Genomic DNA, 115343 nt, shown 5'->3' with positions numbered 1-115343 from the left:
TCGGGCGTGCCGATGGCGTCGAGCGTGTCGAGCGCGCGGCTCGGCGCCCCACCGTGCAGCGGACCTGAGAGGGCTCCCACCGCACCCACGAGACAGGCTGCGACATCCGCGCCCGTCGAGGTGATCACCCTGGCCGTGAACGTTGACGCGTTGAATCCGTGATCAATGGTTGAGATCAAGTACTGCTCGATCGCCCGCGCGCGATCGGCGTCCGGCTCCGAACCCGTCAGCATGTAGAGGTAGTTGGCCGCGTACGACAGGTCGTCGCGCGGCTCCACGGGGTCGAGTCCCTGACCGAGCCGGTACAGCGCCGTGAGCAGGGTCGGTACGACAGCGGACGCCGCGAGGGCATCGGCACGGCGCCGGTCGACGTCGATGTCGTACACGGGGCGGAAGCCCTTTGCCGCGCCGAAGAGCGAAAGCGCCGTACGCAGTCCGGAGAGCGGCCCCGAAAGGGCGCTGGCGCGGGCTATGGCGGGCAGCGCGGCACGCACCTCGTCGGGCAGCCGGCGCAGGGCCGCAGTCTGCGCGGCGAAGGCTTCTCGCTGCCCGGCATCCGGCAGTGTGCCGTGGAACATCAGGTGCCAGACGTCCTCGAAGCCGCGGGTCTGCGCGAGTTCGACGGCCGAGTACTGGCGGTAGTGGTAGAAGCCCTCGTATCCCCTGACGTCTCCGAGCCGGGTCTCGGTCACGACGACGCCCGCGAGCCCGCGAGGTACCTCTACGGGAGCGGTGGGGGTGGTGGTGGAGCCATTGATCGACATGTTCTTCCTCGACTTCCTCCCTGGACTTGATTCGACTGTCCATGCTTGACTCAATCTCTGTCAATATTGATTGAATCAATGCACGGCCGAATGGATACGGTGTTGCCCATGACGGATCAAGAGGCCACCCCGGGAGAAGGCCGACGCCTGAGCACCCGGGAAGCCGCGGAACTGCTCGGCGTGAAGCCGGAGACCGTGTACGCGTACGTGAGCCGCGGGCAGCTCTCCAGCCGCCGCGGTCCCGGCTCCCGGGGCAGCACCTTCGACGCCAAGGAGGTCGGGTCGCTCGCCCGCAAGAACCGCCGCGAACCCGCCGCCACCTCCGCGAGCAGCGAACTCTCCGTCCGCACCCGCATCACGCTCATCGACAAGGACCGCTACTACTACCGCGGCGTCGACGCGATGGAACTGTCCCTGGCGCACTCCTACGAAGAGGTCGCCGAGTGGCTGTGGACCGGCGTCATGCGCCCCGGAATCCGCTTCACCGCCCCCGAGGAGACCGCGGGCGCCGCACGCCGCGCCGTCGACGCCCTGCCCGAGCACAGCGGCCCCGCCGACCGCCTGCGGGTGGCCGCCATCTCGGCCGCGGCAGCCGACCCCCTCCGCTTCGACCTCTCCGAAGAAGCCGTCATCGGCACCGCGCGCACCCTCATCCCCACCCTCGTCGCGGCGCTGCCCCCGGTCAGCCGCGCCCACCGGGACGAGGGCCCCCTGGCCCGCCGGCTCTGGGCACGGCTCACCGGCCGGCAGCCCGACGACGCCTCCCTGCACGCCCTGGACACCGCGCTCGCCCTGCTCGTCGACCACGACCTCGCCGCGTCGACGCTCGCCGTCCGCGTCGCCGCCTCCGCCCGCGCCCACCCGTACGCGGCGGTGTCGGCCGGTCTCGGCGTCCTTGAGGGTCCCCTGCACGGCGCGGCGAGCGGCCTCGCGCACCGGATGCTCCTGGATGTGCTCGACCGGGGCAGCGCGGCCCCCGTAGTGGCCGACGAACTCCGCGCGGGCCGCCGCGTCCCGGGCCTCGGCCACCGGCTCTACCCCGGCGACGACCCGCGCGCGGAGGCCCTGTTCGCGCTCCTGGAGGTCATCCCCAAGGCCGGCCCCGCCCTGGCGGCGGCCCGCGACGTGGTGGCCACCACGGCCCGCCACACGGACCTGCACGCCAATGTCGACCTGGCCCTCGCCGTCCTGACCGCCTCGTCCGGGATGCCCGCGGAGGCGGGCGAGACGATCTTCGCCGTGGCGCGCACGGCCGGCTGGATCGCGCACGCCCTGGAGGAGTACGAGGAACGCCCGCTGCGCATGCGCCCCAGCGGGCAGTACGTCGGGCTGCGTCCGCCCCAGCCGATGCCCGCACCCGACGGCGGATGAATCACCCCGAACCCGACGCAGGTTAGGCTCGCCTCTGTGAGTACCTGCACCACCGCTTCGCGGGATCTGGACGAGCCGCTCGCGGGGACCGCGGCCACCGCCAGGACCTGGCTGCTGCTTGAACAGCCGGGTCCGTGGGGCGCCAGAGCGCTCACTTCGAGCCACCTGGATCCGGAGGTCGGCCGCGCCTTGGAGGCCGCCGCCGAGGGAACCGGCGTACGCATCGCGCTCATCCGCCGTCCCGGCCGTCACGCGGACAGCCATCCCTCGGCACGCCGACGGGTGTACGTGGCCCACACCGCGCCCGGCAACACCTGGCTGCGCGGCCATGTCACGGACAGGCCGGAGGAGTTGCTCGACCTCGACCTCGCGGCTCTCGGCGCGGGTGACCACGGCGGATTCGGCACCCCGCACACGGGCGACCCGCTCGCCCTGGTCTGCACGAACGGCAAGCGTGACCGCTGCTGCGCAGTCCTGGGCAGGCCGCTCGCCGCCGAGCTCGCCACGTCAGGTGAACAGGGCGTCTGGGAAGTCACTCATCTGGGTGGTCACCGCTTCTCCCCCACGCTGCTGGTCCTGCCCTACGGCTACGCGTACGGCCGCTCCGGTCAGGCCGCCGTCAAGGAGATCCTCGAAGGGGTGCGTACGGGCCGCGTCGTCACCGAAGGCTGCCGGGGCAGTTCCGCCTGGGACCGCCCCGGACAGGCCGCCGAGCTCGCGGTGCGCACCGCGACGGGCGAGGACGCCGCCGGTGCCCTGAGCGTCGTCCACACGGCCGGCACGGCCCCTCGCTGGGACGTGACGGTGGCCCACACCGACGGACGGCAGTGGCGCGTGACGGTCGTCCAGGGGGCCTCGCTGCCGCTGCGGCCGGAGAGCTGCGGCGCGGCGCTGGCGGCCCCGGCACGCATGGATGTCGTGGCGGTGCGGCCTATCGCGTACGGGGCCGCGCAGGAGATCCCCGCCACAGTGACTTCGGAGTAGCCCTCCGCTCGCCGTACCGTTCGTACACATGAGCCCGACCTCCCCTGCGCGACGACTCCGCCTCGGCCTGCCGCGGCGCGTCTTCTCGCAGGTGCTGCTGATGCAGCTGGCGATCGCCGCGGGGGTCGCCGTGCTCGCCACGGGGCTCTTCCTCGCGCCGCTCAGCGATCAGCTGGACGATCAGGCGATGCGCCGTGCGCTCGCCATCGCGCAGACCACGGCCGCCCAACCACAGATCGCCGACGACCTGAGCTCATCGAAGCCGACCGTCGACGGGCCCGTGCAGGCGGAAGCGGAACGGATCCGGCGCGCCAGCGGCGCCGAGTACGTCGTGATCATGAACAAGGACGGTGTGCGCTGGTCCCACACGGACCGCGACGAGATCGGCCGGGTCGTGTCCACCGACCCGAGCGACGCGCTCGCCGGTGGCGAGGTCATGGAAATCGACGACGGCACTCTGGGCCGCTCTGCCCGCGGCAAGGTACCGCTGCGGGACATCGACGGGGACATCGTGGGCGCCGTCTCCGTAGGCATCGAGTACGACAGCGTCCGCGCCCGCCTCATCCACGCGATCCCCGGGCTCTTCGCCTACGCGGGCGGGGCCCTCGCCGTCGGCGCCCTCGCCGCCTATCTGATCTCGCGCAGGGTGCAGCGGCAGACCCGTGATCTGGCCTTCTCCGATATCTCGGCGCTCCTTGCGGAACGCGAGGCCATGCTGCACAGCATCCGCGAAGGCGTGGTGGCCCTGGACCGCGCGGGGCGCGTCCGGCTCCTCAACGACGAGGCCCAGCGCCTCCTCGGCCTCGGAGCGGAAGCCATCGGGCAACCGCTCGACACCGCGCTCGGCCCGGGACGTACGACCGACGTGCTCGCCGGACGGGTCACCGGCACCGACCTCCTGACCGTCCGCGGCCAGCGCGTCCTGGTCGCCAACCGCATGCCCACGGACGACGGAGGCGCCGTCGCCACCCTGCGCGACCGCACCGAACTTGAGCAGCTGGGCCGCGAACTGGACTCCACCCGCGGCCTCATCGACGCCCTGCGCGCCCAGGACCACGAACACGCCAACCGCATGCACACACTGCTCGGCCTCCTGGAGCTTGAGATGTACGAGGAGGCGGCGGAGTTCGTCGGCGAGGTGGCGGGCGCGCACCGGGTCACCGCCGAGCAGATCACGGAGAAGATCGGCGATCCGCTGCTCGCCGCGCTCCTGGTGGGCAAGGCCACGGTCGCCGCGGAGCGCGGGGTCGTCCTCGCCGTCCCGCGCGACACCGCGCTGCCCGACCGCCTGATCGACCCGGGCGGCCTGGTCACCATCGTCGGCAATCTCGTCGACAACGCGCTCGACGCGGCGGCGGGCACCCTCCACGCGCGCGTGGAGGTCGACCTGCGCACCGAGGGACGCGCCGTCGTCCTGCGGGTGAGCGACACAGGGCCTGGCGTACCGCCCGAGCAACGCGAGACGATCTTCACCGAGGGCTGGTCCACCAAGGAGCCTCCGGCGCACGGCAAGCGCGGCATCGGGCTCGCCCTGGTCCGCAGGCTCGCCGAGCGGCAGGGCGGCAGCGCACGGGCCGACGCTTCCCCCGAAGGGGGCGCCGAGTTCACCGTCATCCTGCCCGAAGCCCTCGCCCAGCCGGAACTGGCCCCCACGTCCGATCTGGCCCCCACGGAGGAGACACGATGATCGAGGTGCTCGTCGTGGACGACGACGTCCGGGTCGCGGACGTCAACGCCGCCTATGTGGCGAAGGTCCCCGGCTTCCGAGTGGCCGCCAAGGCCCACAGCGCGGCCGAGGCGCTGCGGCTCGTCGAGGAGCTCCCCGTCGACCTGGTGCTCCTCGACCACTACCTGCCGGACGAGACGGGTCTCGCGGTGGTCCGTACGCTGCGGGAGCGCGGCCACCAGACCGACGTGATCATGGTGACCGCCGCGCGCGACGTCGCCACCGTTCAGGCCGCGATGCGCCACGGCGCCCTGCAGTACCTGGTCAAGCCGTTCTCCTACGCGGGACTTCGCGCGAAGCTCGACGCGTACGCGACCTTGCGCCGCACGCTGGACGGCGGGGGCGAGGCCGAACAGGCCGAGGTCGACCGCATCTTCGGCGCGCTCTCGGCGACACCGGCACCGGAGCTGCCCAAAGGGCACTCCCCCACCACGGCCGAGCTGGTCCGCAGGGCCTTGATGGGCGCGGAAGGGCCACTGTCCGCGCAGGAGTTGGCCGACCGCACCCGGCTGAGCCGTCAGACGGCCCAGCGCTATCTGAAGCTCCTGGAGCGCTCGGGCCGGGTCCGGCTCAGCCTCAAGTACGGTGACACGGGCCGCCCGGAGCACCGCTACGAATGGGCGTCCAGCGTCTCCTGACCGTGCGTGGCGCGCCTGGAGGGCGGTTACGCCGCTCCCGCCCCGGTGAGCGAGCGCACCTCGGTCTCCGCGTGCTTGGCCTCGTCCGCGGGCTCCGGCGAGGTGACGGTGCCCAGCCATCCGGCGAGGAAGCCCAGCGGGATGGAGACGAGACCCGGGTTCTCCAGCGGGAAGTACTGGAAGTCCACCCCTGGGAAGAGAGAGTTCGGCCCTCCGGAGACCACGGGTGAGAGCACAACGAGCACCAGGGAGGGCACCAGGCCGCCGTAGACCGACCAGACCGCTCCCCGCGTGGTGAAGTTCCGCCAGAACAGCGAATAGAGCAGCACAGGCAGATTCGCGGACGCGGCGACCGCGAAGGCGAGGCCCACCAGGAACGCGACGTTGAGATCCCGGGCGAGCAGCCCGAGGCCGATCGCGACCACACCGATCCCGGCAGCCGCGAGGCGCGCCACCGCCACCTCGCTGCGCGGCTTCGCGTGCTTGCGCCGCAGCGACGCGTACAGGTCGTGGGCCACGGACGCCGATGAGGCGAGCGTGATCCCGGCGACGACGGCGAGGATCGTGGCGAAGGCGATCGCGGCGACGATCGCGAAAAGAACCGTTCCTCCTGTGGAGTCCGCGCCGCCTCCCAGGTCGAGCGCGAGAAGCGGAACTGCCGTGTTCCCAGCGGCATTCGATCCCCGCACGGCATCGGAGCCCACGATCGCGGCAGCGCCGAAGCCGAGCACGATCGTCATCAGGTAGAAGCTGCCGATGAGGCCGATGGACCAGACGACGGAGCGGCGGGCGGCCCGCGCGGTCGGCACCGTGTAGAAGCGCGAGAGGATGTGCGGCAACCCGGCCGTGCCGAGGACGAGCGCGAGCCCGAGGCTGATGAAGTCCAGGCGCGAGGTCCAGTCACCGCCGTACTTCAACCCTGGCGCGAGGAACTGGCTGCCGTGTCCGCTGCGGTCGGCCGCGGTCCGCAGCAACTGGTCGAAGTCGCCGTGGAAACGCACCAGAACGAGCACGGTCAGCGCGATCGCGCCGCACATCAGCAGGACCGCCTTGACGATCTGGATCCAGGTAGTGGCCCGCATCCCTCCCAACGACACATAGATGACCATGAGCGCACCGACGCCGATCACCGTCCAGGCCTGCGCCGCCCCGCTCGTCCCGCCGAGCAGCAGCGCCACCAGTGAGCCCGCCCCCACCATCTGCGCCACCAGATAGAGAACGGACACGGTCACCGAGGAAGTTCCCGCCGCGATGCGCACGGGCCGCTCTCGCATCCGGGCTGCGACGACGTCGGCGAGCGTGAACCGGCCGCAGTTGCGCACCAGTTCGGCCACCAGGAACAGCACGACGAGCCAGGCGACGAGGAAGCCCACCGAGTAGAGCAGCCCGTCGTACCCGAAGAGCGCGATCAGTCCGGAGATGCCGAGGAAGGAAGCGGCCGACATGTAGTCGCCCGCGATGGCGAATCCATTCTCCACGGGCGAGAAGAGCCGCCCGCCCGCGTAGAACTCCTCCGCCGAACCGTGCCGGTTCCGGCTCACCCACGTCGTGATGGCGAGCGTGACGGCCACGAACACGCCGAACAGCAGCAGCGCGAGCGTCTGGTGGTCCCCGGTCATCGCTCGCTCCCCCGGGCCAGTTCCTGCTCGCGCTTCTGCACCCGCTTCTGGTCCTGTTCCCGCTTCTGCTCGAACACGGCCCAGCGCAGATCGAGCGCCGCGTGATCCCTGCGCAGCCGGGCGTGGCGGGCGTATGCCCAGGTCAGGAGGAAGGTGGTGAGGAACTGGCTGAGACCGGCGAGCATCGCGACGTTCACGGATCCGGCGACGGGCCGCGCCATCAGCCCCGGTGCCGTCGTGGCCGTCACGACGTACGCGACGTACCAGGTGAAGAAGAGGGCCACTGCGGGAAAGACAAACCGCCGGTACCGGCCGCGCACCTCCTGGAAGGCAGCGCTGCGCTGGACCTCCAGGTAGATGTCGGCCGCGCTCGCGATCCGCTCCGGCGCGACTCGGGGCGGCGCCACGGTCGCCGGCGCGCCCGTGCCGTCCAACTCGCCCCAGCCGGACGCAAGCGCGTCGTACCAAGGATCCCTCGGATCGCTGGTCCGCACCTGCCCCGCATCGCGCCCGTCGTGCTTCTCCACCGAACTCTCCTTGTCCGCAGCCTTGTTCGGCCGCGTGCCCAAGGATGGACAGAACGGGAAGATCCCTGACTCTTGTCTCCCTGCTCTTCACCCCATCAGGTGAAGAGCCTCATCGAAGACCCGAGCCCGGCGCCCCACGGGTGGACCCCGCGGGTGGAGTGCGCTACGCGTCGATGCGCGAACGGTCCAGCGTCGCCGCCGAGCTCGTGATGAACTCCTTGCGGGGCGCCACGTCGTTGCCCATCAGCAGATCGAAGACCTGCTCGGCGGCGTCCAGGTCGCCGATGTTGACCCGCCGCAGGGTGCGGAAGCGGGGGTCCATGGTGGTCTCCGCGAGCTGATCCGCGTCCATCTCGCCGAGGCCCTTGTAGCGCTGGATGGAGTCCTTGAAGCGGATCCCCTTGCGCTGGTACTCCAGGAGCGTCTCGCGCAGCTCGCTGTCCGAGTACGTGTAGACGTACTTGTCCTGGCCCTTCTTCGGCTGCACCAGCTCGATCCGGTGCAGGGGCGGCACGGCCGCGAAGACCCGGCCCGCCTCCACCATCGGGCGCATGTAGCGCTGGAAGAGGGTGAGCAGCAGGATCCGGATGTGCGCGCCGTCGACATCGGCGTCGACGAGAAGAATGATCTTCCCGTAGCGCGCCGCGTCGATGTCGAAGGTCCGGCCGGACCCCGCCCCTATGACCTGGATGATCGCGCCGCACTCGGCGTTCTTCAGCATGTCCGTCACGGACGCCTTCTGAACGTTGAGAATCTTGCCGCGGATCGGCAGGAGTGCCTGGAACTCGGAGTTCCGCGCCAGCTTGGCGGTGCCGAGCGCCGAGTCCCCCTCGACGATGAAGAGCTCGCTGCGCTCCACGTCGTCACTGCGGCAGTCGGCGAGCTTCGCGGGCAGCGAGGAGGTTTCCAGGGCCGTCTTCCGGCGCTGGGCGTCCTTGTGCTGCCGGGCCGCGATGCGCGTGCGGGCCGCGGCGACGGCCTTCTCCATCACGGCGCGCGCCTGCGCCTTGGCATCGCGCTTGGTGGACGTCAGGAACGCCTTGAGCTCCTTGGCGATGACGTTGGCGACGATGCGGTTGGCCGCCGAGGTGCCGAGCACCTCCTTGGTCTGGCCCTCGAACTGCGGCTCGGCGAGACGGACCGTGACGACCGCGGTCAGCCCCTCCAGGGCGTCGTCCTTGACGATGTCGTCCTCGGCGACACGCAGCACCTTCTGGGTGCGCAGCACCTCGTTCATCGTCTTGGTGAGCGAGCGCTCGAAGCCCGTCATATGGGTGCCGCCCTTGGGGGTGGCGATGATGTTGACGAAGGACCGCAGCGTCGTGTCGTAACCCGTGCCCCAGCGCAGCGCGACGTCCACGGCGAGCTCACGGTTGACCTCGGTGGGGGTCATCTGGCCGTGGTCGTCGAGGACCGGGACGGTCTCCTTGAAGGTGCCCTGCCCAGTGAAGCGAAGGACATCACAGACGGCCTTGTCCTGGGCCAGGTACTCACAGAACTCGCTGATGCCGCCGTCGAAGCGGAAGGATTCCTCCCCCTTCGTACCGCCCTCTCCGAGACCGTACTCGTCGCGCACGACGATGGTCAGGCCCGGCACGAGGAACGCGGTCTGCCGGGCGCGCTGGTGCAGCGTCTCGAGGTTGAGCTTGGCGTCCTTGAGGAAGATCTGGCGGTCGGCCCAGTAGCGCACGCGCGTGCCGGTGCGCGTCTTGGGGATCTTCTTGACCTTGCGCAGCTTGGCCGACGAGTCGAAGTCGGCGTCGGGGCCGGGCTTGGCGAAGGCCCCGGGGACGCCACGCCGGAAGCTGATCGCGTGGGTGTGACCCGAGAGGTCCACTTCCACGTCGAGGCGCGCGGAGAGGGCGTTCACCACGGAGGCACCCACACCGTGCAGGCCGCCGGAGGCAGCGTAGGCGCCACCACCGAACTTGCCGCCCGCGTGGAGCTTCGTCATGACGACCTCGACTCCGGAGAGGCCGGTCTTGGGCTCGACATCCACCGGGATGCCTCGGCCGTTGTCCCGGACCTCTACGGAGGCGTCGTCGTGGAGGATGACTTCGATGTGGTCGCAGTAGCCGCCCAGAGCCTCATCGACGGAGTTGTCGATGATCTCCCAGAGGCAGTGCAGCAGGCCACGGCTGTCCGTCGACCCGATGTACATGCCCGGGCGCTTGCGAACGGCCTCGAGCCCCTCCAGGACGAGCAGATGCCGCGCGGTGTAGTTGGAACCGTCCCGGTCTGCTCCGGTCAGCAACGCTGTGGACGGCACGGACGTCTCGGCGGTCACGCGGTTCGCTCCTCGCTGAATTTCAAAAGGGGTCTCTTGGGGTAAGGCCCCGGCTTCGGTTGCCGCTCAGAGGGTACCGAGGCCTGGTAGAGCCGTTGTAACGCCACCCTCGTCTCACCTCACACTAGTCCAGGGCCGCACGCTTGTTCGATCCCTCGATTGAGTGAAGCGCACGTCACGTTCCCTTCCAGGCATGAACCATTTAGGCTCCGGGCACGTCCTCATGAACAACCGGCAACCCAGCCGGCGGACGACCGACCTGACAGACAGCGCGAAACCGTACGACACGTGAGAGACGTAATACGGCACATTCGCCGCCAACCGGCAGCAGACAGCCGCCTCGGAAAAAACTTCGAGGAAAAGCCACGAGCGGGAACGTTTTCGGCCTGGTTGGATGTTGACCCTGGTACGACAGCTCGTCGAGCTAGAGAAGAGGCGACGTGACTACTGTTCTGACCCCCGCGAGCCCCCTGACGGCCGCTGATCGCTGCGACCGCTGCGGCGCCCAGGCATACCTGCGCGTCGTCCTGTTGAGCGGCGGTGAACTGCTCTTCTGCGCCCACCATGGCCGCAAGTTCGAGCCGGAACTCAAGAAGATCGCCGCTGAGATACAGGACGAGACGGAGCGGCTGACGGCCGTCCCTGAGACCAACGACGAGGATCGCTGACGCCTCGCACCCCACGACGAGCCATCCGGCGCACACCAGGCCGGTGACCGGGCGGCCGCCCCTGCCAACCCCAGGGACGGCCGCCCGCTCGCGTTAGACGGGCGCCCAGGCACCTCCTCGGCGGTCCCTCGCGGCACTCCAGACTCCCCGCGTGGACAACTCCCGTAATTTCAGCCGCGCAGAGGCATCTCCCGCGCGACGCCCGAGATCCGCGTGTAGACCCCGGGACTCCCGGCCCGCCCGCAGCCGCTCCCCCACGACACCAGGCCGATCAGCCGCCCGCGCGCGACAAGCGGACCGCCGCTGTCCCCCTGGCAGGCGTCACGGCCACCTTCAAGTTCCCCCGCACACAGCATGGATGCGGCCGTGTACGTTCCGTCAGAACTTCCCGGGTAGGCCTCGCTGCACGTCGAGTCGGGCAGCACGCGCACACGCGCGGAGTGCAACGTCCGCGCGTAATCGCCCGACCCCGTCGTGTCACCCCACCCGTAGACCGCCGCGCGCGTGCCCGGTTCGTACGCCGGATCGCCCGCACCGGCCATGGGAATCACATAGCCCTGCGGAAGCGGGTTCGCCAGCGACAGCACCGCGACATCGCCGGAGTTCGAGTAACTGTCGTACTCCGGATTGACCGACGCCTCGCGCACCGGAATCTCGCGGCCTTCCGACGTGCCCAGGTCATCCCGGCCCGCGATCACCTTCAGATCACTCATCTCGCTCAGCCGTACTCCGAGGACCTCCTCTCCCAGACAGTGCGCCGCGGTGAGGACAGTCGAGCGCCCGACCACGACGCCTCCGCAGAACTGTCCCGAACGCGTACCCCCGAACCGGTCACGGCTGGACAGCGCCACCACCCACGGGCTGTCGGCCACCCGGGCCGGACTGCCCCCGATGACGATGCTGTCGGCGGACGCGGGGGCCGGGGAGGCCAGCGGCAGCGCCACCACCGGGGCGACAAGGGCCAGCGCCGCAGTGAATGTTCGGGCGAAAGGACGAGGCATGCGATCTCCTCACTCTGGGTTGCCGTGAAACACCCACAGTGATCCAGTGCGGCACACCCCGCACCCGCGCCACGCGCGCACGCGTCAGGGCGTCCGCATCGGAGGCGCGTCGGACAGGACGCGTCGCACAAACAGAAGACCCGAGGCCTCGCGTGAGGCCTCGGGTCTTCTGTATGGAGCGCTGGTGACTAGTCGAGGTAGTCGCGCAGGACCTGCGAACGCGACGGGTGACGCAGCTTCGACATCGTCTTCGACTCGATCTGACGGATGCGCTCACGCGTCACCCCGTAGACCTTGCCGATCTCGTCGAGCGTCTTCGGCTGGCCGTCCGTGAGACCGAAGCGCATGGAGACCACACCCGCCTCACGCTCGGACAGGGTGTCGAGCACGGAGTGCAGCTGCTCCTGAAGGAGCGTGAAGCTGACCGCGTCGGCCGGAACGACCGCTTCGGAGTCCTCGATGAGGTCACCGAACTCGCTGTCGCCGTCCTCACCCAGGGGGGTGTGGAGGGAGATCGGCTCACGGCCGTACTTCTGGACCTCGATGACCTTCTCCGGGGTCATGTCGAGTTCCTTGGCCAGCTCCTCCGGGGTGGGCTCACGGCCCAGGTCCTGGAGCATCTGACGCTGCACGCGCGCGAGCTTGTTGATGACCTCGACCATGTGCACCGGAATACGGATGGTGCGGGCCTGGTCGGCCATGGCGCGGGTGATCGCCTGACGGATCCACCAGGTGGCGTACGTGGAGAACTTGTAGCCCTTGGTGTAGTCGAACTTCTCGACCGCGCGGATCAGACCGAGGTTGCCCTCCTGGATGAGGTCCAGGAAGAGCATGCCGCGGCCGGTGTAGCGCTTGGCCAGGGAGACCACCAGACGGAGGTTGGCCTCCAGGAGGTGGTTCTTGGCGCGGCGGCCGTCCTCGGCGATGATCTCCAGCTCGCGCTTGAGCTTCGGGGCGAGCTTGTCGGCGTTCGCCAGCTTGTCCTCGGCGAACAGGCCGGCCTCGATGCGCTTGGCGAGCTCGACCTCCTGCTCGGCGTTGAGCAGCGGGACCTTGCCGATCTGCTTCAGGTAGTCCTTGACGGGGTCGGCGGTGGCGCCGGCCGCGGCGACCTGCTGGGCCGGAGCGTCGTCCTCGTCCTCGTCGGACAGCACGAAGCCCTTGGCGCCCTCTTCCTCGGGGGCGTCCTCACCGGGCTTGCCCTTGGCGGGCGTCTCCTCGGTGGCCTCGTCGTCCAGGATCTCGTCGTCCTGCTTGGACGCACTCTTCTTTGCCGTCGCCTTCTTGGCGACGGTCTTCTTGGCGACGGCCTTCTTTGCCGTCGTCTTCTTGGCAGCGACCTTCTTCGCGGGCGCGTCCTCAGCTGCGACTTCCACGGCCGACGCCTCGGGGGCGGCGGTCGCGGTGGCCTGCTTCGCCGTGGCCGCCTTGGCCGCGACAGTCTTGGTCGCGGTGCGCTTGGCCGGGCTCTTTGCTGCGACGCTCTTGCGGGGGCGTTTCGGCTCCGCGGCACTGACCATCAGCGTCACACCCTCTTCCTCGAGGATCTGGTTGAGGCTGCGCAGAACGTTCTTCCACTGAGTGGCCGGAATCTGGTCAGCTTCGAAGGCACGACGCACGTCATCGCCGGCGATCTGCCCATCAGCCTTTCCCCGCTCGATGAGCGCCATGACAGAGACGGATTCGGCGATCTCCGGCGGGAGCGTACGGGATGTGCTGGCCGACACGAACAACCTCTCGGAACGTTGGAAAACGGCTTCCGGCCCCGTCCATTGTGGACCAGGACCGACGACCGACGACTGGGGATGGGCCGACGGCGCAGGCGGGGCCGGGGAGCTACACAGCGCCGCGAACGACTGCTGTATTCCCTCCTCGGCTATCACCTCTTAGGTCATCGCGCTGCCCCGAGGAGCGTTACGCCCAATCTACGTGGCCCGAGTCACACCCCGTAAGCGCTCAAAAGCGCCCAGACACGGTCAGATGCGTCCAGACCCGAGCCCTGACGGCCCTCCGGACAGCAACGACCGCATCGCCGGGCCTCTGCCGGATCCCCGAGGAACCCACAGAAGCCCGGCGACGCCACCGCGCCAACGGAGTGATGAGGTCGGGCCGCGAGGCGCATGAGCCGGCCGTACGGACGCAGACCCGGCCGTCAGTGCTCGCGGGGGGCGGGCACGACGCGCTCCACCTCCGGGTGGACGGTGAGCAGCTGGCGCATGGCGGCCTCGGCGCCGGGCCCGTCGCCCGACCCAAGGGCGTCGACGATGCGCGAGTGGTGCACCAGGGACGCCTCGGTGGGGCGGTCGCAGCCGGTGACCGGGCCGCCCGAGACCTGGAGCGCGGCCGAGACGATGCCCGACAGGTGCTCCAGCATGCGGTTGCTCGCGAGCTGGATGAGCAGCGAGTGGAACTCCGCGTCGGCGCGGGAGAACGTGATCCCGTCGCCCTGGCTGAGGGCGTGGCCCATGATCTCGACCATGTCGGCGAGCCGCTGCTGCACCTCCTCGCGGCCGTGGCCCGCGGCGAGCCGGGCGGCGAGGGGCTCGATCGTCCAGCGCAGCTCGCTGAGTTCTCGGCGCTGGTCGTCGCGCTGCGGCCCGAACGCGCGCCATTCGATGATGTCCGGATCCAGCAGGTTCCAGTCGCTGACGGGCCGCACGCGCGTGCCGACATTGGGCCTGGCGCTGACCAGGCCCTTGGCTTCGAGTACACGCAGTGATTCCCGGACGACGGTGCGGGAGACCTCGAAACGCTGGCCGATCTCCTCGGGGACCAGCGGGCGGTCGGCTCCCAGGTCGCCGGAGACGATCATCTGGCCGAGCTGCTGGACGAGTTGGCCGTGCAGCCCACGGCCGCGGCTGCCGGCGGTACGTCGTCCCACGCGGCCGAGGTCCTGGTCGGCGCTGTCCCACGAGGGAGCGACGACGCGGTCGGCACCCGGGGCCTCGGCGTAGGGGTAGCGGTCGAGTTCGCCCGGGCCGGCGAGGCCGGAGTCTGCGGAGCGGGCGGCGGTCATCATGGTGTGCGCAAGGGTACTCACGGAACCTTTGTCGGCGTGGCTCCCAAGTCCCTTGAGGTCTTTGGTGAAAAGCACACGAAAGGGTGATCGCTTACCCCGCCGCAATTGACGCCTTATCGGAAAGAAATGGGCGTTCTCCGGGGAGTTGTGCGCAGGACGGGAACGGAAGCGAAGAACGGCCGCTATCGAGCCCTGCCGCGCATGCCCGTGAGCAGATACGCGCAGAGCAGAGCGGTCAGCGACAACATCAGCGCACTACCAACAGGTTGGGCGACCATCCGGACTCCGCCGGCCAGATAACGCTCCACACCGAACGGCCACTGCACCAGCGCGAGGTCCCGCAGCCTCCCGGGGAGCCCCGCCGCCGATCGCACAGACGGCCCCTCCAAGGCTTTCTGTACGAGCGGTACGACGACGATCGGGACCGCGAGAACCGCGGCGAGGCCCGCGGTCGTGGACCGGAAGACTCCTCCGGCGAGCACCCCCGCCCAGGCGCAGCCCGCCACCAGCGCCACCCAACTCGCGCCCAGCGGAAGCCAGTCGGCGGGAACTTTCGCGACCTCTTCTCCGTATACCAGGTGCAGGAGCGCGGCGTCGGAGACCAGGACGAGCAGGCTCAGCAGGAGCGCGGTGGCGGCCGCGACGATCAACTTCGCGCTGAGCAGCCCCAAGCGACGGGGGACGGTGCCCCGGTCGGCAGCCAGGGCGGGGTGGCGGAATTCCTCGCCGAAGGCGAGGGCACCGAGCAGTCCGGCGCCAAGCGCCGCGGGCGGCAAGGGAAGTTCCTGGGGCCAGGCGGCCAGCAGGTGGGGCTGCGGCGTGTGACCACTCCTGGCGAGGAAGACGCAGAGGACGGCGGAGACGGCGAGTACGACGCCCGTGGTGAGGTAGCCGGTACCGACACCGGCGGCACGGCGCAGCTCGTAGCGCAAGGGGCGGAGGGGGCTGCGGGCGGGTCGGACGGAGATGGGGGGCGGCAGGGGGGATGGCGGCAGGGGGGCGCGTTGGGTGGTGGTGGCGAGCGGGTCCGCAGGGGCGGAAAGGTCTGTGGCCGCGATCCGGTCCGTGGCGGCGAGCGGGTCCGCAGGGGCGAGCGGGATGAGGTTCCCGGCTGACGCCACGGTCTCAGCCTCGGCCGACGTCTCGGCTCCGGCCAGCATGGTGGCTGAGGCGGCTGACGTCTCTGCCGCCGGGGCGCGTCCTGCCGGGTTCCCTCCCGCATCGCCCGCAGCCGCTGCGCCGGAGGCGTGGATTCCGGGGGCAGGCGCGGGCTCGGGAACGGGCACAGCAGCCTCAGCCGAGGGCCCCGCGTCCCCGATCTCGTCGGCGAGTTGATGGACGAGGATTCCGTGACGGAAGGCCGTCTCTCCGACGTCGGCACAATTGCTGCCGTACACCGAGAGCCGGTTGCCGTCCTCCCGCACCACCTCGATGGAGCGTTGCCCGGCACGGGCTTCCTTGGTCAGCAGCACGCCGAGCCGTGCCGCGTGCGGACTGCGCACCGCGACCCGGGGGCGCAGCCGGGTGCGGGCGAAGTCCCCCGCTTCCTGGTCGGCCACCAGCCGGCCCGCTTCCAGCGTGACGACGCGGTCGGCGGTCCGCGCGGCTTCCTTGGGGTCGGCCGTGGAGAACAGGACGGTCCCGCCCTGGTCCGCATGCGCGCGCAGAATTCCGTGCAGCCAGCCGCCCTCCCGGGCCGAGAGCCCGTCAGCGGGCCCGTCGAGGACGAGAGTGTGCGGGTCGGCGAGCAGCGCGCAGGCCAGGCCGAGACGGCGGTCCATGCCGCGCGAGAGCATGCCGAGCCGCTGGTCCCGAAGGCTGACGAGACCGACGACTTCGAGTACGTCGTCGGCGCGCTGGACGGGCACACCGGCGGCCGCGCACAGCATGCGCAGCTGACCGCGGACCGTGCGGCCGGGGTGCCCCGGGACCTCACCCAGAAGGACACCCACCTCGCGTGACGGGTGGGCGATGCGGTGCAGCGGACGCCCTCTGAAGTAGGTGACTCCTCGGCCCTGTTGGATTTCGAGCATGAGCCTCAGCGCCGTCGTCTTGCCGGCGCCCTGCGCGCCGAGCAGTGCCGTGACACGGCCTGTTCGCGCCTCGAAGGACACGTCGTCGACGGCGGGCGGCAGCTCCTGGCGGGGATTGCTTGTCAGTCCGATGGCCTGGATCATCGCTTCTCTCGCGGAATGTGCGACCGCTCGGCGGCCAGGGTTCGTCCGCCGGGTCGGGGACGGACGAACCCCGTGGGTACTTCAGCAAGATAACGCGATATTTCCGGCATTTCGGTCAGGGCGTGGACCGCGGGTGTTCATCACGCGCCCAGACCGGCAGATGACCAGCGAAGCGACCTGGCGCGAGCCTCAGACCTCGGGACGCAGCATCGGCGGGTTGAGCAGCGTCGCGCCGCCCGCGCGGAAGAGCTGGGCGGGGCGGCCGCCCTGGCGGGTGGTGGTACCGCCGGTGGGCACGAGGAAGCCCGGCGTGCCGGTCACCTTGCGGTGGAAGTTGCGCGGGTCGAGCACGACGCCCCACACGGCCTCGTACACCCGGCGCAGCTCACCGACGGTGAACTCGGGCGGGCAGAAGGCCGTCGCCAGCGAGGAGTACTCGATCTTCGAACGGGCGCGCTCCACGCCGTCCGCCAGGATCTGCGCGTGGTCGAAGGCGAGCGGCGCCGCCTGCTCGCCCTCGCGGCCGTATCCACCCTGGTTGAGCAGTGCCTCGACCGGCGCCCAGCGCGCACTGTTCGCGTCACCGCCGGCCCTCGGCGCGGGGAGGTCGGGGGCGAGTGCGAGATGGGCGACGCTGACGACCCGCATCCGCGGATCGCGCTTGGGATCGCCGTACGTGGCGAGCTGCTCCAGGTGCGCGCCGTTCGCCTGGGCCGGAGAGTCCGGCTCGTGGGCGCACAGCCCCGTCTCCTCGACCAGCTCCCGCGCGGCGGCGGCCGACAAGTCCTCGTCGTCACGCACGAATCCGCCGGGGAGTGCCCAACGACCCTGGAACGGCGACTCACCACGGCGTACGGCAAGTGCGCAGAGCGCGTGGCGACGCACGGTCAGCACGACCAGATCGACGGTGACAGCGAAGGGCGGGAAGGCCGACGGGTCGTAGGGCGACATGCCGCGATCATAGTCGTCTTCCTGACGATAAACAGCTCCTCCGGCATCTGATCCCGCCGGGATTCGCCGGGCCCCGCGTCAGATTTAGGCCACACCCGCCGCAGGTGAGGCACACCGCCGCAGACCCTTCCTACGTAGGCCCGTTCTCCGGGAGGGCCCGCCCCTCTGGTCCTTCCCCCGTGGGCCCGTCTCCGGTGGTCACACCCCCAGCTGCAGTCCGTCGGCCGCCTCCTCGACCATGGCGAGACCGAGCCTGCTGACGCGCACGGAGAACGGGGCACCCGCGACTTGCAGCGCCGTCAGCCCCAGCTCCCCCAGGGGCGCGCTGCGGACGGGGCGCAGCGTCACCGTGCCCGCCGGGGCGTCGGGCCGGATCCCTGCGAGCGCCGTGAGGAGCTGCACCCCGGCAGCCGCGGCTGTGGCCGCCGGGCGACAGGCAGCAGGGTGCGGCAACGGAGCGCTGCCCTCCGTGCGCTGCTCCCCCGCGTACATCTCAGGCAGCCGGTGGCCGAACGTCTCGGCCGCCGCCATCACCCCTCGTAGCAGTGCGCTCGCCTCCTTCTCGTAGCCCGCGGCGGCCAGACCAGCGACGGCCACCGCCGTCTCATGGACACGGACCGCCCCGCCACGATGTCCGAAAGGGTTGTACGCGACTTCCTTGGCGCCCAGGCTCCGCAGCCCCCACCCGGAGTCCATGGCGGGCCCGCCAAGAAGCCGGGCGAGCTGCTCGGTCCGCACCTTGTCCAGCAGTCCTGGCGCCGACACGCCCGACCCGAGCAGCCCCGTGTCGAGGAGGTGCGCGGCTCCGCCGGTGAGGACGGGCACAGGGCGGCCGTCGGCCAGGCAGGCCGCGGCGGGCCGGCCACCCGTCCGGTCCTCCACCCAGAAGTCCTCCCGGAACCTGCCCCGCAGCCGCTCCGCCCACTGCCGCAGGTCGGCACCGCCCGGACGGCCGTGCGCGTCGAGCAGGTCGGCACCGAGCAGCGCGGCCCGGTGCGCATGGCCCTGGGTCTCGCAGCGCGCGGGCCCGCCCGGATACGGGTCCGGCAGGCGCCCCGCGTCGCCCGCCGCGGCAAGCAGCCACCGCAGGCAACGCTCGGCCGCCGGCAGCAGCTCCTCCGTCTCCTGCGCCGACAGCCCCCAACGCCAAGCTTCCGCGAGCAGCACCGGGAAGAGCAGCGTCGCCTCGACCCCTGTGCACCCCGGCGGCAGATGCGGTCCCGCGTTCCGCAGCGGCCCCGGGATCATGCCCACCCTCGGTCCCTCGCCCGTGAGTTGCCTGCGGGCCAGCGTACGCAGCGTCCCCGCGGCGATCCGCGTGCCGAGCGGCAAGGCCATCCGGGCGGCCGCGAGCGCCTCGGCCGGAGCGAGACCGCAGCGCCATGGCGCCCCCGCGGCCAGGTGGACGTCGGTCGGGTGCTCGGGGTCCCGCAACAGCAACGCCTGGAGATCCTCCACGGATCGGTCCAGCAGCGTTCGGGCCCTGGGGTCGTCGCCCGCGGCCCGCGCCGTGGCGAGGGAGCGTGACACCCCGTGCCCGACCGCCCTCACCGGGCCCGCGCCTTCCGGCCGCACCCGCAGCTCCAGGCTCCAGGTGCCGCCCGGCGGCAGGTCCACCTCCCAGCGCAACAGCCCCGCGGAGGCCAGCGCGTCCGCGGGCGCCGGGTGCGCGGTGACCACACAGGTGCCCGCAGGCGAGGACCAGCGCATCCCGGAGTCGTGGACACTGGCGGGCAGTTCGGGACCGGTGTTGCCGGAGGCGACCGCTCCGAGTTCCGCCAGATCCGTGCCGAGCGACACCTCCACGGGCAGCCGCAGGTGCCGGCAGGCGGCACTGCGCAGGATGATCCGCTCCGTACCGTCCGCGTACCGGATCCGCTCGACGACCACGTCCGGGTCCGGGCCGCCGTCCGCGGATGGGCGCAGCGTCGCCACGAACCGGGCATGGTCGGCCGCGAGCATCCGTGCCTGTACTGCGATCGGCTCGCGCCCCGCCACTCGCAGCTGGCAGCGGGCCAGCAGCCTGCGCCCCGCGCGGTAGAACCCCTCGAGTCCGCGGCCGGTCAACTGCCCCTGGTCCGTGGAGATCGCGAGGGCGGGCATGGCGACACAGATCAGCGTCGCGTGCGCGGGCGGCAGCTGCGTGGGGCGACGCGGTGGGGGAGCCTGCGTGGGTCCGCCGGGAGGAGGCGGTGAACCCGGCGCAGGCCTCTGGGGACCCTCTCTGCCGGAGACAGGAGGCGGGGCGGGCAGGGGCATGAGGTGGCCTCTTCTGCGCTGTCCGCGCTACGGGAAGTCGGAGGTCGTACGGCGGATCGACCCAGGCACAGGTACCGCCACTCAGGTGAACGGACCCGCCCCGCCCCAAGTCACGCCTACGGGAGGGGAAGCCACTCGGCCGGCCCCTGCCTTCCCCGTACGGCATCCCGGACGGCGTCCCTCGGGTCCCTGTCCCCGGGCGCGGGCCTCCCGGGTTCATGTGTCGTTCCTCGCTGCGCGCCGGAGGGTGCGACGGCGGTTCTGTGGCCCTGTGGTCGGCCTGTCGGTGGCCCGGGCATCAGTGCCGCCCTTCGGGCGTGCGGGGCGGCGGCGTCGTGGAGCGACACCCACCGGCTCATCTGCGGGGTCCGAGGGTTCCGTGGACAGGGGCAGTTCGGTCTGAACTCCCTTCGTGCCACGGTCGGTTCGCTCCCTGCGCAAGCAGCGGCGGATCGGCTCGGGGTCCAGATCTCCGGTGCAGGCATGGTGCAGGAGCTGCGCGAAGGTGTAACTCGGATCGGCACACAGCGCCATGTCCAGGGCTTCCTGCCCCTCGGTGGTGTCACCTAGGGACCATGCCACCCAGCCCGCCAGCGACAGTGGCGCAGCGGCGTGCTCCCCGTAGGCGCCGACGCAGCGACGGGCCAGGGCCCTCCAGAGACGAAGCGCGGGTGCTGCGGCGTCGCCTTCCATCCACTCCGCAGCCCGATCTCGCGTCGTACGGTCCTGGAGACCGAGGATCAGCGCCGCGGCTTCGTCGTGCGCGAGGAGTTCGTCGTCCTGGAGGTCGGCCTCCAGCCGGTCGCTGACCGACGGCGCGGCAACCATGCGCGCCATGATCCTGCGGGCCAGGTCAAGCGTGTCAGCGGAGACCTCGGCGTGCCCGTCCTCCTCCAGGATCCGGTGCACGAGCGCCATGCCCGCCGCGTCGAGTGCGGCCTCCTGGTCCATTGCGGCGGCGGATTCCCAGGGGGTGAGTCGCGCCCTCATCTCCTTTGGCGTGACGCCCACTTGGACGCCGGCGTAGGCCGTGGCCGCGGCCAGAACCGAAGTGCCGGGCCTCAGCAGTGGCACGCCCTCCGGTGGGCAGCACTGCTTGTTCGGACAGCAGTAGGTCCAGAAGCTGCCCGCCGAGATGCACACGACCTCGAACACGGGGACATCAAGGCTTCCGCAGGCGGTGCGGAGCACCTGCGCCAGCGGTCGCAGACGCTCCATGACCTGTCGGCCGGATTCGGCGCCGACCGGTTCCGCGCACAGGAAGGCCACGATGCCGTCGGGCCGGGCGCCACGCCGCTCACAGCCGCCCATCAGGCACTGGGCGAGCTGCTCCGCGATGGGCGACCAGTCCTCCTCGCGCCCGGGAATACCGAGGCGCACCCGGCCGCCGAACCGCCCCCGCTCGCCGTGCAGGGCGATGAGGACGACGCTCTCCTCTGGCTTGAACCCGAGCAAGTACGGCAGGGCGTCCGCGAGTTCGGCCGGGGTACGCAAGGTGACCAGCGTCTCGTCGATGGAACCAATGGGGTCGATGGGATCGATGGGGTTGATCGGGTTGATCGGGTCGTTTTGTTCGCTGTGGTTCGCCATGCGCCGACTCTCCCGCGGATCACCAGATTCCGGTTTGCCCTGTGGATAACTAAGGTCAGGGGCACGCCAAGAGTTATCCACAGCTCGGCGGACTCGTTCGCCTAATGTCAGACCCATCGGGTTGCATGGGGGCATGAGCAACGAAGATCTGCGCACGGCGGCCGATGCCGTACTCGCCCGCCTCGTCGGCGGTCCCGCGCCCGCAAGCAGCGAGGTGCCACCACCGGGCGGGCCTCGGCTGCGTGAGGACCAGTGGCGCGCGATCGAAGCGCTCGTCGCAGACAAGCGCCGGGCGCTGGTCGTGCAGCGCACGGGCTGGGGAAAGTCCGCCGTGTACTTCGTCGCGACCGCACTGCTGCGGGAGCGGGGCAGCGGCCCCACCGTGATCGTCTCCCCGCTGCTCGCGCTCATGCGCAACCAGGTGGAGTCGGCGGCGCGAGCCGGGATCCGCGCCCGCACGATCAATTCCTCCAACACGGAGGAGTGGGAGACCATCCAGGCCGAGGTGGCCTCGGGCGACGTGGACGTCCTCCTCGTCAGTCCGGAGCGGCTGAACAACCCGGACTTCCGCGATCAGGTCCTGCCCAAGCTCGCCGCGGCGACCGGCCTGCTCGTGGTCGACGAGGCGCACTGCATCTCGGACTGGGGCCATGACTTCCGCCCCGACTACCGACGGCTGCGCACGATGCTCGCCGACCTGCCGCCGGGCGTCCCCGTCCTGGCCACCACCGCGACGGCCAACGCGCGCGTGACGGCCGACGTGGCCGAGCAGCTGGGCACCGGCGGCACCTCGGACGCGCTCGTACTGCGCGGGCCCCTAGACCGGGAGAGTCTGAGCCTGAGCGTGCTCCAACTTCCCAACGCCGCACACCGGTTGGCGTGGCTCGCCGACCACCTGGACGAGCTGCCTGGCTCAGGGATCATCTATACGCTCACCGTCGCAGCGGCCGAGGAGATCACCGCCTTCTTGCGGCAGTGCGGGCACACCGTCACCTCCTACACCGGGAAGACGGAGAACGCGGACCGTCAGCAGGCCGAGGAGGATCTGCTCGCCAACCGCGTGAAGGCCCTGGTCGCCACCTCCGCCCTGGGGATGGGCTTCGACAAGCCCGACCTCGGTTTCGTGGTGCACCTCGGCTCCCCCTCCTCCCCGATCGCGTACTACCAGCAGGTCGGCCGCGCGGGCCGCGGTGTGGACCACGCGGAGGTGCTGCTCCTGCCGGGCAAGGAGGACGAGGCGATCTGGAACTACTTCGCCTCGCTCGCCTTCCCGCCCGAGGAGCAGGTCCGGCGCACGCTGGACGTGCTGGCACAGGCAGGCAGGCCGCTGTCGCTGCCCGCCCTGGAGCCGTTGGTCGAGCTGCGCCGGTCACGCCTCGAGACGATGCTCAAGGTCCTCGACGTGGACGGCGCGGTCCGGCGCGTCAAGGGCGGCTGGACCTCCACGGGGATGCCCTGGGCATACGACGCCGAGCGCTATGCCTGGGTCGCCAAGCAGCGACAGACGGAGCAGCAGGCGATGCGTGACTACGCCACGACTCCCGGCTGCCGGATGGAGTTCCTGCGGCGGCAGCTGGACGACGAGGCGGCCGCTCCCTGTGGCCGCTGCGACAACTGCGCGGGGGCACGCTTCACCGACGCCGTGTCCTCCGGGGCACTCGACACGGCGCGGGGCGAACTGGTCCGCGCGGGCGTGGATGTGGAACCCCGGAAGATGTGGCCGACCGGGCTCGCCGCGGTCGGCGTCGACCTCAAGGGACGTATCCCTGCCGGGGAACAGGCCTCCCAGGGCCGGGCGTTGGGAAGGCTCTCGGACATCGGGTGGGGCAACCGGCTCCGGCCGATGCTCACCCCTCAGGCCCCTGACGGGCCGGTGCCTGACGACGTCGCGAAGGCCGTGGTCGGCGTGCTTGCCGACTGGGCGAAGGGCCCCGGCGGCTGGGCCTCGGGCAGTGCCGACGCCCCGCCACGACCGGCCGGCGTCGTGACCATGTCCTCGCACACCAGGCCCCAGCTGATCCAGTCGCTCGGCGCACGGATCGCCGAGATCGGCCGCCTGCCGCTCCTCGGCTCCATCGAGTACGCCGCCGGAGCCGATACGGCGCATGTGCCGAGGACCAACAGCGCCCAGCGCCTGCGCGCCCTCGACGGGACGCTGACGGTGCCCTCCGAACTCGCCGCTGCGCTCCAGGAAGCGGGTGGCCCCGTGCTGCTCGTCGATGATCTGACGGACAGCGGCTGGACCCTGGCGGTGGCCGCGCGCATGCTCCGCCGAGCCGGAGCCAAGGGGGTGTTGCCGCTGGTCCTGGCCGTGCAAGGCTGACGCAAGCGTCGATGCGGGGCGCCGTGGGCAGGGATATAGCAGGCGCATCACCAGATACCGGTCGGCGGTCCCAATTGCTCGTTGCCGCAAGGCAGTCCGACGGGAAGAATTGGTATCGCTCCCCGCGCGGCTCCCCGTGGCCCGGCAGCACTGTGCCGCGGTGCGCTCCCCCAGTCCGACCCCGCCCTCTGGGCGCGTAGCCGAAGGGAGGACCGTGACCTTCGGATCCGCTCCGTCCGCTGCGGCATCGATGTCGGAGTCTTCGACGTCGGCTGAGATGTCCGCCGATTCCGCCAACCGACTGACCCGGATGCTCGAGCCCGCGGAGTGGTCAGCCGCGGGAATTCCCCTGCTGCGCAATCCGCGTGACGTCGTCAGCGGCCTGCACGCCCGGCACCGCCCGACGCCCGCGACAGCCGTCGTCGCCGTCCTCGATCCTGAGGAACGGCTCCGGGCGAGCGCTTCGTTCACCCGGCGGCCGAGCACGGCGGACGGCTGGGTCTTCCGTAACGCACTGCTCGCGCAGCTGCGCCGGGTCATCCCGCACGACCTGCGGCGCCGCTCTCCGGTGCGCACCGCCGTCCTGCTCTACTGCCGTGACGGAGACGCGCGTTGGACCCAGGAGGACGGGGCGTGGATGTGGGGGCTGCGGGACGCCTGCACGCTGCACGGGCTGCGGTGCGGCGCCTACATCACGCTGACGCGTGACGGCTGGCAGGTGCTCGGCGAGGGTCGTGGCGGCCGTCGGCCCAGCACCGGCTCGACCCCGGAGGCCTTCGCCGACACCGATCCGCCACCACCGCGCACCGGCGGCGCCGCGTCCGACGTACTGCGCCGAGCGGCGGCACGCTGAGGCGCCCGCCGCACCACCCGCCGCGAGGCGGGCCACAGGCATGGACCGGCGCGCGTCCGGCCGCCCACGTCGCGCGGTACGCGACGCACACGGCTAGAAGCTCACCCGGCCATGCCACAGATACCGGCCGCTCCACGCCCGGCTCCGTCCACCCGCCCTCGAACATCAGGCAGTCGCAGCCGGAGCCCGGTGCGCGGATGTCGGACAGCGAACGTCAGACGCCCGCGCCCAGCATCGCGTTGATCCGCTGCGGGTCACCGCAGACGATCAGCAGAGCTCCGGCCCGGGTGAGCGCCGTCGGCAGTGCGCCGACCGCGGTCTCCTCGCTGCCGCCGTTGATGGCGACGACGACCACGGGGCGGGACACGGCACGGTCCAGGGCGGCGGCTTCGGCGTAGAAGACGTCGTCGCCCGCGTCGTGCTGAGCCCAGTAGGAGGTCTCGCCGAACGACAGCTCGTGCGTGGCCCACGGGTGCGGGTCGCCGGTGGTGATCACCAGCACCTCACCCGGAGCGCGGCCCGAGTCGAGCAGCAGGTCAACGGCTTCCTCGGCGGCGTCGAGCGCCCCCTCGACGGAAGCCGGGATCAGCTGGATCTGCGGAACCGAAGCACCGGCGTCCGTGGCGGATCCCGCGGGGGGACCAGCGGGAGCGGCGGAAGATCCGGAAGAAGCCGGGGCGGACGGCCCGGGCTTGGCGGCCGGCTCACGCGACGTGCGCTGCGCCGGCGGCGTCGGCCGGGCGGGGCCCGGTCGGCCAGGACGCGGCGCAGCCGCGGGACGCGGGCCGGGTACGGGGCGGGGGGTCGGCGTGATGCGGCCACTGGCCGGGGTCACGCGGGGACCCTGGGCACTCTCGTGAATCTGAGGCTCCTCGGGACTGAGAGGCATGCGTTGTTGTCTATCAAACGCCGGTGCGCGTGGCATCGGCGGGTGGCACATGAGTGCGAGTGGAACTGCCGGAAGTGTCAGAAATCGAAGCCGAGCTGCCCCTCGATTTCAGGAACGCTTCCATCCGCCCAGCTGCGGGCCTTCTTGAGGTGCCGCCACTGGGGCAGCGCATCAAGATACGCCCACGACATCCGGTGGTACGGGGTGGGCCCCCGCTCCGCCAGCGCGGCCTTGTGCACCGGCGACGGATAGCCGGCGTTGGCCGCAAAACCGAAGTCTGCATGTTCGATACCCAGTTCGGCCATCATTTTGTCGCGCCGAACCTTGGCGATCACCGACGCCGCGGCGACGGCCACACAGGATTGGTCGCCCTTGATCACCGTACGAACCTGCCAGGGAGTCCCGAGATAGTCGTGCTTCCCATCGAGGATCACCGCTTCCGGACGCACCGGGAGTGCCTCCAGGGCACGCCCGGCGGCGAGCCGCAACGCGGCGGTCATCCCCATGTCGTCGATCTCCTCGGGCGAGGAGTGCCCCAGGGCATAGGCCGTGACCCAGCTCTCCAGCTCCCCGGCGAGCGTGGTGCGCCGCTTGGGAGTGATCAGCTTGGAATCGGTGAGCCCTTCGGGCGGCCTGCGCAGTCCCGTGATCGCCGCACATACGGTGACCGGTCCCGCCCACGCGCCGCGCCCGACTTCGTCGACTCCGGCAACGATCTTCGCTCCGGTGGTAGCGCGAAGGGAGCGCTCGACTGTGTGGGTGGGTGGTTCGTACGGCATGGCGCCATCAGCCTACGCCGCCGCATGCGGCCCGCGACACCCAGGCCCGCCCAGGCCTACCGACGAAGCAGCGGAACCATGACCTGGTCGATCAGCTCGGCGAACTCCTCGTCCCCCCATTCGCTTCCGCACACCTTGGAGCGGTACATCATCATCGCCGGAATGACATCGCATACGTAGGAGTTCGTGGCCTCCGCGCGCACCTCACCACGCTCGACCCCGCGGCGTACGACCTCTTTGATCAGCTCCACGCTCGGCCCGATGACCCCGTCGAAGATCACTCCATGGAATCTCTCGGCCGCCACCGTGTCGCACTCGTGAAGCACCGAGCGGAGAGCGAATCCGGGCCGCGAGAACATCGCCTCACGCATCTGCCTGCACAGCTGAAGAAGATCTTCCCTGACCCCTCCGCAGTCCGGTGCGGAGTCGAGTTTCGGAAGACCGGCCTGCAACGCGTCCACGACGAGGTCCTCTTTGGAGGGCCAGCGGCGATAGACGGCGGCCTTGCCGGTCTGGGCGCCCGCGGCCACGCCTTCCATCGTCAGGCCGTTCCAGCCGACGGTGCTGAGCTGCTCGAGCGTGGCCTCGAGGATCGCCCGTTCCAGCACGGGGCCCCGGCGGCGCAGGGAGGCCGTTTGAGCGGCTGCGGCGCTCCAGCGCGAAGTAACCATCGATATCTCTCCGTTGGAGTACGTGGAGGTTGGACTACTTGAAGCACGAGGCAGTGTCAGTGAACGGTTGCGTTCACTGATGGGGAGTCACTACCGTAGACGGAACAGTGAACGGGGGCGTTCACTAACGCACTTGTGGGGGACCCATAGTGACAACCTCTCAGTTAGCCAAAGATCAAGAGCCAGGCGCCGCCCGCCGAGCGGGCCGACCCGGTATCGCCTTGACCGTCATCGCGGCCTGCCAACTCATGGTGGTCCTAGACGCGACGATTGTGAACATCGCGCTCCCGCACATTCAGGACGCGCTCAAATTCTCCACCACAGACCTCACTTGGGTCGTCAGCGCGTACACCCTCACCTTCGGTGGCCTGCTGCTCCTCGGCGGCCGGGCCGGTGACATCCTCGGCCGCCGCCGGGTCTTCATGACCGGCATCCTGCTCTTCACCCTCGCCTCACTCCTGGGTGGATTCGCGCAGGAACCCTGGCAGTTACTGGCCGCGCGCGCCCTGCAAGGCGTAGGTGGCGCGATCGCGTCGCCCACCTCCCTGGCCCTCATCACCACGACGTTTCCCGAAGGCCCCGAGCGCAACCGCGCGTTCGGCGTGTTCGCGGCCGTCTCCGCGGGCGGCGGCGCCATCGGACTGCTGGCCGGCGGCATGCTCACGGAGTGGCTCGACTGGCGCTGGGTGCTGTTCGTGAACGTACCCATCGGCATCCTGATCGCCTTCCTCACCCCGCTCTACATCAGCGAGTCCGAGCGCCATCCGGGCCGTTTCGACATCGCGGGCGCCCTCACGTCGACCCTCGGCATGACCTCCCTGGTCTACGGCTTCATCCGGGCGTCCGAGGACGGCTGGCGCGACAACCTCACCCTGGGGTCGTTCGGCGCGGCGATCGTGCTGCTCCTTGCCTTCGCCCTGATCGAGAGCCGGGCGAAGGAACCGATCACTCCGCTGAAGATGTTCGCCGACCGCAACCGCTCGGGCTCGTACGTGATCATGCTGAGCCTGGCCGCGGCGATGTTCGGGATGTTCTTCTTCATCGTGCTCTTCGTCCAGAACGTACTGAGCTACACACCGATCGAGGCCGGTCTCGCCTTCCTGCCGGTCACGGTCGCGATCGTGGCGGGCGCGGGCATCTCCCAACGGCTGCTTCCGGTCCTCGGCCCCAAGCCGTTCATGGTGACCGGCTCGGCCATCGTCGCCCTCGGACTCGGCTGGCAGACCTTGATCAGCCCGGACAGTTCGTACGTGGGCGGAGTGCTCGGCCCGATGCTGCTGTTCGGGTTCGGCATGGGTCTGAACTTCGTGACCCTGACACTGACAGCCGTCTCCGGAGTGGCCCAAAACGAGGCGGGCGCGGCATCAGGGCTGCTCAACGCGACGCAGCAGGTGGGCGGTTCACTCGGCCTCTCCATCCTGACCACGGTGTTCGGCACGGCGAGCCGCGACGAGGGCAAGGAGCAGATGGCGGACTTCATGGCGAACGCTTCGCCGGAACAGAAGGCCGCCTTCGCCAAGACCGGCGAACTGCCCGCGCCCTGGGGACACGAAGTGCTGTCCGAGGGCATCTCGACGGCCTTCATACCGGCCGTCGCCATGGCCGTGCTCGCCCTGGTCACCGCCGTGGTGCTCGTCCGGGTGCGCAAGAGCGACATGGACGCGTTGTCCGGCACGGCGAGCGCGGCGGGCCCGGCGGGCGGCTGACACGGGGGCGTACGTGCGTACGTACGTGCGTGCGTGCGTGCTGCACCGTGGCGTACGTACCGGGTCGGCCACGACGGCGGAGGGGGCGGCCCGGGAGCTCGCCACCGCCCCCCTCCGTCGCCATAGCCGATCACAAGCGACTCAGCGGTACGAGGTCTCCTCGCCGGTGCGTGCACAGCCCGCCGAGGGTGCCGTGGGCGGCCGGTCCTCGATGATCTCTCTGGCCCTCGCCTCCCCGAGGCTGGTGGCGTACCAAGGGCCACGCTCGGACCCGAGGCCCTTCGCGATGCCCTCAAGGGCGCAGGAGCGCAACGGCTCCGGCAGTCCGTCGACGGCCGGGGCGGCATCGGCGGACAGCCCGCGCGCGTACTCCAGGTCGAACTTCCCGGTGTCCTCGTAACGCTGGACATTGCGCTCGGCGATGAGGCCGTCGGGCGAGAGGAGTCCGAAGGCCAGCACACCGGCCGCGGCACTCGCGGCGACGGCGCGCGGCAGCCAGCGGGTTCCCCACACCCCGGCCGCCATGATCAGCACGATGACCACGCCGAGCCAGAGCTCCACGGCCACGACCGAGACACGCAGTCTGGTCAGGCCGTATGCCTCGACGTACATGTCCATGCGCCGCACCGCCGACGCGACGACGACAAGCGTGAGGGCGCACAGCGTGCCGAGCACAGCCCGCACCAGACCTCGGTCGCGTGCCCCGGCCCGCGGCGCCCAGCGCAGGGCGAGGACGATGACGACCAGGGTGAGCAGCGTGGCGAGGAGCAGCTGCCAGAAGCCCTGGCGCGCATACGCGGAGTACGAGAGGTCGGTCTTCTCAAGGACCGCGTCGTACCCGCCGAAGAGCACGGCCAACTGCACCGCGTTGAACGCCGCGAACAGCAGGTTCAAGACGATCAGCGGCAACGCCCACTCGACGCGGCCCCGCTCACGGCCGGGACCTACGACGAGCCGGTCCCAGCGCACGGGAGCGGCAGCGGTGCGAGCCGCGGCGAGCGCTCCGACGACACCGACCGCGAAGAGCAGCAGACGCCACGGCCCGTCGGCAACGGAGGCGTCGGGCATCAGATCGCCCAGGAGCCCCGCGAAGGCGGCATCGGCCCCGGCGAACAGCGCACCGAAGACCAGCAGCAGCACGGCGGTCACCGCGACCGCCCGCAGCACGGGGCCGCTCCGGGACCCGCTCGCCCGGCTCCGCGCCCCGCGCCAGCCCCAGCCAAGGCCGGAGAGCACCGCTTCGAAGAGACCGATCGGCCCGAGCAGCACGCCGGGCCAGGTACGGCAGCCGTGCAGCGCGAGCGAGCCCAGAGCAATGGCGGAGACGATGGCGAGGAACGAGGGCCAGCCCGCGTCCCGCAGCGCGGGCACGGCAAGCAGCGCGAGGCCACCGGCCGCCCAGGTCAGCGTCCATGGGCGCGGCCTGCGACCGGCCTGCTCGGCGGAGAAGTACGCGGCGAGGGCGGCCGGCACGGCGACGATCAGCAGGTTGATCGCGAGCCCGTCGCCGAGCAGCAGCATGCTCAGCAGGCCGGTCGCGAGCACCGCGCCGAGCGTGCCCGTCCGGACCGGGGCGGGCGGATCTGCCCGCAGGTCGGCCAGCAACGGCTCGTGCTTGTACCCGCCACCCGGGTACGCCCAGTCGGGATGAGGCCGTGGGCCGCTCTCCGCTCGAGGGCGCCTCAGCGGTTCTCCTGCTGAATCTCTTACTGAATCTCTGACCGAATCTCTTGCTGAATCTGCTGGTGAATCTTCCCCATCTGATGGCTCAGGCGTGGACGCTGTTTCGGACACGGGACCCCCTCCCGGCCGGTCCGCACGTACAGCATCCGCACGTGCAGCATCCGCATGTGCACATGTGCAGCAGACGGCACGCACGCGTGGCGGGGCCGCCGGGCGAACCGGCATCTCGTTGAGGACACGCAAGTCATGATCAACTTGCGGCCTGCCGGAAAGAGTAGCCGCGAGACCGTCGACGGCCCCCGCATCGGCCATGCTGTGGCATGACCGTGACAGTCACGCCGGAACCCCTGGTCAGCCCGTAGTGACCGGCACCCAGCCGGGCAACTCCTCGGTCCGCTCCAGCCACTCCCCCGAAGGCGCCCCGCCCTCGCCGGAAGCGACCACTCCGCCCACGATGGCGCAGGTCGTGTCCATGTCGCCGCCCACCTGGGCGGTTGACCAGATGGCGCGCTCATAGGCGCCGAGGCCACGGGCGGCCGACCACAGCGCGAACGGCACCGTGTCATGAGCCGTCGTGCGGCGGCCGCAGCCAAGCACCGCGGCGACCGTGGCCGCGTCCCCGTAGTCGAGCATGTCCCGAGCGCGACGGAGCCCCGCCCCCACGGCGCTGCGGGGCACGAGGTCGATGACGCCGTCCAGCAGCGCCTTCGGTGCGGGCGGCCCCGCGGAGTCGGCGGTCAGCGCCGCGGCGGCGGCCACCGCCATGGCTCCCACGACCGCCTCACGGTGCTGGTGCGTGGGGTACGCGGAGATCTCCGCCTGGTGCGTCGCCTGCTCCGGATCGTCCGCGTACCAGGCGCCGAGCGGGGCGATCCGCATGGCAGCTCCGTTGCCCCAGGAGCCCTGCCCCTTGAACAGCGCGGAGGCCAGCTCCCGCCAGTCCCCGCCTTCCCGGACCTGCCTGAGCAGACGGTTCACGGCGGGGCCGTAGCCGCGGTCGAAGTCATGGTGCTCGGCGAAGGAGAGGGCGAGCGCGTCCTGGTCGATCCGGTCGTGCCGAACCAGGACCGCGAGCACGGAGCAGGCCATCTCGGTGTCGTCGGTCCACTGCCAGGGGCCTGGGGGCGCTTCCCGGCGCTTCAGCAGCGGGTAGTTCGCGGGCACGAAGAACTGAGAGCCCAGCGCGTCCCCCACCGCCAGTCCACGCAGGCTGGCCAGAGCGCGGGCCAGGCGCCGGTCGGGAGAGGAGTCAGCGGTCATCGCTCTGCCACTCTATCCGGTGACGCCGCCCTATCCGGTGACGCCGTACGGTTCGGGCTCGCGCCAGCGTTCGAACGGCCGGTCCAGTGTGTACTTGCCGTCTTCGCCGAGCACCAGCGTCCGCATCTCGCCGTTCCCGGGATTCGACAGCGACTCGAACTCCGCCACCGACCAGTGGAACCAGCGCATGCAGAACAGCCGCATGGTCAGGCCGTGGGTGACGAGGAGAACGTTCGGCGGATGGTCCGGAGCCTCGAAGCTGCGGTAGAGGCTCTCCAGGAACGCGCCCACCCTGTCGTACACGTCGGCCCCGGACTCGCCCTGGGCAAAGCGGTAGAAGAAGTGCCCGTACGCGTCGCGGTACGCCTTCTGCAGTCTGACGTCGTCCCTGTCCTGCCAGTTCCCCCAGTCCTGCTCCCGCAGCCGCGGCTCCTCGCGGATCCGCACGAGGTCGGGGTCGAGCCGCATGGCCCGGAAGGTCTCGTGGGTGCGGCGGTAGGGCGAGACGTACACACTCACCCGCTCCAGGCCGACGGCCTCCCGTAGCTGCTCGCCCGTCTCGTCCGCCTGCCGCCACCCCTTCTCGGTGAGCGCCAGCGCGTGGTCGGGTTCGCGTTCGTACACGGTGTCGTCGGCGTTTCCGGCCGACTCGCCGTGCCGGACAAGGAAGATGCGCTGCGGACGTGCCATATGGAAACCCTAGATCGGGCCCTCCCCGGCGGCTCAACCGGTCGGCCGTACGGGCTCCATCCGGCGTATGCGGCCGCGGCCCGCGACGCCGGTCGCGCCCTTACGCGCGGCAGGTCACCGCGCGCGGCGTCACACTGTCCACGACGGCTCGAGTTCCACGATGTCACCGGCCAGCGCCGCGACATCGGCCTCCGTCTGGGCCCGCAGCGAGAGGCGCTCCACCCGTTCCCTGCGGTACTTGCCGTGCTCGGCGGCCGACAGCCACATCGAAAGGACGAGGAACTCGTGCCCGGGCGCCTCGCCGAAGAGCCCGCGCACCATCCCCGGAGAGCCCGCCATCGCCGGGTTCCAGACCTTCTCCTGCATGAGCGCGAAGTGCTCCACCCTCGCCTCATGGACCCGGCAGTGCGCCACCCGCACCACGTCGGCGTCCGTGAAGCGCGGCTCGAAGCCCGTCTTCACGTCGAAACGGTGGTCGAAGAGCTTGATCTGGATGTCCTTGAAGGTGCCTGACTGCGCGGTGGCGAGCCGGTCGTGGGAGCGTGCCATGAAGGAGTCGTAGAAGGCCCGGCTCTCCCAGAAGCCGAAGACGTGCGCCACGCCCGGCCGCTCCCGACTCCACCCCCCGCCCTGTCCCCGGAACCCCGGCTCCCCCAGAAGCCCCGCCCACTTTCGCTGTCCCCGCTCGAACCCCCGTCGGTCCACCACGGTGCAGCGAATCCACTTGACCAGCACCGCGCCATCGTACGGCGCCGAGCGTGGCCCGGGTCACGCTCCGGCGTAGTGCGCCCGGATCAGCTCGGCACGATCATCGGCGCTCAGTTCAATACCGAACTCACGGTCGAGCACATCCCCCAACTCCTCGACGGATACGTCGCGTTCGTCCGATGTGCCGTCCGGTCGCGTCACCGTCAGGTGCTCGCCGACCAAGGTACGGCGCGCCTCCGGAGCGGCCCTCTGGATCACCGGTCGGCGGATGAACGACGACATGGGGTGGGTCGATGTGTAGTGGTTCATGACTACGTAGTCGACGGGAAGGCGTTCTTCCAGCGTGTATTCGTAGAGATCGAACCAGCCGCCCTTGTGCTCGGTCCGCAACACCCGCGCACCGTTTGATTCCTGGACGATCCCGAACCGCCACTCTCCTTGTCGCACGTCCTGCCGTACGTCCCCCTCGTCCCCCTCGTCCCCCAGAGGGATCGGTTCGAGCAGCCCTTCGGCGCCGAGACCCGTGACGGCGAATCCGATCCGGTCCAGCGCGGCGGCGAACAGGAGGTTCTGCTCGTAGCAATAGCCGCCTCTGCGCTGCCGCAGCAGTTTGTCCTGGAGTGCCCCCAGGTCCAGCGGTACGGGCCGGCCGAGCATCATCTCCAGGTTCTCGAAGGGGATCGACGCCACATGGGCCCGGTGGAGCGCACGGAGGGTGTCGAAGTCGGGCTTCGCCTCCCCTTCGTGGCCGACTCTGGCCAAGTAGGCGTCGATGTCCAGTTCTTCCCCGTTCCATGTCATGCGGCCAATGATCCACAGGACTGTGCCGGCACGCGAACAGCCTTTCCGACCGGCGAACTTCAGTGATGTCAGTCATGCGTCGTAGCGTGTCTGTTGGACATGCCTAGAGCACCGGCGTCAGCGGGGACTACGAGGAGGGGGATCTCTGGTGAGCAGTGTCAGCAAGGGAATTGAGAAGGTCGAGGTCGGGCTCAAGTGGGATCCGAGCCCTCTGGGCTCGCCGTCGCACGATCTCGACATCATCGCCGCGACCTACACGGCGGGCGCTCCGTACGACAGCCCCGCATACCTGGTGCATTTCGACAGCCGCGCCCCCGACGGGACGATCACCCTCAACAGGGACAGCAAGACAGGACAGGGCTTCGGTTTCGACGAGGTCATGACCCTGGAGCTCGGCCGGCTCGCGGCCACGTACGCGCGCGTGGTGGTCGGTGTGGCCATACAGCCCCACGAGGGGGAGAAGGTGTTCGGCGACATCCCGAACACCTCGGTACGCATCCGCCATGGATACACGGACCTCGCCCTCAGCGACCTCTCCGGAGTCTCCGGGTCCACGGCGGCCACCATCGCCGAGTTCACCCGGGACGAGTCGGGCGCGTGGTCCTTCCGCGAGATCATCCGCGGGTTCGACGCCGACCCGACGTCCTTCGCCGCGCTGATGGGCGGCGAACTCTGAGAACGCGGTGAGGGGTTGGCGGAGCCTTCCGGCTCCGCCAACCCCTCACCGGGCTAGGTCAGCGATCAGCTGCAACCGCTGGTCGAGCCGCAGCCCTCGCAGATGTAGCAGGAGCCGGCCCGCTGCATCTTCGTCCCGCAGGAGAAGCACAGCGGCGCGTCGGCCTGGATGCCCAGCTGCATCTCGACGAGCTCGGCGCTGGTGTGCGCCTGCTGCGGAGCGGGCTTCTCGGCCTCGGCCTGGGCCTTCGGCGTGGCGACCGCCTTCAGGACCTCGGGCTGCCGCGGAGCTGACTGGGCCAGCCCCTCGACGTCGACGTCCGAGTCGTCCATGGACGGCTCGTACGAACCGGTCTCCAGGTGACGCTGACGCTCCTCGGCCGAGTGGATGCCGAGCGCGGAGCGGGTCTCGAAGGGCAGGAAGTCCAGCGCCAGGCGGCGGAAGATGTAGTCGACGATCGACTGCGCCATCCGCACGTCCGGGTCGTCCGTCATGCCGGCCGGCTCGAAGCGCATGTTCGTGAACTTGGAGACGTACGTCTCCAGCGGAACGCCGTACTGCAGGCCCACGGAGACCGCGATCGAGAAGGCGTCCATCATGCCCGCGAGGGTCGAGCCCTGCTTGGACATCTTCAGGAAGACCTCACCGAGACCGTCGTCCGGGTAGGAGTTGGCGGTCATGTAGCCCTCGGCGCCACCCACGGTGAAGGAGGTGGTGATCCCCGGACGGCCCTTGGGAAGGCGCTTGCGGACGGGGCGGTACTCGACCACCTTCTCGACCGCGGCACGGATCGTGTCCTCGGTCTTCTCGGTGACCTCGGCCTTCTCCTTCTCCTTCTTCTTGGCGGAGAGGGGCTGGCCGACCTTGCAGTTGTCGCGGTAGATGGCGAGCGCCTTGACGCCCATCTTCCAGGCCTCGTAGTAGACCTCTTCGACGTCCTCGACGGTGGCCGTCTCCGGGAGGTTGACCGTCTTGGAGAGCGCTCCGGAGATCCACGGCTGGATGGCCGCCATCATCCGGACGTGGCCCATCGCGGAGATGGAACGCTCGCCCATCGCGCAGTCGAAGACCTCGTAGTGCTCGGTCTTCAGACCGGGGGCGTCGATCACATTGCCGTGGTCGGCGATGTGGGCGACGATCGCCTCGATCTGCTCCTCCTGGTAGCCCAGGCGACGCAGGGCCTGCGGCACGGTGCCGTTGACGATCTGCATCGAGCCGCCGCCGACGAGCTTCTTGAACTTGACCAGGGCGAGGTCGGGCTCAAGGCCCGTGGTGTCGCAGGACATCGCGAGACCGATGGTGCCGGTCGGGGCGATGACGGACGCCTGGGAGTTACGGAAACCGTTCTTCTCGCCGAGGCGGATCACGTCCTGCCAGGCCTCCGTGGCGGCGGCCCAGATCGGCGTGTCCAGGTCGTCCACACGGGGCGCCGTGGCGTTGGCGTCGGCGTGCTGCTTCATGACGCGCTTGTGCGGCGTGGCGTTCTTGGCATAGCCGTCGTAGGGACCGACGACCGCGGCGAGCTCGGCGGAACGCTTGTACGACCTGCCCGTCATCAGGGAGGTGATGGCGCCCGCCAGGGAGCGGCCACCGTCGGAGTCGTACGCGTGACCGGTGGCCATCAGCAGGGCGCCGAGGTTGGCGTAGCCGATGCCCAGCTGGCGGAAGGCGCGGGTGTTCTCGCCGATCTTCTGCGTCGGGAAGTCCGCGAAGCAGATCGAGATGTCCATCGCGGTGATGACCAGCTCGACGACCTTGGAGAAGCGCTCGGCGTCGAAGGACTGGTTGCCCAGGCCGTCGTCCTTGAGGAACTTCATCAGGTTCAGCGAGGCGAGGTTGCAGGACGTGTTGTCCAGGTGCATGTACTCGCTGCACGGGTTCGAGCCGTTGATCCGGCCGGACTCCGGGCAGGTGTGCCAGGCGTTGATGGTGTCGTCGTACTGGATGCCGGGGTCGGCACAGGCCCATGCGGCCTCGGCCATCTTGCGGAAGAGCGACTTGGCGTCGACCTCCTCGATGACGTCGCCCGTCATGCGGGAGGTCAGCCCGAACTTGCCGCCCTCCTCGACCGCCTTCATGAACGTGTCGTTCACGCGGACCGAGTTGTTGGCGTTCTGGTACTGGACGGACGTGATGTCGTCGCCGCCCAGGTCCATGTCGAAGCCCGCGTCACGCAGGGCGCGGATCTTCTCCTCTTCCTTCACCTTGGTCTCGATGAAGCCCTCGATGTCGGGGTGGTCGACATCGAGGATGACCATCTTGGCCGCGCGGCGCGTGGCGCCACCCGACTTGATCGTTCCTGCGGAAGCGTCGGCACCGCGCATGAAGGAGACCGGCCCCGAGGCGTTGCCGCCGGAGGACAGCAGTTCCTTCGAGGAACGGATACGGGAGAGGTTCAGGCCGGCGCCGGAGCCGCCCTTGAAGATCATCCCCTCTTCCTTGTACCAGTCGAGGATCGAGTCCATGGAGTCGTCGACGGCCAGGATGAAGCAGGCGGAGACCTGCTGCGGCTGGGGCGTGCCGACGTTGAACCAGACCGGCGAGTTGAAGCTGAAGATCTGGTGCAGGAGGGCGTACGCCAGCTCGTGCTCGAAGATCTCGGCGTCGGCGGGCGAGGCGAAGTAGCTGTAGTCCTCGCCGGCCTTCCGATAGGTCTTCACGATGCGGTCGATCAGCTGCTTGAGGCCGGTCTCGCGCTGCGGGGTGCCAACGGCCCCGCGGAAGTACTTACTGGTGACGATGTTGACCGCGTTCACCGACCAGAAGTCGGGGAACTCGACGCCACGCTGCTCGAAGTTGACCGAGCCGTCGCGCCAGTTGGTCATGACGACGTCTCGGCGCTCCCAGACCACCTCGTCGTACGGATGCACGCCGGGCGTCGTATGGATGCGCTCGATACGCAGACCCTTGCTGGCCTTGGATCCCTTGGCTCGGGAACCTCGTGCCGGGCCGCTCGTCGTCTCGGTCATGCCGCCTCCCTGTATCAGGCTAAAACGCCCTGAAGTGCCACGATGTTCCCGTGACACGGTGTTGTCTGGTGCCGCGGAAGCCCGCGAAGGCGCCCGCAACAGGTCTGTGTGTGCCGCCGTCGGCCGGTCAGCCGGTCAGTCGGCGGCAGTGGCGGGCACCGGGACTTCGACAGTCCCTCCGGGCCCGCATTTCTTCACGCCGCTCTCGCCGCCGGCGCTCTGCGGCTCGTCGTCGAGCCGCGTTTCCCGCTGGTCCCTCAGCTCCCCGATGGCAGCCTCGAAGTCCTCAAGTGAATCGAACGCCCGATACACGGACGCGAAGCGCAGGTAGGCCACGAGGTCCAGCTCCTGCAGCGGACCGAGTATGGCCAGACCCACGTCGTGCGTGGTCAGTTCGGCACTCCCGGTGGCCCGCACCGCCTCTTCGACCCGCTGGCCGAGCTGGGCGAGGGCGTCCTCGGTCACCGGCCGCCCCTGGCACGCCTTGCGTACGCCGTTGATCACCTTCGTACGACTGAAAGGCTCGGTCACGCCGGATCGCTTGACCACCATCAGCGAACACGTCTCCACGGTCGTGAAACGACGGGAGCAATCGGGACACTGACGGCGCCTGCGGATCGACGTGCCGTCATCGGTGGTGCGACTGTCGACCACGCGACTGTCGGGGTGCCTGCAGAAGGGGCAGTGCATGGAACTCCCAACCCTCCTTCAAGACACGACTCATAGGCCTCAACAGGCCCATGAGGCCCTCGAAGCAGCCCCAAGCATAGGCGATGCCCAAGGCCTGGAAAGACCGGGGACCACAACTTCTGGGCCGTGGTTGCAATCCAACCACTAGATCTGGGGTTTGGCCGTAAATCCGGCCCCATCGCGTGTCGCGTGCCCACGGCTCGCCGGGAAGGGTACGAGCCCGCCTTGCGCGCCGCACGGAGAAGGGGGCGGTGCGGGGTTGACCGGGCTGCGAGTGGCAGTATGGGAGCCCCACTGAGCGGGGTGCGACCCTGGCGGTGAAGCGTACCGTAATGAACCGAAATGCCAGTCGGCTCGAACGTTAGCCATACACCCAGACGCATGATCGCGGCAGGCATTCTGCGATTTTTCACTCGAACGTGTGTTTGGCGCAACCTTTCGAAAGCAACTACCGTTGGCTAACTAGGGAGACAATCTCGAGAGGGGCCGACCGACGTGACCACCACCGCAGACAGCGCCACCATCACTGCCCAGGACCGCCAGAGCCGACTCGAGCCGGTGCATGCCATGAATGACGCCACGGACCCGGAGGGCACCAAGCCCACACGCTCCCTACCAGGACGACCTCCGGGCATCCGCGCCGACAGCTCGGGGCTCACCGACCGGCAGCGCCGCGTCATCGAGGTCATCAGGGACTCGGTGCAGCGGCGGGGGTACCCGCCGTCCATGCGGGAGATCGGGCAGGCGGTAGGCCTCTCCAGCACCTCGTCGGTCGCTCACCAGCTGATGGCCCTGGAGCGGAAGGGCTTCCTGCGCCGCGACCCGCACCGCCCGCGAGCGTACGAGGTGCGTGGCTCGGACCAGCCGAGCAGCCAGCCCACGGACACGGCAGGCAAGCCCGCCGCCTCGTACGTCCCGCTGGTCGGCCGCATCGCGGCCGGTGGCCCGATCCTCGCCGAGGAGTCGGTGGAGGACGTCTTCCCGCTCCCCCGGCAGCTCGTCGGTGACGGTGAGCTGTTCGTCCTCAAGGTCGTCGGTGACTCGATGATCGAGGCCGCCATCTGCGACGGGGACTGGGTGACGGTGCGCCGCCAGCCGGTCGCGGAGAACGGCGACATCGTCGCCGCCATGCTCGACGGCGAAGCGACGGTGAAGCGGTTCAAGCGCGAGGACGGACACGTGTGGTTGCTGCCTCACAACTCCGCGTATCAGCCCATCCCCGGTGACGAGGCCACGATCCTCGGCAAGGTGGTGGCGGTGCTGCGGCGAGTGTGAGCCTCCGCCCCTGACCGGGCCCCGGAACCAACTGCGCCGGTTCCGGGGCCCTGCTGCGTCTGGAGGCGTCCGGGCCCAGAGCACCGGAGCCGGGCCCTCTACTCCACCGCGGCCTCGTCCTCGCCGTCCGTCTGGGGATTGGCCTTCGGATCGGGCTTGGGGTTGGGCTTGGGATCTGCCTTGGCCGCCGCGTCGATCGCGGCCAGGGAGCGGCGCGCCTGATTGCGGTCCGTCGTGTACCAGAAGTCGGGCAGCGAAGCCCGCAGATAGCTGCCGTAGCGCGCCGTCGCGAGCCGGGGGTCCAGGACGGCGACGACTCCACGGTCCGCGGAGGCCCGCACAAGCCGCCCCGCGCCCTGTGCCATCAGGAGTGCCGCGTGCGTCGCGGCGATGGCCATGAAGCCGTTGCCACCGCCTTCGTCCACGGCCTTCTGGCGCGCGCTCATCAGGGGGTCGTCGGGGCGCGGGAAGGGGATCTTGTCCATGACCACCAACTGGCAGCTGGCGCCGGGCACATCGACGCCCTGCCACAAGGAAAGCGTCCCGAACAGGCAGGTCCGCGTGTCCGCCGCGAAGTTCTTGATCAGCTCGCCCAGCGTCTCTTCGCCCTGCAGCAGGATGGGCATGTCGAGGCGGCCGCGGAGCTCCTCGGCGGCGTTCTGAGCGGCGCGCATGGACGAGAACAGGCCGAGCGTACGGCCGCCTGCCGCCTCGATCAGTTCGGCCAGCTCGTCGATCATGTCGCTGCGCGTGCCTTCGCGGCCCGGCCGGGCCAGGTGCTGGGCGACGTACAGGATCCCCTGCTTGCGGTAGTCGAAGGGCGAGCCGACGTCGAGGCCCTTCCAGGCCGGGGCGTCCTCGGACTCGACGCCCTCGGGGGCGAGCCCCAGGGAGGCTCCCACCCCGTTGAAGTCACCGCCGAGCTTGAGCGTTGCGGACGTGAGGACCACGGAGCGGTCGCTGAAGAGCTTCTCGCGGAGCAGGCCCGACACGGACATGGGCGCCACCCGCAACGAGGCCCCGAAGCGGTCGTGCCGTTCGTACCAGACGACGTCCCACTCGGAGCCGTTCGTGATGCGCTCCGCCACGTCGTGGATCGTCTCGACGGAGGCGAGGGCCTGTTTGCGTACGGCGTCCTCGTCCTGGACGGACTTGTCGCGGGTGGAGCCGAGGGCCGAGATGACCGTGCGGGCGGCGTCACGCAGGGCCATCAGCGCATACCCGAGGTCCTCAGGGACCTCCTCCAGGCGGCCGGGGAGCGCCAGCTCCATCACCCGCTCGAAGCCTTCGGACGCCGTCTGGAGCTGGTCTGCCGCCTTTTCGTTGACGAGCTTGGCGGCCCGGCGCACGGCGCGGTTGACCTGGCCAGGGGTGAGCTCGCCGGTGGCGACGCCGGTCACTCGGGAGACCAGCTCATGGGCCTCGTCCACGATCAGCACTTCGTGCTGAGGGAGGACAGGGGCGCCCTCGATGGCGTCGATCGCGAGGAGCGCGTGGTTCGTGACGACGACCTCGGAGAGCTTGGCCCGCTCCCGCGCCGCCTCGGCGAAGCATTCCGCTCCGTACGCACACTTCGACGCGCCCAGGCACTCCCTGGAGGAGACGGACACCTGGGACCAGGCTCGGTCGGAGACCCCGGGGGTGAGGTCGTCCCGGTCGCCGGTCTCGGTCTCGTCCGCCCAGTCGCGCATTCGCAGCAGGTCCTGGCCGAGCTTGCTCGTGGGGGCGGCGGCCTCGAACTGGTCGAAGAGACCCGGGCCCTCCTCCTCTTCCTGCGGCACTCCTTCGTGCAGGCGGTGCAGGCACAGGTAGTTCGAGCGGCCCTTGAGCATGGCGAACTGGGGGCGGCGGCGCAGCAGGGGATGCAGGGCGTCCACGGTCCGCGGCAGATCACGCTCCACGAGCTGACGCTGCAGCGCGAGCGTAGCCGTAGCGACCACCACGCGCTCACCGTGTGCGAGCGCGGGCACCAGATAGCCGAGGGACTTGCCCGTGCCGGTGCCGGCCTGGATCAGCAGATGGGAACCGTCGTCGATCGCCTCGGCGACGGTCTCGGCCATCGTCACCTGGCCAGGGCGCTCTGTGCCGCCGACGGCGGTGACGGCGGCGTGCAGGAGCTCGGGAAGGGAGGGCTTTGTCATAGCGCGACCACCCTACGGGTCTCCACTGACAATCCTTCGATCAAGGCTTCTTCGATCAAGGCTGATGCAGAGGGTTCGGCACGCTCCCGTGCACGGCGGCGTGCGGGCGCTCGGGGCGGTCCCGGTACCCGTCGAGGTGGAGCCGGTTCCGGTTGAGGCACAGCCGCTCGATGCGCGGGGCGAGCAGGTCGAACATCTCGTACCGCTCCTTGAGCTGCGGGGCGCGCGCCTGGTGGCGGAGGATCTCGGCGCGGACGAGGGACCAGAAGGTGCTCTCCGGGACGCCAAGCTGCTCGCGGCAGAGCGGGGCGAGGTAGCGGAAGACACCCACGAAGAGCCCTGAATGGATGAACTGTGTGAGGAAGTCGGGGCGTTCGGTGAGCAGTACGTCGCGGACGTCGTCCGGCATCGACGCGTGCTCGGGAAGGGCCTCGGCGCTGACGTTGATGTCGTCGACGAAGTCCTTCACAGCGAGCCGGACGGGTACGTCCTTGTCGTCGAAGACGACGATGGCGTTCTCCCCGTGAGGGGAGAACACGGTGCCGTACCGGTACAGGAACTGCAGCAGCGGAGGCAGCAGGGCGCCGAAGAGGCGCCGCAGCCAGGCCTCGGGGGCAAGGCCCGAGCGCTCGACCAACTCGGCGACGAAGGCCCTGCCGTCCGGGTCGGTGTGCAACAAGGAGGCGAGTGTGCGGGCGCGCTCATCGGGGGCGAGATACCGGGTGATCGGTTCGCGCCAGATCGCACCGAGCAGTTCTTTGTATTGGTAGGGGACCTCGGGAAGTCCGTCGTACAGCGGGTGCTCGACGGTCACCGACGCGACCTCGCCGAGCAAAATCACCCGGCATTCGTCACGCAGGAAGGGGTCGGCGTCGCGCAGGGCGTGCATCCATGCCGTGACGGCGGGGGCAGCCAGAGTGCGCTCGGTCGGGAGGCCGCGCCACACCAGGGTGTTGAGGACCGACAGCGGCAGCTTGACGGTGTGCCGGTCGGGACGGGACAGATTCAGGAACGTACGAATGGACTGCTGGGGCAGCCGCAGATCGCCGTCGGTGGGGAGGGGCACGATCGCTCCCGCGGCGACAGAGGGGGCGAAGAGGGGCAGGACGATGTCGTCCCACTGCCACGGATGCACCGGCAAGAAGAGATAGGCGTGCGGGTCGAGGCCGCGTGCCCTGAGTATGTCTGCGAAGGATTCCCTTGTGGCGGGAGCGAGTTCACGTGTGTAGAGCTTCTCTGCCGCGTCCAGACCGGCGACGCCTCGGTAGGCGGCGAGGTCGGTGTGGACCGCGATCCAAGGGAGCTCCGCCGTGAGGCGGGCCTCGGGCGCCCAGCGGGCGGCGTCACTGGCGGAGAACCCGATGCGGCCCTTGTTGAGGACGAGCCAGGGATGGCCGGTCTGATGCCCTTCGAGTTCGGCGTAGCCGAGGTCGGCGAGCCGCGCGGCGGGGAGGGCGGTCTGGTCGAGCCGGGCGTCGGCGGAGAGCGTGATGGTCAGCTCGCGGATGAGGTGGCCGAGAGTGGCGCCGTCGATTCCCAGGGTGCGGCGGGCCCGGGTGAGGAAGCGGAGGGGGTCACTGAAAGGAAGCGGTGGCCCCTCGCCCTCGGTCAGGGCGAGGCTGGCAGGGTCGACGTGCCAGCTGCCGTACGAGCCACGGCGGGCGCGGAAGAGGAGGCGGGGCGCTGTTGCTGTCGGTTGCCGGGGCTCGCTGCGCTCGCCGTCGCCGTCGCCGTCGAGGCGGAGGCTGTAACTGTCCGTGTCGCCCGGTCCGGCGGGGACGGGCTCGATGATCTCCTCGTAGGCGAACTCACCGACCATTTTGGCGAGGAGGCGGCGTCCGCCTCTCGCCCACCTGTCCGGGGTCAGCTCGGGCGGGTCGTAGAGAGCGGACGGGCCGTGGAGAGCGGGCAGTTCTCGGGGCGTCGGGGGGAGGGAAGGATTCGGCACGGGGACTCCTCAGGGAGGGAACCGGATCAGGTCGAGCGGTGTACTAAAAGTGAGCGGGTCAGAGCACTGCGCGCAGGGCCCGGTCACGGACCATGAGCGCCGCGCGCTTGTCGGGGAGATCCACCTCGGCGGCGAAGCGGAATCCGGCGCTCAGGAATGCGGAGACGGAGGGGGTGTTGCGCAGGTCGGGTTCCGCGATGACGCGTGCGCATGAGGCACGACGGTCGAGCACGAGGTCGGCGACGGCTCTCAGCAGAGAGGTGCCGAGCCCGCGGCCACGGTCGGCGACACCGCCGATGAGGAGGTGAAGACCGGTGTCGTGTGGGCGGGCCGGATAGTGGCGGGCCAGGGCGTCGAGGTCCGCACGGTAGACCTCCCAGTAGCTCATCGGCGTGCCGTCCAGGACACCGAGGCAAGGGACGCTGCGTCCGTCACCGTCCATCTGGGCACGCAGATGCGCCTCCGTGACGGCATCGGGGCCGGCCAGCTCCCAGAACGCCGCCACGGCGGGGTCGTTCATCCACCGGCTGATGAGGGGGAGGTCGCGTTCGATACGCACGGGGACGAGTTGGAAGACACCGGCCGAGGTGGTCGCGGGGCCCCAGTCGGCGACATTGTCGAGCAGGTCGTCGGCTGACGAGGCGGCCGTCGCCGCCCCACTGGCGCCGAACAGCGCGAAGAGTTCGTCCGGTAGGCGCAGGTCCAGGGTGTCCTGGACGTCTGCCCTGTCGGCGGCGGAGGACTCGGGGGCGGGTTCAGTGGCGGACTCGGTTCCGGCGTCGGTGCTCGCATCGGGGGGAGGCGGAGGCACGGCGTCGCTCCTCTCAGAAAGGGTCGGTCATGTTCCTCAGGAATGAAGGGGGTTGGCGATGGAGACGTAGACGGACTGGGTGTCGACCGGGCCCACGAGCTCGTCGAGCCCGCGGAGACGGGTCAGCAGATTGGCCTTGCACCGCAGCACGGGTGAGTCGAGGAGCAGGGCGGGCAGCGGCGTACGCAGCGAAGCCGGGCCGGAGACGATGTCGCCGAGGAAGTGGCGGAACGCCGCGAGCAACAGCTGTTCGTCGGCCAGGCGTTGGGCGCCCAGGGCTCCGATGAGGCCGAGGACGTTGTTGATGCCGAGGTAGTAGGCGAAGCGCTCGTCCGCCACCTCGTCGGACACGAAGGTGTCGCTGTGCTCTCCGATGCCGGGAAGCCTTCGGTCGAGTTCGGCGCGTCGGGACTCGCGGAAGTAGTAACCCTGGTTGTCGCGGTAGCGGCCGCCCACAGGCCAGCCGTCGGAGTCGAGCAGCAGGAGCGTGTTCTGCTGGTGGGCTTCCAGGGCGACACCTGCCTCGCTGTCCAGCCAGAGCACGGGGCGTACGACGTTCTCCAGGTAGCGCAGGAACCACTCCGTGGCGACGGCTCCCCGGGGGCGGCCCGTCCGTCCGGCGAGGCGGGTGACGATCTCGCCGAGCCGGGAGCGCATGAGGGGACGGCCGTGTCCGGTGGCGTGCGGTGACGGCCTGGGCGAGACGAGTCCGGCGATGCAGGTGGCGTCGTCACCGGGGCCGAAGGGGTTGTGCCGGATCATGACGTCGAGCCCGGGGACGGGCGCGCCGTCGGGGCCGGTCACGGCGAGCCAGGCCGGGTCGCGGATCACGTCGAAGCGCGGGTGAACGGCCTGCCACTGCTCGGCGAGGCCGCTGCGCAGCAGGCGGTGCACCTCGACGCCGCGGTGGAGTTCCTTGCGGAGATTCTCACGACGGGAGTTGGTGATGCGCAGGCCGAGCGAGAGTTTCAGCATGGCCGGGGCGCCCGAGCGGTAGAGGGTGCGCACGGATGAGGTCGGGTACCACGGTGCGCCGTGGGGGCCGAGGTCCTGGAGGAGGCCGGCTTCCAGGAGAGCGGCGGTCGCGGGACGGTGCCTGAGCTCACGCATCTGCCACGGGTGCAGGGGCAGGGCGGCGTGGCCTTGTGGCAGCGGAAGGTCCGGACCGGCGAGGCGTGCGGTGAGCTGCTCGGCCGGGAGCGTGCGGCCACGCTCGGTCCAGGCCGAGTCCGCGGCGAGTACGGACCGGTCGACGGCGATCCAGTGCAGGGCGAAGGCGCCACGCAACTCCGGTGAGTAGAGCCGGGATTCGGTGTCGGAGAGTCCCTCGCGGCTCTTCGGTGTGGGGTGCAGGGGGTGGCCGAGGAGCAGGGATTGTTCGGCGGCGAGGAAGAGGTCGGGCTCGTCTCCCGGGTTGTTCCGGCGATCGGCGATGAAGGTGGCGGTGCGCCGCACCGAATCGGCGACGCGGCCGACGAGGTCCCCTCCCTCGACCCGCTCGCCCTCGCTGCCGGGGCCGGATTCGGAGCCGGTGCCGAGACCGGGTTCGGAGTCGGTACCGGAGTCGGAGTCGGTACCAGTGCCAGTGCCGGTACCAGTGCCGGTGCCGGGGTTGGTGCGGTCGGGCTCGTCGTCCGCGCCGGGTCCTCCCTGCCCGTCAGCCCACTCCTCTGGCTGCTCGTCCGGAGCGGCGGCTCCGCTGCGTTGGCCGGTCTCGCGGCCCAACAGGGCGGCGACGGTGACGGCGTCGGCCGGGGGCGCGCTCTGCGGGCCGTCTTCCAGGTACGGGAGACCGAAGCGGTGCCATCCGGTGGCCGACCAGTAGTACACGGGGACGAGGAGGGCCGTGCCGCTGGCCTCCAGCGGGATCCGCAGGGCGCCCTGCTCGGGGGCGGGGAAGTCGTTCTCGCGTACCCAGCAGCGCAGGAGGTTCTCGATGGCGGCCACCTGCGCGGCGGTGTGCGGATCCGGGTGTTCCAGGAGGTCGGCGGTCGCGCCTCGCAGCTGTTCGGTCTGCCGGCCTCCCTTCTGCCGGGGGACCGTGCCGGGCTCCGCCACCAGCGAGGATTGTGTGCCGCACACGCCTGGGACGTGGGGGTGGGGTGGGTCGTCGGATGGGGGGGTGGCGTTCAAGAGGGCTTCCTTGTGAAGTCGTTCGGGCTCCGGGGCGACGGGCTGGAGCTGTGCTGATGTCTCTTGGCCGTCCGGCAGGACAGCCCGGGTCCGGCGTGGCTATCCGTGGTGCGGACGCGCCGCCGCGGAGATCGCGTCGGAGAGGCGGTCGAGGATCGCGGCCGCCTGCTCGTCCGTGATGGTGAGAGGAGGAAGGAGGCGTACGACGCTGGAGTGCCGTCCGCCAAGTTCGACGATGAGGCCGCGGCGCAGGCATTCACGTTGCACCGCTGCGGCGAGTTCGGGTGCCGGGGGAAGCGGGCGCGGGGAGCGGGCCAGGGGTCCGGCAGGCACGGAGTGGACAGCCGCCGGGTCCGCGGCGGCCGGGTCCACGAGTTCGACGCCGATCATCAGGCCTCTGCCGCGTACGTCGCCGATACAGGGGTGTTCGGCGGCAAGGGACCGCAGCTGGGTGAGCATGCGGGCGCCCAGGACTCCCGCGCGTTCCGCGAGGCCGTTCTCTCGGACGTACGCGAGGGTGGCCGCGCCGGCCGCCATGGCGAGCTGGTTGCCGCGGAAGGTGCCCGCGTGGGCGCCGGGCTGCCAGACGTCGAGATCGTCGCGGTAGATCACGACGGCCAGGGGCAGGCTGCCGCCGATGGCCTTGGACAGCACCATCACGTCCGGGACCACGCCGCTGTGCTCGACGGCCCAGAAGGTGCCGGTGCGCCCGACGCCGGTCTGGACCTCGTCCGCGATGAGCGGGATCGAGCGTGCGACGGTGATCTCGCGCATCCGGCGCAGCCAGTCGTCGGGGGCGGGGATCACGCCGCCCTCGCCCTGCACCGGTTCGAGGATCATCCCGGCCGGTCGGGACACACCCGACTTGGTGTCGTCGAGGAGGCTCTCGGTCCAGCGGGCCGCGAGTTCGGCCCCGTCCGCACCGCCGATGCCGAACGGGCAGCGGTAGTCCTGCGGGTAGGGCAGGCGCGCGACGCGTACGTCCGGTGCGCCGCCGGATGCTTCGAGCGCCCCTGCCGTCATCCCGTGGTAGGCGCCGGTGAAGGCGAGCATGCCGTCACGTCCGGTCGCCGTCCGCACGAGTTTGAGCGCGGCCTCCACCGCGTCCGTGCCGGCGGGGCCGCAGAACTGGATCCGCGCGCGGTCGGCGAGTTCACGGGGCAGCGTGTGGAACAGCTCGGTGGTGAAGGCGTCCTTGACCGGCGTCGCCAGGTCGAGGACGTGCAGCGGAGCCCCCGAGTCGAGGACCTTTCTGATCGCCTCGAGCACGACCGGATGGTTGTGCCCGAGGGCCAGGGTCCCCGCACCCGAGAGGCAGTCGAGGTAGCGCCGCCCGTCGGCGCCCTCGATCGTCAGGCCGCGCGCCCGTACCGGCACGATCGGCAGGGCGCGCGCATAGGTGCGCGCCGCCGACTCGCGCGCCGACTGGCGTCGCAGGATCCCCTCGTGTGCTGCGGAGTGCCCCGCGGAAACCGCCGCGGGCGCCGGCTCGGTCACGGCCACGACTGTTGGTCCTCCCGCTGGGAATGGGCGCTTCCCACTCGATCTGGGCTAGCGCGCCGACGAGTTGGCAGGGGAGATGAACGCAGGCAGCCAGTCCCCCGTACGTACCAACGACGAGGGCCGCGGGGGAACACGGGTAATCGGAAGATCCTTGCCGTGACGGAACCGTTGCCGTTCCGTCGGCAGTCCCCTACGGCACCGGCATAGTGTGAGGTGCCGTTCATCCGCAGCAGGGTGTGCAGCGCCACGGAAGTACGGTGCTCAACGCACCGTGCGGCACTCGGTGTCCGGCATGTGAACGATCTCGAAGCCCAGGGGGAATCTCTCTATGCGACCCATACGCCCGCTCAATACCGCTCGTCGTGGGAGGAGCGCGCGCGGCAGAACCTCCCCTGTGGCGGCCGCTGTCGCCATCGGCGCGGCGCTCGTTCTGACCGCGACGGCCTGTGGCCCGAGCGAGGACAACGCGGGCGACGATCCGTCCGCCTCCCAGCCCGCGGACGACGGCAACGGCAACGGCAACGGCGGCAACGACGACGGCAAGGTCGAGATTCCGCAGGACATCCAGGACCGGCTCAAGGAGCACGGCATCGACCTGGACAAGTGGAAGGGCGGGGCCTGGAAGAAGTTCGACAAGGACGACTGGCTCCGCGAGGCCGGCGACTACGTCAACCCGATCATCGAGGGCCTGTGGGACTCGGACCGCATGCGCGACGCCGACAAGAACCCCGACCGCGGTGTCGACGACAACGACATCTCCGGTGACCAGGGCGTGACCGACCCGACGCCCGAGCCGGTGGAAGCGGCAGCCCTGAAGGCGCCGTACGACGCCAGCGTTCCCGAGTCGGGCAAGCTGTTCTTCGACGGCCCCGATGGCTCGATGGTCTGCTCCGCCACCGTCGTGAAGGACCCGGCGCACCCGGGCAAGTCCAACATGGTGTGGACCGCGGGTCACTGTGTGCACGCCGGAGCGGATGGCGGCTGGTACCGCAACATCGCCTTCGTGCCCTCGTACAACAACAGTGGCAAGTCGGCAGCCGAGCTGCAGAACGCCCCCAAGGAAGAAGTCGCTCCGCACGGCGTCTGGTGGGGCGACTGGGCGCAGACCTCCGACCAGTGGATCGAGCAGGGTGGCCCGACGGGCGGCAAGGGCGCGCCGTACGACTTCGCGGTCATCCACGTGACGCCCGAGAAGGGCAGCGAGGGCAAGTCCCTTGAGGAGCAGGTCGGTTCCGCGCTCCCGGTGGACTTCAACGCCCCGGCCGTGCCGCAGATCGCCGACATGACGGCGACCGGCTACCCGGCGGCTCCGCCGTTCGACGGCCAGAAGGCCTTCCAGTGCGCCGACAAGCCGGGCCGGCTCTCGATCAGCAAGCCCGACCCGACGATGTACCGCATCGGCTGCACGATGACCGGCGGTTCGTCCGGCGGCGGCTGGGTCGCCGAGGGCTCGGACGGCGAGCCCGCCCTGGTCTCCAACACCTCCATCGGCCCGGTGACGGCCGGCTGGCTGGCCGGACCCCGGCTCGGCAAGGAAGCCAAGGGCATCTACGGCGCGGTGAGCAAGAAGTTCGCCGACCAGTAGAAGTCACTTGATGCACGACCAGTAGAAGTCGCCTGATGTACGACGGCGGGGTCGCCGGAAATCTTCACGACCCCGCCGTCATTCGTCCCCAAACACACAGGCATAGTGAGGTGTTGCGTCGGCGGGGCGCTCCCGGAGCCTCCACGCCGACACATGACAAGTACATGGCAATTGCAGCAATCAAGTGCAGCAATCACACGTTCAATTCGGGGGTTACAGCACCATGCGTTCCACTCGTGCGCCCTTCGCGCGCAGTCGCGGGCGGCGTCTCGCACTCGCCGCCACCGGGCTCGCCGCGACTCTGGCACTCACCGCCACGGCCTGCGGTCCCAGCGACGACAAGGCCAGCGACAAGGCTGGTTCCGGCACCTCTCAGGGCGCCGACAAGGGTTCCGACACCGGCTCCGATGCCAAGCTGCCCGGCGACCTCGCCGACAAGCTGAAGGACCACGGCATCGACCCGGACAAGTGGAAGGACGGTGGCTGGAAGAACTTCGAAAAGGGTGAATGGCTCCGCGAGGCCAAGGACTTCGTCAACCCGGTCATCGAAGGGCTCTGGAAGCCCGAGCGGATGAAGGACGCCAAGGACCCGAAGAAGACCATCGCCGCGAAGGACGCCCCCTCGGACCAGGGCGCGACGGACCCCGAGCCGTCGCCGGTCCAGGCGAAGCGCGAGAAGACGCCGTACCACGAGAACGCCGCCCCGGTCGGCAAGATCTTCTTCGACGCCCCCGAGGGCTCGATGGTCTGCTCCGGCACGGTCGTGAAAGACCCGCGCAACCCGGGCAAGTCCAACCTCGTGTGGACCGCGGGCCACTGCGTGCACGCCGGTTCCGCCGGTGGCTGGTACCGCAACATCACCTTCGTGCCTGCCTACAACGACCTCGGCAAGTCCGAGGCCGAGCTGAGCAACGCCGCCCCGCAGGAAGTCGCCCCCTACGGCCAGTACTGGGCCGACTGGGTCTCGACCTCCGCCGAGTGGATCGACCAGGGCGCGGCTTCGGGCGGCGCCGGTGCGCCGTACGACTACGCCGTGATGCACGTGAAGCCGGAGCAGGGCTCCAAGTCCCTCGAGGAGACGGTCGGCAACGCGCTCGAGGTCGACTTCTCGACTCCGGCGGCGCAGAGCGTGAGCTCGATGGGCGCCTGGGGCTACCCCGCCGCTCCCCCGTACAACGGCCAGATCATGCACAAGTGCATCGACAAGCCGGGCCGCCTCTCGCTGACCTCCACCCAGCCGACGATGTACCGCATCGGCTGCACCATGACCGGCGGTTCGTCCGGTGGCGGGTGGTTCCGGATGGTGGGCGACAAGACCCAGCTGGTCTCGAACACCTCGATCGGCCCGGCCGAGAACACCTGGCTGGCCGGACCGCAGCTGGGCAAGGGCGCCGAGCAGGTCTACGACATGATGAGCAAGAAGTACGGCTCCAAGTAGCCGCACGGCGGGCGACCCCCGCACCTCGCACCTGACGCGGCGAAGGCCCGCCCCCTACGAGAGGGGGCGGGCCTTCGTCATGTGGACCGCGTGAACCACTGAACCGCGTGAACCACGCCTGTCCGGTGCTGCGTTCAGCCGGCGACGGGGACGTACGGCGTGAGGTCCGCCGCCAGTTCCTCGTGCACTCGCGCCTTGAGCAGCGTGCCCTCGGCGGTGTGCTCCTCGGAGAGCACCTCGCCCTCGGCGTGCGCCCGCGAGATGAGCTGGCCCTGCGTGTACGGCACGAGGGCCTCGATCTCGACCTTGGGCCGCGGCAGTTCGGCGTCGATCAGCGCGAGCAGCTCTTCGATGCCCGCGCCCGTGCGCGCGGAGACCGCGATCGCGTGCTTCTCGTTGCGCAGCAGCCGCTGGAGGACCAGCGGATCGGCCGCGTCCGCCTTGTTGACGATCACGATCTCGGGCACGTCGGTCGCGCCCACATCGCGGATCACCTCGCGCACGGCGGCCAGCTGCTCCTCCGGCACCGGGTGCGAACCGTCCACCACGTGCAGGATCAGGTCGGACTCGCCGACCTCCTCCATCGTGGAGCGGAACGCCTCGACGAGGTGGTGCGGCAGATGCCGTACGAACCCGACGGTGTCGGCCAGGGTGTAGATCCGGCCGCTCGGCGTCTCGGCCCGGCGCACGGTCGGGTCGAGGGTGGCGAACAGGGCGTTCTCCACCAGGACGCCCGCGCCCGTGAGGCGGTTGAGCAGGGAGGACTTGCCCGCGTTCGTGTAACCGGCGATCGCGACCGAAGGCACCTTGTTGCGCTTGCGCTCCTGGCGCTTGATCTCGCGGCCCGTCTTCATCTCCGCGATCTCCCGGCGCATCTTCGCCATCTTCTCGCGGATCCGACGGCGGTCCGTCTCGATCTTGGTCTCACCGGGACCACGTGTCGCCATGCCGCCGCCACCGCTGGATCCGCCGCCGCCCATCTGGCGGGAGAGCGACTGACCCCAGCCTCGGAGGCGCGGGAGCATGTACTGCATCTGGGCAAGGGCGACCTGCGCCTTGCCCTCTCGGGACTTGGCGTGCTGGGCGAAGATGTCGAGGATCAGGGCGGTCCTGTCGACCACCTTGACCTTGACGACGTCTTCGAGGTGAATCAGCTGGCCAGGGCTCAGCTCACCGTCACAGACGACGGTGTCGGCCCCGGTCTCGAGGACGATGTCACGCAGCTCCTGGGCCTTGCCGGATCCGATGTACGTCGCCGGGTCGGGCTTGTCGCGGCGCTGAATGACGCCGTCCAGCACGAGCGCGCCCGCCGTCTCGGCGAGGGCGGCCAGCTCGGCGACGGAGTTCTCCGCGTCCTGCACTGTGCCCGAGGTCCACACGCCGACCAGCACCACTCGCTCCAGACGGAGCTGTCGGTACTCGACTTCGGTGACGTCCTCGAGCTCGGTGGAGAGGCCGGCGACGCGGCGCAGGGCCGCGCGCTCGGAGCGGTCGAACTGTTCGCCGTCCCGCTCTCCGTCGTGTCCGTGGCTCCAGGCGACGTCCTCTTCCATCAGGGCATCGGCCCGAAGACCTTCGGGGTAGTTCTGCGCGAGGCTCTGCGCGTCCTGGGAAGGGGAAGAAGAGGAGGTCATTGGATCCTTACGTCGATGGGATTCGTCATAGGGTTGAACGCTCGGGGCCGCCCCGAGATTCCCCGGGCCGGCCGGCGGGAGCCCTGAGATCACCCCGAAGGGTTTTCCCGGACCCGCAGCGGCGCCGACCTGAAGATGGTTGCACGGAACGGCCCGTCTCGTCACGTGGGTTATTTCCGGGCGGGAGCCGCCTTACGCCAGTCCGGATGGCCCGGCATCGGCGGCGTCTTCGCGCCGTACAGCCAGGCGTCGAAGAAACCGCTCAGATCACGGCCCGCGGTCGACGAGGCGAGCCGCACGAAGTCCGCGGTCGTCGCGTTCCCGTCCCGGTAGGTGCGCACGAAGTCACGCTCGAGGCGGTCGAAGTTGTCGTGCCCGATCTCCTGCCGCAGTGCGTAGAGCACCAGCGCGCTGCCGTCGTACACCACCGGGCGGAAGATGCTGATCTTCTGGCCCGGTGCGGGGCCCTTCGGCGCGGCCGGCGGTCCGCCCGCGGCGCGCCAGCCGTCCGACTGCCGGTAGGCCTCACGCATCCGCTTCTGGAGGGGCTTCTTCGACTTCTCCTCGGCGAAGAGGGCCTCGTACCAGGTGGCGTGCCCTTCGTTGAGCCAGAGATCGGACCAGGAGCTCGGGCTCACGCTGTCGCCGAACCACTGGTGCGCAAGCTCATGCACCATGATCGAGTCCACGTACCACTCGGGGAACTCGGGCCGCTTGAACAGATCGCTCTCGAAGAGGGAGAGGGTCTGCGTCTCGAGTTCGAAGCCGGTCTGTGCCTGCGCCATCAGCACGCCGTACGTCTCGAAGGGGTAGCGGCCGACCTTCTCCTCCATCCAGCCGATCTGGTCCGGCGTCTTCTTCAGCCAGCGCTCCATAGCCTTGCGGTCCTTGGTGGGCACCACATCGCGTACGGGGAGGCCGTGCGGCCCGGAGCGGTGCACCACGGTGGAGCGGCCGATGGACACCTGCGCCAGTTCCGTCGCCATGGGGTGGCGGGTGCGGAAGGCCCGCGTCGTGGTGGCCCCGGTGTGCGCCGTCGCGACGGGCAGACCGTTGGCGACGGCGGTGAGCCCCTTCGGGGTGGTGACGCGGAAGGTGAACCGCGCCTTGTCGGAGGGGTGGTCGTTCGACGGGAACACGCGGTGCCCGGCGTCGGCCTGGTTGGCCATGGCGAGCCCGTCGGCGGTGGGCACCCAGCCGCCGTCCTTGTTCTTCGTGGGCCGGGGATCACTGGTGTGCCGGACGGTGATCCGCATCTGCTCGTCCCGGCTCAGCGGCCGTGACGGCGTGACGACCAGGTCCTCACCGGTGGTCTCGAAGCGGGCTGGAGCGCCGTTGACGGCGACTGAGCGGACCTTACCGTGGGCGAAGTCGAGGTTGACGCGCCTCAGCGGGGCGCTCGTACGGGCGTCGATCACCGTCACGGCATCGAGCGGCTTCTTGTTGTCGCCGTGGTACGTGAAGGCGATGTCGTACGCCATGACGTCGTACCCGGGGTTGCCCAGGTGCGGGAAGAGCCGGTCGCCGATGCCGAGCGGTCTGGCCGGTGACGGCGCACTCGCGGCGAGAAGGGTGGCGGAGGTGGCCGCGGCCAGGAGCGTGGTCGCGATGCGGAGAGTCCTCGGCCGCGAGGCCTTGACCCGGGGGGTGAGCAGCATGAACTACCGCTATCAGCGCGCGCCTTCCGCACCGGTGTCGGCGCGCGCCATGCCACTCGAACGAGTCGCAGGCAGGGGGCCGAGGCGACGCTGACGCCCGATAACCGTCAACTACGAAGTCGCCGCCGCCGGGTGCTGGGCACGGCTGACGTCGTACACCCCGGGCACCGCACGCATCGCACGCATCAGCCCCGGCAGGTGGGCCGCGTCCGGCAGTTGCAGCGTGTACGTGTGGCGCACGCGCTGCTGGCTCGGCGGCTCGACGGTCGCCGACATGACCTCGACGCCCTCCAGGGCGATGGCTTCCGTGAGGTCGGCCAGCAGATGCGCCCGCCCGAACGACTCGGCGATCAGCGTGACCCGGCACTCCGCGCTGTCTCCCCAGCGCACTCCTACCTCCGCACGCCCCACCTCCTTCATGCGCGCGACGGCGGGACACTCGACGCGGTGCACGGTGACGACCCCGCCGCGCACGGCGAAGGCGGTCACCTCGTCGGGCGGCACGGGCGTACAGCAGCCGGCGAGTCGTACGCTCGCGCCTTCCCTGTCCACCACGGCGTTCGCCGCGGCGGGGCGCGGGAAGTCGGAGGCCTGCGGCAGGGGCGCGGGGGCCGTCTTCTCCGGGGGCGACGCCGGGGGTGCCGAGGCGGGCGTGGGGTGGGTCGTGAGCCAGCGCCGGATGGCGATCCGAGCGCCGGGCGTGCGCGCGTGGTCGAGCCACTCGCGCGATGGCCCGGACGCCGCGTCCTGTCCCATGAGCAGCTGGACCGTGTCGCCGTCCCGCAGGACCGTGCTCAGCGTGGCCAGGCGGCCGTTGACACGTGCGCCGATGCAGGCGTGGGCGTCCTCGCCGTACTGGGCGTAGGCGGCGTCCACGCAGCTCGCACCGGCGGGCAGGCCGAGCGTGCCGCCGTCGGGGCGGAAGACGGCGATCTCGCGGTCCTGGGCGAGGTCTTCGCGGAGCGTGGACCAGAACGTGTCGGGGTCGGGCGCCGCCTCCTGCCAGTCGAGCAGGCGGGAGAGCCAGCCGGGCCGGGTCGGGTCGGCGCGCTCACCCTCCACGGCGTCGTCCGAAGAGGCGTCGGGACCGGCATCGGACTGCTCCTCCGAAGGAGGAGCGTACGGATTGCGCAACGCGACGACGCCGGCCTCGGCCACCTTGTGCATCTGGTACGTGCGGATGAGGACTTCGGCGACCTCCCCGTCCGGGCGGGCCACCGCCGTGTGCAGCGACTGGTAGAGGTTGAACTTCGGTACGGCGATGAAGTCCTTGAACTCCGAGACCACCGGCGTGAAGCACGTGTGCAGCTCTCCGAGGACGCCGTAACAGTCCGCGTCCTCGTTCACCAGGACCAGGAGCCGTCCGAAGTCGGCCGCGCGCATCTCGCCGCGTTTGCGGTGCACCCGGTGGACCGAGACGTAGTGCCGTGGCCTGATGAGGACTTCGGCCGCGATGCCCGCCTCGCGCAGCACCGCCCGGACGTCGTCCGCCGTCCCCTCCAGCGGGTCGCCGCCGCCCACGGCGTTGGCCGCGATCAGCTCTTGGACCCGGGCGTACTCCTCCGGGTGGAGGATCGCGAATACGAGGTCCTCCAGCTCGGTCTTGAGCGCCTGCACGCCGAGGCGTTCGGCGAGCGGAATGAGCACGTCACGTGTCACCTTGGCGATCCGTGCCTGTTTCTCGGGGCGCATGACGCCGAGCGTGCGCATGTTGTGCAGGCGGTCGGCCAGCTTGATCGACATGACGCGTACGTCGTTGCCGGTGGCCACGAGCATCTTGCGGAAGGTCTCGGGCTCGGCGGCGGCTCCGTAGTCGACCTTCTCCAGCTTCGTGACGCCGTCGACCAGATAGCAGACGTCGTCGCCGAATTCCGTACGCACCTGATCGAGCGTCACATCCGTGTCCTCGACGGTGTCGTGGAGCAGGGAGGCGGTCAAGGTCGTGATCTCGGCGCCCAGTTGGGCGAGGATCAGGGTCACCGCGAGCGGGTGTGTGATGTACGGCTCACCGCTCTTGCGCATCTGGCCGCGGTGGGATGACTCCGCCAGGACCCACGCACGCCGCAGCGGCTCCAGGTCCGCGTCCGGGTAGTGGGCGCGATGGGCTTCCGCCACATGGCCGATGGCGTCCGGCAACCGGTCCCGGGTGCCGGACCCCAACAGGGCTGCCCGGCCGAGCCTGCGCAGGTCAAGCCGTGGGCGGCCGCGCCTGCGCTGCGCTGCGGGCGTCACGGGGCCTGACATCGCAGGGTTTGTAGCCTCCGCACTCATGGGCACCTCCGGCTGCTCCGACCGGCGGTGGGCGGACGACGGCGTGCTCCGTCCGGGCCGGTGCTTGATGCTACCGAGCCCATCACGCGCCGCTGACCGCCTCTCGCCGAGCGTGAAACGGATCACCCATTCGAGCGACAGTTCACGGGTTTACAGTTTCGAGCCATTCCGCGTCGATCTCGCCTTCGGCGACGATCACCGCGGGGCCCGTCATTTCGATCTCGCCGTCGGGCCGCTCGGTGATCACCAGGCTCCCACCAGGCAGATCGACGGTGTACGTGACCGGCGAACCGGTCGTGGCGGGGTCCGCCCCGTCCCTGCGGGCCGCCGCGACGGCCACGGCGCACGCGCCCGTGCCGCACGAGCGAGTCTCGCCGGCGCCGCGCTCGTGCACCCGCATGGCGACGTGACGAGGGCCACGGTCGACGACGAACTCGACGTTCACACCGTCCGGGTAGGCCGAAGCGGGACTGAATGGCGGCGCGTCGTACAGGTTGCCCGCGTGGGCCAGGTCGTCGATGAAGGCGACCGCGTGCGGGTTGCCCATGTTCACGTTGCGCGCGGGCCAGTGGTGGTCCGCCACGGAGACCTCGACGTCACCTTCGGGGAAGGACGCCTTGCCCATGCCGACGGTGACGTCCCCGCCGGCCGCGGCCTTGGCGATGTGCACGGTCTTCACGCCGCCACGGGTCGCGACGGCCAGATCGCCCTCGCCCACCAGTCCGGCGCGCTGCAGATAGCGGGCGAAGACGCGCACGCCGTTGCCGCACATCTCGGCGATCGAACCGTCGCCGTTGCGGTAGTCCATGAACCACTCGGCCTCGGCGGCCAGATGGCGTACCTCGGGGTGAGCCGTCGTACGCACGACGTGCAGCAGGCCGTCGCCCCCGATGCCCGCACGGCGGTCGCACAGGGCGGCGACAGCGGCCGGGGACAGCTCGATGGCGTTCTCGGGGTCAGGGATGATCACGAAGTCGTTCTCGGTCCCGTGCCCCTTGAGGAAGGCGATCCGCGTGCTCATTCCTCGATCGTACGGGGTGCCGCGGACAGTCAGTCGTCAAGGTGCCCGCCAGGGCTCTGACCTCGTACAACGCCGTCAGCGAAGGCGCGCGACCCGCCACACGGCGAGGACGGCGACGGCGAGGAACACCAGGGCGTACGCGGAGACGATCCGCCAGTCCGGGCGGGCTCCGGAACCGCGCTCCGGCAGTCCCGGCCAGGTGTGCCCCACGCGGCGCGCGGCCATCATGCCCCAGCCCGCGGCGCAGCTGCTGATCAGGAGTCCGAGCATGGCGACGACGGCGCCGCCGTCCCCGAACTCGAAGGCCAGCGGGAAGGCGAACATCAGCGATCCGGCGGCGGCGAGGATGACGATCGGCGCGAGCTGCCAGATGCGCAGACGGCGCTGCGGGCGCAGTTCGACCTCGACCTCCGCCGCGGCCATCGCGTCCGCGACGGGACCGTCGTCGGTCACGCCGTCCGGCGGCCCGTCAGGGCCGTCCGGGGTCAGCTCGCCGCCGTCATGCGCGGTGTCACGAGGGCCGGCCTCCATCGCCATCCGCCCTCCTACTTCGGACTCCACTGGTCGATCGATGGTCGATGATGGCACGGCGTCAGGGGCCGGGATGACCGCCGGAGCGTCCCGATGCCATCACGTGATCAGGCTGTGACCGCTCGTTCGACCAACGCCATTGCACGTCCTGGGAGTTCCCCTCGATCGGTCATGGCGCCACTGAGCCAGTGCACCCGGGGATCGCGGCGGAACCACGAGTCCTGACGGCGCGCGAAACGCTTGGTCGCGCGCACGGTCTCCGCGCGCGCCTCGTCGTCGGTGCACTCCCCCGCGAGCGCCGCGAGCACCTGCTGGTACCCGAGCGCACGTGAAGCCGTACGCCCCTCACGGAGCCCCACGGCCTCCAGGGCGCGCACCTCGTCGACGAGACCGGCGTCCCACATGCGGTCCACGCGCGTGGCGATGCGTTCGTCGAGCTCGGGGCGGCCGACATCGACGCCGATCTGGACAGTGTCGTAGACGGAGTCGTGGCCGGGGAGGTTGGCGGTGAAGGGCTTTCCGGTGATCTCGATGACCTCAAGGGCGCGGACGATGCGGCGGCCGTTGCTGGGCAGGATGGCCTGGCCCGCTCCGGGGTCGGCGGCGGCGAGGCGGGCATGGAGCGCGCCGGAGCCGTGGAGCGCGAGTTCTTCCTCAAGGCGGGCCCGCACTTCCGGGTCGGTACCGGGGAACTCCAGGTGGTCGACGGCTCCCCTGACGTAGAGCCCGGAGCCACCGACCAGGATCGGCCAGCGTCCGTCGGCGAGGAGGCGGTCGATTTCGGCTCGCGCCAGCTTCTGGTACTCGGCGACGCTCGCCGCCTCCGTGACGTCCCAGATGTCGAGGAGGTGGTGCGGCACTCCCTCACGCTCTTCGAGCGTCAGCTTGGCGGTCCCGATGTCCATCCCTCTGTAGAGCTGCATGGAGTCGGCGTTGACGACTTCGCCGCCGAGACGCTGGGCGAGAAAAACGCCCAGATCGGACTTTCCTGCCGCGGTCGGCCCGACGACGGCGATGACCCGCGGTGCGGGAGCTGCTCTACTCACCGCCCCAGTCTCGCAAATCCCGCGACCACTTCCCGAACGAGCTACGTGACGCCACACCTCCGGGGTCGTTGCCTGTTGCGAGGTTCCGGCCGCCGGTTTCGAGGATCGGCGACCCGGGTGGCGCAACAGGGCGCACCGGGCGGCGCGGGATTTCGCCCACACGAGTACCGTATGGAGTAGATATGGGCGTTTTTGCACGGTTCCGCAGGAAGTCCAAGGACACGGAAGAGGCGTCAACAGCCGAGGCGGCAGCCAGCACCCTGACGGCCGAGGCGGAAGCGGCCGGGGAGTCCCCCGAGGCCGACTCCAGCAAGGAAGAGGCCAAGGCCGAAGCCGCCACCGACGAGCCCAAGGCTGAGACCGGGGCCCAGGCTGAGACCGAGACGAAGGCCGAAGGGAAGGCCGAGGCTGAAGCCGACGCCGAGGCCAAGACGGAGACCGAGACCGAGACCGAGGACAAGTCGGAAGACACCGAAGCGGCTGCCGCGGAGAACGTGGACATCCCGAAGCAGCAGTCCGCGGAGAAGGCCCCCGACAACGACGAAGCCGACGAAGGCGCCCGCAAGTGACTCTCCCAGCGAGGGAAGGCAACCGATGGGCTTCCTGCAGAACCTGAAAGACAAGCTCGCCCCGGCGAAGGACAAGGTCGCGGGCCTCGCGCAGCAGCACGGGGACAAGATCGACCAAGGTCTCGACAAGGCCGCGAAGGTGGTCGACGAGAAGACCAAGGGCAAGTACAGCGACAAGATCCAGACGGGGACGGGCAAGGCGAAGGATGCCGTGGACCGCCTCGCCGGGACGCCCGACGAGGGCAAGGACACGGGTGGCGGCACCACCCCGCCCACAGGCGGCACCACTCCGCCCGGGGGTGGCACCACTCCGCCCACGGGTGGCACGACCCCACCCGCGGGTGGCACGACCCCGCCCACGCCCCCTCCGGCACCCTGAATCACCCCGCGTCACCGGTCGAACGACCCCGGCGGACGGCCGCGGAGCGCCACCAGCTCCGCGGCCGTCGCCGTGCGTCGGCAGCGCGCGTGGACGCCTCCGTCAGGCCGCTCAGGCCGCTCAGGCCACGCGAGCCGCACAAGAGGCCTAAGCCGCTACGACCAGGCGGCCACCAAATACCCGACGCCGTACGGAGCGTCCTCGTAGAGCAGCTCGCCGCTCAGGCCCCCTCCCTCGGCCGCGCCCGCGAGCACCTGCCACGGTGCCCGGCCCGCCGCCTTCAGTTCGTACGCCAGATCCTCGTCCAGCGCCTTGAGCCCCTCGACGTCCGCCGCCCCCAGCGCACGGGCGACCTCCGCGTCGAACCCTGCCGCCCGCTCGTCGAGATAGCCGGGCGCCTTCAGCGTGCGGCACGCGCTGGCGTCGCCCATCACCAGCAGGGCCACCCGGTCGGCCCGCGCCGCGATCTCCCCTCCGACTTGAATACACCGCTCGGCCGCGAGAGGTTCCCCCACCCCGAGACCTTCCAGCGGGGCCGCAGACCATTCCGTACGGTCGAGCAGCCAGGCGGCGACGGCGAGCGACGGCGGAAGTTCGCCCTCCGCCGCATCCGCGAGGGACCCGCCCGCACCGCCCGTACCGACCGAACCGTCGGCGTCGGAACGTCCCAGTCGCACGTCCAGGTCCACGCCGAACCCGCGGAAAGTCCCGCGGGCGCCCTGCGGATGCGGGCCGCGTCTGCTCTGCTCGGCGGGGCCGACCACGACGAGCCGGTCGGGCCGTGAGGCGGCGAGCACCCCGATGGCGTCCGTGCACGCGGCGCGCGCGGCGTCCAGTTCGGGCGCAGCGCCCGCGGCGACCTCGGGGACGAGCAGGGGCGGGCAGGGGCAGACGGCTGCGGCGACAAGCATGATCCGCAGCGTAACGGGCGCGAGCTGGAGCGCGCGCTAGTAGGAGATCGGGCCCGAGTCCCACTCCAGCTCGGAGATCGAGAAGCGGTACGGGAACGAGCCCCCGGACGAACCGTCGCCGATCACCATCCAGCCGTCGGCCGTGCGGTAGCGGCGCATCCGTACGGGATAGCGCGGGTGCTTCGGGCGGTACAGGCGGACGAACTCCGCGAACCGCTCCACCGCTTCCTCATGCGTGCCGTCCACCGTGGCCATCAGCTCGAACAGATGCCATGCCCCCGGCCCCGGCGGGTTCTCCATCATCAGCGCCCAGCGCGCCATCAGCCCGTCCCCCGTTGTCCGACTGCCCGCCCGTTGTCCGCTCGCCCCGGTCAGTCGAGCGCGCACCCGCCTGTGGTGGCCACCGGCAGCGGCTCCGGGGCGCCCACCTGCGGCAGTCCGAGCATCACGCCCGCGGGCTTGGCGGCCGCCTCGGTGTTGCGCTTCTCCCAGGCGTCACCCGCGCGCGTGGGGCGCACGTTCAGGACGGGGCCCTCGGCGAGCAGGTGGTGCGGCGCCGCGTACGTGATCTCCACCGTCACGACGTCACCGGGGCGGACCTCAGCGTCCGGCTTGGTGAAGTGGACCAGGCGGTTGTCGGGGGCGCGTCCCGAGAGGCGGTGGGTGGCGCCGTCCTTGCGGCCCTCGCCCTCGGCCACCATCAGGTCGAGGGTCCTGCCGACCTGCTTCTTGTTCTCGTCCCAGGCGATCTCCTCCTGGAGGGCGGACAGGCGCATGTAGCGGGCCTGCACGACCTCCTTGGGGATCTGCCCCTCCATGGTGGCCGCGGGCGTGCCGGGGCGCTTGGAGTACTGGAAGGTGAAGGCGTTGGCGAAGCGGGCCTCGCGGACCACGTGCATCGTCTGCTCGAAGTCCTCCTCGGTCTCCCCGGGGAAGCCGACGATGATGTCGGTGGTGATCGCGGCCTCGGGCATGGCGGCGCGGACCTTCTCGATGATGCCGAGGAAGCGGTCCTGGCGGTACGAGCGGCGCATCGCCTTCAGGATCGGGTCCGAGCCCGACTGGAGCGGCATGTGCAGCTGCGGCATGACGTTCGGGGTCTCGGCCATGGCGGCGATCACGTCGTCCGTGAAGTCGCGCGGGTGCGGGGACGTGAAGCGCACGCGCTCCAGGCCCTCGATCTTCCCGCAGGCCCGCAGGAGCTTGCTGAAGGCCTCGCGGTCGCCGATGTCCGAGCCGTACGCGTTCACGTTCTGGCCGAGCAGGGTGATCTCGGAGACGCCCTCGGCGACGAGCGCCTCGATCTCGGCGAGGATGTCGCCGGTCCTGCGGTCCTTCTCCTTGCCGCGCAGAGCGGGCACGATGCAGAACGTGCAGGTGTTGTTGCAGCCCACGGAGATGGACACCCATGCCGCGTACGCGCTCTCGCGGCGTGTGGGCAGCGTCGAGGGGAACGCCTCGAGGGACTCGGCGATCTCGACCTGGGCCTCTTCCTGGACGCGGGCCCGCTCCAGGAGCACCGGCAGCTTGCCGATGTTGTGGGTGCCGAAGACGACGTCGACCCAGGGGGCCTTCTTGACGATGGTGTCGCGGTCCTTCTGGGCCAGGCAGCCGCCGACGGCGATCTGCATGCCGGGCCGCTTGGTCTTCATCGGCGCCAGGCGGCCGAGGTTCCCGTACAGACGGTTGTCGGCGTTCTCCCTGACGGCGCACGTGTTGAAGACGACCACGTCGGCGTCGCCGTCCGAGCCCTCGGGCGCGCGTTCGTATCCGGCGCCCTCGAGGAGACCGGAGAGACGCTCCGAATCGTGGACGTTCATCTGGCACCCGTAAGTGCGTACCTCGTACGTTCCTTTAACGCCCACTGCCTGTCCCCGGTCGCCGCTGCTCATGTGACAAGGGTAGGCGGTCGCGGGAGTGTCCCCGCCGGGAGCTCGGGCCTGGCCATTACAGCGAGTGGCCTGGCAGGATCGCGCGCATGCTCCAGGCACTCCCCCACATCAGCAGGCGCCGCGCACTCCAGGGTGCGGCGGCCGCCCTCGTGGTCTTCGGGCTCCTGATGTGGTGGCTCGTTCCGGCGGGCGACGACTCCCCGGGTGGCCGGATGACGTTCAGCACGGGCGTGAAGAACGCCGTGTACGAGCGGTACGGCAAGCTCCTGCGGACCGCGGTCTCCCATGACATGCCCAAGGTGGACGTCGAGCTGCTCAACAGCGAGGGGTCGCAGCAGAACGTCGAGCGGGTGGCCACGGGGAAGGCCGATTTCACCATCGCGGCCGCCGACGCCGTCGAGAAGTACCGCCTGGAGGGGCGTGCGGGCGCGGACCGGCTGCGGGGCTGTGCGCGGCTGTACGACGACTACGTCCAGCTCGTCGTCCGGCGCTCGTCGGACATCGGCAAGCCACAGGACCTGCGGGGCAAGAAGGTGGCCGTGGGACAGCCGCGCTCGGGCGTGCGGCTGATAGCGGAACGAGTACTCAAGGCCGCCGACCTCGATCCCGGCAAAGACCTCACGCCGGTGGACGCCGGTATCGACAAGGCCCCCGATCTTCTTAAGAAGGGCGACATCGACGCCTTCTTCTGGTCGGGCGGACTGCCGACGCTCACCGTGACCGAGCTCTCCAAGGAGTTCGACATTCGCCTCGTCCCGCTCGGCACCCTGGTGGAGGCGCTGCACGAGCAGGGCGGGGCCTCCCGCTACTACCGGGCAGCGGTGATGCCCGCCGACGCCTATCCCGCCACCCAGCAGAGCGACGCCGTACCGACCCTGGCCGTGGCGAACCTCCTGGTCACCACGGACCGGGCGGATCCGAAACTGACCGAGGGCCTGACCCGCACGGTGATCGACAGCCGCGACCACATCGGAAGCGTGGTGCACGCGGCCCAGCTGGTGGACCTGCGGACGGCGCTCTACACGGACCCGCTCGACCTGCACGAGGGCGCGCGCCGCTACTACCAGTCGGTCAAGCCGTAGCCACAGCCCTGGCCGTCAAGCCGTAGCCCTGGCCGTCAGGCCGTGTTCCCGGGATCGTCGCGCGGGACGCCGACGGTCACCCGCAGTCCGTGCGGCTCGTGCTGCTCGTACGCGATGGAACCGCCGCCCGCGGTGAGCAGGGCGCGCGAGATGGACAGACCGAGGCCCGATCCCTTCACGTTCTGATGGCGGTTGCTGCGCCAGAAGCGGTCGCCGATGCGGGCGAGTTCGTCCTCCGTGAGGCCGGGGCCGCCGTCCGTGATCACTATGGTCGTCAGTTCACCGCTCCAGGAGACCTCCACCCGCACCTCCTCGCCCTCGGGCGTGAACTTGAGGGCGTTGTCGATCACCGCGTCCAGGGCGCTGGACAGGGCGACCGGGTCGGCCCACCCGGTGGTCGCCGGGCAGACGCCCGTCAGGCGCACCCCGTGCTCCTCGGCGAGCGGGCGCCAGGCGCCGACGCGTTCGGCCGCGAGCTCACCGATGTCGGTGAGCCGCAGATCGGCCGCGGCGTGCTCGGCCAGCGCGAGGCCCAGGAGGTCGTCGAGCACCTGGGCGAGGCGTTTGCCCTCGGTGCGCACGGAGGCGATCTCTTCGTTCCCCTCGGGCAGTTCGAGGGCGAGCAGCTCGATGCGGAGCAGCAGGGCGGAGAGAGGGTTGCGCAGTTGGTGCGAGGCGTCGGCGACGAAGGCCCGCTGCTGCTCAAGTACGTCCTCTACGTTGTCGGCCATCTCGTTGAACGACCGGGCCAGACGCCTCAGCTCCGGCGGCCCGCCCGCGGCCGCGACCCGCGACTTGAGGCGTCCGGTCGCGATGTCGTGCGTGGTCGCGTCCAGGACACGTACCGGGCGCAGCACCCAGCCGGTGAGGCGCAGCGCGGCGCCGACGGCGAGGAGCATCGCCGCCGACTCGCCGGCGCCGATGAGCAGCCACCCCTGCAGTGTCTTCGAACGCATGCGTCCCGTGGGCGAGTCGGTGACGACGACGGCGACGACGTCTCCGTCCCTGATCACCGGCGACGCGACGACGAGCCGGCCGCGCTGCCAGGGCCACACCTGACGCGGATCGTGGCTCCCACGCGACCTGAGGGCCTCTTCGAAGGCCTCCCGCACCTCGACGCCCCTGGGAGGCAGGAACCAGTCTCCGGGGGCGTGAGCCATGGGCTCACGGTCCCGGAAGAAGACGCCCGCCTTGATCCCGTAGACCTCGTGGTAGTAGTCGAGTTCGGTCTGGAGGGTTTCGCGCCGTTCGTCCTTGTCGCGCAGGCGCGAACCCGTAGGACGTTTCGTGACGAACTGCGCGAGCGCCGCGAACCGCGCCGTGTCGTCGATCCGGTCGATGACCACCTTCTGCTGCTGCGCCGCCGCCACGCTCACGGCGAGCGGGAAGCCGAGCGCGAGCAGCACACCCGCCATGAGGACGATGAGCAGCGGGAGGAGGCGAGAGCGCACCTGACCTCGCTACTCGCTACGCGGCCGGGGCGACGAGCCGGTAGCCCACGCCTCGTACCGTCTCGATCAGGGCCGGCATGTGCAACTTGGAGCGCAGGGAAGCGACATGCACCTCAAGAGTGCGTCCCGTTCCCTCCCAGCTGGTGCGCCACACCTCGCTGATGATCTGCTCCCGGCGGAACACCACGCCGGGCCGCTGCGCGAGGAGCGCGAGCAGGTCGAACTCCTTGCGGGTCAGTTGGACTGTCGAACCGTCCACACTGACCTGCCGGGTGGGCAGTTCGATGCGTACGGAACCAAGGCGCAGTTCGCTGTCCGCGGGGCCCGCGGCGGCGCCGGACGGGGGCCGCCTGATGACCGCGTGGATGCGGGCGATCAGCTCCCCGGTGTCGTACGGCTTCACTACGTAGTCATCGGCCCCGAGGTTCAGGCCATGGATCCGGGAGCGCACGTCGGCGCGCGCCGTCACCATGATCACCGGGATCGACCCGCGCTTGCGGATCTTTCCGCACACTTCGTAGCCGTCCTGATCGGGCAGTCCCAGATCCAGGAGCACGACTCCGAAGGGTGCCGTTTCGCCGGGCAGCAGGGCCTGCAGCGCTTCCTCGCCGCTGCGGGCGTGCACGACGTCGAAGCCGTGCCTGGCCAGGACCGCGGACAGGGCGGCGGCCACGTGATCGTCGTCCTCGACGAGGAGCAGTCTCATACGGGCCCCCTCCGGTTCATCGGTCGTTCCGTTCGCGCTCGCCGATGGCCGGTATGCGCGCGTGCACAGGCACCAAGGCATCCACGCCGATGGATAAGGACCGCGTCAAGAGGGTTCGGGTCACGGGCACGTTCCGTTATGGAGCCGGTACGCGCACCGGCGTCCCCGTTCACACGGTGTGTCCGGTTGCGGCCGGATCGTTATGCTCAATTTCCCCTCAGATGTAATGACGCTGGTCGCACCGGGTTACTACTGTCCTCCCAACCGAGGAGGATGGAGCAACAAGCCGTGACCGAAGTATCGGTGACCAAGGACGCCATACCGCCCGGGGCGGACGACCTGGTCGTGCTGAAGAACGTCAACAAGCACTTCGGCGCTCTGCACGTCCTCCAGGACATCGACCTGACCATCACCCGCGGTGAGGTCGTCGTCGTGATCGGCCCCTCCGGGTCGGGCAAGTCGACACTGTGCCGCGCCATCAACCGCCTGGAGACGGTCGAGTCGGGAGACATCTCGATCGACGGCAAGCCGCTGCCCCAGGAGGGCAAGGAGCTCGCCCGTCTCCGTGCGGACGTGGGCATGGTCTTCCAGTCCTTCAACCTTTTCGCGCACAAGACCGTGCTCGAGAACGTGATGCTGGGCCAGATCAAGGTGCGCAAGACGTCCAAGGCGGAAGCAGAGACGAAGGCACGCGGTCTCCTGGACCGCGTGGGTGTCGCCTCGCAGGCCGACAAGTACCCCGCGCAGCTCTCCGGCGGCCAGCAGCAACGCGTGGCGATCGCCCGCGCGTTGGCCATGGACCCCAAGGTGATGCTCTTCGACGAGCCCACGTCGGCGCTCGACCCGGAGATGATCAACGAGGTCCTGGAGGTCATGCAGCAGCTCGCACGTGACGGCATGACCATGGTCGTGGTCACCCACGAGATGGGCTTCGCACGCTCAGCGGCCAACCGCGTCGTCTTCATGGCGGACGGCCGGATCGTCGAAGAGGCCGTCCCGGACCAGTTCTTCAGCAACCCGCGCAGCGACCGGGCCAAGGACTTCCTGTCGAAGATCCTTCACCACTGACGCATGACGCCTACTTACCTGCGTCTCAACTCTCTTCTGCCGACACAAAGGATGTTCACCATGAAGGCTCGCAAGGTCACCGCGGCTGCCGCTGCCGTGCTCGCGCTCTCCGTCACCGCCACCGCCTGCGGTTCGGACGACAAGGACGACAAGGGTTCCGGTGGTGGCAAGAAGATCACCATCGGCATCAAGTTCGACCAGCCGGGTGTCGGCCAGAAGACGCCGGACGGCGAGTACAAGGGCTTCGACGTCGACGTCGCGACGTACGTCGCCAAGGAGCTCGGCTACAAGGCCGACGACATCGAGTGGAAAGAAGCCAAGAGCGCCGAGCGCGAGAACATGATCTCGCGTGGAGACGTCGACTTCATCGCGGCGTCCTACTCGATCAATGACGAGCGCGCGGAGAAGGTCGACTTCGCCGGCCCCTACCTGCTCGCCCACCAGGACATCCTGGTCCGCGCCGACGACAAGTCCATCAAGTCGCCGAAGGACCTGAACAACAAGAAGCTCTGCTCCGTGACCGGCTCGACGTCGGCGCAGAACGTCAAGAAGGACCTGGCTCCGAAGGCTCAGCTGCAGGAATACGGCGGCTACTCCGAGTGCCTGACCGGCGTGGAGAACAAGGCCATTGACGCCCTGACGACGGACGACTCCATCCTCGCGGGCTACGCCGCGCAGAAGGAGTTCCAGGGCAAGTTCAAGCTCGCCGGTTTCAAGATGACCAACGAGAACTACGGCATCGGCCTCAAGAAGGGCGACGCCGACCTCAAGAAGAAGATCAACGACGCGCTGACCAAGATGGTCAAGGACGGTGCGTGGGACAAGGCCGTCAAGGACAACTTCGGTCCGGCCAACTACAAGAATGAGCCCGCCCCGAAGATCGGCGACATCGTCAAGTGAAGCAGGGCTTGATTGGCGCGCCGTCCATCCGGGCGGCGCGCCTCGCCCTCCCCACACGCGGAAGCGCGGGAGATCGTGTTCGACTTTCTTGAAGACTACGACTTGTTGGCGGCCTTCTGGGTGACGGTGAAACTCGCCGCGCTCTCCGCCGTCGGCTCCCTTATATGGGGAACCATGCTGGCCGGTATGCGGGTCAGCCCGGTGCCACTCATGCGAGGTTTCGGCACCGCGTACGTGAACGTGGTGCGGAACACCCCCCTGACCGTGATCATCGTCTTCACGTCACTGGGCCTGTTCCAGACCCTTAGCATCAACATGGGTTCGAATGAATTCGAGACCACCAATTTCCGGCTCGCCGTACTCGGCTTCATTCTGTACACGTCCGCATTCGTCTGTGAGGCGCTGCGGTCCGGCATCAACACCGTGCCCGTCGGCCAGGCCGAGGCGGCACGCGCTCTGGGCCTGAGTTTCACTCAGGTATTGACCCTGATCATTCTTCCGCAGGCGTTCCGCTCGGTCGTGGCACCGCTGGCCAACGTATTGATCGCGCTGACCAAGAACACGACGGTCGCCGCGGCGATCGGTGTCGCCGAGGCCGCACTCCTCATGAAGGAGATGATCGAGAACGAGGCCCAACTGCTCCTGATCGCGTCCATCTTCGCATTCGGATTCATGTGCCTCACCCTTCCCACCGGTCTGATCCTCGGCTGGGTGAGCAAGAAGGTGGCGGTGAAGCGATGACTTCCGTTCTGTACGACGCTCCGGGGCCCCGCGCCAAGCGGCGGAACATCCTGTACTCGATAGTGTTCCTGGCCGCCCTGGCTGCCGTGGTCTATTGGGTGTACGCCAAGCTGGACGAGAAGAACCAGCTCGACTGGGTGAAGTGGAAGCCCTTCTTCACTGATGCCCGGGCATGGGAGACGTACATTTGGCCGGGGCTCGAGAACACCCTCATGGCCGCGGCGTTCGCCATGCTGATCGCTCTCCCGCTGGGTGCGTTCTTCGGTATCTCCCGGCTCTCCGATCACCTGGCGATTCGCCTACCGGCCGGCGGCGTCGTGGAGTTCTTCCGCGCGATCCCGGTGCTGATTCTGATGCTCTTCGCCGACGCGGCGTACTCCGAGTTCACGGATATCAGCTCGGAAGACCGCCCGCTCTACGCCGTCGTCACCGGCCTGGTGCTCTACAACGCGTCGGTTCTCGCGGAGATCGTGCGGGCGGGCATTCTGTCCCTGCCCAAGGGGCAGTCCGAAGCCGCCATGGCCATCGGCATGCGCAAGGGACAGGTCATGCGGTCCGTGCTGCTCCCGCAGTCGGTCACCGCCATGCTGCCCGCGATCGTCAGCCAGCTGGTGGTCATCGTGAAGGACACCGCGCTCGGCGGCGCGCTGCTCACCTTCTCGGAGCTGCTGGCATCGGTCCGGCCGATGAGTGCCGCGTACGGCGCGAACACCATCGCCAGCTTCACCATCGTCGCCCTCATCTACATCGCCATCAACTTCGCGCTGACGACGTTCGCTTCCTGGCTCGAAGGCCGGCTGCGGCGCGGCAAGAAGTCGACGGGGGCGGTGGTTCCCGCGGCGGCGGTCAACGGAACCGCGGCCACCGGAGGCGGAGGCAACCCATTGGGCGGGGTTTGATCAGCCCGGACGCTGATGCGATGCAAGAACCCCGAACCGACTGGGCAGTGCGGTGATCGACCGCACTGCAAGCGGTACTGGTGGGGCTGCTGTCCTGAGTGGGACGGCAGCCCCCCACCGCGTTCCGGGCATCTTCCCGCTCAGCGCGCCCTCACCCTCACGCCACAACAGCCCTATGGCAACTTGACGCAGGCAGCAGCGGTGGGTTGCATACGTTCTGTGATCGTGCACCGGGCTCCAACTGCCAGTTCCTGTACGTACGTCCAGCGCTCCCGGGCCCTTGCGGCGGGAGGCCACGCACCGTGGACCCGGTGATCGTCGTCGGCGCGGGTCCCGTGGGGCTCACGCTCGCCCTGGCTCTCGCGCGGCACTCCGTACCCACCGTCGTACTCGACGAAGGGCCCGGCAAGGACGAGCAGCGGCCCGCGCGGACCGTCATCCTGCGGGATGACACCGCGGCCCTCATGGAGCGGCTCGCCGGTCACTCGTTCGGTGACCAGGAGTCGGGTGCGCGGTGGCTCGGCTGGCGGTCTCTGCGGCGCAAGCAGCTGATGCGGGAGCTCACGTTCAGTGATGAGGTGCCCTCCCCCCTTCATGTGCCCCAGCACGTGCTGACCGGGGCCCTGCGTGCCGCCATCGCCGACGAGCGGCTCGTCAAGGTCGCCGTCGAGAGCAAGCTCGATTCCCTGGAGCAGGACGCCGGCGGACTGACCGCCCACACGCGCGGGCCCAAGGACACCTGGTGGCGCGGCAGTTATCTGGCGGGCTGCGACGGGCCGCGCTCGACGGTGCGCAAACTCCTCGACGTCCGCTTCCCGGGGCGTACGGCCGTCGAGCGACACGCCGTGGCCGCTCTGCGCACGGAACTTCCGGGGCCCGGCGAGGCGTTGTTGCATCGTGCGCCTCCGTGGCGCCACGGAGGCGCAGAGGTGACGGGCCGTCCGCTCGCCGGCGGGGTGTGGCGGCTCGACTGGCTGCTGCCGCCACGCGGCGAGCTCGTGACGCCCGACGCCCTCGTGGTGCGCATCCGCGAGACCCTCGCGGGCTGGTGCGGCGGCTCCACGCCGCCGTACGAACTGCTCGACACGGGCGTGCACACCGTCCACCACCGCCTGGCCCGCCGGTGGCGGGTCGGCCGTGCCTTCCTCGCGGGCGACGCCGCCCATCTGCTCGGCGCGCTCGGTACGCAAGGGCTCGACGAAGGGCTGCGGGACGCGGACAACCTCGCCTGGAAGCTGGCGATTGCCTGGCACCACGGCGCGCACGACGCCCTGCTCGACAGCTATCAGGCCGAGCGGCGGGCCAGTGTCGCCGCACGCCTGCGCGCCGCCGACCAGTCGCTGCCGATACTGCGGGGCGGCAAAGGCCTGCGCTCCTATGTGCCGGGGTCTGCGCGCGGGCACGACACGCTCCTCACCGACGGCCATGTGGGGCGCGGGCCCCTCGGAGCCCCCGGATCGTACGCGGACTCGCCGCTGGCGCCCCCGCTGTCCGAGTCCGAGGTGGCCGTGGGCACGGAGCCGGGCGCGCCCGTGTCCGACGTACCGGTGACGGCGCCCGACGGGTCCTTCGTGCGGCTGCGCGACCGGCTCGGCGTGGGACAGCTGCTCGTCGTCCTTGTCGCGCCCGGCACGGTGGTGTGGGAGCGGCGCCACTGGGTGACGGCCGGGATCATGCCCCGGCTCGCCGCCGCCGTCACGGCGCTGCCGCACCCGGCGGAACTCCTCGTAGCGGAGAGTTACCCAGGAGCCCCCGCGCACTCGGTGCTGCTCATCCGCCCGGACGGTCACTTGGTCACCGCCCTCGGCGGGGTGCGCCCCGCCGAGCTGTATACGGCGGCCGAGGCGGCTCTCGGCGGGGCGGCTCCGAAGCGGCGTACGGACAGCGCGAAGACTACGGAGAAGGCCGAGAGCACGGCCGTCGTGAGCCGGCCGACCACACAGTGAGAAGGAGTTGACCGGCACGCAGCGTCATGGTCTACTCCGAAACGTGACTGACACCGATGTGCGCCTGTGGCGGAGGGTCCATATGGACCTCGTCCGCTATGCGGGCTGCGTGTGTCGTCCGTCCTGCTGAATTCGCCCTCTTCTCTCTTGCGCGTCGCCCTCTTCGTGGCGCGCGCTTCCGCGAACTTCCAGGACGGTACCCGTGTCTGCCTCTGTCTTCACCGCGCCTGCCTCCACGGCGGTGTCCGATCCCACCGCCGCCGAACTCCTCGAGTTCGTACGCCGTAGCGCCGCCGACCCCGAGCTCATCGCCTCACTGCCGCTCGACCCCGAGGGCCGCACCTGGGTGCGCCTCGAAGGGCCCGGTGGCAGCGAGGCCTGGCTGATCGGCTGGCCGCCGGGCACCGGCACCGGCTGGCACGACCACGCGGAGTCGGTCGGTGCCTTCCTCACCGCTGCCGGCACCCTCAAGGAGAACTCGCTCGCCGCCCGGCTGCCCACCGACGGCTGGAAGACCCTGGAGCTGTCCGAAGGGGTGGACCGTGAGCGGGAGTTGACGGTCGGCAAGGGCAGGGCATTCGGCCAGAACCACGTGCATGAAGTTCTGAACGAGTCCACGAGCGAGCACGCCGTCTCCGTGCACGCCTACTATCCGCCGCTGCCGCGCATCCGCCGCTACAGCCGTACGGGCGCCGTCCTGCGCCTGGAGTCCGTGGAGCGCCCGGAGGACTGGCAGTGAGTGAACGCCCCGTCGGCATCGATGAGCTGCTCGAACGTGCCCGGCTCGACCTCGACCGTCTTACTCCGGAGCAGGCGCGTGACACCGCCACTGCGGGGGGACTTCTGGTCGACATCCGGTACGCCGCCCTGCGCGAGCGCGACGGTCTGATCCCCGGGGCCCTCGTCGTCGAGCGCAACGAGCTGGAGTGGCGCCTGGACCCGCAGGGCAGCCACCGCGCCGCGGAGGCCGTCGGCCACGACCTGCGGGTCGTCGTGATCTGCAACGAGGGCTACGCGTCGAGCCTCGCGGCCGTGTCCTTGCGGCAGTTGGGGCTGCGGCACGCGACCGACCTCATCGGCGGATTCCAGGCGTGGAAGGCCGCCGGACTCCCGGTCACCGCCGGGCTCCCGGTCACCGCCGGACTCCCTGCCACCGCCGCCTTCCCCGCCTCGGGCTGAGCACGCTCACTCCTTGGCCGTCGCCACCGTGACGGGACGCGGCTTGAGGGCGGCGCGGCCAGGGAGCGCGGTCGCGGTGAGGGCGAGAAGAGCCGCGACGGCCACCACGGAGACGTACACCAAGGGAGTGATCGACGGTGCGGCGCTGCCTGTCATGCCGACGCTGAAGGCGGTCAGGACAGCGAGCGCGATACCGCTGCCGAGGGCCGTGCCGATGAGCAGGACGGACAGCGCCTCGGTGCGCAGCATGCCCAGGACCTGGCGGCGGCTCGCGCCCGCGAGACGCAGCATCGCGAACTCACGGATGCGCTCGGAGACCGACATGGCGAGGGTGTTGACGACGGCGATCGCGGTGAAGGCCAGGATGAGGCCCATGGCCAGGTAGTTCACCTCGGCGTTCGCCTGCTGGCGCTCGGCCTGGACGTTGTCGACGGCAGCCGGGGAGAGAACCCGCACGCCCGGGAACTTCGCGACACCTGCCGCGAGTTGTTCCTGTGTACGGTCGCTCTTGATCAGGACCGTGGCGGCGAGCGGGTTGTCGACGTGGCGGGCGACCAGGTCGTGCGCCATGGTCAGATCCCCGAACCCGAGCCCGCGCGCGTACACGGCGCTGACCTTGAGCGTGGTCTTCGTGCCGTCGCCGAGCGTGAGCTTCAGGGTGCTGCCGGGCCTCAAGCCGAGCTGGTCGGCGGCCAGTTCGCTGACGGCGACGCTTGCCCTGCCGAAGCCCTTCAGGGATCCGGCGGTCACGTCCGGGTCCCAGGTGCGGGTGAGCCCGGCCGTACTGACGCCCTGCGCCGGGTACTTGTCGAGTCCGACGCGCACGGTGGTGCGGACGACCTCGGTGGCGGCCTCGACGCCCTCGGTCGTACGCAGCTTCCGCGCGGCCTCGGCCGGAACGCCAGGGCCCTGCGCCGCCAGAACCCAGTCGGCGCGGATGCCCTCGCGGGCCTGCGTGCGGGCAGCGTCGCCGAGGGTGGGCTGGACGAACAGGACGGTGCAGGTCATGCCGGTGAGGAGGGCGAGCGGGGTGACGGCTGCCGCCATCCGGGCCGCGTTGCCGCGGAGGTTGGCGTGCGCGAGGCGGCCACCGGGGCCGGAGAGCCGCAGCGGGACGCGGAGCACGGCAGCCGCCGCCCTGACCACGAGCGGGCCGAGGAGCGCGATTGCCGAGGAGAGGACGACCACGGTCAGAAACGTCACGGGAGTCGACGCGGGCTCGGTGCGCAGCACGCTGAGCAGGGCGACAAGGACGGCGCCTCCGGCGAGGAGGAAGAGACCCGCGACGATGCGGCTCCACGGCGGCCGGGTGCGCTCGACACGTGCTTCGGCCAGGGCCTCGGCCGGGCGGATACGGGCGATGCGGCGGGCCGAGAGGCGAGCTGCGGCCCAGGCGCCGAGCAGCGTCGCGGCCACAGCGGCGAAGAGCGGGAAGACGCTCACGGTCCGCTCAAGGGTGGCGGGGACGGCGCCCATGTCCACGAACCTGCCGTGCAGCCAGCCGCCGAGCGGGATTCCGGCGAGCGAACCGATGACGCCCGCGGCCGCTCCGACGACCAGGGCCTCACGGCTGAGGAGCCCCCGGATCTGCTTCGGGGTGGCGGCGATGGCGCGGAGCAGGGCGAGTTCACGGTGGCGCTGCTGCACGGAGAGGGCGAAGGTGCCGACGACCACGAGGACGGCGACGAGGAGAGAGGTGCCGCCCATCGCGCCGCCCATGCTGACCAGCTTGATGCGGGCGCCCGCCGCGTCGAGGAACTCCACGGGGCCACGGTCGTCGCCTGTGCTGACCTGTGCCTTCGTACCGGCGAGGGCGTCTGTGACCCGCTTCTTGAGCTCTCCCGTCCCGGTGCCCTCGGTCGGTACGACGCCGAGGGTGGTGATCTTGCCGGGGTGCGCGGCGAGCCGCTCCGCCTCTCCGGTGGAGAAGAAGAGGGACGTCTGGTGGGCGAGGGCGCCTTCGGAGGGGGCGGCTACCCCGGTGATGCGGTAGGAGCGCGGGGCCTGTGTCGACTGGACGGTGAGGCGGTCGCCGGTCTTGAGATGGGCGCGCCCGGCGAGGCCGCGGTCGATGACGAGGTCGCCGGGTGCGCGCGGGGCCTCGCCCTCGACGAGGCGGAAGGGGGTCAGCGCGGCCGACTCCCAGGCGTGGCCGTACGCGGGCTTGTCGGTGAGGTCTCCGGCCGCGGGGGTCAACGGCGCCGCGAGGAACGTGAGTTCGGGTATGACCTCGCCGACGCCAGGGACGCCCGTGAGCTTGTGCGCGATGTCGTCCGACAGCCAGGCCCGCTCGGCGATCGGCTTGGCCTTGTGCTTGACCTTGGTCTTGCCCTTCTTGTGCTTGACGGTGGTCTGGTGGACGTTCTGGTCGGCGGAGACGATCACGGGGGCGGCGGCGTAGCGCTCGGTCTTGATGGTGCCGCGCAGGCCGGTCTCCAGGAGGGTGCCGCAGGCCGTGATGAGCGCTGCCGCGCACATCAACGCCAGGAAGGCGCCGAGGAATCCGCCCTTGCGGTCGCGGACTGTCTGCAGTGCGTAGCGCAGCATCATGATGTCGCCTCGGGCTCGGAGGAGGGGGAGGGGAAGTGGGAGGGGAAGCGGGAGGGGGAGGGTGGAGGAGCGGGGGTGGGTGCGGGGAAGGCCAGGAGCCGGGTGAGTACGGTGCGGGCGTCGGCCGGGGTCTCGGCGTCGGGGCGCTTGTAGCGGTTGAGCAGGGCGATGTACTCCTCGAAGAACTCGCGGAGTTCGGGGAGCGTCAGCCGGATGGTGCCGCGGGAGTACGGAAACGCGTCGGCCCACTCACCGAGTTCGGCGCCGACGGCGTCGGTGTCGCCAGCGTCTCGCTGCAGCTGCTCGAAGAGCTCCAGGTCGGCGGCGTACGAGAGATGGTTCAACTCGTTCATGACGAGCCGCGTCTCGACGTTCTGCTTGCTGCGCGGCGGGAAGCGCCGGTCGCCGGGGATCGCGCGCCACCAGCGTTCGCGGGCGTGGCCCGTGCCCTCGGTCTCCTCTACGAAGCCGTACCGGGCGAGCTCGCGCAGGTGGTAGCTGGTGGCCCCGGTGTTGAGGCCGAGCGCCCTGGCGAGGGTCGCGGAGGTGGCCGGGCCGTGCACGGTGAGGTGCTGCAACATCTGCTGACGCCGGGGTTGTGCGAGCGCCTTGAGGACACGGAGGTCGCTCAGCTCCTCCGGAGCACCGTCGATGGAGTCCTCCCGGGCGCCATCGGTGGAGTCCTCGGGGGCGCCGGTCGTGCCGGGTTCCTTTGCCATGCGTACACAGTCGTCTGTGCACAGGTTCCTTTGCAGTGCGGTGGACCGGCGTCTTCAGTGGGGGGTTAACCCCACCTCGCGGACAGAGGAGGGGAGTTGGGGGGGGGAGCGGCCCGGCGGAACGAAACCCTGCGGCGCGAAGCACTCCCTTCGCGGTGAGGCCCCGAAGAACGCGAAAGGGCCGGGCCGCGGTTTTCACCGCACTGCCCGGCCCTGACCTGGGCCCCACCCCCGCGAGGGCCCTGGTCGGCTCAGTCCCCGTCGTACTCCAAGTCCCCCGCGTCCTCGCCCTCTTCCTCGATGGCCTGCCGAACGATCCGGAGCGCCAGGCCTTCCGAGTAGCCCTTGCGGGCGAGCATGCCCGCGAGGCGGCGCAGCCGCTTGTCGCGGTCGAGGCCCCGCGTGGCGCGGAGCTTGCGGGCGACGAGCTCGCGTGCCGTCGCCTCCTCCTGCTCCGAGTCGAGCTGTCCGACGGCCTCCTCGATCAGCGTGGCGTCCACGCCCTTCGTACGCAGCTCCTGCGCGAGCGCCCGTCGGGCCAGGCCCCGGCCGTGGTGCCGGGACTCCACCCACGCGCCCGCGAAGGCGCCGTCGTTGATCAGGCCGACCTCTTCGAAGCGGGTCAGCACTTCCTCCGCCACGTCCTCCGGGATGTCCCGCTTGCGCAGCGCGTCCGCCAGCTGTTTGCGCGTGCGCGGGGTCCCGGTGAGCAGCCGCAGACAGATCGCCCGCGCCCGCTCACCCGGATCCGCTGTCGGCGGCTCCCCCTTCTCGGCCCTCGACGAGGAAGGGGGGCCGCTGTCCTGTGAACCGCCGCCTCGGCCTTCGCCGAAGCCGCCACGCCGTCGGCGCCCCCTCCGGCCGCCGCCCCCGCGGAAGCCGGTGCCGTCGCCCTCCTGGCCGGTGCCACCCTGATCCGCACCGTCCGCGAGGCCTCGGCCCGCGGGGTCGGTGTGGTGCTCGGGAGTGATCTGGTCCGCCCAGTCCGTGCGCCGCGTCATGGATCAGCTCTTGGCCGCGGCGGCCTTGGGCTTGGTGGCCTTGGCCGCCGGGGCGGGCACCGTCTTGGCTGCGTCCTCAGCCGCCGCGCCCGCCGCTTCCTTACCCGGGTCGGCGGTCGGCTCCTCGGCCTGCGGCTTCACGCCGACGCCCAGCTTCTCCTTGATCTTCCTCTCGATCTCGTTGGCGAGATCGGGGTTGTCCTTCAGGAAGTTGCGGGCGTTCTCCTTGCCCTGGCCGAGCTGGTCGCCCTCGTACGTGTACCAGGCGCCTGCCTTGCGGACGAAGCCGTTCTCCACGCCCATGTCGATCAGGCCGCCCTCGCGGCTGATGCCCTGGCCGTAGAGGATGTCGAACTCGGCCTGCTTGAAGGGCGGCGCGACCTTGTTCTTGACGACCTTGACGCGGGTGCGGTTGCCGACCGCGTCCGTGCCGTCCTTCAGGGTCTCGATCCGGCGGATGTCGAGCCGCACCGAGGCGTAGAACTTCAGCGCGCGGCCACCGGTCGTGGTCTCCGGCGAGCCGAACATCACGCCGATCTTCTCGCGGAGCTGGTTGATGAAGATCGCGGTGGTCTTGGACTGGTTGAGCGCGCTGGTGATCTTCCGGAGCGCCTGGCTCATCAGGCGGGCCTGCAGACCCACGTGCGAGTCGCCCATCTCACCCTCGATCTCCGCGCGCGGCACCAGGGCCGCGACGGAGTCGATGACGATCAGGTCGAGCGCGCCGGAGCGGACCAGCATGTCGACGATCTCCAGAGCCTGCTCGCCGTTGTCCGGCTGGGACAGGATCAGGTTGTCGATGTCGACGCCCAGCTTCTTCGCGTACTCGGGGTCGAGTGCGTGCTCGGCGTCCACGAAGGCGACGGCGCCGCCCGCGCGCTGTGCGTTCGCCACGGCGTGCAGCGTCAGCGTCGTCTTACCGGAGGACTCCGGTCCGTACACCTCCACCACACGGCCGCGCGGGATGCCGCCGACGCCGAGCGCGACGTCGAGCGCGGTCGACCCGGTGGGGATGACCTCGATGGGGTCGTTCGGCCGCTCGCCCATGCGCATCACTGCGCCCTTGCCGAATTGCCGTTCAATCTGTGCGAGCGCGGCTTCGAGCGCCTTCTCGCGGTCGGTTCCTGCCATGGGTTCCACCCGATTTGCTTGTGTCGATCGCTTCACGTCAATGACGCTAGCGCCTGCCACTGACAATCCGCCCCGACGCCCGTCCGGCCTGTGGATAACTCGAGGCGATCGCCCCGCCGAAATCCGCCGGAGCCCCAGGGATCCCCCGCGAAAACCCCGGGAAAACGCCGCCAGGCCACCCATGAGAATGGATGTTCGATTTTGGTGTCAAGCGCACCACGCGGCTCCCACCGAGACTTCGGCGGAGGCCTGGAGGGTGCCTACCGGCGCTCGCCCGAGCCCGGCTCCGGACCCGAAGCCTCCTCCGCCGCGACCTCGGCCTCCGACGCCGCCCCCGGCCGGTTCGGCCCCCGCAGAGCACGCCTCACGCGCGTGAGGACGGACGCTCCGCCCTTGCGCCTGTGTCCGTGGACACGCGGGTCGTCCGTGACGTCGTACCGCTTCACGTACGCCCCCAGGAAGGCCTGCAGGGTCGCGATCGCCGGGATGGAGATCAGGGCGCCGACCGCTCCGAGGAGCGCCGTGCCCGCAATGACCGACCCGAAGGCGACCGCCGGGTGGATGTCCACGCTCTTGGCGGTGAGCTTGGGCTGCAGGACGTAGTTCTCGAACTGCTGGTAGACCACGACGAAGAGCAGCACCCACAGCGCGAACCAGGGATCGACCGTGAAGGCGATCAGCATCGGCAGCGCGCCCGCCAGATACGTGCCGATGGTGGGGATGAACTGCGAGACGAGCCCGACCCACACCGCGAGCACGGGCGCGTACGGCACGCTGAGGACCTGCAGCAGGATGTAGTGCGCGACTCCGGAGATCAGCGCCATCAGACCGCGCGAGTAGATGTAGCCGCCGGTCTTGTCGACCGCGATCTCCCAGGCGCGGAGCACTTCGGCCTGGCGGGCGGGCGGCAGCACCGAGCAGAGCGCACGCCGCAGCCGGGGGCCGTCGGCCGCGAAGTAGAACGAGAACAGCAGGACCGTCAGGAGCTGGAAGAGACCTCCGAGAACCTGCGCCGACACGTCCAGGACGCCGCTGGCGCTGTTCTGCACGTACTTCTGCAGCCAGTCCGAGTGGACCAGGCTGTCCTGGATCTCGACCCGGGAGAGCTCCGTGTGGAACGTCTGGTTGATCCAGCTGATGACATCGTCGAGGTACTCGGGGAAGTCCTCGACCATGTCCACGATCTGGCCCGCGAGCATCGACCCCATGAGCGTGATGAAACCGGCGCTCACGATCAGGACACCGAGGAAGACCAGGAAGGTGGCGAAGCCCCTGCGCAGCCCGCGCGCGGCCATCCAGCTCACCGCGGGCTCGACCGCGAGCGCCAGGAAGAACGCGATCAGGACGTTGATCAGCAGCCCGGTCAGCTGGTGGAAGGCCCAACTGCCCAGCTGGAAACAGGCGATGAGCGCGAGGGCGAGCACCATGGCGCGCGGCAGCCAGCGCGGCATGCTGGCGGCCCGCCCGGTCTCCGCCCCGCTCGGGGGCTGGGCCGGCGGCGTCGTGCCGAGCGGAGCTACGTCCTGAGTGACCTGCGCGGTCTCGTCTGTCGATGCCACGGGGCCAGTCTCGCCCACGCCACCGACATTCGGCCGCCGCCCCCACGTCTTCGCGCTCGACGGCGCTCGGCGCGGCGGCGGGGGGACGGCGAAGTGTCCGACTGTGTCCGGCTGCGCCGGAATACGTCGTGCCGCCTCCGGCGGTCAGCGCCTTTCGGCAGGTACGTCCATGGCAGCGCACACAGCGCGCCAGACGTCCTTGGCGTCCCAGCCCGCGTCCAGTGCCTGATGCACCGTGCGCCCGCCGAGCTCGGCCATCACGTGATCGCGAGCGAACGAGTCGGCGTACCCCTGTCCGAAGTGGTCCGCCATCCGCTCCCAGAAAACCGTCAACCGCATGCCCTCAGTATCGCTCCCTTGAGAGTGCAGCCGGACGCAGGGGACTGACCGAAGGCGCTTTCCGGCCTACGGTCTGTGCATGGCCGAAACCGGAGCATCCCCGCACGCCGCGCACTCGCCGGTCGCACGCGCCGAGCACTTCGTCTGGCTCACCGCGCGCGTCCTCGAGCAGCGGCGGTTCGCGTACCACTTCCTGACCGGCACGGGCCGTGCCGGAGCCGGCCCGTCGGCCGACGCGGTCGAGACCGCCCTGGCCGCGTACGACACCGAGGACGGGGGGTACGGATACGCGCTCGAACCGGATCTGCGCGGCCCTGTCAGCCAGCCCCTGCACGCCGGACACGCGCTGCGCGTCCTGGACTCGATCCGACGCTGCGGCGGGCAGCGGGTGGAGCGCGTGTGCCGCTATCTGACGTCGGTGTCGACGTCCGACGGTGCCCTTCCGGCGATCCATCCCAGCCAACGCGGCTACCCCTCGGCTCCGTTCGTGCCCGTGCTGGACGATCCTCCCAGCGAACTCCTCGCCACCGGCCCCGTAGTGGGCCTGTTGCACCGCAACGAGGTGTGGCACGCCTGGCTGTTCAGGGCCACCGACTTCTGCTGGGCCGCGGTGGAGTCCCTGGAGAAGTCCCATCCGTACGAGATCGAGGCGGCCGTCGCCTTCCTCGACGGGGCGCCCGACCGCCCGCGCGCGGAGGCGGCAGCCGACCGGCTCGGCAGGATCGCGCGGGAGCAGAACCTCGTGGCGCTCGACCCCGAGCGGCTGGACGCGTATCCCGTGGCGCCGGGCTACGCACCGGGTGAGCATCACTTCCCGCACGACTACGCGAAGGCCCCCGAGTCACTCGCGCGCGCGTGGTTCACCGACGAGGAGATGGCGCTCTCCCTGGACTTCCTGGAGCGGGAGCAGCAGGAGGACGGCGGCTGGCCGATCCGATGGCGGCAGTGGGCACAGGCCAGCACCCTCGAAGCACGCCCGATCGTCACCATCGAGGCGCTGCGCACCCTACGGGCGTACGGCCGGTCCATCGCCTGACGGGGGTTCCTCGGCCTCCCTCAGGAGCAGCGCCGCGATGGCGAGTGCCGTGCCGCGCGGCGCCGACAGGTCGATGCCGGTGCGTTCGCCGATCTTCGCGAGGCGGTTGTCCACGGTGTTGGGGTGCAGGCCGAGGGCTGCGGCGGTCGCCCTGCGCTCCTGTTGATGGCCGAGGTGGGTACGCAGCGTCTCCAGGAGCTCGGGGCGGTCGGCGACCGGGTCGAGCAGCGCGGAGATGAGGTGGCTGCTCTCGTTGCGGCGGGAGAGGTGGTACTCGAGGAGCACGTCCTCCATGCGGTGCAGTCCCGGAGGCATCCCGCACGCGCGCGTGATGCGCAGTATCTCCGTCGCGGTCCGCGCCGCGTCGGTCACGGCCTCGGGCCCGGCGGCGTCCACGGCGGCCACGCGTACGGGAAGGTCGCAGGCCTTGCTGAGGCGGCGCGGCAGGTCTTCGGGCGGCCGGCACTGCTGGGGCACGATGACCCGTCCGCCGTCGGCCTCCAGGAGGGCCAGCACCTCCACCTCGAAGGCGTGGTCCAGGGCGGTCTGCACCCGCCGCAGCCGCCGCCGTACCGCTACGGGGCCCTCGGCCGGCGCCCCGTCGAAGCCGACCGCCAGGACGAGCACGGGCCCCGCGAGGCGCAGCTGTTCGAGCAGCACATGGCCGGGCGGCACCATGCCGTCGAGCAGACCGCGGACCAGGGACTTGCGCTGGGCACGCTGCTCGGCCTCCAGGGCGGATCGCTCGTCCAGGTAGGTCTCGGCCACGGCTCCGACGATGGCCGGGTGCGACTGCAGCAGCACGTCCACGAGCTCGACCAGGGCCGCTTCCTCGCCGGGGCGGGCCACGTCGCGCAGCGCCTGCCACAGGACATAGACCCCCAGAGCGTGCGTCCGCAGCAGGAGGTGCAGCGGCATGCCCTCTTCCGCGCGCTGTGCGGCCCGCTCGCGGAAGAGCCGGTGGCTGCCGGGCCGATCGGAGACGCGGCGCAGGAAGAGGCGCACTCCGTGGCGTGCGGTCGCGGCTATCTCCAGGTCCTTCACGTCGTCGGGGAGCTCCGCGTAGCCGGGCAGCTCCTCGAACGACTCACGGGCCATCCTGCGGGCCAGCTCATTGACCCTGGGCTCGCAGCGCGCCGCGAGGGATCTCGCCTCGGAGGACAGGGCCACGGTGTCTCCTCTCCGGGGGCTGGGCCGCGATTGTGACGCGTCACATTACCCACGGGACCTGTGCGTGACGGGAGCGGGTGTTCGATCACGCGGCAGGGTCCGAAACTCGTGACCTGTGGCCATCCACCCCACTGGTCACGAGGAGCCGCGGGCATGACCGAGCACAAGGCAGTGGACTACTCCGAGTACGTCGACCAGGTCTGGCGGGGCGAGGAGACGCTCCTGGCCCACCTCACCGGCGCGCACACCGGGGACGAGCTGGTGCGGCTGCGCGAACGGGTGGGCTTCTTCCCGGCGTTCGCGAACGTCGCGGTGTTCGACACCGCCGACGGGGTGGTGCTCGCCACGGTGTCCGCGGGCTACGAGCAAGGCTGGCTGATGGCGGCAGCGGTCAGCCCATGAGCGCCCGCGCCCCCGCCGTGACGACCACGGCCGCCCCGATGACGACCAGGAACGGGGCCCGCATCAGCAGCGCCACGGCCGCCGCCGCGAGCCCCAGGGCCTTCGCGTCGAGCTCCAGGGCCCTGCCATCGGCGAAGGCCTGCTGGGCTGTGAGCGCGGCCAGCAGCGCCACGGGCAGCAGGGCGGCCATGCGCTTGACGAGCGGGCGTTCCAGGGCGCCCGCCGGTACCAGCAGGCCCGCGAGCTTCACGAGGTAACAGCCGACGAAGGTCACGCCGATCGCGATCCAGATGTTCAACGGTCTTCCTTCTGGCTGTCGTTCTGGGCCTGGGTGTCGTTCTGGGCCTGGGTGTCGTTCTGGGCCTGGGTGTCGTTCTGGGCGCCGTCGGGGCATGCGGCTCCCTCGGCGGATGCCTTGCGACCCTCTACGTAGAGCACCGCCGGCACGGCGAGTGCGGCCACCAGGACCGGCACTCCGGCGGGCAGCACGGGTAGCAGGCCGAGCCCCAGGAGGACCGCGACCGCTGCCACGGCCCGCTCCGTAGTCGTCCGCAGCATCGGCGCGAGCAGCGCGAGGAAGACCGCCGGTCCCGCGGCGTCGAGCCCCCACACGTCGGTGTCACCGATGGCCTCGGCGCCGAGCGCCCCGAGGAGCGTGGTGAGGTTCCACAGCAAGTAGAGGCTCAGTCCGGTGACGGTGAAGCCGATGCGGGCGGCGCGCCGTGTCGGCTGTGCGAGCGAGACGGCGGTGGTCTCGTCGATGACCCAGTGGGCGGCGAACGGGCGCACCGCGCGCGGGAGGGCCAGCAACTGCGAGAGCCGCAGCCCGTAGAACGCGTTGCGTACGCCGAGGAAGAAGGCGCCCGCCGCCGCGGTGAACGGATTTCCGCCGCCCGCAAGCGCCCCGACCAGTGCGAACTGCGAGGCCCCGGTGAAGACCAGCAGGCTGAGCGCGCAGGTCTGGAGCACGGTGAGGCCGCTGCCCGCCGAGGTCACCCCGAAGGCGAAGCCGGAGAGTCCGACGGCGATCCCGACGCCGAGGGCGTCGCGGACGACGGCGGAGTCGGGTTTCTCCGGTGTGCCGGTCGACCGGTCGTCGTGCTCGATCTGGCCTGGGGTTATGCCTGCGGGTGTCGTCTGTTCTGCCACACGCCGGACGGTACGAGCAGGGCCGATTCCCCGTCTTGTACGTTCTTGCGCTCACGCTGGTACGCCCCGGGCGGCACGCCGACGATCCGCGTGAAGTGCCGGTTCAGGTGCGGCTGGTCGGTGAAGCCCACGGCGACGGCCGCTTCGGCGGGTGTCGTTCCCGTGTCCAGGAGGCGCAGTGCGGCGCGCACACGGGCGTCGGTGAGCCAGGCGTGCGGAGGCATTCCGTACGTGTCCCGGAAGGCCCGCAGCAGGGCGAAGGGGCCGACTCCGAGATCGGTGGCGAGCCGCTCCAGGCTCGGCGGGTCGACGAGCCGCTCCTCCAGGACGGCACGCGCGCGTGCCGCGGTCCTGGCACCGGCCGTGCGCACGGCACGCTGCGGGACGGGGCCGCCGTTCAGCCGCAGCAGCCGGGTCACCGCCACCCGGAGCAAGGTGTCGGCCGCGAGCGCGTTGCCCTCCTCAGCGGCTCGCAGCACCCGGTGGACGAGGGTCACGGCGTACTGGTCCTCGAGCACAGGGCGGATGAAGCCGGGGGCTCCTCGGATGGTGGTGGTCTCCGCGGCGATGGCCGCGACCAGTTCCGGCGACGGATAGACCGCCGCGTACCGCCAGCCCTCGGGCGCACCGGCCCGGCCCGTGTGGGGCGTGTCGGGGTTGATCAGGGCCAGGGTCCCCGGTCCCGCGTGCTGATCGGCACCGCCGTGGTGGAAGACGTCGACGCCTTCGGCGATCGCTGCGATCACGAAGTGCTCGTGGGTGTGTCGCACGAACGTCTTGTTGATGTAGTGGGCACGCAGCAGGTCGACCCCGGGCAGCTCCGCGTACCGCCAGTGCCGCGCCTGCTCCGCCGAACCTGCCATGCCCCCATTCTGCGACAGCCGTGCAAACCCTTTTCCGCAGGTCGGCGCCGTTGTCAGTGGCGGGGTGCACGATGGGGTCATGGTCAGGTCCGCATCCAGTGCTCCCGGCGCCCCCGGCGCCCTCGATGGGTTCTCCCCCGCGACCCGCAGCTGGTTCACGGGGGCTTTCTCCGCGCCCACGTCCGCGCAGGCCGGGGCGTGGAAGGCCATCGGCGAGGGCTCGGACGTGCTGGTCGTCGCGCCCACCGGCTCGGGCAAGACGCTGGCCGCGTTCCTCGCCGCCCTCGACCAGCTGGCCTCGACGCCGCCGCCGGCCGACCCCAAGAAGCGCTGCCGCGTGCTGTACGTGTCTCCGCTGAAGGCCCTCGCGGTCGACGTGGAGCGTAATCTGCGCAGCCCGCTGACCGGCATCCGCCAGGAGTCCGTGCGCCTCGGGCTCCCCGAGCCCGAGGTCCGGGTCGGTATCCGCTCGGGCGACACCCCGCCCGCCGAGCGCCGCTCCCTGGCCACGCGCCCGCCGGACATCCTGATCACCACCCCCGAGTCGCTCTTCCTGATGCTCACCTCCGCCGCGCGGGACGCGCTGACGGGCATCGAGACGGTGATCCTGGACGAGGTGCACGCGGTCGCGGGCACCAAGCGCGGTGCCCATCTCGCCCTCTCCCTGGAACGGCTCGACGAGCTGCTGCCCCGGCCCGCCCGCCGCATCGGCCTGTCGGCGACCGTCCGTCCGGTGGACGAGGTGGCGCGCTATCTGTCCCCGCAGCGCAGAGTAGAGATCGTCCAGCCGCCGTCCGGCAAGGAGTTCGACCTCTCCGTGGTCGTGCCGGTCGAGGACCTCGGGGAGCTGGGAGGCTCGCCGGTCGCCGACAACGACCAAGGCGCGGAGCGACCCTCGATCTGGCCGCACGTCGAGGAACGCATCACCGACCTCGTCCAGGCACACCGCTCGACGATCGTGTTCGCCAACTCACGCCGCCTCGCGGAGCGCCTGTGCAACAGGCTCAACGAAATCGCGTACGAACGCGCGACGGGAGAGCCCCTTCCCGAAGACCACTCCCCCGCGGAGCTGATGGCCGAGTCGGGCGCTGCCAAGGGAGCTCCTCCGGTCCTCGCCCGAGCCCACCACGGCTCGGTCTCCAAGGAGCAGCGCGCGCTCGTCGAGGAGGACCTGAAGGCGGGCCGCCTGCCGGCCGTCGTCGCCACGTCCAGCCTGGAGCTGGGCATCGACATGGGCGCGGTCGACCTGGTGGTCCAGGTCGAGTCACCGCCCTCCGTGGCCTCCGGCCTGCAGCGGGTCGGCCGGGCGGGACACCAGGTGGGTGCGGTCTCCACCGGCGTCGTCTTCCCCAAGTACCGAGGCGACCTGGTGCAGGCCGCCGTGGTCACCGAGCGGATGCGGACCGGCTCCATCGAGTCGCTGCGCATTCCGGCCAACCCCCTGGACGTCCTGGCTCAGCAGCTCGTCGCGACGGTCTCCCTCGACACCTGGCAGGTCGACGACCTGCTGGCCCTGGTCCGCCGGGCCGCCTCCTTCGCCTCGCTCCCGGAGTCGGCGTTCACGGCCGTCCTGGACATGCTCGCGGGCCGCTATCCGTCGGACGCCTTCGCGGAGTTGCGCCCCCGAGTGGTGTGGGACCGCGTCGCCGGCACCGTCACCGGGCGGCCGGGGGCGCAGCGTCTCGCGGTCACCTCCGGGGGCACGATTCCCGACCGCGGCCTCTTCGGGGTCTTCCTCGCCGGCGCCGACCCCAAGAAGGGCGGAGGCCGCGTCGGCGAGCTCGACGAGGAGATGGTCTACGAATCCCGGGTGGGCGACGTCTTCACGCTCGGCACCAGTTCCTGGCGCATCGAGGACATCACACGCGATCGCGTGCTCGTCTCCCCCGCTCCCGGTGTCCCGGGCCGGCTCCCCTTCTGGAAGGGCGACCAGCTGGGCCGGCCGCTCGAACTGGGCCGTGCGGTGGGCGCGTTCCTCCGGGAGGTCGGCTCCCTCTCGCGCGACGACGCGCGCGTGCGCCTGCTGGCCGCGGGCCTGGACGACTGGGCTGCCGACAACGTCCTGACGTACCTCGCCGAGCAGCGTGAGGCCTGCGGCCACATCCCGGACGACCGCACGATCGTGGTCGAGCGGTTCCGCGACGAGCTGGGCGACTGGCGGGTCGTGGTGCACTCCCCGTTCGGTGCGCAGGTGCACGCCCCCTGGGCCCTGGCCCTCGCCTCCAAACTGACGGAGCGGTATGGCATGGACGCCCAGGTCATGCACGCCGACGACGGCATCGTGCTGCGCCTGCCGGACGCCGACCTGATGAGCCTGGACCTGCTGGACCAGGAGCCCACCGACCGGCCTCTGGAGTACGACAGCGAGCAGGCCCCCGTAGGCGCGGGAGACGTCGCCTTCGACAAGGGCGAGGTCAACCAGATCGTCACCGACCAGGTGGGCGGCTCGGCCCTGTTCGCCTCGCGCTTCCGCGAGTGCGCCGCCCGCGCGCTGCTGCTGCCGCGCCGCAGCCCCGGAAAGCGCACGCCTTTGTGGCAGCAGCGCCAGCGCGCCGCGCAACTGCTCCAGGTGGCCAGCGAGTTCGGGTCGTTCCCCATCGTCCTGGAAGCGGTCAGGGAGTGCCTCCAGGACGTCTTCGACGTCCCCGGTCTCACAGAACTGATGGGCGACATCGAGTCCCGCAAGGTCCGGCTCGTCGAGGTCACCACCCCCGAGCCGTCCCCGTTCGCCCGCTCTCTCCTGTTCGGGTACGTGGCGCAGTTCTTGTACGAGGGTGACTCACCGCTCGCCGAGCGGCGCGCGGCGGCCCTCTCCCTGGACTCCCGGCTGCTCTCGGAGCTCCTGGGCCAGGCCGAGCTGCGTGAGCTGCTCGACGCGGACGTCCTCACAGAACTGGAGCAGGAGCTTCAGTGGCGCACGGAGGACCGCCGCGTCAAGGACGCCGAGGGCGTCGCCGACCTGCTGCGCCTCCTCGGGCCGCTCACCGCCGCCGAGCTGGCCGAGCGCGGCGCCGAGCCGGAGTGGGCGCAGGAGCTGGCATCCACCCGCCGCGCGATCAGCGTCCGCATCGCCGGGGCCGACCACTGGGCGGCGATCGAGGACGCGGGCCGACTGCGCGACGCGCTGGGCACCGCGCTGCCGGTCGGCGTCCCGGAGGCGTTCACGGAGCCCGTCAAGGACCCGCTGGGCGACCTCGTCGCGCGGTACGCACGCACCCACGGCCCGTTCACCTCGGCGACGGCGGCGGCCCGTTTCGGCCTCGGCGTCGCGGTCACCGAGGGCGCGCTGCAGCGCCTTGCCGCCAACGGACGTGTCGTACAAGGAGAGTTCCATCCGGCGGGCATCGGCCAGGAGTGGTGTGACGCGGCCGTCCTGCGCCGCCTGCGGCGCCGCTCCCTCGCGGCCCTCCGGCATGAGCTTGAGCCGGTGCCGCCCGCCGCGCTCGCCCAGTTCCTGCCCCAGTGGCAGAACTTGAGCGGGCACGGACTGCGGGGCGTGGACGGACTGGTGCGCGCCATCGAGCAGTTGCAGGGGGCGACCGTGCCGGCGTCCGCGCTCGAGAAGCTCGTCCTGCCTTCCCGCGTCTCCGGCTACGCACCGGCGATGCTCGACGAACTCACCGCCGCAGGAGAGGTGGTGTGGGCCGGGGCCGGCGCCCTGCCGGGCAAGGACGGCTGGGTCTCCCTCTATCTGGCCGATGCCGCGCCCCTGCTCCTGCCACCGGCCCACCCGCTGGAGCTCACCGCACTCCACGAGTCAGTCCTGGGCACCCTCTCCGGGGGGTACGGCCTGTTCTTCCGGCAGATCGCCGACCAGGTCCGTGCCACGACTCACCCCGAGGCCTCCGACCCCCAACTGGCCGACGTGATCTGGGATCTGGCCTGGTCCGGAAGGCTCACGAACGACACGCTGGCCCCGATGCGCTCGCTCCTCGGCTCGGGCCGCACCGCGGGCTCCACGGCCCACCGCGCCAAGCGCACCATCCCGCGCGGGCGCTACGGCACGCTGACGGCCGCCGCCCGCCCCACGTCGCGTACGGGGCCGCCGACCGTGGCGGGCCGCTGGTCACTGCTCCCCGCCCACGAGCCCGACCCCACCCTGCGCGCCCACGCCCTGGCCCGCACCCTCCTGGACCGGCACGGCGTAGTCACCCGGGGGGCGGTCGCTGCCGAGGGAGTCGAGGGCGGCTTCTCGGCGACGTACCGCGTCCTGTCCGCCTTCGAGGACAGCGGTCAGGCGCGGCGCGGCTACGTGGTCGAAGGGCTCGGCGCCGCCCAGTTCGCCATGGACGGCGCGGTGGACCGACTGCGGGCGGCGGCGAACGCCCGTGACCGCGCGGACAGTTCACCGGCCGCCATGAACTACTCCCCGCGCCCCTCGGAAACCCAGGCCATCGTCCTGGCCGCCGCCGACCCGGCCAACGCCTACGGAGCGGCACTCCCCTGGCCCGAACCGCCCACCGACGCGGGGCACAAGCCTGGCCGCAAGGCAGGCTCCCTGGTCGTCCTGGTCGACGGCGAACTGACCCTCTACATGGAGCGCGGCGGAAAGACCCTGCTGGCTTGGCCCACGTCCCCGCAGGACGACACCCCGGCCACCGAGGACGCCCGACTGCACGCGGCCGCCGAAGCCCTCGCCTCCGCGGCCCGAGCGGGCTCACTCGGCACGGTCACGGTCGAGCGCGTCAACGGCGGCTCCGCCCTGACCTCCCCCTTCGCCCCCCTCCTGGAAGGAGCAGGCTTCCACGCCACCCCCCGGGGCCTACGCCTACGCGCGTGACGCCACCCGCCCCCCCCCGGGGCACCCAGCCACGCACCCGCGCGGGCCCCGCCCAGCCACACGACCACGGGCCGGCCGCGCCTGCCCTGCCCACGGGGGCCCGTACCCACACCCACACCCACACCCAACATGCCACCCTGGACCCCATGCCCGAAGGCGACACCGTCCACCAGGCAGCCCGGCGGCTGCACACCGCCCTCGCCGGGCGTACCGTCACGCGCTCCGACCTTCGCGTCCCGAAGCTCGCGACCGTCGACCTCACCGGGCGTACCGTCCTGGACGTCACCCCGCGCGGCAAGCACCTCCTCACCCGCTTCGAGGGCGGGCTCACCCTGCACTCCCATCTCCGCATGGACGGCTCCTGGAAGGTGTACGCCCCCGGCGAGCGCTGGAGCGGCGGCCCCGGTCACCAGATCAGGGCGATCCTGGGCACCGCCGAGCGCACAGCCGTGGGCTACCGCCTGCCCGTGCTCGAACTCCTCCGTACCGCCGACGAGGGCAAGGCCGTGGGCCACCTGGGCCCCGACCTCCTGGGCCCCGACTGGGACCCCGACCAGGCCCTCGCCAACCTCCTCGCGACCCCCGACCGCGCCATCGGCGAGGCCCTGCTCGACCAGCGCAATCTCGCGGGCATCGGCAACGTCTACAAGAGCGAGCTCTGCTTCCTCCTCGGCGTCACCCCCTGGGTCCCCGTAGGCGAGCTCCCCGCCGAGACGGCAGCCCGTATCCCCGCCCTCGCCAAGAAGCTCCTGGAGGTCAACCGCGACCGCCCGGCGCGCACCACCACGGGCCGCGACCGCGCGGGCCAACGCCTGTACGTCTACGGCCGCGCGCCCCGCCCCTGCCTGCGCTGCGGCGCCCCCATCCGCTCGGCCGAGCAGGGTGACGGCTCCCGCAGCCGCCCCACTTACTGGTGCCCGTCCTGCCAACAGGGCCCCACTCCCTGAGCCACCGGCTCCCCCAAACCTCGAACGTACCCACCAGTTGACGCCCCGTCAGATCCCGCCGTACCGTCCCGTCATGCCCCTCACGGCGTACGACCTCAGCGGACGCACCGCATTCGTCACCGGCGCGGCCAGCGGAATCGGCCGAGCCTCGGCCGTACTCCTCGCGGAAGCGGGCGCCACCGTCCACTGCGCCGACCGCGACGCCCAGGGACTCCACGAGACGGCCACGCTCATCAAGGCGGCGGGCGGCACCGCGCACACCCACTCCGTGGACGTCGCTGACAGGGCCCAGGTCGAGCAGGCCGTCGCGACCGCCACCGCGACCACCGGCCGCCTGGACGTCATGGCCGCCATCGCCGGGATCATGCACAGCAGCCCGGTCCTGGAGACCCGTGACGAGGACCTCGACCGGGTCCTCAGCATCAACTTCAAGGGCGTTCTGTACGCCTGTCAGGCCGCGGCCCGCGCGATGATCGCGGCGAACGCCGACGCCGCCAAAGCCGACACCGACACCGGCAAGCCCGGCGGCTCGCGCCGCCCCGGCAGCATCGTCACCATGGCATCCGGCGCCGTGGACACCGGCGGCCCCGGCCTCCTCTGCTACGGCGCGGCGAAAGCCGCCGTCGTCCAGCTCACGAAGACGCTCGCCACCGAGGTGGGCCCGCACGGAATCCGCGTCAACGCCGTCGCACCCGGCTGGATCCGCACCCCCATGACCGACCGCCACGACACCGACGCCCAGGCGCACACCGAGGGGCTCATGGTCCGCATGTCCCCGTTGGGCCGTGTCGGCGAACCGGAGGACATCGCCCACGCCGTCCTGCACCTGGCGTCCGACGCGTCCGCCTTCACGACGGGCCAGATCCTCCGCCCGAACGGCGGCGTCGCCATGCCTTGGTGACAGCACCGGCAGCGGCCTTGGCAACACCCCTGCCCGCCCCCTTCCCGGCCCCCCCGAGCGCACCGTCCGCCCCCCGCGCCCGCTCCCTGGACCGTGACCGTGACGCCCCCACCGCCCGGGACTGCGGCACACAATGCACCGGCAGCAGACTCAGCCCCCAGCCACCGGCCGCGACGGCCCCCTCCAGGACTCCCGCATCAGGCACGAGGGCCAGCCGCAGCACGCCCCACCACCAGAGCGCGCCGAGCGCCAGAGCCGGCGCCCACCGCACGACTCTCCATGCCACGGCCACCACCTCCGCACGGGGTCCGACGCCTGACGCCCGACATGCTCGGCACCCGGCGCGACCCCATCGACGCTAGACGCCCGGCGCGACCAGGCGGGAGGGCGCACCACAGCGCACACGAGGCACGGCTGCCGCCGCCTGATCACCCGTTCTTCGCGATCACGATCTCCGCGTCTACGTAATCCCGGATTACGTGAACCGGGATCACGATCTCCGGGATCACATGCTCCGCATTCAGCCGTTCTCCGCCTGGAACATCCAGTGATGCTTCTCCAGATCGGCCGTGATGCCGATGAAGATGTCCTGGCTCACCGGATCCGCCTCGCCGGTCGCCTCGACCCGCTCCCGCATCCGCGTGATCACCGCACCGAGCGCGTCCACGAGCGTGCCCACCGCGTCCGCGTCCTTGACCCAGCCGTCGGCGACGTCACCGATGCCGCTGCTCCGCGCCACGGTCGCCGCGCGGCCGTCGGGCGAGACGCCGAGCGTGGAGGCCCGCTCGGCCACCGTGTCGGAGTGAGTCCGCGCCGTGTCCACGACCTCGTCGAGCTGCAGATGGACGGACCGGAAGCGCGGTCCCACCACGTTCCAGTGGATCTGCTTGGCCACCAGGGAGAGGTCGACCAGATCCACGAGCGCCCCCTGCAGGGCGTCCGAGACCGTCTTCAGATCCGCATCGGACAGAGGGCTCTTCACGACGTACATCCAACCTCCAGAGCTCATGAAACCCCCGTAATACAAATCCCCACCAACAATGGCACAAGTGCACCAATCGGGGCATCTCCGAGCAGGCTGCGAGCACCGCCGACCAGACTGCGAGCACCGCCAGCCAGACTGTGAGCGCTTCCGGGACAGGCCACGCGCATCTCAGGACAGACGAAAGCCCCGGCCGGTGACCCGGCCGGGGCTTCAACACATCTAAGCGCTCTGAGCACTCAAACAGCGCGCACAGTCAATGCATCTATGCATCTATGCATAGATGCGCAGTCAGTCAGCGCAGCATCACGCGGCGACGACGTCCACCGCCTCCGCAGGCGCCTTGATCGTCACCCGTTCCGGCGGCACGCCGCTCACCGAGACGGAATTGAGCATCGGGCGAACCGGTGCGCGCACCGGTTCCGTAGCCGCTGCCGACGCAGCCAGTTCGGCGAGAGAGAGCTCATCGCTCACCTCGCGCATGAGCTCGGACATCCGTACGTCAAGCGCGTCGCAGATCGCGGAAAGCAGCTCGGAGGATGCCTCCTTCTGCCCCCGCTCCACCTCGGAAAGATAGCCGAGCGAGACTCGGGCGGACGAGGAGACTTCGCGCAGAGTACGGCCCTGGCGCTGGCGCTGCCGACGCAGCACGTCACCCAGCAGGCGACGGAGCAGAATCATCGGTGGCTCCCTCCTCGGACCGCGTAGCCGCATCCTTCACGCCCCACCGTACCGCCTTGCGCGGCGGCCGTGCGGGGAGCGATGTCGTGTTCACTCAGGGCTGCAAACATCAAGTCCCCCCGTTCTGTTCCGTATCCTGTGCCCGCCCGTTCCCGGCACGTTCGCCGGACAGCCGCTCGACCAGCAGCGTGAGCACGCTCCGTACACTCTCCATACGGATGTCCGAACGCTCACCGTTCAACCGCAGCGCGGCCACTTTCCCCTCAGAGCGAAGAGCGGAACCCGCCCCGCCGATCATGGAATCCGCCCCACCGACCGCAGAACCCGGCCCAACAACCGCTGAACCCGGCCCATCGACCGCCACAAAGACCGTCCCGACCGCCTGCCCGTCCTGCGGCTCGGGCCCCGCGACGCCCGTGGTCGCGACCCCCCAGTCCGCACCCATGACCTTGCGCACACCCGCCGCCATCTGGAGCGCGACCTCGGCGTCCACGGCGCCTCGCTCGGCCAGCAGAGTGCCGTCGACCCCGAGCACCTCGTGCTTCAGCTCGGTCGCGTACGCCGTCACGGACCCCCGGAAGACCCGTGAGGCGCCCGGCACCGCCGTCACCTCGGCGGCCACCAGACCGCCGGTGAGCGACTCGGCGACGGCGAGCGTCTCGCCGCGCGCCTGAAGAAGCCGCAGCACTTCCGCGGCCGGGCCGAGAGACATCACGAGCCCGACTCCCGAGCCCCTTCGCCGGAACCAGCCCCAGACCCAGAACCAGAGCCAGCCCCAGAGCCAGCCCCAGAGCCAGCCCCAGAGGCAGCTGCCGCAGCAGCAGCCGACGCGGCCGACGCCGCACGCGCCTCCGCAAGGCCCTGACGCCGCAGCAGGATGGCCTGCCGCACATAGTCGAGCCCGGTCAGGACGGTCAGGACGACAGCGACCGCCATCACCCAGAACCGCAGCGTGGCGAGCGGCCCGGTCAGCGCCAGGACGTACATCCCGGCCGCCGTGCCCTGCCAGAGCGTCTTCATCTTGCCGCCACGACTGGCCGGAATGACACCGAAGCGGATCACCCAGAACCGCAGCAGGGTGATTCCCAGCTCACGCCCGAGAATGACGCCCGTCACCCACCACGGCAGATCGCCGAGATACGAGAGACAGATCAGTGCCGCGCCCATGATCGCCTTGTCGGCGATGGGGTCGGCGATCTTCCCGAAGTCCGTGACCAGGTTGTACGTGCGTGCCAGATGCCCGTCGAACAGGTCCGTGATCATGGCGACGGCGAAAGCCGCCCAGGCCCACGCACGCCAGGCCGGGTCGTACCCGCCGTCGGCGAGCAGCAGCATCACGAAGCCCGGCACGAGGAGCAGCCGGATCACCGTCAACAAGTTGGCGACGTTCCACACGCTGGCCTGATTGACGGCCGCAGCGCCCAACTTTCCGCCGCGCACCGGCTTGGCGCCCTGCGCGCCGGAGCCGCCCGCCGCGGATGCCGGGACTCCGGTCATCTGCGTGCCTCCTCGGCCGGGATCCGGGGCGAGTCCCCCAGAATTTCGCTGTACTCAGCCACCAGGTCCACGCCTTCCGTGCCGACCACCTTTGCCACGACCATACGACCGACCTGCAGACCGTCCCCACCCGTGGCGCCGGTGAAGCGGATCTGGCCGTCCGTCTCGGGCGCCTGGTGAGCCGCCCGGCCGATCGCGCCGTCCTCCTCGTCCACGGACTCCACGAGCACCTCGACGGTCTCACCGAGACGCTCGTCGGCGCGCTGCGATGTCAGTTCCTCGGCGAGCCGCGAGATGCGCGCGAGCCGCTCGTCGACCACGTCCTGATCCAGCTTCTGGTCGTACGTCGCCGCTTCGGTGCCCTCCTCGTCGGAGTACCCGAAGACGCCGATGGCGTCCAGCCGCGCACCCGTGAGGAACCGCTCGAGCTCGTCCACGTCGGCCTCGGTCTCGCCGGGGAAGCCCACGATGAAGTTGGACCGGACGCCGGCCAGCGGTGCCTTGGTCCGAATGGTCTCCAGGAGTTCAAGGAAGCGGTCGGTGTCCCCGAAGCGCCGCATCGCCCGCAGCACACCGGGAGCGGAGTGCTGGAAGGACAGGTCGAAGTAGGGGGCGACCTTCTCCGTGGAGGTCAGTACGTCGATGAGCCCGGGGCGCATCTCGGCGGGCTGGAGGTAGCTGACGCGCACCCGCTCGATCCCGTCGACGGCGGCCAGCTCGGGCAGCAGCGTCTCCAGGAGCCGGATGTCGCCGAGGTCCTTGCCGTACGAGGTGTTGTTCTCGGAGACGAGCATGACCTCCTTGACGCCCTGCTCGGCCAGCCAGCGCGTCTCTCCGAGTACGTCCGAGGGGCGCCGCGAGATGAAGGACCCGCGGAAGGAGGGAATGGCGCAGAACGAGCAGCGCCGGTCGCAGCCGGATGCCAGCTTCACCGAGGCGACGGGGTTGGTGCCAAGGCGCCGCCGCAGCGGGGCACGCGGCCCCGAGGCGGGCGCGAGGCCCTCGGGGAGGTCCATGGGCGCGTGACCGGGCAGCGCGACGTCGGAGCCCGCCTCCTGGCGCTCCGCGGGGCTGATCGGCAGCAGCTTGCGCCGGTCACGCGGGGTGTGAGCCTCGACACTGCCGCCGCTCAGGATGGTGTTCAGGCGGGTGGAGATGTCGGAGTAGTCGTCGAAACCGAGGACACCGTCGGCTTCGGGGAGGGCGTCGGCGAGCTCCTTGCCGTACCGCTCGGCCATGCAGCCGACCGCCACGACGGCCTGGGTCTTGCCATGGCCCTTGAGGTCATTGGCTTCCAGGAGGGCGTCGACGGAGTCCTTCTTGGCGGCTTCGACGAATCCACAGGTGTTGACTACGGCGACATCCGCGTCTTCGGCGGCCTCGACGAGCTGCCAGCCGTCCGCCTCCAAGCGGCCTGCGAGCTCCTCCGAGTCCACCTCGTTACGGGCGCAGCCAAGAGTGACAAGGGCGACGGTACGGCGTTCGGGCATGGTCTCAAGACTACTTCGTCCCTGCCCGGGCCCCCGCCGCGAGGGTCCGGGCCGCCGTCACAGGGCTCAGCCGACCTCGGGATCGCCCTTGGTGTACGTGAGCCGCTCGACCTGACCGGGCTCGAATTCGTTCTCGATCGACTTGCCGTTCACGAACAGCTTGATCGCGCCCGCGTCGCCGAGGACCAGGTCGATCTTCTGCTTGTCCTGGAAGGTCTTCGACTTGCCCTCTTCGAGGACGCCGTCGAAGAGGGTCCGGCCATTGTGGTCCTTGGCCGAGATCCAGCTGCGCCCGTCCGGGGCGCTCACCTTGACCGTGACCTTGTCCTTGGGCGCGCCGGCGATCGCGCTGTCCGACGGATCCGGCTTGGGGTCGGCGGGCTTGTTGGGCGCGGGCTTCGTGGCGGGCTTGCTGGTGGCGGGCGTGGCGCCCTCGGCGACCTGCGACTTCGATCCGTCCTCTTCGTCCCCGCCGCTGAACGCGGTGAAGCCGACGAAGCCGATGACCGCGACGATCGCGGCGACCATGGCGGCGGTCCAGTTGGGACGGCGCGGATCGGACCTGATCCGCTCGGCCTCGAAGAGCGGCGCCGCCGGGGTGGGCGCGGGCGGGCGACCGCCGTGCGCCTCGTCGTACTGGGCGAGCAGCAGGGCGGGGTCGAGGCCCACGTGGCGTGCGAGCGTCCGGATGTGTCCGCGGGCGTACACATCTCCGCCACACCGGGAGAAGTCGTCCTGTTCGATCGCGTGCACGATCGGGATGCGCACCCGGGTGGACGTACTGATTTCGTCGACGGTCAGGCCCGTGTCGATACGTGCCTGCTGCAGCGCGCGCCCGATCGAGGGCCGGTCGTCAGCCGGACTCTCAGCTGCCGGACGGTCGTCGGCGGGCCGGTCGTCTGTGGGTGGTTGGTCTGAAGGGCGGTCGTCTTCAGGGGAGTTGCCGATGGACACGGGGGCGCCTTTCGAGCGTGTAGCCACCTGCCGGATGTTCAGTCTAGGGGGGTTCGCGAAGGGTGGGGCAACTGGGCGACGGACTTTGTACGCCATCGGAATGGCCGGACATCCTGATGGTGGGGGCGGTGGGGCACGGTGTCTTCCCTCCCCTCAACTTGACGTATGCCGAAGGGAAACGGTTGCCTGCCGCTCCCTTATGGGTGAGCCTCCCCGCGGATCACGGCCAGCACGCCATCCAGTTCGTCGGGTTTCACAAGAACGTCACGAGCCTTGGAGCCCTCGCTGGGCCCCACGATGCCGCGCGACTCCATGAGGTCCATGAGCCGTCCGGCCTTCGCGAAGCCGACGCGCAGCTTGCGCTGGAGCATCGATGTGGACCCGAACTGTGTGGAAACCACCAGCTCAGCGGCCTGGCAGAGCAGATCGAGGTCGTCGCCGATGTCCTCGTCGATCTCCTTCTTCTGCTTGGTGGCGACGGTGACGTCGTCCCGGAAGACGGGCGCCATCTGGTCCTTGCAGTGCTGGACGACCGCGTGGATCTCGTCCTCGGTGACGAAGGCGCCCTGCATGCGGGTGGGCTTGTTCGCGCCCATCGGCAGGAAGAGCCCGTCGCCCTTGCCGATCAGCTTCTCGGCGCCCGGCTGGTCGAGGATGACGCGGCTGTCGGCGAGCGACGAGGTCGCGAAGGCGAGCCGCGAGGGCACATTCGCCTTGATCAGACCGGTCACGACGTCCACGGACGGCCGCTGCGTGGCGAGCACCAGGTGGATGCCGGCCGCACGCGCGAGCTGCGTGATGCGCACGATCGAGTCCTCGACGTCGCGCGGGGCGACCATCATCAGGTCGGCGAGCTCGTCGACGATCACAAGGAGGTACGGGTACGGGCTGAGCTCCCGCTCACTGCCCTCGGGCGTCTTGAGCTTGCCCTCGCGGACGGCCTGGTTGAAGTCGTCGATGTGGCGGTAGCCGAACGCCGCCAGGTCGTCGTAGCGCAGATCCATCTCGCGTACGACCCACTGGAGCGCCTCGGCGGCCCGCTTGGGGTTGGTGATGATGGGCGTGATCAGGTGCGGGATGCCCTCGTACGCGGTGAGCTCGACGCGCTTGGGGTCGACGAGGACCATCCGTACGTCCTCGGGGGTCGCCCGCATCATGATCGACGTGATCAGACAGTTGATGCACGAGGACTTGCCCGAGCCGGTGGCTCCGGCGACCAGGATGTGCGGCATCTTGGCCATGTTGGCCATGACGTAGCCGCCCTCGACGTCCTTGCCGAGCGCGACCAGCATGGGGTGGTCGTCCTCGGCCGCGTCCGCCAGACGCAGGACGTCGCCCACGTTGACCATCTCGCGGTCGGTGTTCGGGATCTCGATGCCGACCGCGGACTTGCCGGGGATGGGGCTGATGATGCGGACGTCGGGGCTGGCGACCGCGTACGCGATGTTCTTGGCCAGAGCCGTGATCTTCTCGACCTTCACGGCCGGGCCGAGCTCGATCTCGTACCGCGTGACCGTCGGGCCGCGCGTGAAGCCGGTGACGTCCGCGTCGACCTTGAACTCGCTGAAGACGTTGCTGAGCGAGGCGACGACCGCGTCGTTGGCGGCGCTGCGGGTCTTGCCGGGGCCACCGCGCTCCAGCAGGTCGAGCGCGGGCAGCGAGTACGTGATGTCCCCGGCGAGCTGCAGCTGCTCGGCGCGCGGCGGGAGGTCCCGCGGCTGTTCCGGGGCGGCCTTCGTCAGGTCCTTCACGCCGGAGGCCGACGCGTCACGCGACTCCCCCGGCTTCTTGCGGAGCACACCGGGCGGCGGGCTGTCCGTGGCGCGCGCGGTCGGCACCGGCGCGGAACTCTCCCCGGACGTGTCGGCCTGCTCGGACTGCCCGTCGCGCTCCCCGGAGACGCCCTGCGTGAGGTCGGCGACCAGCGGCGACGGCGGCATGCCGTGCAGGACCGCGCCGTCCAGGGCGGCGGCAGCGGCGGCCGCCACGTCCACCGCGTCCATCGGACGGTCCAGAGAGGGCTGTGCGGACCCCCTGCGGGGCCTGCGGCGCCGGGTGAGCGCCTCCTCCTCCGCCTGGTCCGGGGCGTACGGCTCGGGCGCCTGAGCGCGCTTGCGCGAGCGGGCGGGCAGCGCCTCGCGCCACTGCTCCTCGTAGCGCTCGTCGTCCGCGTAGTCGCCCTGCACCGCCTCGGGCTCCGCCTGGACGATGCCGAGCTTGGTGCCGAGCAGCCGCAGCCGCTGCGGGATGGCGTTGACGGGCGTCGCCGTGACCACGAGCAGCCCGAAGACGGTGAGCAGGACGAGCAGCGGTACGGCGAGGACCTCGCCCATGGTGAAGATCAGCGGAGTGGACGTGGCCCAGCCGATGAGGCCGCCCGCGTCCCTTATGGCCTCCATGCCGTCCGCGCGGGCGGGCGAACCGCAGGCGATGTGCACCTGGCCGAGCACGCCGATGACGAGCGCGGAAAGGCCGATCACGATGCGGCCGTTCGCCTCGGGCTTCTCGGGGTGCCGGATGAGACGTACGCCGATGACCGCGAGCAGTATCGGAAGCAGCAGGTCGAGGCGGCCGAACGCACCGGTCACCAGCATCTCGACGAGATCGCCCACGGGACCGCGCAGATTCGACCACGTGCCCGCGGCGACGATCAGCGCGATGCCGAGCAGCAGCAGCGCGAGGCCGTCCTTGCGGTGCGCCGGATCGAGTCCCTTCGCGCCGCGCCCTATGCCACGGAACAGCGCGCCCACGCTGTGCGCGAGACCGAGCCAGAGGGCGCGCGCGAGGCGGTACACGCCCCCTGTGGGGCTGGGCGCCGGCTTGGGGGCGGGCTTCTTCGCCGCGGCTTTCTTGGCGGGCGCCTTCTTCGCCGGGGCCTTCTTGGCGGGCGGCTTCTTGGCGGCGGCCTTCTTCGCCGGAGCCTTTGTGGGCGCGGCCGCCTTCTTCGCGGGCGTCTTCTTGGCTGCGGACGGACGTGAGGCCATGGGTCTGAGGTTACCGGTGGAGGCCACTGCGGACACGTGTGCCTACTGCTTCACCCGTTTGTGTCGCCCTTGCGGGGGCGGTGAACTGACGGACGTTCACCGCCTCCGCATCGGCTCAGACCCTGCGCCCGCGCCGGCTCAACTCTGCGAGGACACCGAAGGCGCACCGCTTCCGGTGCCCGGCTCCAAGGCGTCAAGAGCCCGCCGCAGGCCGGTGAGTTTGCGTTCGAGATGGGCCGCGGTGGCGACCGCGGCGGCATCCGCCGAGTCGTCGTCCAGCTGCTTCGAGAGCGCCTCCGCCTGTTCCTCGACGGCCGCGAGACGCGCGGAGAGCTCGGCGAGAAGACCCGCGGGCTCCTTGGCGTCACCCGCCGCGGACTTGCCGCCGCCTTCGAGCTGGAGGCGCAGCAAGGCTGCCTGCTCCCGCAGTTGGCAGTTCTTCATGTACAGCTCGACGAACACCGAGACCTTCGCGCGCAGCACCCACGGATCGAACGGCTTGGAGATGTAGTCCACCGCACCGGCCGCGTAACCGCGGAACGTGTGGTGCGGGCCGTGGTTGATGGCGGTGAGGAAGATGATCGGGATGTCCCGGGTCCGTTCTCGCCGCTTGATGTGCGCGGCGGTTTCGAAACCGTCCATGCCTGGCATCTGGACGTCCAGCAGAATGACCGCGAAGTCGTCCGTGAGTAGTGCTTTGAGCGCTTCCTCCCCGGACGATGCCCGTACCAGGGTCTGATCGAGCGCAGAGAGGATGGCCTCCAGCGCCAGCAGATTCTCCGGCCGGTCATCGACCAGGAGGATCTTGGCCTTCTGCACCATGGCCCGCCCTCCTCGCCCCGGCGGTACACCGGGCGCCGCCCCAGGGGACGACTCCCTTACGCCGTCCGTCCTTGTGCCGGTCATGGTAGCCGCACCCCGCCTGTCGCCACACCCTGTCACCGCGATGTCACTGTGCACGTAGCAGAAACGCAGTGGGAGACCAGAAGGTTCCCCGAATCCCGTGGTTCTACACGGCTTCGGCCACACTCTGTCAGCAACTCCGCGTAATGAAGCCTCTTCTCGGTCACTCCCCGCGCATCCACTGCTCCATCACCGAGAGCAGATGATCCGGGTCGACCGGCTTCGTAACGTAATCGGATGCTCCGGAGTCGATGGCCTTCTCCCGGTCGCCCTTCATGGCCTTCGCGGTGAGCGCGATGATCGGGAGCCCGGCGAACTGCGGCATCCTGCGGATCGCCGTCGTCGTCGCGTACCCGTCCATCTCCGGCATCATGATGTCCATCAGGACGACCGTCACGTCGTCGTGCTGTTCAAGGACTTCGATGCCTTCACGGCCGTTCTCCGCGTAGAGCACCGAGAGCCCGTGCTGTTCCAGGACGCTGGTGAGCGCGAACACGTTGCGGATGTCGTCGTCGACGATGAGCACCTTCTCGCCGCCGAACTGGTAGCCGACACGCGCCTCGGGCGCCTCCTGCCCCGCGGTCGGCCACTGCCCCTGCGAGCCCTGCTCCTGAGGCTCCGCGACGCCCTGCCCGGGCAGCACGGGCGGCTGCTCCGACGAGGCGTGCGCGGCACGACGACGGCGCCGGAAGAGCGTGCCGGAACCCGGCATCGCGTCGAGCCGCGGCGGCGTGACCCCCTCGTTCCGCGGAGGCTGCTCGGAGGTGGACGCACCCTCCTCCAGGGCCGGCCGTGAGACCGTGCCCGGCAGGGGTGCCAGCTGCGTGTAGCCCTGCGGCGGCAGTTCGCTCGGATGCAGCGGCAAATAGAGCGTGAACGTCGAGCCGCGGCCCGGTTCGCTCGCCGCGTGGATCTCGCCGCCGAGGAGACGCGCGATCTCCCGGCTGATGGAGAGCCCGAGGCCCGTGCCGCCGTACTTCCTGCTCGTCGTGCCGTCGGCCTGCTTGAACGCCTCGAAGATCACCCGCATCTTGCTGCCTGCGATACCGATGCCGGTGTCGCTCACCGAGAAGGCGATCAGATCCGCGTCCGCGTCCCGCAGCGAACCCGCCTCCAGGAGCTGTTCGCGGATGGCGTTGGGCACATCGGCGTTCGCGTGCCGGATCACCAGCTCGACCGCTCCGGAGTCGGTGAACTTCACCGCGTTCGACAGGAGGTTGCGCAGCACCTGGAGGAGCCGCTGCTCGTCCGTGTGCAGCGTCGCGGGCAGCTCCGGAGACACCCGTACGGAGAAGTCGAGTCCCTTCTCCGCGGTCAGCGGCCGGAAAGTGGCCTCTACGTAGTCGACGAGTTGCACCAGGGCGATGCGCGTCGGGGAGACGTCCATCTTGCCCGCCTCGACCTTCGACAGGTCGAGGATGTCGTTGATGAGCTGCAGCAGGTCCGAGCCCGCCCCGTGGATCGTCTCGGCGAACTCCACCTGCTTGGGGGTGAGGTTCGCGTCGGCGTTGTCGGCGAGCAACTTGGCCAGGATCAGCAGGGAGTTGAGCGGCGTACGCAGCTCGTGCGACATGTTCGCGAGGAACTCGGACTTGTACCGCATCGAGACGGCGAGCTGTTCGGCGCGCTCCTCCAGGACCTGCCTGGCCTCTTCGATCTCGGTGTTCTTGACCTCGATGTCGCGGTTCTGCTGGGCCAGCAGCTCGGCCTTCTCCTCCAGTTCGGCGTTCGAGTCCTGCAGTGCCTTCTGCCGGCTCTCCAACTCCGCCGAGCGCTCGCGCAGTTGCTCGGTGAGCTCCTGCGACTGCTTGAGCAGCACCTCGGTCTTCGTATTGACGCTGATGGTGTTGACGCTCGTGGCGATCATCTCGGCGATCTGACTGAGGAAGTCCTTCTGGATCTGCGTGAACGGCTGGAACGCGGCCAGCTCGATCACGCCGAGGACCGTCCCCTCGAAGAGCACCGGAAGGACGATCACCTGGGCCGGCGGCGCCTCACCGAGGCCGGACGCGATCCGCAGATAGCCGGAGGGCGCGTTCTCCACGAGGATCGTGCGCCGCTCCTGCGCCGCCGTGCCGATGAGCGTCTCACCGGGCCGGAAGGACGTCGGCATGGAGCCCATGGAGTAGCCGTAACTCCCCATCATGCGCAGCTCGTACGCGTCCCCCTGCTCGGCGCCCGGCTCCGCGCCCTCGTCCGTGGGCAGCGCAAGGAAGAAGGCGCCGTGCTGCGCGGAGACCACCGGCGTCAGCTCGCTCATGATCAGCGAGGCGACGTCGGCCAGGTCGCGCCGGCCCTGCATCAGACCGGAGATGCGGGCGAGGTTGCCCTTGAGCCAGTCCTGTTCCTTGTTGGCGAGGGTGGTGTCGCGGAGGTTGGCGATCATCGAGTTGATGTTGTCCTGGAGGACCTGGATCTCGCCCGCCGCGTCCACGTCGATCTTCAGGTTCAGGTCGCCGCGCGTCACCGCGGTGGCGACCTCGGCGATGGCGCGTACCTGCCGGGTCAGGTTCCCGGCCATCTCGTTCACGGATTCGGTGAGGTCGCGCCACGTGCCGTCGACGTCCCGCACCCGCGCCTGACCGCCCAACTGCCCCTCCGTGCCCACCTCGCGGGCCACGCGCGTGACCTGCTCGGCGAAGGACGACAGCTGGTCGACCATCGTGTTGATGGTGGTCTTGAGTTCGAGGATCTCGCCCCGGGCGTCGATGTCGATCTTCTTGGTCAGGTCGCCCTTGGCGATCGCGGTGGTGACCATCGCGATGTTGCGGACCTGTCCTGTGAGGTTGGAGGCCATGCCGTTCACGGACTCCGTCAGGTCCTTCCACGTACCCGAGACTCCGGGCACACGGGCCTGACCGCCGAGGATGCCGTCCGTACCCACCTCGCGGGCCACACGGGTCACCTCGTCCGCGAACGAACTCAGCGTCTTCACCATCGTGTTGACGGTGTCGGCGAGCTGCGCGACCTCGCCGCGCGCCTCGACGGTGACCTTCTTGGTGAGGTCGCCGTTGGCGACCGCCGCCGCGACCTGGGAGATCCCCCGCACCTGCGCGGTCAGGTTGTTCGCCATCAGGTTGACGTTGTCGCTGAGGTCCTTCCAGGTACCGGTGACGCCCGGCACCCGCGCCTGGCCACCGAGGTTGCCCTCGGTGCCCACCTCGCGTGCCACGCGGTTGACCTGCTCGGCGAAGTTCGAGAGCTGGTCGACCATCGTGTTCACGGTCGTGACGAGCTCGAGAATCTCGCCCTTCGCGTCGACGGTGATCTTCTTGGAGAGGTCGCCCATGGCGACGGCCGTGGTGACCTCGGCGATGTTGCGGACCTGAAGAGTCAGGTTGTTCGCCATGCCGTTCACGGACTGCGTGAGGTCCTTCCAGGTGCCGGAGACACCCTGCACCTCGGCCTGGCCCCCCAGGATGCCGTCGGTGCCCACCTCGCGGGCCACCCGCGTCACCTGCTCGGCGAAGGCGGAGAGCTGGTCCACCATCGTGTTGAGGGTGTTCTTCAGCTCCAGGATCTCGCCGCGCGCGTCCACGTCGATCTTCTGCGACAGGTCACCTCGCGCCACCGCGGTCGCGACCTGCGCGATGTTGCGCACCTGGGCGGTGAGGTTGCCGGCCATGCCGTTCACGGAGTCGGTCAGATCGCGCCACACACCGGCGACGCCGGGCACCTGCGCCTGCCCGCCGAGGCGGCCTTCCGTGCCCACCTCGCGGGCCACCCGGGTCACCTGGTCGGCGAAGGCGGAGAGCTGGTCGACCATCGTGTTGATGGTGTTCTTCAGCTCCAGGATCTCGCCGCGCGCGTCCACGTCGATCTTCTGGGACAGGTCACCCCGGGCCACCGCCGTCGTGACCTGGGCGATCTGGCGTACCTGCGACGTCAGGTTCCCCGCCATGAAGTTGACGGAGTCGGTCAGTTCCTTCCAGGTGCCGCTGACACCGTCCACGCGCGCCTGACCGCCGAGGCGGCCCTCCGTACCCACGTCGCGCGCCATCCGCGTGACCTGATCGGCGAAGGACGACAGCTGGTCCACCATGGTGTTCACGGTGTTCTTCAGTTGAAGCATCTCGCCGGAGACGTCGACGGTGACCTTCTGCGACAGGTCGCCGTTGGCGACCGCCGTCGTCACCTGCGCGATGTTGCGGACCTGGCCCGTGAGGTTGCGGAAAGCGGTGTTGACCGAGTCCGTCAGGTCCTTCCACGTACCCGCCGCGCCCTGCACCTGCGCCTGGCCGCCCAGCTCGCCCTCGACGCCGATCTCCCGCGCCACACGCGTCACTTCGGCACCGAAGGCGGAGAGCTGGTCCACCATCGTGTTCACGGTGTTCTTCAGCTCGAGCATCTCGCCCGCGACATCGACCGTGACCTTCTGCGACAGATCGCCGTTGGCGACCGCCGTCGTCACCGTCGCGATGTCCCGCACCTGCGTGGTGAGGTTCCGGAAGACCGTGTTCACCGAGTCGGTGAGGTCCTTCCACGTCCCCGCCGCGCCCGGCACATTCGCCTGACCGCCCAGCTGCCCCTCGGCACCGACCTCGTTCGCGACGCGGGTGACCTCGTCCGCGAACGTACGCAGCGTCTCGGTCATCTGGTTGATCGTCTCGGCGAGTTGGGCGACCTCGCCGCGTGCGCTGACCGTCACCTTCTGGGACAGATCGCCGTTCGCGACGGCCGTCGTGACCTGGGCGATCCCACGCACCTGGGCGGTGAGATTGCCGGCCATAAGATTCACCGAGTCGGTGAGGTCCTTCCACACTCCCGCCACACCCGGCACCTGCGCCTGGCCGCCGAGCTCGCCCTCCGTGCCGACCTCGCGCGCGACGCGGGTCACCTCGGAGGAGAATGACGAGAGCTGGTCGACCATCGTGTTGACGGTGTTCTTCAGCTCCAGCATCTCGCCGGCGACGTGAACCGTCACCTTCCGTGACAAGTCACCCTTGGCGACCGCTGTCGTGACGAGAGCAATGTCACGCACCTGCGCCGTGAGCCGGTACGCCATGGTGTTCACCGAATCCGTGAGATCCTTCCACGAACCGGACATTCCACGTACGCGCGCCTGACCGCCCAGCTTGCCCTCGGTACCCACCTCGCTGGCCACCCGCGTGACCTCGTCGGTGAACGTCGACAGCTGGTCGACGAGGTTGTTGACCGTCCGGCCGACCTTGAGGAACTCCCCGCGCAGCGGATGACCGTTCCCCTCGTCCACCTGCGCCCGCAGCTCCATCCGCTGCTCCAGGTCACCCTCGGCGACCGCGGAGAGCACCCGCCCGACCTCGGAGACGGGGCGTACGAGGTCGTCGACGAGCGCGTTCGACGCGTCGATCGCCGCCGCCCACGAGCCCTCGCTGGCGCCGCTCTCCAGCCGCTCCGTGAGCTTTCCCTCACGTCCGACCATGCGCCGGACCCGGGAAAGCTCACCGGTCAGGTGCAGATTGCGGTCGGCCACCTCATTGAAGACGGCGGCGATCTCCGACATGACGTCGTCACCGGAGACCGTGAGCCGCTTGCGGAAGTTTCCGTCCCGCATGGCCGCCAGCGCCGCGAGCAACCTGTTCAGGGCCGCCGCGTCCACTGACGTAGTCGCCCCGTTGCGCGGTTTGCGCTGTTTGCTCTGGGACTGTCCGTCTTTCGCACGCGTTTTAGTGCCCCGCGTCGCTGCGCCAGACTCCACTGTGTCCCTCCCGCAAGGGTCGACCGTACTGCTCGGGTTACCTGGGCTCTCTCCAAGAAGCTTGCCCAGTGTTTCACCATGGCTGAACCAGGCCATAACAGTTCGGCAGCTTCGCACACCGTCCGCACACCCTCCGGGCGGAAACACTGACGACCGGCATCAGCATGGACGGCGAAGGTAAGTAACCTGGCATCCGGCTGTCCAACCACCCCGGTCCTGCCCGGCCTGGGCGGTGGCACACGTACAAGCGGGCATCGGAGGGGCGGCCGCACCATGGTGGGAGACTTGGGCGTCGATACTCGTACGAGGAGTTCTGTGATCACCGCGCGCGCGGCTGCGACTTTCGACCCCGTCGGGCGTTCCGTCGCGACGGCCCGCTCCTTTGTCCGCGACACCCTCCAGGGCTGGGGGTTCACGGACATCGTCGACGACGCGGTCGTCCTCACCAGCGAGCTGGTCACCAACGCCGTCGTGCACGCCGGAACCGCCGCGGACGTCCTCTGCCTGCGCAGCGAGGACGCCGTACGCATCGAGGTCTCCGACCACTATCCGGAACGCGAGATCCCGCTCCAGCAGTCCGCGGCGAGCATGGGCAGCCCCGACCGCGAGGGAGGCCGCGGCCTCCAGCTGTGCGCGGCGCTCGCCACCCGCTGGGGCGTCGACTACACCCCCACCCACAAACAGGTCTGGTTCCAACTCGACCTCCCCGACCGCTCCGTGGGCACCCGCGCAGCGGGCCCCGCCCTCCCCGCCGAGCTGCTCCCGCTCACCGACGGCAGAGTCCGCGTCGCCGTCGTCCAGATCGACCGCATCGGCGCGATCTCCGCCTGGAACGAAGACGCCGAAGAGCTCTTCGGGTACGTCGCCGAACAGGTCACCGGCAAACCGCTCACCGACTTCGCCGCCTGGCCGCACACCCCGGGCACCAGCACGGGCATCGTGGAAGCGCTCCAACTCTCCCGCTGGGAGGGCAGTTACGGCATCCGCGGCTCCGACGGCCGCGTGACCCCCGTCTACGCCTCGCATCTGCGCGTCCGCGACGCCGACGGCGAACCGTCCACGGTCTGCCTGCTCGTCCGCGACGACGAGCGCGCCGTCCTGCAGACCCCGCTGCGCGGCCCCGCCCCCGAGCCCGGGGCACTCACCGAGTCGCACACCGCCGACCCCTTCGAGGTCTTCATCGGCTCTCCCGCGCCGGACGACCTCGACGGTCTGCTCCAGCGCACGGTCGAGCGCGCCCGCGACATGCTCGACGGCGACGCCGCCTTCCTGCTCCTCGCCACGGACGACGAGACGGAGCTGGAGGTCCGCGCCTCCACAGGCCTGCCGTCGGCCCGCCAGCGCTTCGCCCGCGTCCCCGTGGAGGCCGGCCCCGGACGCTACGGCTCCGCCCGCATGCCGGCCGTCCACGAGGACCTCACGGTCGTCCCCGGCGCCGTACCGCTCCTCAGCGGCACGGGCATGCGCTCCGTGGTCACGGTCCCGCTGAAGGTCGAGGGCCGCCTCACGGGCTCCCTCGGCGTCGCCGCCGAGGCCCCCGACCGGTACTCGAACGAAGAGGCCCTGCGCCTCCAGTTCGCCGCCGACCGCATCGCCCTCGCCGTCGAGTCCGCGCGCCTGGGCGAGCTGGAGCGCCTGCGCCGCGGCTCGCTCTCCTTCCTCGTCGAGGCCTCGGACCTCCTCGCAGGCACCCTGGACCGCGACCAGACCCTGGCGCTCATGGCCCAGATGACGGTCCCGACGCTCGCCACCTGGTGCGCGGTCTACACGATCGCCGACCAGGCGTCCGAGCCCTATCTCTCGTACGTCCTCCATGAGGACGAGGAGCGCATCGACGGCCTGAAGGCACTCCTCTCCAAGATCGCCCCTCCCGACCCCGTGCCGACCCCCGGAGCCCGCGTCTGGGCCGCCCCCTCGGAGGCCGCCCACCAGGCCGCCCTGCGCACCTCCATGCGCAGCCTCGGCCTCGGTGAGCCCATGAGCCTTGGCTCAGGCATCGGCACGACGCTCTCCACGGCATCGGCGGTGGGCGGCGAGACGGTCGTCCTGCCCCTCGTCGCCCGCAACCGCGTCATCGGCATGCTCACGCTGGGCAAGCCCTCCGACGAACACTTCCGCCAGGAGATCCTGGAACTGGCCGAAGATCTCTCCCGCCGAGCGGCCCTCGCCCTGGACAACGCCCGCCTGTACTCGGAGCGCATGGCCATCAGCCAGTCCCTCCAGCGCAGCCTGCTGCCGCCGGGGCTCCCGCAGATCCCGGGCGTCGAGGTCGAGGTCATCTACCGCGCGGCCGGCGAGGGCAATGAGGTCGGCGGCGACTTCTACGACCTCTTCCCCATCCGCGACGGCGCGTACGGCTTCGCGATCGGCGACGTCTGCGGCACGGGCCCGGAGGCCGCAGCCGTCACCGGCCTGGCCCGCCACGCCCTGCGACTCCTGGCCCGCGAGGGCTTCGGCGGCCCCGCGGTCCTCGAACGCCTGAACGCCGCGATCCTCGACGAGGGCGCCCGCAGCCGCTTCCTCACCCTCCTCTACGGGGAGTTGTGGCCGCAGGAGGACGGCTCGGCGGTTCTGAAGATCGTCTGCGCCGGCCACCCGCTCCCGCTCCGCCTGCGCCAGGACGGCACGGTCGAGCCGTACGCGGAACCGCAGCCGCTCCTCGGCGTCATGGACGACCTGGAGCTCTACGAACAGACGATGACGCTCGACCCGGGCGACGTCCTGCTCTGCGTGACGGACGGCGTCACCGAGCGCCGCGAAGGCACCCGCATGCTCGGCGACGACGGCCTCGCCGACGTCCTCACCACGTGCACCGGGCTCACGGCGGGCGCGGTCGCGGCCCGCATCATGCGCGCGGTGGAACGCTTCGCGACGGACGCCCCGTCGGACGACATGGCGATCCTCGCGATGCGCGTCCCCGGCCTCCAGAAGGACTGAAAGCCCCGCCCCGGGGGCCTCAGGACCCCCGGGAAACAGAAAAGTCCCCGCCCAACTGGGCGGGGACTTTCCGTACTTGCTCGCTGAGCCCCCAAGCGGAATCGAACCGCTGACCTTCTCCTTACCATGGAGACGCTCTACCGACTGAGCTATAGGGGCCTGTTGCGCTTCGCGGTTTTCCGCGCGGCAACGGAATAGATCATACCTGAAATCGAAGGCGCCTCGAACCGACCGTTCCTCTGGACCGCCCGCACCGCCACTGCCACTCTGCGCCCATGCCGACCCGACGTGGTACATCCATGCGGAACTCCATACCCCTGGCGCTGGCCGCCCTGCTCCTGCCGCTCGCGGCCTGCGGGTCCGACGACGGCAAAGAAGCCGCGGACCAGAAGCCCACCAAGAAGCCACCGGCCGCGGAGACCCCGCGCCCCGGCGATCAGAAGGTCACGCTCACCTGGAAGGGCAAGAAGCGCGTCTACACGGTGCACGCCCCACCCGGCTACACCCGCGCCGAGAAGCTCCCACTGATCATCGCCATGCACCCCTATCCGGCCGACGGCACTGCCATGGCCCAGATCAGCGGCCTCAACGCCAAAGCGGACAAGGAGAACTTCCTCGTCGCCTACCCCAACGGCCTCAACCAAGGCTTCAACGCGTTGATCTGCTGCGGCACAGAGGACGACGTGGGCTTCATCCGTACGATGACGAAAAGGCTGACCGGCACCTGGAACGCCGACCCGGACCGCGTCTACGCGACCGGCATCTCCAACGGCGGCGACATGTCCTACAAGCTGGCGGTCGAACTCCCCGACACCTTCGCGGCGATCGCCCCGGTCAGCGGCGGCTATCTCGGCCCCGACTCGGCAGCGGACTCGTACATGCCGAAAACACCCGTCTCCGTGATCACCTTCATCGGTGGCCTCGACGAGCACTACACAGGGATGGACGAGGGCATCACGGCCTGGCAGAAGCGCCTGCCCTGCAAGGCGGGCCAGCCGGAGAAACTCAAGAAGAAAATCAAAAGGACAACGGCCAAGTGCCGCGACGGCTCGGACGTGATCGTCCACCGGCTGCCCGGCATGGGCCATTCCTGGCCGGGCGGCGCGGGCGGCAGCATGTCCGACCCCACCGCGGGCGTCAACGCGACAGACCTGATGTGGGAGTTCTTCAAGTCCCACACAAAGAAGGCCCCTTAGCGAACGGGCTCCCGGAAGTCCTAGAAGGCCGGCTGGAGAAGCCCGCCGAGCGCATTACAGGCGGACACGACGCGCTGCAGTTCGCGCCGCGACATGGACGCGTCGACCGGCAGCGCAAGTGTGTCGTCCGCGGCACGCTCGGTCTCCGGCAGATAGACGTCCCGCCAGAACTTCGGCGTGCGATGAACGGGCGTCTTCACAGGCACCCTGCAGTCAATTCCCTTGGCCCGCACGGCACGCGCGAACGCGTCCCGGTCCGGCCGCCCGTTGCCGGGCACACGCACGACGTACTGCTGATAGCTGTGCCCCTCGACGCCGTCCGGGGTGATCACACCGCCGAGCCGCCCGCTGAGGTAGACCGCGTGGGCCCGCCGCTGCGCGAGCTCGTCGTACGGCGCGTCCGTCTCACCCTGCTCCAGTACGAGAATGCCGTGCCGCTGCCCGACGTCCCGCAGCCGCCTGACGTCGGCCGGGTGCCCGAAGCGGTGCACGACGGCCACGGCGGCCGTACGGGAGGTCACGGCGGCGGTCACCGCATCAGGATCGAGGCAGTACGTCGCCTGATCTATGTCCGCGAATACGGGCACGGCCCCTGTCAGGACCACGGCCTCGGCGATCTCGACGTTTCCGTATGCCGGCACGATGACCTCGTCACCGGTACCGACACCTGCGGCTCGCAACATGCCAACTGTCCCCATGCCTCAGGATGTTGGCTGCGGAACGTGAACAGGAAGTGACGCAAAACAAAAAAGAGCTGGTCCCTGAACCGAAGTTCAGGGACCAGCTCTTCTAATAATAGTTCGGCGGCGTCCTACTCTCCCACAGGGTCCCCCCTGCAGTACCATCGGCGCTGTGAGGCTTAGCTTCCGGGTTCGGAATGTAACCGGGCGTTTCCCTCACGCTATGACCACCGAAACACTATGAAACTGTCAACCGCACCGCAGTCGTGGCCCGACATACGGGGTTGTTCGTGGTTTCAGAACCAACACAGTGGACGCGAGCAACTGAGGACAAGCCCTCGGCCTATTAGTACCAGTCACCTCCACCCGTTACCGGGCTTCCAGATCTGGCCTATCAACCCAGTCGTCTACTGGGAGCCTTAACCCCTCAAAGGGGGTGGGAATACTCATCTCGAAGCAGGCTTCCCGCTTAGATGCTTTCAGCGGTTATCCTTTCCGAACGTAGCCAACCAGCCATGCCCTTGGCAGGACAACTGGCACACCAGAGGTTCGTCCGTCCCGGTCCTCTCGTACTAGGGACAGCCCTTCTCAATATTCCTACGCGCACAGCGGATAGGGACCGAACTGTCTCACGACGTTCTAAACCCAGCTCGCGTACCGCTTTAATGGGCGAACAGCCCAACCCTTGGGACCGACTCCAGCCCCAGGATGCGACGAGCCGACATCGAGGTGCCAAACCATCCCGTCGATATGGACTCTTGGGGAAGATCAGCCTGTTATCCCCGGGGTACCTTTTATCCGTTGAGCGACGGCGCTTCCACAAGCCACCGCCGGATCACTAGTCCCGACTTTCGTCCCTGCTCGACCCGTCGGTCTCACAGTCAAGCTCCCTTGTGCACTTACACTCAACACCTGATTACCAACCAGGCTGAGGGAACCTTTGGGCGCCTCCGTTACTCTTTGGGAGGCAACCGCCCCAGTTAAACTACCCATCAGACACTGTCCCTGATCCGGATCACGGACCCAGGTTAGACATCCAGCACGACCAGAGTGGTATTTCAACGTTGACTCCACGAACACTGGCGTGCCCGCTTCAAAGTCTCCCACCTATCCTACACAAGCCGAACCGAACACCAATATCAAACTGTAGTAAAGGTCCCGGGGTCTTTCCGTCCTGCTGCGCGAAACGAGCATCTTTACTCGTAGTGCAATTTCACCGGGCCTATGGTTGAGACAGTCGAGAAGTCGTTACGCCATTCGTGCAGGTCGGAACTTACCCGACAAGGAATTTCGCTACCTTAGGATGGTTATAGTTACCACCGCCGTTTACTGGCGCTTAAGTTCTCAGCTTCGCACGCCCGAAAGCGCACTAACCGGTCCCCTTAACGTTCCAGCACCGGGCAGGCGTCAGTCCGTATACATCGCCTTACGGCTTCGCACGGACCTGTGTTTTTAGTAAACAGTCGCTTCTCGCTGGTCTCTGCGGCCACCCCCAGCTCAGAGTGCAAGACTCATCACCGGTGATGGCCCCCCTTCTCCCGAAGTTACGGGGGCATTTTGCCGAGTTCCTTAACCATAGTTCACCCGAACGCCTCGGTATTCTCTACCTGACCACCTGAGTCGGTTTAGGGTACGGGCCGCCATGAAACTCGCTAGAGGCTTTTCTCGACAGCATAGGATCATCCACTTCACCACAATCGGCTCGGCATCAGGTCTCACCCACATGTCATCCGGATTTACCTAGATGACGGGCTACACCCTTACCCCGGGACAACCACCGCCCGGGCTGGACTACCTTCCTGCGTCACCCCATCACTCACCTACTACCATCTTGGGTCGGCGGCTCCACCACTTCCCTTTGCCCGAAGGCTCCAGGACGGCTTCACGGCCTTAGCATCAATGGGCTCGATGTTTGACGCTTCACAGCGGGTACCGGAATATCAACCGGTTATCCATCGACTACGCCTGTCGGCCTCGCCTTAGGTCCCGACTTACCCTGGGCAGATCAGCTTGACCCAGGAACCCTTAGTCAATCGGCGCACACGTTTCTCACGTATGTATCGCTACTCATGCCTGCATTCTCACTCGTGAACCGTCCACCACTCGCTTCCGCGGCAGCTTCACCCGGCACACGACGCTCCCCTACCCATCCCAGCAGGCGTTGGCCCTATATGCTGGAATGACACGACTTCGGCGGTACGCTTGAGCCCCGCTACATTGTCGGCGCGGAATCACTTGACCAGTGAGCTATTACGCACTCTTTCAAGGGTGGCTGCTTCTAAGCCAACCTCCTGGTTGTCTCTGCGACTCCACATCCTTTCCCACTTAGCGTACGCTTAGGGGCCTTAGTCGATGCTCTGGGCTGTTTCCCTCTCGACCATGGAGCTTATCCCCCACAGTCTCACTGCCGTGCTCTCACTTACCGGCATTCGGAGTTTGGCTAAGGTCAGTAACCCGGTAGGGCCCATCGCCTATCCAGTGCTCTACCTCCGGCAAGAAACACACGACGCTGCACCTAAATGCATTTCGGGGAGAACCAGCTATCACGGAGTTTGATTGGCCTTTCACCCCTAACCACAGGTCATCCCCCAGGTTTTCAACCCTGGTGGGTTCGGTCCTCCACGACCTCTTACAGCCGCTTCAACCTGCCCATGGCTAGATCACTCCGCTTCGGGTCTTGAGCGCGCTACTGAATCGCCCTATTCGGACTCGCTTTCGCTACGGCTTCCCCACACGGGTTAACCTCGCAACGCACCGCAAACTCGCAGGCTCATTCTTCAAAAGGCACGCAGTCACGACGTACAGCACAAGTGCTGCACGCGACGCTCCCACGGCTTGTAGGCACACGGTTTCAGGTACTATTTCACTCCGCTCCCGCGGTACTTTTCACCATTCCCTCACGGTACTATCCGCTATCGGTCACCAGGGAATATTTAGGCTTAACGGGTGGTCCCGCCAGATTCACACGGGATTTCTCGGGCCCCGTGCTACTTGGGTGTCTCTCAAACGAGCCGTTGATGTTTCGACTACGGGGGTCTTACCCTCTACGCCGGACCTTTCGCATGTCCTTCGCCTACATCAACGGTTTCTGACTCGTCTCACAGCCGGCAGACTGTGAAAGAGAGATCCCACAACCCCGCACACGCAACCCCTGCCGGGTCTCACACGTATACGGTTTGGCCTCATCCGGTTTCGCTCGCCACTACTCCCGGAATCACGGTTGTTTTCTCTTCCTGCGGGTACTGAGATGTTTCACTTCCCCGCGTTCCCTCCACACTGCCTATGTGTTCAGCAGCGGGTGACAGCCCATGACGACTGCCGGGTTTCCCCATTCGGAAACCCCCGGATCAAAGCCTGGTTGACGACTCCCCGGGGACTATCGTGGCCTCCCACGTCCTTCATCGGTTCCTGGTGCCAAGGCATCCACCGTGCGCCCTTAAAAACTTGGCCACAGATGCTCGCGTCCACTGTGCAGTTCTCAAACAACGACCAACCACCCATCACAGCCCGCCGAAACGAACTTTCACTGGGGTCGGCACTTGAAGGCAGCCATACGGCCATACCTTCAGATACCCAACAGCGTGCCCGGCCCAGTCATCCCACCCATTCCGCGTTCCACGCCCCGAAGGACAGTACTTGCGGCCCGAGTTGGCCAACTGTGCCGAATAGTCAACGTTCCACCCATGAGCTAACCATCGTCGAACGTTTGCCGACGTAATGGCTCTTGGACCACCAAGCAAGCTTGGCGGTCTAGATGCTCCTTAGAAAGGAGGTGATCCAGCCGCACCTTCCGGTACGGCTACCTTGTTACGACTTCG

Annotated in this window: 88 protein-coding genes, 1 tRNA gene and 3 rRNA genes (2 of these 92 running past the window's edge); 30 read left to right on the top strand and 62 right to left on the bottom strand. The window is 69.8% G+C overall.

Annotation, left to right across the window (positions count from 1 at the left end; all coding sequences use genetic code 11):
- Nucleotides 1-764 carry the 5' portion of a citrate synthase/methylcitrate synthase gene (locus E5671_RS33710; protein WP_160507637.1) on the bottom strand. The gene continues 409 nt to the left of window position 1, outside the view, so 764 of the gene's 1173 nt are visible here — the first part of the coding sequence; its start codon is at nt 762-764; its stop codon lies beyond the left edge, outside the window.
- 108 nt (nt 765-872) lie between these two features.
- Between E5671_RS33710 and E5671_RS33705 the strand changes: the two genes are divergently transcribed.
- The 4 genes from E5671_RS33705 to E5671_RS33690 are packed head-to-tail and all read left to right on the top strand — an operon-like array spanning nt 873 to nt 5483.
- Nucleotides 873-2135, top strand: a complete 1263-nt coding sequence (locus E5671_RS33705) for a citrate synthase family protein (protein ID WP_160507636.1) — start codon at nt 873-875, stop codon at nt 2133-2135.
- Nucleotides 2136-2171: 36 nt separating this feature from the next.
- On the top strand, nt 2172-3119 hold the full coding sequence (locus E5671_RS33700) for a sucrase ferredoxin (protein ID WP_160507635.1): 948 nt from the start codon (nt 2172-2174) through the stop codon (nt 3117-3119).
- 28 nt (nt 3120-3147) lie between these two features.
- Nucleotides 3148-4806, top strand: coding sequence for a sensor histidine kinase (locus tag E5671_RS47120; protein ID WP_160507634.1), 1659 nt, complete (start codon nt 3148-3150; stop codon nt 4804-4806).
- Nucleotides 4803-5483: a response regulator gene (locus tag E5671_RS33690; protein WP_160507633.1), complete on the top strand. Its 681-nt coding sequence runs from the start codon at nt 4803-4805 to the stop codon at nt 5481-5483. The genes E5671_RS47120 and E5671_RS33690 overlap by 4 nt, the downstream gene beginning before the upstream one ends.
- Nucleotides 5484-5509: 26 nt before the next feature.
- Here the strand turns inward: E5671_RS33690 and E5671_RS33685 are convergent, their stop codons facing one another.
- The 3 genes from E5671_RS33685 to E5671_RS33675 all read right to left on the bottom strand — a co-directional run bounded on the left by E5671_RS33685 (nt 5510) and on the right by E5671_RS33675 (nt 9916).
- A complete protein-coding gene (locus tag E5671_RS33685; protein WP_160507632.1) occupies nt 5510-7102 on the bottom strand; it encodes a solute symporter family protein in 1593 nt (530 codons plus the stop codon).
- On the bottom strand, nt 7099-7629 hold the full coding sequence (locus E5671_RS33680) for a DUF485 domain-containing protein (RefSeq protein ID WP_336605913.1): 531 nt from the start codon (nt 7627-7629) through the stop codon (nt 7099-7101). Before E5671_RS33680 ends, E5671_RS33685 begins: the two co-directional genes overlap by 4 nt.
- A 163-nt stretch (nt 7630-7792) precedes the next feature.
- Nucleotides 7793-9916 carry a DNA gyrase subunit B gene (locus E5671_RS33675; protein ID WP_160507630.1) on the bottom strand — a complete coding sequence of 708 codons (2124 nt, stop codon included), beginning with the start codon at nt 9914-9916 and terminating at the stop codon, nt 7793-7795.
- A 440-nt stretch (nt 9917-10356) separates the two neighbouring features.
- On the opposite strand from E5671_RS33675, the gene E5671_RS33670 reads away from it, so the two are divergent.
- On the top strand, nt 10357-10584 hold the full coding sequence (locus E5671_RS33670; RefSeq protein ID WP_160507629.1) for a DUF7455 domain-containing protein: 228 nt from the start codon (nt 10357-10359) through the stop codon (nt 10582-10584).
- Between the two features lie 170 nt (nt 10585-10754).
- Here the strand turns inward: E5671_RS33670 and E5671_RS33665 are convergent, their stop codons facing one another.
- From E5671_RS33665 to E5671_RS33635, 7 genes are all read right to left on the bottom strand, one after another.
- Nucleotides 10755-11585: a S1 family peptidase gene (locus E5671_RS33665; RefSeq protein WP_160507628.1), complete on the bottom strand. Its 831-nt coding sequence runs from the start codon at nt 11583-11585 to the stop codon at nt 10755-10757.
- A 188-nt stretch (nt 11586-11773) separates the two neighbouring features.
- Nucleotides 11774-13318: an RNA polymerase sigma factor gene (locus tag E5671_RS33660; RefSeq protein WP_160507627.1), complete on the bottom strand. Its 1545-nt coding sequence runs from the start codon at nt 13316-13318 to the stop codon at nt 11774-11776.
- Between the two features lie 419 nt (nt 13319-13737).
- The gene (locus E5671_RS33655) at nt 13738-14625 is read right to left on the bottom strand and encodes a FadR/GntR family transcriptional regulator (RefSeq protein ID WP_336605912.1); all 888 of its coding nucleotides are present in this window, start codon (nt 14623-14625) and stop codon (nt 13738-13740) included.
- A gap of 161 nt (nt 14626-14786) precedes the next feature.
- Entirely contained in the window at nt 14787-16781 is a 1995-nt protein-coding gene (locus tag E5671_RS33650) for an ABC transporter ATP-binding protein (protein WP_160507626.1), read from the bottom strand.
- Between the two features lie 189 nt (nt 16782-16970).
- Nucleotides 16971-17732: an NUDIX hydrolase gene (locus E5671_RS33645; RefSeq protein ID WP_160507625.1), complete on the bottom strand. Its 762-nt coding sequence runs from the start codon at nt 17730-17732 to the stop codon at nt 16971-16973.
- 198 nt (nt 17733-17930) lie between these two features.
- On the bottom strand, nt 17931-19835 hold the full coding sequence (locus tag E5671_RS33640) for a glycogen debranching N-terminal domain-containing protein (RefSeq protein WP_237330283.1): 1905 nt from the start codon (nt 19833-19835) through the stop codon (nt 17931-17933).
- 372 nt (nt 19836-20207) lie between these two features.
- Nucleotides 20208-21581, bottom strand: coding sequence for a DUF4192 domain-containing protein (locus E5671_RS33635; protein ID WP_160507623.1), 1374 nt, complete (start codon nt 21579-21581; stop codon nt 20208-20210).
- 133 nt (nt 21582-21714) lie between these two features.
- Between E5671_RS33635 and E5671_RS33630 the strand changes: the two genes are divergently transcribed.
- Nucleotides 21715-23904 carry a RecQ family ATP-dependent DNA helicase gene (locus tag E5671_RS33630; protein WP_160507622.1) on the top strand — a complete coding sequence of 730 codons (2190 nt, stop codon included), beginning with the start codon at nt 21715-21717 and terminating at the stop codon, nt 23902-23904.
- A 214-nt stretch (nt 23905-24118) separates the two neighbouring features.
- A complete protein-coding gene (locus E5671_RS33625) occupies nt 24119-24757 on the top strand; it encodes a hypothetical protein (RefSeq protein WP_160507621.1) in 639 nt (212 codons plus the stop codon).
- Nucleotides 24758-24971: 214 nt separating this feature from the next.
- On the opposite strand, the gene E5671_RS33620 is transcribed toward E5671_RS33625, so the two are convergent.
- The 3 genes from E5671_RS33620 to E5671_RS33610 form a co-directional block, all read right to left on the bottom strand.
- Nucleotides 24972-25646: a hypothetical protein gene (locus E5671_RS33620; protein ID WP_160507620.1), complete on the bottom strand. Its 675-nt coding sequence runs from the start codon at nt 25644-25646 to the stop codon at nt 24972-24974.
- Between the two features lie 77 nt (nt 25647-25723).
- Nucleotides 25724-26425: a ribonuclease HII gene (locus E5671_RS33615; RefSeq protein ID WP_160507619.1), complete on the bottom strand. Its 702-nt coding sequence runs from the start codon at nt 26423-26425 to the stop codon at nt 25724-25726.
- A gap of 56 nt (nt 26426-26481) precedes the next feature.
- The gene (locus tag E5671_RS33610) at nt 26482-27096 is read right to left on the bottom strand and encodes a TetR/AcrR family transcriptional regulator (protein ID WP_160507618.1); all 615 of its coding nucleotides are present in this window, start codon (nt 27094-27096) and stop codon (nt 26482-26484) included.
- 149 nt (nt 27097-27245) lie between these two features.
- On the opposite strand from E5671_RS33610, the gene E5671_RS33605 reads away from it, so the two are divergent.
- A complete protein-coding gene (locus E5671_RS33605; protein WP_160507617.1) occupies nt 27246-28802 on the top strand; it encodes a DHA2 family efflux MFS transporter permease subunit in 1557 nt (518 codons plus the stop codon).
- A gap of 141 nt (nt 28803-28943) precedes the next feature.
- Here E5671_RS33605 and E5671_RS33600 read toward each other — a convergent pair whose 3' ends face one another.
- The 5 genes from E5671_RS33600 to E5671_RS33580 all read right to left on the bottom strand — a co-directional run bounded on the left by E5671_RS33600 (nt 28944) and on the right by E5671_RS33580 (nt 33944).
- Nucleotides 28944-30710 carry a DUF4153 domain-containing protein gene (locus E5671_RS33600; RefSeq protein ID WP_160507616.1) on the bottom strand — a complete coding sequence of 589 codons (1767 nt, stop codon included), beginning with the start codon at nt 30708-30710 and terminating at the stop codon, nt 28944-28946.
- Between the two features lie 126 nt (nt 30711-30836).
- The gene (locus E5671_RS33595; protein WP_160507615.1) at nt 30837-31745 is read right to left on the bottom strand and encodes an ADP-ribosylglycohydrolase family protein; all 909 of its coding nucleotides are present in this window, start codon (nt 31743-31745) and stop codon (nt 30837-30839) included.
- A gap of 30 nt (nt 31746-31775) precedes the next feature.
- Nucleotides 31776-32435 carry a histidine phosphatase family protein gene (locus E5671_RS33590; RefSeq protein WP_160507614.1) on the bottom strand — a complete coding sequence of 220 codons (660 nt, stop codon included), beginning with the start codon at nt 32433-32435 and terminating at the stop codon, nt 31776-31778.
- Nucleotides 32436-32564: 129 nt separating this feature from the next.
- Complete coding sequence (locus E5671_RS33585) at nt 32565-33170, bottom strand: DUF4937 domain-containing protein (RefSeq protein ID WP_160507613.1); 606 nt, start codon at nt 33168-33170, stop codon at nt 32565-32567.
- Between the two features lie 33 nt (nt 33171-33203).
- Nucleotides 33204-33944, bottom strand: a complete 741-nt coding sequence (locus E5671_RS33580; RefSeq protein ID WP_160507612.1) for an arylamine N-acetyltransferase family protein — start codon at nt 33942-33944, stop codon at nt 33204-33206.
- A gap of 148 nt (nt 33945-34092) precedes the next feature.
- On the opposite strand from E5671_RS33580, the gene E5671_RS33575 reads away from it, so the two are divergent.
- Entirely contained in the window at nt 34093-34620 is a 528-nt protein-coding gene (locus E5671_RS33575; RefSeq protein ID WP_160507611.1) for a TerD family protein, read from the top strand.
- 65 nt (nt 34621-34685) lie between these two features.
- Here E5671_RS33575 and E5671_RS33570 read toward each other — a convergent pair whose 3' ends face one another.
- Together E5671_RS33570 and nrdR are read right to left on the bottom strand one after the other, a co-directional pair.
- On the bottom strand, nt 34686-37589 hold the full coding sequence (locus E5671_RS33570) for a vitamin B12-dependent ribonucleotide reductase (RefSeq protein ID WP_160507610.1): 2904 nt from the start codon (nt 37587-37589) through the stop codon (nt 34686-34688).
- Nucleotides 37590-37724: 135 nt separating this feature from the next.
- Nucleotides 37725-38279, bottom strand: a complete 555-nt coding sequence (gene nrdR / locus E5671_RS33565; RefSeq protein ID WP_160507609.1) for a transcriptional regulator NrdR — start codon at nt 38277-38279, stop codon at nt 37725-37727.
- Nucleotides 38280-38774: 495 nt separating this feature from the next.
- Between nrdR and lexA the strand changes: the two genes are divergently transcribed.
- Entirely contained in the window at nt 38775-39554 is a 780-nt protein-coding gene (gene lexA / locus E5671_RS33560; RefSeq protein ID WP_160507608.1) for a transcriptional repressor LexA, read from the top strand.
- Between the two features lie 98 nt (nt 39555-39652).
- On the opposite strand, the gene E5671_RS33555 is transcribed toward lexA, so the two are convergent.
- The 5 genes from E5671_RS33555 to E5671_RS33535 all read right to left on the bottom strand — a co-directional run bounded on the left by E5671_RS33555 (nt 39653) and on the right by E5671_RS33535 (nt 48090).
- The gene (locus E5671_RS33555) at nt 39653-41695 is read right to left on the bottom strand and encodes an ATP-dependent DNA helicase (RefSeq protein WP_237330282.1); all 2043 of its coding nucleotides are present in this window, start codon (nt 41693-41695) and stop codon (nt 39653-39655) included.
- A gap of 55 nt (nt 41696-41750) precedes the next feature.
- Entirely contained in the window at nt 41751-43643 is a 1893-nt protein-coding gene (locus tag E5671_RS33550) for an IucA/IucC family protein (RefSeq protein WP_443032731.1), read from the bottom strand.
- Nucleotides 43644-43701: 58 nt separating this feature from the next.
- On the bottom strand, nt 43702-44454 hold the full coding sequence (locus E5671_RS33545) for a GNAT family N-acetyltransferase (RefSeq protein ID WP_160507607.1): 753 nt from the start codon (nt 44452-44454) through the stop codon (nt 43702-43704).
- A gap of 36 nt (nt 44455-44490) precedes the next feature.
- Complete coding sequence (locus tag E5671_RS33540) at nt 44491-46587, bottom strand: IucA/IucC family protein (RefSeq protein WP_202121364.1); 2097 nt, start codon at nt 46585-46587, stop codon at nt 44491-44493.
- Between the two features lie 99 nt (nt 46588-46686).
- Complete coding sequence (locus tag E5671_RS33535) at nt 46687-48090, bottom strand: diaminobutyrate--2-oxoglutarate transaminase family protein (RefSeq protein WP_160507606.1); 1404 nt, start codon at nt 48088-48090, stop codon at nt 46687-46689.
- Nucleotides 48091-48418: 328 nt separating this feature from the next.
- Between E5671_RS33535 and E5671_RS33530 the strand changes: the two genes are divergently transcribed.
- On the top strand, nt 48419-49675 hold the full coding sequence (locus tag E5671_RS33530) for a trypsin-like serine peptidase (RefSeq protein ID WP_160507605.1): 1257 nt from the start codon (nt 48419-48421) through the stop codon (nt 49673-49675).
- A 223-nt stretch (nt 49676-49898) separates the two neighbouring features.
- A complete protein-coding gene (locus tag E5671_RS33525; RefSeq protein ID WP_160507604.1) occupies nt 49899-51113 on the top strand; it encodes a trypsin-like serine peptidase in 1215 nt (404 codons plus the stop codon).
- Nucleotides 51114-51247: 134 nt separating this feature from the next.
- Here E5671_RS33525 and hflX read toward each other — a convergent pair whose 3' ends face one another.
- From hflX to miaA, 6 genes are all read right to left on the bottom strand, one after another.
- Complete coding sequence (gene hflX, locus E5671_RS33520) at nt 51248-52747, bottom strand: GTPase HflX (protein ID WP_160507603.1); 1500 nt, start codon at nt 52745-52747, stop codon at nt 51248-51250.
- 170 nt (nt 52748-52917) lie between these two features.
- Complete coding sequence (locus E5671_RS33515) at nt 52918-54405, bottom strand: M1 family metallopeptidase (protein WP_160507602.1); 1488 nt, start codon at nt 54403-54405, stop codon at nt 52918-52920.
- Nucleotides 54406-54516: 111 nt separating this feature from the next.
- A complete protein-coding gene (locus tag E5671_RS33510) occupies nt 54517-56676 on the bottom strand; it encodes a RelA/SpoT family protein (RefSeq protein ID WP_160507601.1) in 2160 nt (719 codons plus the stop codon).
- A 142-nt stretch (nt 56677-56818) separates the two neighbouring features.
- Complete coding sequence (dapF, locus tag E5671_RS33505) at nt 56819-57697, bottom strand: diaminopimelate epimerase (RefSeq protein WP_160507600.1); 879 nt, start codon at nt 57695-57697, stop codon at nt 56819-56821.
- Between the two features lie 75 nt (nt 57698-57772).
- Nucleotides 57773-58234 (bottom strand): hypothetical protein, encoded by a 462-nt coding sequence (locus E5671_RS33500; protein ID WP_160507599.1) that lies wholly within the window; start codon nt 58232-58234, stop codon nt 57773-57775.
- A gap of 101 nt (nt 58235-58335) precedes the next feature.
- Nucleotides 58336-59274, bottom strand: coding sequence for a tRNA (adenosine(37)-N6)-dimethylallyltransferase MiaA (gene miaA / locus E5671_RS33495; protein WP_160507598.1), 939 nt, complete (start codon nt 59272-59274; stop codon nt 58336-58338).
- A 182-nt stretch (nt 59275-59456) separates the two neighbouring features.
- Here miaA and E5671_RS33490 point away from each other — a divergent pair, with 182 nt between their 5' ends.
- Both E5671_RS33490 and E5671_RS33485 read left to right on the top strand, forming a co-directional pair.
- Nucleotides 59457-59843, top strand: coding sequence for a hypothetical protein (locus E5671_RS33490; RefSeq protein ID WP_160507597.1), 387 nt, complete (start codon nt 59457-59459; stop codon nt 59841-59843).
- A 25-nt stretch (nt 59844-59868) separates the two neighbouring features.
- The gene (locus E5671_RS33485; protein ID WP_160507596.1) at nt 59869-60222 is read left to right on the top strand and encodes an antitoxin; all 354 of its coding nucleotides are present in this window, start codon (nt 59869-59871) and stop codon (nt 60220-60222) included.
- Nucleotides 60223-60377: 155 nt separating this feature from the next.
- On the opposite strand, the gene E5671_RS33480 is transcribed toward E5671_RS33485, so the two are convergent.
- Genes E5671_RS33480 through miaB form a run of 3 tightly spaced genes read right to left on the bottom strand, consistent with a single transcriptional unit; the run spans nt 60378 to nt 63025 of the window.
- The gene (locus tag E5671_RS33480) at nt 60378-61133 is read right to left on the bottom strand and encodes a class III extradiol dioxygenase subunit B-like domain-containing protein (protein WP_160507595.1); all 756 of its coding nucleotides are present in this window, start codon (nt 61131-61133) and stop codon (nt 60378-60380) included.
- A gap of 36 nt (nt 61134-61169) precedes the next feature.
- The gene (locus E5671_RS33475; RefSeq protein WP_160507594.1) at nt 61170-61454 is read right to left on the bottom strand and encodes a hypothetical protein; all 285 of its coding nucleotides are present in this window, start codon (nt 61452-61454) and stop codon (nt 61170-61172) included.
- Between the two features lie 50 nt (nt 61455-61504).
- Nucleotides 61505-63025: a tRNA (N6-isopentenyl adenosine(37)-C2)-methylthiotransferase MiaB gene (gene miaB, locus E5671_RS33470; RefSeq protein WP_202121363.1), complete on the bottom strand. Its 1521-nt coding sequence runs from the start codon at nt 63023-63025 to the stop codon at nt 61505-61507.
- Nucleotides 63026-63111: 86 nt separating this feature from the next.
- On the opposite strand from miaB, the gene E5671_RS33465 reads away from it, so the two are divergent.
- Nucleotides 63112-64107 carry a TAXI family TRAP transporter solute-binding subunit gene (locus tag E5671_RS33465; RefSeq protein WP_160507593.1) on the top strand — a complete coding sequence of 332 codons (996 nt, stop codon included), beginning with the start codon at nt 63112-63114 and terminating at the stop codon, nt 64105-64107.
- Nucleotides 64108-64142: 35 nt separating this feature from the next.
- Here the strand turns inward: E5671_RS33465 and E5671_RS33460 are convergent, their stop codons facing one another.
- Both E5671_RS33460 and E5671_RS33455 read right to left on the bottom strand, forming a co-directional pair.
- On the bottom strand, nt 64143-65558 hold the full coding sequence (locus E5671_RS33460; protein WP_160507592.1) for an ATP-binding protein: 1416 nt from the start codon (nt 65556-65558) through the stop codon (nt 64143-64145).
- A gap of 16 nt (nt 65559-65574) precedes the next feature.
- Nucleotides 65575-66264, bottom strand: coding sequence for a response regulator transcription factor (locus E5671_RS33455; RefSeq protein WP_160507591.1), 690 nt, complete (start codon nt 66262-66264; stop codon nt 65575-65577).
- A gap of 288 nt (nt 66265-66552) precedes the next feature.
- On the opposite strand from E5671_RS33455, the gene E5671_RS33450 reads away from it, so the two are divergent.
- The 8 genes from E5671_RS33450 (at nt 66553) to E5671_RS33420 (ending at nt 72997) form a co-directional block, all read left to right on the top strand.
- Nucleotides 66553-67332, top strand: a complete 780-nt coding sequence (locus E5671_RS33450) for an amino acid ABC transporter ATP-binding protein (RefSeq protein ID WP_160507590.1) — start codon at nt 66553-66555, stop codon at nt 67330-67332.
- A 60-nt stretch (nt 67333-67392) separates the two neighbouring features.
- Nucleotides 67393-68232 carry a glutamate ABC transporter substrate-binding protein gene (locus E5671_RS33445; RefSeq protein WP_160507589.1) on the top strand — a complete coding sequence of 280 codons (840 nt, stop codon included), beginning with the start codon at nt 67393-67395 and terminating at the stop codon, nt 68230-68232.
- A gap of 75 nt (nt 68233-68307) precedes the next feature.
- The gene (locus E5671_RS33440) at nt 68308-68973 is read left to right on the top strand and encodes an ABC transporter permease subunit (RefSeq protein ID WP_160507588.1); all 666 of its coding nucleotides are present in this window, start codon (nt 68308-68310) and stop codon (nt 68971-68973) included.
- Complete coding sequence (locus tag E5671_RS33435; protein WP_160507587.1) at nt 68970-69872, top strand: amino acid ABC transporter permease; 903 nt, start codon at nt 68970-68972, stop codon at nt 69870-69872. The genes E5671_RS33440 and E5671_RS33435 overlap by 4 nt, the downstream gene beginning before the upstream one ends.
- A 302-nt stretch (nt 69873-70174) precedes the next feature.
- Nucleotides 70175-71818 (top strand): FAD-dependent monooxygenase, encoded by a 1644-nt coding sequence (locus E5671_RS33430; protein WP_160507586.1) that lies wholly within the window; start codon nt 70175-70177, stop codon nt 71816-71818.
- 43 nt (nt 71819-71861) lie between these two features.
- Nucleotides 71862-71948 (top strand): putative leader peptide, encoded by an 87-nt coding sequence (locus tag E5671_RS47820; RefSeq protein ID WP_311605579.1) that lies wholly within the window; start codon nt 71862-71864, stop codon nt 71946-71948.
- Nucleotides 71949-72020: 72 nt separating this feature from the next.
- Nucleotides 72021-72557, top strand: a complete 537-nt coding sequence (locus E5671_RS33425; protein ID WP_160507585.1) for a cysteine dioxygenase — start codon at nt 72021-72023, stop codon at nt 72555-72557.
- Entirely contained in the window at nt 72554-72997 is a 444-nt protein-coding gene (locus tag E5671_RS33420) for a rhodanese-like domain-containing protein (protein WP_443032730.1), read from the top strand. Before E5671_RS33425 ends, E5671_RS33420 begins: the two co-directional genes overlap by 4 nt.
- A 6-nt stretch (nt 72998-73003) precedes the next feature.
- Here E5671_RS33420 and E5671_RS33415 read toward each other — a convergent pair whose 3' ends face one another.
- The 6 genes from E5671_RS33415 to E5671_RS33390 form a co-directional block, all read right to left on the bottom strand.
- Nucleotides 73004-75547, bottom strand: a complete 2544-nt coding sequence (locus E5671_RS33415) for an FtsX-like permease family protein (protein ID WP_160507584.1) — start codon at nt 75545-75547, stop codon at nt 73004-73006.
- On the bottom strand, nt 75544-76266 hold the full coding sequence (locus E5671_RS33410) for an ArsR/SmtB family transcription factor (RefSeq protein WP_160507583.1): 723 nt from the start codon (nt 76264-76266) through the stop codon (nt 75544-75546). Before E5671_RS33410 ends, E5671_RS33415 begins: the two co-directional genes overlap by 4 nt.
- A gap of 251 nt (nt 76267-76517) precedes the next feature.
- Nucleotides 76518-77267 (bottom strand): recombination regulator RecX, encoded by a 750-nt coding sequence (gene recX, locus E5671_RS33405; protein ID WP_160507582.1) that lies wholly within the window; start codon nt 77265-77267, stop codon nt 76518-76520.
- 3 nt (nt 77268-77270) lie between these two features.
- A complete protein-coding gene (gene recA / locus E5671_RS33400) occupies nt 77271-78398 on the bottom strand; it encodes a recombinase RecA (protein WP_160507581.1) in 1128 nt (375 codons plus the stop codon).
- A gap of 260 nt (nt 78399-78658) precedes the next feature.
- Nucleotides 78659-79957, bottom strand: coding sequence for an AI-2E family transporter (locus tag E5671_RS33395; RefSeq protein ID WP_160507580.1), 1299 nt, complete (start codon nt 79955-79957; stop codon nt 78659-78661).
- Nucleotides 79958-80101: 144 nt separating this feature from the next.
- Nucleotides 80102-80296: a DUF3046 domain-containing protein gene (locus tag E5671_RS33390; protein ID WP_160507579.1), complete on the bottom strand. Its 195-nt coding sequence runs from the start codon at nt 80294-80296 to the stop codon at nt 80102-80104.
- Nucleotides 80297-80375: 79 nt separating this feature from the next.
- Here E5671_RS33390 and E5671_RS33385 point away from each other — a divergent pair, with 79 nt between their 5' ends.
- A complete protein-coding gene (locus E5671_RS33385) occupies nt 80376-81332 on the top strand; it encodes a hypothetical protein (protein ID WP_160507578.1) in 957 nt (318 codons plus the stop codon).
- On the opposite strand, the gene E5671_RS33380 is transcribed toward E5671_RS33385, so the two are convergent.
- Entirely contained in the window at nt 81303-82502 is a 1200-nt protein-coding gene (locus E5671_RS33380) for a helix-turn-helix domain-containing protein (protein ID WP_160507577.1), read from the bottom strand. The two genes, E5671_RS33385 and E5671_RS33380, sit on opposite strands and share 30 nt — an antisense overlap.
- Before the next feature lie 153 nt (nt 82503-82655).
- Here E5671_RS33380 and E5671_RS33375 point away from each other — a divergent pair, with 153 nt between their 5' ends.
- Nucleotides 82656-82904 (top strand): hypothetical protein, encoded by a 249-nt coding sequence (locus E5671_RS33375; protein WP_202121360.1) that lies wholly within the window; start codon nt 82656-82658, stop codon nt 82902-82904.
- Here the strand turns inward: E5671_RS33375 and E5671_RS33370 are convergent.
- Genes E5671_RS33370 through E5671_RS33360 form a run of 3 tightly spaced genes read right to left on the bottom strand, consistent with a single transcriptional unit; the run spans nt 82894 to nt 84916 of the window.
- Nucleotides 82894-83202, bottom strand: a complete 309-nt coding sequence (locus E5671_RS33370) for an AzlD domain-containing protein (protein WP_160507576.1) — start codon at nt 83200-83202, stop codon at nt 82894-82896. The genes E5671_RS33375 and E5671_RS33370 overlap by 11 nt on opposite strands.
- Nucleotides 83199-84011, bottom strand: coding sequence for an AzlC family ABC transporter permease (locus E5671_RS33365; RefSeq protein ID WP_443032806.1), 813 nt, complete (start codon nt 84009-84011; stop codon nt 83199-83201). Before E5671_RS33365 ends, E5671_RS33370 begins: the two co-directional genes overlap by 4 nt.
- An 11-nt stretch (nt 84012-84022) precedes the next feature.
- Nucleotides 84023-84916 carry an AraC family ligand binding domain-containing protein gene (locus E5671_RS33360; RefSeq protein WP_160507575.1) on the bottom strand — a complete coding sequence of 298 codons (894 nt, stop codon included), beginning with the start codon at nt 84914-84916 and terminating at the stop codon, nt 84023-84025.
- Between the two features lie 79 nt (nt 84917-84995).
- On the opposite strand from E5671_RS33360, the gene E5671_RS33355 reads away from it, so the two are divergent.
- From E5671_RS33355 to E5671_RS33345, 3 genes are all read left to right on the top strand, one after another.
- Nucleotides 84996-89696, top strand: coding sequence for an ATP-dependent helicase (locus E5671_RS33355; protein ID WP_160507574.1), 4701 nt, complete (start codon nt 84996-84998; stop codon nt 89694-89696).
- Between the two features lie 146 nt (nt 89697-89842).
- Complete coding sequence (locus E5671_RS33350) at nt 89843-90643, top strand: Fpg/Nei family DNA glycosylase (RefSeq protein WP_160507573.1); 801 nt, start codon at nt 89843-89845, stop codon at nt 90641-90643.
- 73 nt (nt 90644-90716) lie between these two features.
- Nucleotides 90717-91544, top strand: coding sequence for an SDR family NAD(P)-dependent oxidoreductase (locus tag E5671_RS33345; protein ID WP_160507572.1), 828 nt, complete (start codon nt 90717-90719; stop codon nt 91542-91544).
- Here E5671_RS33345 and E5671_RS46525 read toward each other — a convergent pair.
- The 10 genes from E5671_RS46525 to E5671_RS33300 form a co-directional block, all read right to left on the bottom strand.
- Nucleotides 91492-91815: a hypothetical protein gene (locus tag E5671_RS46525; protein ID WP_443032805.1), complete on the bottom strand. Its 324-nt coding sequence runs from the start codon at nt 91813-91815 to the stop codon at nt 91492-91494. The two genes, E5671_RS33345 and E5671_RS46525, sit on opposite strands and share 53 nt — an antisense overlap.
- A 249-nt stretch (nt 91816-92064) precedes the next feature.
- Nucleotides 92065-92535: a Dps family protein gene (locus tag E5671_RS33340; protein ID WP_160510561.1), complete on the bottom strand. Its 471-nt coding sequence runs from the start codon at nt 92533-92535 to the stop codon at nt 92065-92067.
- 297 nt (nt 92536-92832) lie between these two features.
- Nucleotides 92833-93207, bottom strand: coding sequence for a helix-turn-helix domain-containing protein (locus E5671_RS33335; protein WP_160507571.1), 375 nt, complete (start codon nt 93205-93207; stop codon nt 92833-92835).
- A gap of 109 nt (nt 93208-93316) precedes the next feature.
- On the bottom strand, nt 93317-93919 hold the full coding sequence (locus tag E5671_RS33330) for a CinA family protein (RefSeq protein ID WP_160507570.1): 603 nt from the start codon (nt 93917-93919) through the stop codon (nt 93317-93319).
- The gene (gene pgsA, locus E5671_RS33325) at nt 93919-94704 is read right to left on the bottom strand and encodes a CDP-diacylglycerol--glycerol-3-phosphate 3-phosphatidyltransferase (RefSeq protein WP_160507569.1); all 786 of its coding nucleotides are present in this window, start codon (nt 94702-94704) and stop codon (nt 93919-93921) included. Before pgsA ends, E5671_RS33330 begins: the two co-directional genes overlap by 1 nt.
- On the bottom strand, nt 94701-96194 hold the full coding sequence (rimO, locus tag E5671_RS33320) for a 30S ribosomal protein S12 methylthiotransferase RimO (RefSeq protein WP_160507568.1): 1494 nt from the start codon (nt 96192-96194) through the stop codon (nt 94701-94703). The genes pgsA and rimO overlap by 4 nt, the downstream gene beginning before the upstream one ends.
- 66 nt (nt 96195-96260) lie before the next feature.
- Nucleotides 96261-97148, bottom strand: coding sequence for a RodZ domain-containing protein (locus tag E5671_RS33315; RefSeq protein ID WP_160510560.1), 888 nt, complete (start codon nt 97146-97148; stop codon nt 96261-96263).
- A gap of 197 nt (nt 97149-97345) precedes the next feature.
- Nucleotides 97346-100132, bottom strand: a complete 2787-nt coding sequence (locus E5671_RS33310; RefSeq protein WP_202121358.1) for a DNA translocase FtsK — start codon at nt 100130-100132, stop codon at nt 97346-97348.
- A gap of 138 nt (nt 100133-100270) precedes the next feature.
- Nucleotides 100271-100954 (bottom strand): response regulator, encoded by a 684-nt coding sequence (locus E5671_RS33305; RefSeq protein WP_160507566.1) that lies wholly within the window; start codon nt 100952-100954, stop codon nt 100271-100273.
- Between the two features lie 244 nt (nt 100955-101198).
- A complete protein-coding gene (locus E5671_RS33300) occupies nt 101199-106712 on the bottom strand; it encodes a HAMP domain-containing protein (RefSeq protein WP_336605909.1) in 5514 nt (1837 codons plus the stop codon).
- A 273-nt stretch (nt 106713-106985) separates the two neighbouring features.
- Here E5671_RS33300 and E5671_RS33290 point away from each other — a divergent pair, with 273 nt between their 5' ends.
- Nucleotides 106986-109649: a SpoIIE family protein phosphatase gene (locus E5671_RS33290; RefSeq protein WP_202121357.1), complete on the top strand. Its 2664-nt coding sequence runs from the start codon at nt 106986-106988 to the stop codon at nt 109647-109649.
- Between the two features lie 86 nt (nt 109650-109735).
- On the opposite strand, the gene E5671_RS33285 is transcribed toward E5671_RS33290, so the two are convergent.
- Nucleotides 109736-109808 (bottom strand) — tRNA-Thr (locus E5671_RS33285).
- Between the two features lie 116 nt (nt 109809-109924).
- On the opposite strand from E5671_RS33285, the gene E5671_RS33280 reads away from it, so the two are divergent.
- Entirely contained in the window at nt 109925-110845 is a 921-nt protein-coding gene (locus E5671_RS33280; RefSeq protein WP_237330281.1) for an alpha/beta hydrolase family esterase, read from the top strand.
- Nucleotides 110846-110865: 20 nt separating this feature from the next.
- Here the strand turns inward: E5671_RS33280 and E5671_RS33275 are convergent, their stop codons facing one another.
- The 4 genes from E5671_RS33275 to E5671_RS33260 form a co-directional block, all read right to left on the bottom strand.
- Nucleotides 110866-111528: a DegT/DnrJ/EryC1/StrS family aminotransferase gene (locus E5671_RS33275; protein ID WP_160507563.1), complete on the bottom strand. Its 663-nt coding sequence runs from the start codon at nt 111526-111528 to the stop codon at nt 110866-110868.
- A gap of 115 nt (nt 111529-111643) precedes the next feature.
- Nucleotides 111644-111760: ribosomal RNA gene (rrf, locus tag E5671_RS33270) — 5S ribosomal RNA — on the bottom strand.
- 91 nt (nt 111761-111851) lie between these two features.
- Nucleotides 111852-114975 (bottom strand): 23S ribosomal RNA (locus tag E5671_RS33265).
- Between the two features lie 315 nt (nt 114976-115290).
- Nucleotides 115291-115343, bottom strand: a 16S ribosomal RNA gene (locus E5671_RS33260); it runs 1473 nt beyond the window's last position.
- Together the 16S, 23S and 5S rRNA genes form the textbook arrangement of a ribosomal RNA operon.

The organism is Streptomyces sp. BA2 (assembly GCF_009769735.1).
In the GTDB taxonomy this organism is placed as follows: domain Bacteria; phylum Actinomycetota; class Actinomycetes; order Streptomycetales; family Streptomycetaceae; genus Streptomyces.
The sequence above is the reverse complement of the archived record's forward strand: the minus strand, read 5'-3'. Positions and strand labels throughout refer to the sequence as shown.

Coding starts and splice junctions, on each gene's coding strand:
- E5671_RS33705 (WP_160507636.1), top strand. CDS start 873: ATGACGGATCAAGAGGCCACCCCGGGAGAAGGCCGACGCCTGAGCACC.
- E5671_RS47120 (WP_160507634.1), top strand. CDS start 3,148: ATGAGCCCGACCTCCCCTGCGCGACGACTCCGCCTCGGCCTGCCGCGG.
- E5671_RS33690 (WP_160507633.1), top strand. CDS start 4,803: ATGATCGAGGTGCTCGTCGTGGACGACGACGTCCGGGTCGCGGACGTC.
- E5671_RS33685 (WP_160507632.1), bottom strand. CDS start 7,102: ATGACCGGGGACCACCAGACGCTCGCGCTGCTGCTGTTCGGCGTGTTC.
- E5671_RS33665 (WP_160507628.1), bottom strand. CDS start 11,585: ATGCCTCGTCCTTTCGCCCGAACATTCACTGCGGCGCTGGCCCTTGTC.
- E5671_RS33650 (WP_160507626.1), bottom strand. CDS start 16,781: ATGATCCAGGCCATCGGACTGACAAGCAATCCCCGCCAGGAGCTGCCG.
- E5671_RS33645 (WP_160507625.1), bottom strand. CDS start 17,732: ATGTCGCCCTACGACCCGTCGGCCTTCCCGCCCTTCGCTGTCACCGTC.
- E5671_RS33640 (WP_237330283.1), bottom strand. CDS start 19,835: ATGCCCGCCCTCGCGATCTCCACGGACCAGGGGCAGTTGACCGGCCGC.
- E5671_RS33635 (WP_160507623.1), bottom strand. CDS start 21,581: ATGGCGAACCACAGCGAACAAAACGACCCGATCAACCCGATCAACCCC.
- E5671_RS33630 (WP_160507622.1), top strand. CDS start 21,715: ATGAGCAACGAAGATCTGCGCACGGCGGCCGATGCCGTACTCGCCCGC.
- E5671_RS33620 (WP_160507620.1), bottom strand. CDS start 25,646: ATGCCTCTCAGTCCCGAGGAGCCTCAGATTCACGAGAGTGCCCAGGGT.
- E5671_RS33615 (WP_160507619.1), bottom strand. CDS start 26,425: ATGCCGTACGAACCACCCACCCACACAGTCGAGCGCTCCCTTCGCGCT.
- E5671_RS33610 (WP_160507618.1), bottom strand. CDS start 27,096: ATGGTTACTTCGCGCTGGAGCGCCGCAGCCGCTCAAACGGCCTCCCTG.
- E5671_RS33600 (WP_160507616.1), bottom strand. CDS start 30,710: ATGCCGGTTCGCCCGGCGGCCCCGCCACGCGTGCGTGCCGTCTGCTGC.
- E5671_RS33595 (WP_160507615.1), bottom strand. CDS start 31,745: ATGACCGCTGACTCCTCTCCCGACCGGCGCCTGGCCCGCGCTCTGGCC.
- E5671_RS33590 (WP_160507614.1), bottom strand. CDS start 32,435: ATGGCACGTCCGCAGCGCATCTTCCTTGTCCGGCACGGCGAGTCGGCC.
- E5671_RS33580 (WP_160507612.1), bottom strand. CDS start 33,944: ATGACATGGAACGGGGAAGAACTGGACATCGACGCCTACTTGGCCAGA.
- E5671_RS33570 (WP_160507610.1), bottom strand. CDS start 37,589: ATGACCGAGACGACGAGCGGCCCGGCACGAGGTTCCCGAGCCAAGGGA.
- nrdR (WP_160507609.1), bottom strand. CDS start 38,279: ATGCACTGCCCCTTCTGCAGGCACCCCGACAGTCGCGTGGTCGACAGT.
- E5671_RS33555 (WP_237330282.1), bottom strand. CDS start 41,695: ATGACAAAGCCCTCCCTTCCCGAGCTCCTGCACGCCGCCGTCACCGCC.
- E5671_RS33530 (WP_160507605.1), top strand. CDS start 48,419: ATGCGACCCATACGCCCGCTCAATACCGCTCGTCGTGGGAGGAGCGCG.
- E5671_RS33525 (WP_160507604.1), top strand. CDS start 49,899: ATGCGTTCCACTCGTGCGCCCTTCGCGCGCAGTCGCGGGCGGCGTCTC.
- hflX (WP_160507603.1), bottom strand. CDS start 52,747: ATGACCTCCTCTTCTTCCCCTTCCCAGGACGCGCAGAGCCTCGCGCAG.
- E5671_RS33515 (WP_160507602.1), bottom strand. CDS start 54,405: ATGCTGCTCACCCCCCGGGTCAAGGCCTCGCGGCCGAGGACTCTCCGC.
- E5671_RS33510 (WP_160507601.1), bottom strand. CDS start 56,676: ATGAGTGCGGAGGCTACAAACCCTGCGATGTCAGGCCCCGTGACGCCC.
- dapF (WP_160507600.1), bottom strand. CDS start 57,697: ATGAGCACGCGGATCGCCTTCCTCAAGGGGCACGGGACCGAGAACGAC.
- E5671_RS33500 (WP_160507599.1), bottom strand. CDS start 58,234: ATGGCGATGGAGGCCGGCCCTCGTGACACCGCGCATGACGGCGGCGAG.
- E5671_RS33490 (WP_160507597.1), top strand. CDS start 59,457: ATGGGCGTTTTTGCACGGTTCCGCAGGAAGTCCAAGGACACGGAAGAG.
- E5671_RS33485 (WP_160507596.1), top strand. CDS start 59,869: ATGGGCTTCCTGCAGAACCTGAAAGACAAGCTCGCCCCGGCGAAGGAC.
- E5671_RS33480 (WP_160507595.1), bottom strand. CDS start 61,133: ATGCTTGTCGCCGCAGCCGTCTGCCCCTGCCCGCCCCTGCTCGTCCCC.
- E5671_RS33475 (WP_160507594.1), bottom strand. CDS start 61,454: ATGGCGCGCTGGGCGCTGATGATGGAGAACCCGCCGGGGCCGGGGGCA.
- miaB (WP_202121363.1), bottom strand. CDS start 63,025: ATGAGCAGCGGCGACCGGGGACAGGCAGTGGGCGTTAAAGGAACGTAC.
- E5671_RS33465 (WP_160507593.1), top strand. CDS start 63,112: ATGCTCCAGGCACTCCCCCACATCAGCAGGCGCCGCGCACTCCAGGGT.
- E5671_RS33455 (WP_160507591.1), bottom strand. CDS start 66,264: ATGAGACTGCTCCTCGTCGAGGACGACGATCACGTGGCCGCCGCCCTG.
- E5671_RS33445 (WP_160507589.1), top strand. CDS start 67,393: ATGAAGGCTCGCAAGGTCACCGCGGCTGCCGCTGCCGTGCTCGCGCTC.
- E5671_RS33435 (WP_160507587.1), top strand. CDS start 68,970: ATGACTTCCGTTCTGTACGACGCTCCGGGGCCCCGCGCCAAGCGGCGG.
- E5671_RS33415 (WP_160507584.1), bottom strand. CDS start 75,547: ATGATGCTGCGCTACGCACTGCAGACAGTCCGCGACCGCAAGGGCGGA.
- E5671_RS33410 (WP_160507583.1), bottom strand. CDS start 76,266: ATGGCAAAGGAACCCGGCACGACCGGCGCCCCCGAGGACTCCACCGAT.
- recX (WP_160507582.1), bottom strand. CDS start 77,267: ATGACGCGGCGCACGGACTGGGCGGACCAGATCACTCCCGAGCACCAC.
- recA (WP_160507581.1), bottom strand. CDS start 78,398: ATGGCAGGAACCGACCGCGAGAAGGCGCTCGAAGCCGCGCTCGCACAG.
- E5671_RS33390 (WP_160507579.1), bottom strand. CDS start 80,296: ATGCGGTTGACGGTTTTCTGGGAGCGGATGGCGGACCACTTCGGACAG.
- E5671_RS33385 (WP_160507578.1), top strand. CDS start 80,376: ATGGCCGAAACCGGAGCATCCCCGCACGCCGCGCACTCGCCGGTCGCA.
- E5671_RS33375 (WP_202121360.1), top strand. CDS start 82,656: ATGACCGAGCACAAGGCAGTGGACTACTCCGAGTACGTCGACCAGGTC.
- E5671_RS33360 (WP_160507575.1), bottom strand. CDS start 84,916: ATGGCAGGTTCGGCGGAGCAGGCGCGGCACTGGCGGTACGCGGAGCTG.
- E5671_RS33355 (WP_160507574.1), top strand. CDS start 84,996: ATGGTCAGGTCCGCATCCAGTGCTCCCGGCGCCCCCGGCGCCCTCGAT.
- E5671_RS33350 (WP_160507573.1), top strand. CDS start 89,843: ATGCCCGAAGGCGACACCGTCCACCAGGCAGCCCGGCGGCTGCACACC.
- E5671_RS33345 (WP_160507572.1), top strand. CDS start 90,717: ATGCCCCTCACGGCGTACGACCTCAGCGGACGCACCGCATTCGTCACC.
- E5671_RS33340 (WP_160510561.1), bottom strand. CDS start 92,535: ATGTACGTCGTGAAGAGCCCTCTGTCCGATGCGGATCTGAAGACGGTC.
- E5671_RS33335 (WP_160507571.1), bottom strand. CDS start 93,207: ATGATTCTGCTCCGTCGCCTGCTGGGTGACGTGCTGCGTCGGCAGCGC.
- E5671_RS33330 (WP_160507570.1), bottom strand. CDS start 93,919: ATGTCTCTCGGCCCGGCCGCGGAAGTGCTGCGGCTTCTTCAGGCGCGC.
- pgsA (WP_160507569.1), bottom strand. CDS start 94,704: ATGACCGGAGTCCCGGCATCCGCGGCGGGCGGCTCCGGCGCGCAGGGC.
- rimO (WP_160507568.1), bottom strand. CDS start 96,194: ATGCCCGAACGCCGTACCGTCGCCCTTGTCACTCTTGGCTGCGCCCGT.
- E5671_RS33310 (WP_202121358.1), bottom strand. CDS start 100,132: ATGGCCTCACGTCCGTCCGCAGCCAAGAAGACGCCCGCGAAGAAGGCG.
- E5671_RS33305 (WP_160507566.1), bottom strand. CDS start 100,954: ATGGTGCAGAAGGCCAAGATCCTCCTGGTCGATGACCGGCCGGAGAAT.
- E5671_RS33290 (WP_202121357.1), top strand. CDS start 106,986: ATGGTGGGAGACTTGGGCGTCGATACTCGTACGAGGAGTTCTGTGATC.
- E5671_RS33280 (WP_237330281.1), top strand. CDS start 109,925: ATGCCGACCCGACGTGGTACATCCATGCGGAACTCCATACCCCTGGCG.
- E5671_RS33275 (WP_160507563.1), bottom strand. CDS start 111,528: ATGTTGCGAGCCGCAGGTGTCGGTACCGGTGACGAGGTCATCGTGCCG.